General features: G+C 73.2%; 102 protein-coding genes, 1 pseudogene and 1 riboswitch (2 of these 104 cut by a window edge). Of the genes and pseudogenes, 41 read left to right on the top strand and 62 right to left on the bottom strand.

Annotated elements, in window-relative coordinates:
- The 3 genes from moaA to ACIRBY_RS11690 form a co-directional block, all read right to left on the bottom strand.
- A protein-coding gene (gene moaA / locus ACIRBY_RS11700; RefSeq protein WP_403899465.1) for a GTP 3',8-cyclase MoaA crosses the window boundary here: on the bottom strand, positions 1-507 show its 5' portion. 483 nt of this gene lie to the left of the window's left edge; only the first 507 of its 990 coding nucleotides appear in the window; its start codon is at positions 505-507; the stop codon falls past the left edge of the window.
- 151 nt (positions 508-658) lie between these two features.
- The gene (locus ACIRBY_RS11695; RefSeq protein ID WP_390685918.1) at positions 659-2,284 is read right to left on the bottom strand and encodes a cation acetate symporter; all 1,626 of its coding nucleotides are present in this window, start codon (positions 2,282-2,284) and stop codon (positions 659-661) included.
- Positions 2,281-2,646, bottom strand: a complete 366-nt coding sequence (locus ACIRBY_RS11690) for a DUF485 domain-containing protein (RefSeq protein ID WP_403899460.1) — start codon at positions 2,644-2,646, stop codon at positions 2,281-2,283. Before ACIRBY_RS11690 ends, ACIRBY_RS11695 begins: the two co-directional genes overlap by 4 nt.
- 270 nt (positions 2,647-2,916) lie before the next feature.
- Here ACIRBY_RS11690 and ACIRBY_RS11685 point away from each other — a divergent pair, with 270 nt between their 5' ends.
- The gene (locus ACIRBY_RS11685; RefSeq protein ID WP_403899457.1) at positions 2,917-4,464 is read left to right on the top strand and encodes a S8 family serine peptidase; all 1,548 of its coding nucleotides are present in this window, start codon (positions 2,917-2,919) and stop codon (positions 4,462-4,464) included.
- A gap of 72 nt (positions 4,465-4,536) precedes the next feature.
- Here the strand turns inward: ACIRBY_RS11685 and ACIRBY_RS11680 are convergent, their stop codons facing one another.
- The 7 genes from ACIRBY_RS11680 to ACIRBY_RS11650 all read right to left on the bottom strand — a co-directional run bounded on the left by ACIRBY_RS11680 (position 4,537) and on the right by ACIRBY_RS11650 (position 11,585).
- Positions 4,537-5,580, bottom strand: a complete 1,044-nt coding sequence (locus ACIRBY_RS11680) for a zinc-dependent alcohol dehydrogenase family protein (protein ID WP_403899454.1) — start codon at positions 5,578-5,580, stop codon at positions 4,537-4,539.
- A gap of 24 nt (positions 5,581-5,604) precedes the next feature.
- Positions 5,605-6,282 carry a lysoplasmalogenase gene (locus ACIRBY_RS11675; protein WP_403899451.1) on the bottom strand — a complete coding sequence of 226 codons (678 nt, stop codon included), beginning with the start codon at positions 6,280-6,282 and terminating at the stop codon, positions 5,605-5,607.
- Positions 6,279-7,157 (bottom strand): sterol desaturase family protein, encoded by an 879-nt coding sequence (locus tag ACIRBY_RS11670; RefSeq protein WP_403899448.1) that lies wholly within the window; start codon positions 7,155-7,157, stop codon positions 6,279-6,281. Before ACIRBY_RS11670 ends, ACIRBY_RS11675 begins: the two co-directional genes overlap by 4 nt.
- Before the next feature lie 229 nt (positions 7,158-7,386).
- A complete protein-coding gene (locus ACIRBY_RS11665) occupies positions 7,387-8,607 on the bottom strand; it encodes an amidohydrolase family protein (RefSeq protein WP_403899446.1) in 1,221 nt (406 codons plus the stop codon).
- A complete protein-coding gene (locus tag ACIRBY_RS11660; protein WP_403899443.1) occupies positions 8,604-9,890 on the bottom strand; it encodes an amidohydrolase family protein in 1,287 nt (428 codons plus the stop codon). Before ACIRBY_RS11660 ends, ACIRBY_RS11665 begins: the two co-directional genes overlap by 4 nt.
- A gap of 11 nt (positions 9,891-9,901) precedes the next feature.
- Entirely contained in the window at positions 9,902-10,786 is an 885-nt protein-coding gene (locus tag ACIRBY_RS11655) for an SDR family NAD(P)-dependent oxidoreductase (protein ID WP_403899440.1), read from the bottom strand.
- Between the two features lies 1 nt (position 10,787).
- On the bottom strand, positions 10,788-11,585 hold the full coding sequence (locus ACIRBY_RS11650; protein WP_403899438.1) for an acetoacetate decarboxylase family protein: 798 nt from the start codon (positions 11,583-11,585) through the stop codon (positions 10,788-10,790).
- 148 nt (positions 11,586-11,733) lie between these two features.
- Between ACIRBY_RS11650 and ACIRBY_RS11645 the strand changes: the two genes are divergently transcribed.
- The 5 genes from ACIRBY_RS11645 to ACIRBY_RS11625 all read left to right on the top strand — a co-directional run bounded on the left by ACIRBY_RS11645 (position 11,734) and on the right by ACIRBY_RS11625 (position 15,409).
- Entirely contained in the window at positions 11,734-12,366 is a 633-nt protein-coding gene (locus ACIRBY_RS11645; RefSeq protein WP_403899435.1) for a TetR/AcrR family transcriptional regulator, read from the top strand.
- Between the two features lie 94 nt (positions 12,367-12,460).
- Entirely contained in the window at positions 12,461-13,438 is a 978-nt protein-coding gene (locus tag ACIRBY_RS11640; protein ID WP_403899432.1) for a DEDDh family exonuclease, read from the top strand.
- A gap of 87 nt (positions 13,439-13,525) precedes the next feature.
- Complete coding sequence (locus ACIRBY_RS11635) at positions 13,526-13,759, top strand: hypothetical protein (protein WP_079431638.1); 234 nt, start codon at positions 13,526-13,528, stop codon at positions 13,757-13,759.
- A 90-nt stretch (positions 13,760-13,849) separates the two neighbouring features.
- A complete protein-coding gene (locus tag ACIRBY_RS11630; protein WP_403899429.1) occupies positions 13,850-14,644 on the top strand; it encodes an SURF1 family protein in 795 nt (264 codons plus the stop codon).
- 9 nt (positions 14,645-14,653) lie between these two features.
- Positions 14,654-15,409, top strand: a complete 756-nt coding sequence (locus ACIRBY_RS11625) for an SDR family oxidoreductase (protein ID WP_403899426.1) — start codon at positions 14,654-14,656, stop codon at positions 15,407-15,409.
- Positions 15,410-15,547: 138 nt separating this feature from the next.
- Here the strand turns inward: ACIRBY_RS11625 and ACIRBY_RS11620 are convergent, their stop codons facing one another.
- From ACIRBY_RS11620 to ACIRBY_RS11610, 3 genes are all read right to left on the bottom strand, one after another.
- A complete protein-coding gene (locus tag ACIRBY_RS11620) occupies positions 15,548-16,327 on the bottom strand; it encodes an enoyl-CoA hydratase/isomerase family protein (RefSeq protein ID WP_042818142.1) in 780 nt (259 codons plus the stop codon).
- A gap of 197 nt (positions 16,328-16,524) precedes the next feature.
- On the bottom strand, positions 16,525-16,746 hold the full coding sequence (locus tag ACIRBY_RS11615) for a helix-turn-helix domain-containing protein (RefSeq protein WP_007263382.1): 222 nt from the start codon (positions 16,744-16,746) through the stop codon (positions 16,525-16,527).
- A gap of 353 nt (positions 16,747-17,099) precedes the next feature.
- Positions 17,100-18,698, bottom strand: coding sequence for an ABC-F family ATP-binding cassette domain-containing protein (locus ACIRBY_RS11610; RefSeq protein WP_403899422.1), 1,599 nt, complete (start codon positions 18,696-18,698; stop codon positions 17,100-17,102).
- A 220-nt stretch (positions 18,699-18,918) separates the two neighbouring features.
- Between ACIRBY_RS11610 and ACIRBY_RS11605 the strand changes: the two genes are divergently transcribed.
- A complete protein-coding gene (locus ACIRBY_RS11605) occupies positions 18,919-19,809 on the top strand; it encodes a neutral zinc metallopeptidase (RefSeq protein ID WP_403899419.1) in 891 nt (296 codons plus the stop codon).
- A 69-nt stretch (positions 19,810-19,878) separates the two neighbouring features.
- Positions 19,879-20,274 carry a VOC family protein gene (locus ACIRBY_RS11600; protein WP_403899417.1) on the top strand — a complete coding sequence of 132 codons (396 nt, stop codon included), beginning with the start codon at positions 19,879-19,881 and terminating at the stop codon, positions 20,272-20,274.
- A 70-nt stretch (positions 20,275-20,344) separates the two neighbouring features.
- On the opposite strand, the gene ACIRBY_RS11595 is transcribed toward ACIRBY_RS11600, so the two are convergent.
- The gene (locus ACIRBY_RS11595) at positions 20,345-21,757 is read right to left on the bottom strand and encodes a hypothetical protein (protein WP_403899414.1); all 1,413 of its coding nucleotides are present in this window, start codon (positions 21,755-21,757) and stop codon (positions 20,345-20,347) included.
- Between the two features lie 197 nt (positions 21,758-21,954).
- A complete protein-coding gene (locus tag ACIRBY_RS11590) occupies positions 21,955-23,085 on the bottom strand; it encodes an alpha/beta hydrolase family protein (protein ID WP_403899412.1) in 1,131 nt (376 codons plus the stop codon).
- 367 nt (positions 23,086-23,452) lie between these two features.
- Here ACIRBY_RS11590 and ACIRBY_RS11585 point away from each other — a divergent pair, with 367 nt between their 5' ends.
- From ACIRBY_RS11585 to ACIRBY_RS11555, 7 genes are all read left to right on the top strand, one after another.
- Positions 23,453-24,721 carry an inorganic phosphate transporter gene (locus ACIRBY_RS11585; RefSeq protein ID WP_403899409.1) on the top strand — a complete coding sequence of 423 codons (1,269 nt, stop codon included), beginning with the start codon at positions 23,453-23,455 and terminating at the stop codon, positions 24,719-24,721.
- Between the two features lie 28 nt (positions 24,722-24,749).
- Positions 24,750-24,971 carry a hypothetical protein gene (locus ACIRBY_RS11580; protein WP_079425611.1) on the top strand — a complete coding sequence of 74 codons (222 nt, stop codon included), beginning with the start codon at positions 24,750-24,752 and terminating at the stop codon, positions 24,969-24,971.
- 178 nt (positions 24,972-25,149) lie between these two features.
- Positions 25,150-25,237: riboswitch (cobalamin riboswitch) on the top strand.
- 58 nt (positions 25,238-25,295) lie between these two features.
- Positions 25,296-26,267, top strand: a complete 972-nt coding sequence (locus tag ACIRBY_RS11575) for a cobalamin biosynthesis protein (RefSeq protein WP_403899405.1) — start codon at positions 25,296-25,298, stop codon at positions 26,265-26,267.
- Entirely contained in the window at positions 26,264-27,784 is a 1,521-nt protein-coding gene (locus tag ACIRBY_RS11570) for a cobyric acid synthase (RefSeq protein ID WP_403899402.1), read from the top strand. Before ACIRBY_RS11575 ends, ACIRBY_RS11570 begins: the two co-directional genes overlap by 4 nt.
- An 82-nt stretch (positions 27,785-27,866) precedes the next feature.
- Entirely contained in the window at positions 27,867-29,963 is a 2,097-nt protein-coding gene (locus tag ACIRBY_RS11565; protein WP_403899400.1) for a putative cobaltochelatase, read from the top strand.
- A complete protein-coding gene (gene cobO / locus ACIRBY_RS11560; protein WP_352212342.1) occupies positions 29,963-30,562 on the top strand; it encodes a cob(I)yrinic acid a,c-diamide adenosyltransferase in 600 nt (199 codons plus the stop codon). The genes ACIRBY_RS11565 and cobO overlap by 1 nt, the downstream gene beginning before the upstream one ends.
- Positions 30,556-31,962, top strand: coding sequence for a cobyrinate a,c-diamide synthase (locus ACIRBY_RS11555; RefSeq protein ID WP_403899397.1), 1,407 nt, complete (start codon positions 30,556-30,558; stop codon positions 31,960-31,962). The genes cobO and ACIRBY_RS11555 overlap by 7 nt, the downstream gene beginning before the upstream one ends.
- Before the next feature lie 56 nt (positions 31,963-32,018).
- Here ACIRBY_RS11555 and ACIRBY_RS11550 read toward each other — a convergent pair whose 3' ends face one another.
- Positions 32,019-32,774: a ZIP family metal transporter gene (locus ACIRBY_RS11550; RefSeq protein WP_403899394.1), complete on the bottom strand. Its 756-nt coding sequence runs from the start codon at positions 32,772-32,774 to the stop codon at positions 32,019-32,021.
- A gap of 116 nt (positions 32,775-32,890) precedes the next feature.
- On the opposite strand from ACIRBY_RS11550, the gene cobC reads away from it, so the two are divergent.
- Entirely contained in the window at positions 32,891-34,312 is a 1,422-nt protein-coding gene (cobC, locus tag ACIRBY_RS11545) for an Rv2231c family pyridoxal phosphate-dependent protein CobC (protein WP_403899391.1), read from the top strand.
- Between the two features lie 136 nt (positions 34,313-34,448).
- On the top strand, positions 34,449-35,672 hold the full coding sequence (locus tag ACIRBY_RS11540) for a CapA family protein (protein ID WP_403899388.1): 1,224 nt from the start codon (positions 34,449-34,451) through the stop codon (positions 35,670-35,672).
- Positions 35,673-35,697: 25 nt separating this feature from the next.
- On the opposite strand, the gene ACIRBY_RS11535 is transcribed toward ACIRBY_RS11540, so the two are convergent.
- Both ACIRBY_RS11535 and ACIRBY_RS11530 read right to left on the bottom strand, forming a co-directional pair.
- Positions 35,698-36,600, bottom strand: a complete 903-nt coding sequence (locus ACIRBY_RS11535; RefSeq protein ID WP_403899385.1) for an SCO1860 family LAETG-anchored protein — start codon at positions 36,598-36,600, stop codon at positions 35,698-35,700.
- Positions 36,601-36,914: 314 nt separating this feature from the next.
- Positions 36,915-38,009 (bottom strand): amidohydrolase family protein, encoded by a 1,095-nt coding sequence (locus tag ACIRBY_RS11530; RefSeq protein WP_403899382.1) that lies wholly within the window; start codon positions 38,007-38,009, stop codon positions 36,915-36,917.
- A gap of 64 nt (positions 38,010-38,073) precedes the next feature.
- Between ACIRBY_RS11530 and ACIRBY_RS11525 the strand changes: the two genes are divergently transcribed.
- Positions 38,074-39,144, top strand: coding sequence for a pyridoxal-phosphate-dependent aminotransferase family protein (locus ACIRBY_RS11525; RefSeq protein ID WP_403899623.1), 1,071 nt, complete (start codon positions 38,074-38,076; stop codon positions 39,142-39,144).
- Positions 39,145-39,150: 6 nt separating this feature from the next.
- On the opposite strand, the gene ACIRBY_RS11520 is transcribed toward ACIRBY_RS11525, so the two are convergent.
- The 8 genes and pseudogenes from ACIRBY_RS11520 to ACIRBY_RS11485 form a co-directional block, all read right to left on the bottom strand.
- Positions 39,151-40,218 carry an aminotransferase class V-fold PLP-dependent enzyme gene (locus tag ACIRBY_RS11520; RefSeq protein ID WP_403899380.1) on the bottom strand — a complete coding sequence of 356 codons (1,068 nt, stop codon included), beginning with the start codon at positions 40,216-40,218 and terminating at the stop codon, positions 39,151-39,153.
- A gap of 150 nt (positions 40,219-40,368) precedes the next feature.
- The gene (locus tag ACIRBY_RS11515) at positions 40,369-41,076 is read right to left on the bottom strand and encodes a DsbA family oxidoreductase (protein WP_403899377.1); all 708 of its coding nucleotides are present in this window, start codon (positions 41,074-41,076) and stop codon (positions 40,369-40,371) included.
- Between the two features lie 91 nt (positions 41,077-41,167).
- Positions 41,168-41,704: pseudogene (locus tag ACIRBY_RS11510) on the bottom strand (GNAT family N-acetyltransferase); the annotation flags it as partial.
- A gap of 18 nt (positions 41,705-41,722) precedes the next feature.
- A complete protein-coding gene (locus ACIRBY_RS11505) occupies positions 41,723-43,171 on the bottom strand; it encodes a peptidoglycan D,D-transpeptidase FtsI family protein (RefSeq protein ID WP_403899373.1) in 1,449 nt (482 codons plus the stop codon).
- A gap of 62 nt (positions 43,172-43,233) precedes the next feature.
- Positions 43,234-43,899: a response regulator gene (locus ACIRBY_RS11500; protein WP_403899371.1), complete on the bottom strand. Its 666-nt coding sequence runs from the start codon at positions 43,897-43,899 to the stop codon at positions 43,234-43,236.
- Entirely contained in the window at positions 43,896-45,278 is a 1,383-nt protein-coding gene (locus ACIRBY_RS11495) for a sensor histidine kinase (protein WP_403899368.1), read from the bottom strand. Before ACIRBY_RS11495 ends, ACIRBY_RS11500 begins: the two co-directional genes overlap by 4 nt.
- A gap of 88 nt (positions 45,279-45,366) precedes the next feature.
- The gene (locus tag ACIRBY_RS11490) at positions 45,367-46,359 is read right to left on the bottom strand and encodes a hypothetical protein (protein ID WP_403899366.1); all 993 of its coding nucleotides are present in this window, start codon (positions 46,357-46,359) and stop codon (positions 45,367-45,369) included.
- A gap of 93 nt (positions 46,360-46,452) precedes the next feature.
- Entirely contained in the window at positions 46,453-47,271 is an 819-nt protein-coding gene (locus tag ACIRBY_RS11485) for an IclR family transcriptional regulator (RefSeq protein ID WP_403899364.1), read from the bottom strand.
- Between the two features lie 137 nt (positions 47,272-47,408).
- On the opposite strand from ACIRBY_RS11485, the gene ACIRBY_RS11480 reads away from it, so the two are divergent.
- The 4 genes from ACIRBY_RS11480 (at position 47,409) to ACIRBY_RS11465 (ending at position 50,762) form a co-directional block, all read left to right on the top strand.
- Positions 47,409-48,932, top strand: a complete 1,524-nt coding sequence (locus ACIRBY_RS11480) for an aldehyde dehydrogenase (NADP(+)) (protein ID WP_403899361.1) — start codon at positions 47,409-47,411, stop codon at positions 48,930-48,932.
- A 67-nt stretch (positions 48,933-48,999) separates the two neighbouring features.
- Positions 49,000-49,221 carry a hypothetical protein gene (locus tag ACIRBY_RS11475; RefSeq protein WP_403899358.1) on the top strand — a complete coding sequence of 74 codons (222 nt, stop codon included), beginning with the start codon at positions 49,000-49,002 and terminating at the stop codon, positions 49,219-49,221.
- Between the two features lie 60 nt (positions 49,222-49,281).
- Positions 49,282-50,472, top strand: a complete 1,191-nt coding sequence (locus ACIRBY_RS11470) for a TerD family protein (protein WP_403899354.1) — start codon at positions 49,282-49,284, stop codon at positions 50,470-50,472.
- A 113-nt stretch (positions 50,473-50,585) separates the two neighbouring features.
- Positions 50,586-50,762: a hypothetical protein gene (locus tag ACIRBY_RS11465; protein WP_403899351.1), complete on the top strand. Its 177-nt coding sequence runs from the start codon at positions 50,586-50,588 to the stop codon at positions 50,760-50,762.
- Positions 50,763-50,789: 27 nt separating this feature from the next.
- On the opposite strand, the gene ACIRBY_RS11460 is transcribed toward ACIRBY_RS11465, so the two are convergent.
- Together ACIRBY_RS11460 and ACIRBY_RS11455 are read right to left on the bottom strand one after the other, a co-directional pair.
- Positions 50,790-52,247 carry an alkaline phosphatase PhoX gene (locus ACIRBY_RS11460; RefSeq protein WP_403899348.1) on the bottom strand — a complete coding sequence of 486 codons (1,458 nt, stop codon included), beginning with the start codon at positions 52,245-52,247 and terminating at the stop codon, positions 50,790-50,792.
- Between the two features lie 191 nt (positions 52,248-52,438).
- Complete coding sequence (locus tag ACIRBY_RS11455) at positions 52,439-53,941, bottom strand: hypothetical protein (RefSeq protein WP_403899345.1); 1,503 nt, start codon at positions 53,939-53,941, stop codon at positions 52,439-52,441.
- Positions 53,942-54,249: 308 nt separating this feature from the next.
- Between ACIRBY_RS11455 and ACIRBY_RS11450 the strand changes: the two genes are divergently transcribed.
- Entirely contained in the window at positions 54,250-56,091 is a 1,842-nt protein-coding gene (locus ACIRBY_RS11450; RefSeq protein ID WP_403899343.1) for an endonuclease/exonuclease/phosphatase family protein, read from the top strand.
- 183 nt (positions 56,092-56,274) lie between these two features.
- Positions 56,275-56,529: a hypothetical protein gene (locus ACIRBY_RS11445; protein WP_403899341.1), complete on the top strand. Its 255-nt coding sequence runs from the start codon at positions 56,275-56,277 to the stop codon at positions 56,527-56,529.
- 85 nt (positions 56,530-56,614) lie between these two features.
- Here the strand turns inward: ACIRBY_RS11445 and dapD are convergent, their stop codons facing one another.
- Positions 56,615-57,595 (bottom strand): 2,3,4,5-tetrahydropyridine-2,6-dicarboxylate N-succinyltransferase, encoded by a 981-nt coding sequence (gene dapD / locus ACIRBY_RS11440; RefSeq protein ID WP_403899339.1) that lies wholly within the window; start codon positions 57,593-57,595, stop codon positions 56,615-56,617.
- Between the two features lie 9 nt (positions 57,596-57,604).
- The gene (locus ACIRBY_RS11435; RefSeq protein WP_403899620.1) at positions 57,605-58,942 is read right to left on the bottom strand and encodes an MFS transporter; all 1,338 of its coding nucleotides are present in this window, start codon (positions 58,940-58,942) and stop codon (positions 57,605-57,607) included.
- 96 nt (positions 58,943-59,038) lie between these two features.
- Here ACIRBY_RS11435 and ACIRBY_RS11430 point away from each other — a divergent pair, with 96 nt between their 5' ends.
- The gene (locus tag ACIRBY_RS11430) at positions 59,039-59,914 is read left to right on the top strand and encodes a winged helix-turn-helix transcriptional regulator (RefSeq protein WP_403899336.1); all 876 of its coding nucleotides are present in this window, start codon (positions 59,039-59,041) and stop codon (positions 59,912-59,914) included.
- On the opposite strand, the gene ACIRBY_RS11425 is transcribed toward ACIRBY_RS11430, so the two are convergent.
- Positions 59,911-60,447 carry a TetR/AcrR family transcriptional regulator gene (locus tag ACIRBY_RS11425; RefSeq protein WP_403899333.1) on the bottom strand — a complete coding sequence of 179 codons (537 nt, stop codon included), beginning with the start codon at positions 60,445-60,447 and terminating at the stop codon, positions 59,911-59,913. The genes ACIRBY_RS11430 and ACIRBY_RS11425 overlap by 4 nt on opposite strands.
- On the bottom strand, positions 60,447-60,770 hold the full coding sequence (locus ACIRBY_RS11420; RefSeq protein ID WP_403899331.1) for a DMT family transporter: 324 nt from the start codon (positions 60,768-60,770) through the stop codon (positions 60,447-60,449). Before ACIRBY_RS11420 ends, ACIRBY_RS11425 begins: the two co-directional genes overlap by 1 nt.
- A 107-nt stretch (positions 60,771-60,877) precedes the next feature.
- Here ACIRBY_RS11420 and ACIRBY_RS11415 point away from each other — a divergent pair, with 107 nt between their 5' ends.
- The gene (locus ACIRBY_RS11415; protein WP_403899328.1) at positions 60,878-61,720 is read left to right on the top strand and encodes a hypothetical protein; all 843 of its coding nucleotides are present in this window, start codon (positions 60,878-60,880) and stop codon (positions 61,718-61,720) included.
- 7 nt (positions 61,721-61,727) lie between these two features.
- Here the strand turns inward: ACIRBY_RS11415 and ACIRBY_RS11410 are convergent, their stop codons facing one another.
- The 9 genes from ACIRBY_RS11410 to ACIRBY_RS11370 all read right to left on the bottom strand — a co-directional run bounded on the left by ACIRBY_RS11410 (position 61,728) and on the right by ACIRBY_RS11370 (position 69,820).
- The gene (locus ACIRBY_RS11410; protein ID WP_403899325.1) at positions 61,728-63,101 is read right to left on the bottom strand and encodes a DUF3616 domain-containing protein; all 1,374 of its coding nucleotides are present in this window, start codon (positions 63,099-63,101) and stop codon (positions 61,728-61,730) included.
- A gap of 155 nt (positions 63,102-63,256) precedes the next feature.
- The gene (locus tag ACIRBY_RS11405; RefSeq protein WP_007263433.1) at positions 63,257-63,601 is read right to left on the bottom strand and encodes a metal-sulfur cluster assembly factor; all 345 of its coding nucleotides are present in this window, start codon (positions 63,599-63,601) and stop codon (positions 63,257-63,259) included.
- Positions 63,598-64,059: a Fe-S cluster assembly sulfur transfer protein SufU gene (sufU, locus tag ACIRBY_RS11400; protein ID WP_042820170.1), complete on the bottom strand. Its 462-nt coding sequence runs from the start codon at positions 64,057-64,059 to the stop codon at positions 63,598-63,600. Before sufU ends, ACIRBY_RS11405 begins: the two co-directional genes overlap by 4 nt.
- Before the next feature lie 26 nt (positions 64,060-64,085).
- On the bottom strand, positions 64,086-65,342 hold the full coding sequence (locus ACIRBY_RS11395) for a cysteine desulfurase (RefSeq protein ID WP_366451257.1): 1,257 nt from the start codon (positions 65,340-65,342) through the stop codon (positions 64,086-64,088).
- Complete coding sequence (gene sufC, locus ACIRBY_RS11390) at positions 65,339-66,103, bottom strand: Fe-S cluster assembly ATPase SufC (protein ID WP_030846240.1); 765 nt, start codon at positions 66,101-66,103, stop codon at positions 65,339-65,341. The genes ACIRBY_RS11395 and sufC overlap by 4 nt, the downstream gene beginning before the upstream one ends.
- A gap of 7 nt (positions 66,104-66,110) precedes the next feature.
- Positions 66,111-66,428 (bottom strand): bifunctional 3-phenylpropionate/cinnamic acid dioxygenase ferredoxin subunit, encoded by a 318-nt coding sequence (locus ACIRBY_RS11385; protein WP_042820167.1) that lies wholly within the window; start codon positions 66,426-66,428, stop codon positions 66,111-66,113.
- Complete coding sequence (gene sufD, locus ACIRBY_RS11380; protein ID WP_403899320.1) at positions 66,428-67,606, bottom strand: Fe-S cluster assembly protein SufD; 1,179 nt, start codon at positions 67,604-67,606, stop codon at positions 66,428-66,430. The genes ACIRBY_RS11385 and sufD overlap by 1 nt, the downstream gene beginning before the upstream one ends.
- A 64-nt stretch (positions 67,607-67,670) precedes the next feature.
- Positions 67,671-69,086, bottom strand: a complete 1,416-nt coding sequence (sufB, locus tag ACIRBY_RS11375; RefSeq protein WP_042820164.1) for a Fe-S cluster assembly protein SufB — start codon at positions 69,084-69,086, stop codon at positions 67,671-67,673.
- Positions 69,083-69,820: a helix-turn-helix transcriptional regulator gene (locus tag ACIRBY_RS11370; RefSeq protein ID WP_403899316.1), complete on the bottom strand. Its 738-nt coding sequence runs from the start codon at positions 69,818-69,820 to the stop codon at positions 69,083-69,085. Before ACIRBY_RS11370 ends, sufB begins: the two co-directional genes overlap by 4 nt.
- Positions 69,821-70,047: 227 nt before the next feature.
- Between ACIRBY_RS11370 and ACIRBY_RS11365 the strand changes: the two genes are divergently transcribed.
- The 4 genes from ACIRBY_RS11365 (at position 70,048) to ACIRBY_RS11350 (ending at position 74,082) form a co-directional block, all read left to right on the top strand.
- Positions 70,048-70,974: an ABC transporter ATP-binding protein gene (locus ACIRBY_RS11365; RefSeq protein ID WP_403899314.1), complete on the top strand. Its 927-nt coding sequence runs from the start codon at positions 70,048-70,050 to the stop codon at positions 70,972-70,974.
- Complete coding sequence (locus ACIRBY_RS11360) at positions 70,971-71,738, top strand: ABC transporter permease (protein WP_403899311.1); 768 nt, start codon at positions 70,971-70,973, stop codon at positions 71,736-71,738. The genes ACIRBY_RS11365 and ACIRBY_RS11360 overlap by 4 nt, the downstream gene beginning before the upstream one ends.
- Before the next feature lie 213 nt (positions 71,739-71,951).
- Positions 71,952-73,088 carry a hypothetical protein gene (locus ACIRBY_RS11355; protein ID WP_403899308.1) on the top strand — a complete coding sequence of 379 codons (1,137 nt, stop codon included), beginning with the start codon at positions 71,952-71,954 and terminating at the stop codon, positions 73,086-73,088.
- A gap of 4 nt (positions 73,089-73,092) precedes the next feature.
- A complete protein-coding gene (locus ACIRBY_RS11350; RefSeq protein ID WP_403899306.1) occupies positions 73,093-74,082 on the top strand; it encodes a heme A synthase in 990 nt (329 codons plus the stop codon).
- Positions 74,083-74,149: 67 nt separating this feature from the next.
- On the opposite strand, the gene ACIRBY_RS11345 is transcribed toward ACIRBY_RS11350, so the two are convergent.
- The 3 genes from ACIRBY_RS11345 to ACIRBY_RS11335 form a co-directional block, all read right to left on the bottom strand.
- A complete protein-coding gene (locus tag ACIRBY_RS11345) occupies positions 74,150-75,244 on the bottom strand; it encodes an amidohydrolase (protein WP_403899304.1) in 1,095 nt (364 codons plus the stop codon).
- A gap of 200 nt (positions 75,245-75,444) precedes the next feature.
- A complete protein-coding gene (locus ACIRBY_RS11340) occupies positions 75,445-75,807 on the bottom strand; it encodes a hypothetical protein (RefSeq protein ID WP_366451265.1) in 363 nt (120 codons plus the stop codon).
- Positions 75,808-75,822: 15 nt separating this feature from the next.
- The gene (locus ACIRBY_RS11335; protein ID WP_403899301.1) at positions 75,823-76,764 is read right to left on the bottom strand and encodes a heme o synthase; all 942 of its coding nucleotides are present in this window, start codon (positions 76,762-76,764) and stop codon (positions 75,823-75,825) included.
- A gap of 320 nt (positions 76,765-77,084) precedes the next feature.
- Between ACIRBY_RS11335 and tkt the strand changes: the two genes are divergently transcribed.
- From tkt to pgl, 5 genes are all read left to right on the top strand, one after another.
- Positions 77,085-79,172, top strand: coding sequence for a transketolase (gene tkt, locus ACIRBY_RS11330; RefSeq protein ID WP_403899298.1), 2,088 nt, complete (start codon positions 77,085-77,087; stop codon positions 79,170-79,172).
- 34 nt (positions 79,173-79,206) lie between these two features.
- Positions 79,207-80,325 (top strand): transaldolase, encoded by a 1,119-nt coding sequence (gene tal / locus ACIRBY_RS11325; RefSeq protein WP_403899295.1) that lies wholly within the window; start codon positions 79,207-79,209, stop codon positions 80,323-80,325.
- A 2-nt stretch (positions 80,326-80,327) separates the two neighbouring features.
- On the top strand, positions 80,328-81,857 hold the full coding sequence (gene zwf / locus ACIRBY_RS11320) for a glucose-6-phosphate dehydrogenase (protein ID WP_390685965.1): 1,530 nt from the start codon (positions 80,328-80,330) through the stop codon (positions 81,855-81,857).
- Positions 81,854-82,909: a glucose-6-phosphate dehydrogenase assembly protein OpcA gene (gene opcA / locus ACIRBY_RS11315; protein WP_403899292.1), complete on the top strand. Its 1,056-nt coding sequence runs from the start codon at positions 81,854-81,856 to the stop codon at positions 82,907-82,909. The genes zwf and opcA overlap by 4 nt, the downstream gene beginning before the upstream one ends.
- Before the next feature lie 299 nt (positions 82,910-83,208).
- Positions 83,209-83,991 (top strand): 6-phosphogluconolactonase, encoded by a 783-nt coding sequence (gene pgl, locus ACIRBY_RS11310; RefSeq protein ID WP_403899616.1) that lies wholly within the window; start codon positions 83,209-83,211, stop codon positions 83,989-83,991.
- 60 nt (positions 83,992-84,051) lie between these two features.
- Here pgl and pgi read toward each other — a convergent pair whose 3' ends face one another.
- From pgi to ACIRBY_RS11245, 13 genes are all read right to left on the bottom strand, one after another.
- Positions 84,052-85,707, bottom strand: coding sequence for a glucose-6-phosphate isomerase (pgi, locus tag ACIRBY_RS11305; protein ID WP_403899614.1), 1,656 nt, complete (start codon positions 85,705-85,707; stop codon positions 84,052-84,054).
- Between the two features lie 162 nt (positions 85,708-85,869).
- Positions 85,870-86,205 carry an RNA polymerase-binding protein RbpA gene (locus tag ACIRBY_RS11300; RefSeq protein ID WP_007263454.1) on the bottom strand — a complete coding sequence of 112 codons (336 nt, stop codon included), beginning with the start codon at positions 86,203-86,205 and terminating at the stop codon, positions 85,870-85,872.
- 107 nt (positions 86,206-86,312) lie between these two features.
- Positions 86,313-86,546, bottom strand: coding sequence for a preprotein translocase subunit SecG (secG, locus tag ACIRBY_RS11295; protein WP_362468578.1), 234 nt, complete (start codon positions 86,544-86,546; stop codon positions 86,313-86,315).
- Between the two features lie 121 nt (positions 86,547-86,667).
- Positions 86,668-87,456 (bottom strand): triose-phosphate isomerase, encoded by a 789-nt coding sequence (tpiA, locus tag ACIRBY_RS11290; RefSeq protein WP_403899288.1) that lies wholly within the window; start codon positions 87,454-87,456, stop codon positions 86,668-86,670.
- Between the two features lie 6 nt (positions 87,457-87,462).
- A complete protein-coding gene (locus tag ACIRBY_RS11285; RefSeq protein WP_403899285.1) occupies positions 87,463-88,677 on the bottom strand; it encodes a phosphoglycerate kinase in 1,215 nt (404 codons plus the stop codon).
- A 138-nt stretch (positions 88,678-88,815) separates the two neighbouring features.
- Entirely contained in the window at positions 88,816-89,823 is a 1,008-nt protein-coding gene (gene gap, locus ACIRBY_RS11280) for a type I glyceraldehyde-3-phosphate dehydrogenase (RefSeq protein WP_403899282.1), read from the bottom strand.
- Positions 89,824-90,054: 231 nt separating this feature from the next.
- Positions 90,055-93,021, bottom strand: coding sequence for a M14 family zinc carboxypeptidase (locus ACIRBY_RS11275; RefSeq protein WP_403899279.1), 2,967 nt, complete (start codon positions 93,019-93,021; stop codon positions 90,055-90,057).
- Positions 93,022-93,296: 275 nt separating this feature from the next.
- On the bottom strand, positions 93,297-94,292 hold the full coding sequence (whiA, locus tag ACIRBY_RS11270) for a DNA-binding protein WhiA (protein ID WP_030237199.1): 996 nt from the start codon (positions 94,290-94,292) through the stop codon (positions 93,297-93,299).
- The gene (yvcK, locus tag ACIRBY_RS11265; protein ID WP_390685850.1) at positions 94,283-95,347 is read right to left on the bottom strand and encodes a uridine diphosphate-N-acetylglucosamine-binding protein YvcK; all 1,065 of its coding nucleotides are present in this window, start codon (positions 95,345-95,347) and stop codon (positions 94,283-94,285) included. The genes whiA and yvcK overlap by 10 nt, the downstream gene beginning before the upstream one ends.
- The gene (rapZ, locus tag ACIRBY_RS11260) at positions 95,344-96,291 is read right to left on the bottom strand and encodes an RNase adapter RapZ (protein WP_403899276.1); all 948 of its coding nucleotides are present in this window, start codon (positions 96,289-96,291) and stop codon (positions 95,344-95,346) included. Before rapZ ends, yvcK begins: the two co-directional genes overlap by 4 nt.
- Positions 96,288-98,315, bottom strand: coding sequence for an excinuclease ABC subunit UvrC (uvrC, locus tag ACIRBY_RS11255; RefSeq protein WP_403899273.1), 2,028 nt, complete (start codon positions 98,313-98,315; stop codon positions 96,288-96,290). The genes rapZ and uvrC overlap by 4 nt, the downstream gene beginning before the upstream one ends.
- A 146-nt stretch (positions 98,316-98,461) precedes the next feature.
- The gene (locus ACIRBY_RS11250) at positions 98,462-99,265 is read right to left on the bottom strand and encodes a hypothetical protein (RefSeq protein ID WP_403899270.1); all 804 of its coding nucleotides are present in this window, start codon (positions 99,263-99,265) and stop codon (positions 98,462-98,464) included.
- A 4-nt stretch (positions 99,266-99,269) separates the two neighbouring features.
- Complete coding sequence (locus ACIRBY_RS11245; RefSeq protein WP_403899267.1) at positions 99,270-99,890, bottom strand: papain-like cysteine protease family protein; 621 nt, start codon at positions 99,888-99,890, stop codon at positions 99,270-99,272.
- A 232-nt stretch (positions 99,891-100,122) separates the two neighbouring features.
- On the opposite strand from ACIRBY_RS11245, the gene ACIRBY_RS11240 reads away from it, so the two are divergent.
- Positions 100,123-101,073 carry a hypothetical protein gene (locus tag ACIRBY_RS11240; protein ID WP_403899264.1) on the top strand — a complete coding sequence of 317 codons (951 nt, stop codon included), beginning with the start codon at positions 100,123-100,125 and terminating at the stop codon, positions 101,071-101,073.
- A gap of 33 nt (positions 101,074-101,106) precedes the next feature.
- Here ACIRBY_RS11240 and ACIRBY_RS11235 read toward each other — a convergent pair whose 3' ends face one another.
- Entirely contained in the window at positions 101,107-101,538 is a 432-nt protein-coding gene (locus tag ACIRBY_RS11235; protein ID WP_403899261.1) for a Rieske 2Fe-2S domain-containing protein, read from the bottom strand.
- Positions 101,539-101,620: 82 nt separating this feature from the next.
- Here ACIRBY_RS11235 and ACIRBY_RS11230 point away from each other — a divergent pair, with 82 nt between their 5' ends.
- Positions 101,621-102,508, top strand: coding sequence for a carbohydrate kinase (locus ACIRBY_RS11230; RefSeq protein WP_403899259.1), 888 nt, complete (start codon positions 101,621-101,623; stop codon positions 102,506-102,508).
- On the opposite strand, the gene ACIRBY_RS11225 is transcribed toward ACIRBY_RS11230, so the two are convergent.
- Positions 102,498-103,109, bottom strand: a complete 612-nt coding sequence (locus ACIRBY_RS11225; protein WP_403899256.1) for a TetR/AcrR family transcriptional regulator — start codon at positions 103,107-103,109, stop codon at positions 102,498-102,500. The two genes, ACIRBY_RS11230 and ACIRBY_RS11225, sit on opposite strands and share 11 nt — an antisense overlap.
- Positions 103,110-103,174: 65 nt before the next feature.
- Here ACIRBY_RS11225 and ACIRBY_RS11220 point away from each other — a divergent pair, with 65 nt between their 5' ends.
- Positions 103,175-103,828, top strand: coding sequence for an NAD(P)-dependent oxidoreductase (locus tag ACIRBY_RS11220; RefSeq protein WP_403899253.1), 654 nt, complete (start codon positions 103,175-103,177; stop codon positions 103,826-103,828).
- A gap of 174 nt (positions 103,829-104,002) precedes the next feature.
- Here the strand turns inward: ACIRBY_RS11220 and uvrA are convergent, their stop codons facing one another.
- Entirely contained in the window at positions 104,003-106,939 is a 2,937-nt protein-coding gene (gene uvrA / locus ACIRBY_RS11215; RefSeq protein WP_403899251.1) for an excinuclease ABC subunit UvrA, read from the bottom strand.
- 187 nt (positions 106,940-107,126) lie between these two features.
- Here uvrA and ACIRBY_RS11210 point away from each other — a divergent pair, with 187 nt between their 5' ends.
- The 3 genes from ACIRBY_RS11210 (at position 107,127) to ACIRBY_RS11200 (ending at position 110,024) form a co-directional block, all read left to right on the top strand.
- Positions 107,127-107,822, top strand: a complete 696-nt coding sequence (locus ACIRBY_RS11210) for a maleylpyruvate isomerase family mycothiol-dependent enzyme (protein WP_403899249.1) — start codon at positions 107,127-107,129, stop codon at positions 107,820-107,822.
- A 9-nt stretch (positions 107,823-107,831) separates the two neighbouring features.
- Entirely contained in the window at positions 107,832-108,488 is a 657-nt protein-coding gene (locus ACIRBY_RS11205) for an MBL fold metallo-hydrolase (RefSeq protein ID WP_403899246.1), read from the top strand.
- Positions 108,489-108,671: 183 nt separating this feature from the next.
- Complete coding sequence (locus ACIRBY_RS11200) at positions 108,672-110,024, top strand: MFS transporter (protein WP_403899611.1); 1,353 nt, start codon at positions 108,672-108,674, stop codon at positions 110,022-110,024.
- Between the two features lie 25 nt (positions 110,025-110,049).
- Here ACIRBY_RS11200 and ACIRBY_RS11195 read toward each other — a convergent pair whose 3' ends face one another.
- Positions 110,050-111,036 carry a TerC family protein gene (locus ACIRBY_RS11195; RefSeq protein WP_403899243.1) on the bottom strand — a complete coding sequence of 329 codons (987 nt, stop codon included), beginning with the start codon at positions 111,034-111,036 and terminating at the stop codon, positions 110,050-110,052.
- A 282-nt stretch (positions 111,037-111,318) separates the two neighbouring features.
- On the bottom strand, positions 111,319-111,629 hold the end of the coding sequence (locus ACIRBY_RS11190) for a TerD family protein (protein ID WP_403899240.1). The gene runs 1,732 nt beyond the window's last position; only the last 311 of its 2,043 coding nucleotides appear in the window; the start codon falls outside the window, past its right edge; its stop codon occupies positions 111,319-111,321.

Genomic DNA, 111,629 nt, shown 5'->3' with positions numbered 1-111,629 from the left:
GTCGTCGTTGAGGCCGGGCATCAGGACGGCGTTGACCTTGACGGGGGTCAGGCCGGCCTCGCGGGCGGCGGCCATGCCCTCGATGACGTCGTGGTGGCGGTCGCGCCGGGTGAGCGTCTTGAACACCTCGGGGCGCAGGGTGTCGAGGGAGACGTTCACTCGGTCCAGGCCGGCGGCCTTGAGCGCCTGCGCGGTGCGCTTGAGGCCGATGCCGTTGGTGGTCAGCGACATCTTGGGGCGGGGCTCCAGGGCGGCGCACCGCTCGACGATCCCGACCAGGCCGGGCCGCAGCAGCGGCTCGCCGCCGGTGAAGCGGACCTCGGTGATGCCCAGGTGCGTGACGGCGATGCGGATCAGCCGGACGATCTCGTCGTCGCTGAGCAGATCGGACTTCCCCAGCCACTGCAGGCCCTCTTCGGGCATGCAGTAGGTACAGCGCAGGTTGCACCGGTCGGTGAGTGAGACGCGCAGGTCAGTGGCCACGCGGCCGTACGTGTCGAGAAGCACTGTGGGCCCCCTCCCCTGTCCGGATCTAGAGGTTCTGTGGAATCGAGCCTACGCGACCCGTGTGTCGCCGAGGGATGCCCGAATGAACGAGACGTGACACGGCCGCGTCGTACGGAAGTACGACGCGGCCACGTACGGTGCTCGGGCGATCTCAGTGCGCCCCTGTTCCGGTGAGGGAGCGCACCTCCAACTCGGCGAACTTCCCGGGGTCCGCCTCCTCCTTGGACAGGACGGTTCCCAGCCACCCGAGGAGGAAGCCGAGCGGGATGGAGATGATGCCCGGGTTCTCCAGCGGGAACCAGTAGAAGTCGGCGTCCTTGAACATCGAGGTGGGCTTGCCGGAGACGACCGGGGAGAAGAGCACCAGGCCGACCGCCGAGACCAGGCCCCCGTAGATGGACCACAGCGCGCCCTGGGTGGTGAAGCGCTTCCAGAAGAGGCTGTAGAGGATCGTCGGGAGGTTGGCGGAGGCGGCGACCGCGAAGGCGAGGGCGACCAGGCCGGCCACGTTCATGTCGCGGGCCAGGGCCCCCAGGAAGATCGCGACGGCGCCGATGACCACGGTGGACAGGCGGGCGGCGCGCACCTCCTCCTTCTCGGTGGCCTGCCCCCGGCGGATCACGTTGACGTAGATGTCGTGCGCGAAGGACGAGGAGGAGGCCAGGGTGAGGCCCGCGACCACGGCGAGGATGGTGGCGAAGGCCACCGCGGAGATCACCGCGAGGAGGACCGCGCCGCCGGTGGAGTCGGGTCCGCCGCCGACGGCCTGGGCGAGCAGCGGGGCGGCGGTGTTGCCGGCCTTGTTGGACTTGATGATGGCGTCGCGGTCGAGCAGGGCGGCGGCGCCGAATCCGAGCGCGATCGTCATCAGGTAGAAGGCGCCGATGATGCCGATGGCCCAGTTCACGGACTTACGGGCGGCCTTGGCGGTGGGCACCGTGTAGAAGCGGATCAGGATGTGCGGCAGGCCGGCGGTGCCCAGGACCAGGGCGAGGCCGAGGGAGAGGAAGTCCAGCTTGGTGAGCGGGTCCTTGCCGTACTTGAGTCCGGGCTCCAGGAACTTCGTCCCCTGGCCGCTGTGTTCGGCGGCCTGGCCCAGCAGGGCGGAGACGTTGAAGTCGAACTTCAGCAGCACCAGGAAGGTGATCAGCATGGCGCCCGCGATCAGCAGGACGGCCTTGACCATCTGGACCCAGGTGGTGCCCTTCATGCCGCCGATGGTCACGTAGACGATCATCAGGACGCCGACCAGGGCGACCACGGCGATCTTGCCGCCGTCGGCGGTGATGCCCAGGAGCAGGGAGACGAGCACGCCGGCGCCGGCCATCTGGGCGAGCAGGTAGAAGATCGAGACCACGATGGTGGAGGTGCCCGCGGCGGTGCGGACGGGCCGCTGGCGCATCCGGTACGCGAGCACGTCGCCCATGGTGTAGCGGCCGGAGTTGCGCAGCGGCTCCGCGACGAGCAGCAGGGCCACGAGCCAGGCGACGAGGAAGCCGATGGAGTAGAGGAAGCCGTCGTAGCCGAAGAGGGCGATGGCTCCGGCGATGCCGAGGAAGGACGCGGCGGACATGTAGTCGCCGGAGATGGCGAGGCCGTTCTGGAAGCCGGTGAACTGGCGGCCGCCCGCGTAGAAGTCGGCGGCGTCCTTGGTCTGGCGGCCGGCCCAGACGGTGATGACGAGGGTGGCGACGACGAACAGCCCGAACAGGGTGATGATCAGCGGGCGGTGCTCGGTGGCGCCGGCGGCGGTCGTCAGGTGCGGGACGGCGTTCATGCTCCGCCCTCCAACCGGTCCTTGATGGCCCGTGCCTTGGGGTCGAGCCGGGCGGCGGCGTGCCGCGAGTACAGCCAGGCGATCAGGAAGGTCGTCGCGAACTGGGCGAGGCCGAGCACGAGGGCGACGTTGACGTTGCCGAAGAGCTTGGTCCCCATGAAGCCGCCCGCGTAGTTGGACAGCAGGACGTAGAGCAGGTACCAGGCGATGAAGGCCACGGTGAGCGGGAAGGCGAAGGAGCGGTAGGAGCTGCGCAGTTCGGCGAACTCGGGGCTCTGCTGGACGCGCGCGAACTCCTCGGCCGACACCTGTGCCGGGGCGGGTCCCGCGCCGCCCGGCGGCGGCGCTGCTTGCGTGGTCACGGGGGGTTCTCCTTGTGACGCGGGTGCGGTGGGGACGGTCAAAACAACCTCCGTGTGGGGGGGCGGTGGTGCTGGGCCCCCGGTCAACGGCACGGCCGCCGTGCCGGGACGGTTCAACACCCTCCGCATCTTCGGCGGTTCTGCTTTCCAAACGGCTGATTCGTCGAACTGATGGCGCAAAGGGGAACGCCGGCGCTAGGTTCGCGTGTCATGAACGCGTCCGACGCGACCGCGTACGGGCTGCTCATTCACGGATGATGTGGAGAACCCATGGCTCATCTGGGATCCGGCCGTCGGCGGGCCCTCGCCGTTCCGGTCGGCCTGGCGCTCACGGCCTCACTCGCCTTCCTGCCCTCGGTGGCTGCCTCGGCCGCACCGCTGGGCGACACGGCGGGCCCGGCGACGGCCGCGAAGGCCGCCGCCACCGGCCCCGCGCTCTCGTACGTGGCGAACCTGACCGCGTACGGGACGGCCCGGCAGGCCAGGAAGGCCATCGAGCAGGCCGGCGGGACGGTGGTGACGTCCTATGAACAGATCGGCGTCGTCGTCGCACATTCCCAGAACCCGGACTTCGCCAAGCAGCTGCGGGCCCAGCGGAACCTGTTCGTGTCCGTGGGAGCCACCCGTACGGCCCCCCTGCAGACGGTGCAGACCACCGAGGAGGGCACGACCCAGCGGCTGGGCGACGCCGACGCCGCGCGGGCCGCGGCCCGGGCCGAGCCGGGCCAGGAGCCCCTGGAAGCGAACCAGTGGGACCTGCGGGCGATCAGGGCCGACCAGGCCCAGAAGGTCAACGCGGGCAGCCGGGACGTCACCGTCGGCGTCATCGACACGGGCGTGGACGACACCCACCCCGACCTCGCCCCGAACTTCTCGAAGGGCCAGTCCGCCAACTGCGTCGGCGGGGTCGCGGACACCACCGACGGCGCCTGGCGCCCCTACCCCGACGGCAGCGACCACGGCACGCACGTGGCGGGCACCATCGCCGCCGCCCGCAACGGGGTCGGCGTCAGCGGGGTCGCGCCCGGCGTCAAGGTCGCCGCGATCAAGGTGAGCGAGCCCGGGACCAGCCTCTTCTACACCGAGGCGGTGGTCTGCGGGTTCATGTTCGCCGCAGAGAAGGGCATCGCGGTCACCAACAACAGCTACTACGTCGACCCCTGGTACTTCAACTGCAAGACGGACGACGACCAGAAGGCACTGGTCGAGGCCCTCACCCGGGCCGGCAAGTACGCCGAGCGCAAGGGCGTGCTGAACGTGGCCGCCGCCGGCAACGAGAACTGGGACCTCGCCGCCGACTCGATCACCGACGACACCAGCCCGGACGACGCCACGCCGTCGCCGCGCACCATAGACCCGAAGGTCTGCCTGGACCTGCCCGCGCAGCTGCCGGGCGTGGTCACCGTCAGCGCGACCGGCGACAAGGGCTTCCGCTCGTACTACTCCAGCTACGGCCTCGGGGTCGTCGACGTGGCCGCCCCCGGCGGCGACAAGTGGCAGGTCCCGGCCACCCCCGACGCCAACGGCCGCGTGCTGTCCACCCTCCCGGGCGGCGGCTACGGCTACAAGCAGGGCACCTCGATGGCCACCCCGCACGTCGCGGGCGTCGCGGCCCTGCTCAAGAGCGCGCACCCGGGGGCCACGCCCTCCCAGCTCCAGGCGATGCTCAAGGCCCAGGCGACGAGGACCGCCTGCCCCGACAAGATCTACGACGGCACCGGCAACCTGGTCGACGCCACCACCTGCAAGGCCAAGTGGGGCCAGACCGGCTTCTACGGCGCGGGCGTGGTCGACGCCCTCAAGGCCGTCAAGCCGTAACGCCACGCGCCACGGCGGGGGGGGCCGGGCGGGGATCGCCCGCCCGGCCCCTCATGCGTCCGCCCCGTGCCGTCAGGGCTTGATCAGGACCTTGAGGGCGCTGCGGTCGTCCATGGCGCGGTAGCCGTCGGGGACCTCGTCCAGGGACACGGCCCGGTCGAAGACGGGCGCCGGGTCGATGGCGCCGCTCAGCACGTCCTCCAGCAGCTCCGGGATGTACGCGCGCACCGGTGCCACACCGCCGCGCAGGGTGATGTTGCGGTCGAACATCACCCCGAGGTCCAGGCCGGTGCCGCTGCCGTGCGGGACGCCGACGTAGCCGATGGCGCCGCCGTCGCGGGTGATGTTCACGGCCGTGCGCATGGACTGCTCGGTGCCCACCGCCTCGATGACCGCGTGCGCGCCCTGGCCGCCGGTCAGCTCGCGGACCGCCGCCTCGGCGGCCTCGCCGCGCTCGGCGACCACGTCGGTGGCCCCGAAGAGCTTCGCGATGTCCGTGCGGGCGCTGTGGCGGCCCAGGGCGATGATCCGCTCGGCGCCGAGGCGCTTGGCCGCGAGCACCCCGCACAGGCCGACCGCGCCGTCGCCGACGACGGCGACGGTGGAGCCCGCGCGGACGCCCGCGCCCAGGGCGGCGTGGTGGCCGGTGCCCATGACGTCGGAGAGCGCGAGCAGGCCGGTCAGCAGGTGGTCGTCGGAGGCGGCCGCGGCGGGCAGCTTCACCAGGGTGCCGTCGGCGTGCGGGACCCGCACGGCCTCGCCCTGGCCGCCGTCGAAGCCGACCGAGCCCCAGAAGCCGCCGTGCACGCAGGAGGTGTACAGGCCTTCGGAGCAGTAGTCGCAGGTGCCGTCGGACCACATGAACGGGGCCACGACCAGGTCGCCGGCCTTCAGGCCGGAGACGGCGGAGCCGGTCTCCTCGACGACGCCGAGGAACTCGTGCCCGATCCGCTGGCCCGGCTGGCGCTGGGCCTCGCCGCGGTAGGCCCACAGGTCGCTGCCGCAGATGCAGGCGCGCAGGACGCGGACGACGGCGTCCTCGGGGCGCTGGATCGCAGCGTCGGGCACCTCCTCCACGCGGATGTCGTGCGGGGCGTGGATGACGGTGGCGCGCATGGTGGTGCAGCCCTCCGGGGTAGTTCAGTCTTGTATGACTTCCCTACCGTACGCCTGCTTCCGGGCGAGTGCGCCCGAGGCCAGCAGGTACTGGGCCGCCAGGTACGTCGCCATGATCCAGAAGTCGGGACGCGGGAGCTGCGGCCACTCGGCCACCCCGGTCGCGATGAGCGTGTCGGAGAGCAGGAACAGCGCCCCGCCCACCCCGGCGACCCGGCCGAGCGCGCTGGAGCGGTAGGCCATGGAGGCCAGCAGCAGGCTGTAGCCGGCGACGGGGATCCGCAGCCCCGTCGGCAGGTCCCCCCACAGCAGCGCGACGGTCCCGACGAGCGCCGCGGCGTACGCGCCCCCGAGCGCGGGACTCGTCCGGCCCCGGCCGAACAGGAACAGGTAGCAGACGTGGCCGGCGGCGAAGGAGCCCATGCCGACGAGGAAGGCCGGCTCGGCGTCGAAGAGCAGGGCGAGGTCCCCGCCCCAGCCGAACAGCAGCGCGGCGACGAGCAGCCGGGGTGCGCGGAGGGTGAGCACGTACGCGACGAGCAGCGGCATCAGCAGGGGCTTGGCGACCACGTGCCCGGGGTGCCAGCCGGCGAGCAGCGCCGCGAGGTCGACGGCGGAGGCCACGGCGAAGGCGCCGAGCAGCACCCGCCCGGCGGTGCCGGCATCGGCGGGGGCGGACGTGCGGGACTGGGTGGCGCTCACGCGGCGGGCTCCGGGGCCTTCTCGGGCCGCGCGGCGGCGGCGGCCGGGGCGGGCTGCCAGCCGGGGCCGCGGAACACCCGCCCGGCGCGCTCGCGCCAGCTGCGGGCGGCGCGGACGTCGCGGGCGATGGCGGCGTACTCGTGGGTGGCGACGCGCAGGGGGTTGAAGGTGTTGATGTTCTTGGTGAGCCCGTAGACGGGCTGGTCCGTCTCCCCGACCCAGGAGCCGAACATCCGGTCCCAGACGATCAGGATGCCGCCGAAGTTGCGGTCCAGGTAGCCGCCCTGGGAGGCGTGGTGGACGCGGTGGTGGGAGGGGGTGTTGAAGACGTACTCGTAGGGGCGCGGCAGCTTCCCGATGCGCTCGGTGTGCACCCAGAACTGGTAGAGCAGGTTGATGCCGTAGCAGAACGGCACCGCGGCCGGGTGCACCCCGAGGGCGACCATCGGCAGGTAGAACCACCAGGTGGTCGCGCTGGTCCAGGGCTGGCGCAGGGCGGTGGTGAGGTTGAAGTTCCGGCTGCTGTGGTGGACGACGTGGCAGGCCCACAGGATGCGGATGACGTGGTGGAGCCGGTGCTGCCAGTAGTAGAGGAAGTCCTGGACGAGGAGCATCAGCAGGGCGGTCCACCACAGGAACGGCACCCGCAGCGGGGTCAGTTCGTAGACGGCGGTGAAGACCGCGACGACCGGGACCTTCCAGAGCAGGTCGAAGCCGATGCTGCCGAGGCCCATGGTGACGCTGGTGACCGCGTCCTTGGCGTCGTAGCCGGCGGCGTCCTCGTCGGGATGGAGCCGGTAGCTGACCACCTCGATGACGGTGAGCAGCACGAAGGCGGGTATGGACCACAGCACGACATCGGGCAGATTGGGCATGGGCGCACCTTAGGGCGGGTTCCGGGGTGCCGCTAGGGGTTGTTACCGATCAGTATCCGACGGGGTTACCCCGGGTACAAGGGGCAGTGCGCAGGCAGGGGTGGAAACCGCCGCACTTCGGGCGGCGGGCGGCCGGGGGCATCCCGCCGCGGATGGCCCGGCCCGGATCCCGCCCGGGCGGACCGGGCGGCCGGACCCCCGCCGGTCCCGCCCCGGCGGGACCCTCGCGTCACCAGACCCGGACCGAGCCCCCGCGGGCGAAGGCCGGGCTGGTGGCGTCGGGTGGGACGGACGCCAGGGGTTCGGCCACCTCCGTGACCAGCGGGCCGCACTTCGCCGCCAGCGCGTCCAGCCGGGGCAGGTCGAAGCCGTACACCCGGGCGGCGTTGCCGCCGACCATCGCCGCGACCTCCTCCCTCGGCAGGCCCGCGTACGCGATGCGCAGGCCCTCGCGGGAGTACGGGGTGGTGCCCTCGTCGTGGGGGTAGTCGCTGCCCCACATGATCTTGTCGAGGCCGATCCGCTCCCGCAGCGGGACCTCGTGGGGGCGCATGAAGCTGGCCCCCACGAAGCAGTTGTCCCGCCAGACCTCGCTCGGGCCCTTGCCCATCGAGTCGGCCAGCCCCGCCCCGAACTTGGACTCCGCCGTGGACGAGGCCGCGACCAGGCGGCCGTGGTAGTAGTCCAGCATCTGCAGGACGCCCGGGATCCAGCCCGAGCCCTGTTCCGTGAGGACCAGCTTCAGGCCCGGGTGGCGGCGGAAGGCGCCGCCGAAGACCAGGTGCCACAGGGCGCGGTGCGAGAACCAGGTGGTTTCGACCATGAAGACCGCGCGGGCCGCCGGCTCGTCCCCCAGCGGCGGGGACGCCGAGCCGCCGTGGTGGTTGACCGGGACGTCCAGTTCGTCGCAGACCGCCCAGATCGGGTCGTACGCCTGCGAGTACAGCTCGGGAACGGTCGAGCCGGGCGGGACGCCGGGCAGCAGGACGCCGCCCGTCAGCCCGGCCTCCCGGGTGCGGCGGATCTCCTTCACCGCCGCGTCCACGTCGTTGAGGAGGATCTGCGCCACCCCCGCCCGTCGGCCCGGGGCGTCCGCGCAGAAGTCGGCCAGCCAGCGGTTGTGGGCCTGGAGCCCGGCCCAGCGCAGCTCGTACTCGGCGGCCGTGGGCGGCTGCGCCATCAAGGAGGCCTTGGGGAAGAACGGCGGGATGGTGTTGGGGAAGACCACCTCCGCGACGATGCCGTCCGCCTCCAGCTCGGCGAGCCTGCGCGCGGAGTTCCAGTTGCGGTCGGCGGTGTCCGCGAGGAGGTCCTCGTACGGGTTGACGTACGCGGCGGCCCAGGCGTCGAACGCGTCGTGGTGGCGCCCGGCCAGGTACGGCTTGTAGTCCAGCAGGTCGGCGCCCGCGTGGCAGTCGGCCGAGATGACCGTGTAGCGGTCCTCCGTCATGCCGAGACCCCCAGTACCGGGAAGTCCTCGCCGGTGAGCCAGTGCCGGCCGGTCTCGCGGGAGCGGGCCCAGGAGGCCTCCACCGCCGCCTGGTCCGCGCCCTGGCCCAGCTCGGCCGGGGTGGGGCCGATCCGGCGGGCGAGCGGGGCGAGTTTCGCCGTGTCGAAGCCGAAGACCTCGGCCGCCGCCAGGCCCAGCATGCGCCGGGTCTCGTCGACGGGGATGTCGTGGAAGGTCCTCGCCAGCCAGGTGCGGGTGTCGGGCCAGGTGCCCTCGGGGTGCGGGAAGTCCGAGCCCCACAGGATGTTGTCCACGCCGATCTCGTAGCGCTGGGCCAGTTCGCGCCGCTTGGTGTTGGTGGCGCAGACGAACACCTGCCGGTCGAGGTACTCGCTGGGCGGGCGCTTCAGCTCGGCGAAGGGCGAGAGCTTCTTGCCGCCGTGCGCGCCGAGGTAGAGGCGGTCCATGAACCACAGCTGGTTCGGCAGCCACCAGCAGCCCGACTCGGCGACGCCGAACTTCAGGCCCGGGTGGCGTTCGAAGGCCCCGGACCACAGCAGGAACCACAGCGGGCGGGCGGGCCACCAGGTGACCTCGGAGACGTAGATGCCGAGGTGGTCGCCGTACTCGTGGCGCGGGGCGGCTCCCGAATGGGTGACGACGGGCATGCCGGTCTCGGCCGCGGCCGCCCAGACCGGGTCGTAGCGGCGGTCGTGGTAGGGGGCCTTGTCCACCCACATGGAGGGGATCATCAGGGCGCCGAGGCCGGACTCCTTGGCCCGGTGGATCTCGGCGACGACCTTGTCGGGTTCGGCGGTGACGGGCAGCAGCGCGACGCCGCAGTGCCGCTCGGGGTTGCGGGAGACGAACTCGGCGAGCCAGCGGTTGTGGGCCTGCGCGCCCGCCATGCCGAGTTCGGGGTCCTGGTCGCCGGAGAGGCCGAGGCCCACGCCGAACGGCGCGGCGGTCTGGCTGTCCACGGCGTCGGCGTCGGGGAAGACGACCTCGGCGGCGACCCCGTCGCCGTCGAGCTCCTTCAGGCGCTGGGCGGAGTCCCAGCCGCCCTTCAGCCCTTCCTCGTGGTCGTGGAACCACTTCTCGGCGAAGGCCTCGTTGCGGATGCCGAGGCGGGTGGCCTCCTCGCGGCGGGCGTCGCGCTGGCCGAGGAACTCGTCGAAGGCGCGGTGGAAGCGGGGGTCGAGGTAGGGGCGGTACTGCTCGGTGGGCAGTCCGGCGTGGCAGTCGGAGGAGATGATCAGGTACGGGTCTTCGTACGCGTTCACGCTGTTTCTCCTCAGTCGAGGATGAAGCTCTCCAGGTAGGCGGGGTTGGCGCGGTCGAGCATGGACTGCGAACGGGCCCGGATCTGCCGGTCGCTGTGCTCACTGGCCGGGAGCATCCAGAAGCGGTCGGCGCGGATGCCGTCGACGACGTGCCCGGCGACCTCCTCGACCGGGGTGAAGCGCACCTCGTGCCCGGCCGCGCGCATGGCGGACTCGTACTGGTCCAGGGTCCGGTACGGGGACCTGCGCGGGCGCTCCTTCGCGTAGCGCTCGGGGCGGTTGCGGTGCGACTCCCACAGCCCGGTGCGCAGCATGTGCGGTCCGGGGAAGAGGACGGAGGCGCCGACGGCGGCGCCCTCCGCCTTGAGGTGGGCGTAGAGGGACTCGGTCATGGTGACCACGGCGGCCTTGGTGACGGCGTACACGGAGGCGGTGGGCAGCGGGGCGATGCCGCCGTCGCCGGAGGAGGTGTTGACGACGTGCCCGGGGGCGCCGCCGGCGATCATGCGGGGGACGAAGGCCTGGATGCCGTGGAAGACGCCCCAGACGTTGACGGAGAAGGCCCACTTCCAGTCGTTGGGCTCGTGCTCCCACATCCGGCCCTCGGCGCCCGAGCCGACGCCCGCGTTGTTGCACAGCACGTGGACCGCGCCGAAGGCCTCGTAGGCGGCGTCGGCGAGGGCGACGACGGAGTCGCGGTCGCTGACGTCGACGGTCCGGGCCAGCACCTCGGCGCCCTGCGCCCGCAGGTCCTCGGCGGCCTTGCGCAGGGCGCCCTCCTCGACGTCGGCGAGGACCACCCTGAGCCCCTCGGCGGCGAAGCGGCGGGCGAGGGCCAGGCCGATCCCGCTCGCGGCTCCGGTGACGACGGCCACCTGTCCGGGTTCGAGCCGCATCTCACGCACTCCCCTCGGGCGGGCCGTCGAAGGCCTGCTGCGGATCGTCGTAGCGCTGGTGGAGGTACGGGATCAGCGCCTGCGCGCTGACCCTCTCGACGGCCCGGCCCTTCTGGTCGGTGGTCTTCTCCCCGATGGTGAGCTCCACGAGGCGGCGTACGGGGAGGTCGGCGACCGGGTCGAACATCGACTCGCGCAGGACCACGTCACCGGTGAGGTGCTCCAGCCGGCGGACCTTCTCGTTGCGCGTGCAGTGCACGAGGACCGGGTCGTCCTCGAAGCCGGAGCCGTCGACGGCCGGGAGGAACTTGAAGTAGAAGTCGGTCTTCTGCGCCGGCTCGGGCAGCGGCAGCTCGCGGTCCACCGCCCCGCGGACCTCCACGAAGGCGATGCCGTGCCGGGCCAGGGAAGCGCGCACGACCAGCCCCTCGCGCTCCACCGTGACCTCGCCCAGCTTCTTCGGCTCGCCGAAGACCTCGCGGCCGCCGGTCAGGGCGCGCTCGTGGGTCATCGGCATGACCAGCGGGTACCAGCCCTCGACCCCGGCGTGCCGGGCGGCGACGGCCACCGAGCCGGCGCCGAGCGGGTAGCCGGGCAGGTCGACCTTGCTGATGTTGGCCCGCACCAGCGGCCGTTCGCCGGGCTTCAGCGGTGGCGGCAGGACGGCCGCCACCACGTCCGGGTCGGTCTCCCAGACGGCCACGACTCCGGTGGACCAGATGTCGGGGAGGTTCGAGCTCTTCTCGCGCGACGCGGCGGTCTCCGCCTCGGTGCGCGCTCCGTACCGTACGCGTGCCATGTTCCGCACCACCCTTCTGGGGGTCCCCCCTGACGGAGTCCAGGAGGGGTTCTGTAACACAGTTACACCGCCGCCGATGAAGGGTAAAGAGGGCCGCACACAAGAAAACTGACGATACGTCGGATCACCGGACCCGGGGAGGACGCCGATGGCGAGGAGCCCGCTCACCCGCGAGGCGGTACTGGAGGCGGCCGCCGCGCTGGTCAGACGGCGCGGCCCGGACGCCCTCACCATGCGCGGGCTGGCCGCCGAGCTCGGGACGGCCGTCACCTCGATCTACTGGCACGTGGGCAACCGCGAGCAGCTCCTCGACGCGCTCGTCGAGCGGACCGTCCGGGACATGGGAGCCATCCGGCCGGCCGGCGGCACCCCCGCCGAGCGCATCGTGTCCGTGGCCCGCAGCATGCGCCGCGAGCTGCGCGAGCGGCCGCACCTGATCGGCATGGTCCACGAACGCGGCCTGACCGACCGGATGTTCCTGCCGGCCCAGCGCGCGCTGGTCGCCGAGGTGCGGGCGGCGGGGCTGCGCGGGGCCCGCGCCGCCGACGCCGTGCGCGCCGTCCAGTTCCAGGTGGTGGGCTTCGTCCTGGTGGAACGCAACCGCGAGCGCTCCCCCGTCCAGTCCCCCGGCGAGGGCGAGCTGTGGGACCCGCCCCCCGGCTCCGCCGCCGACGACCCGGACCTGGCCCGCGCCCTGGCCCGCCCGGCGGACCCGGAGCGGCTGTTCCTGCTGTCGGTACGGGCCCTGACGGAATCCCTGCTCCGGGCGCCCGGAGCCTGACCGGGCCCACGGCCGGCCGGAGGTGGCGGACCTCACGTCCCGCCGGGCACCGCAGGCGGCGGGCGGCGACTGTCAGTGTCTGCCCGTATCCTCTATGACCATGCTCGACGACCGTACGACCGCAGACACGACGTGGCCGACCGCGTACCCCCAGGGGTACGCGGTCGTCGACGTGGAGACGACCGGGCTCGCTCGCGACGACCGGATAGTCTCCGCGGCCGTCTACCGGCTCGACGCGCAGGGCAACGTCGAGGACCACTGGTACAGCCTCGTCAACCCCCGCCGGGACCCCGGCCCGGTCTGGATCCACGGCCTGACCAGCGAGATGCTGGCGGACGCGCCCCTCTTCGAAGACATCGCCGGGGAGTTCGCCGAGCGGCTCGCGGACCGCGTCCTCGTCGCGCACAACGCCATCTTCGACTGGCAGATGATCGCCCGGGAGTACGCGCGGGCCTCGTCGGCCGCGCCCGTGCGGCAACGGCTCTGCACCATCGCCCTGTCGAAGGAACTGGACCTCCCGCTGCCCAACCACAAGCTGGAGTCCCTCGCCGCGCACTACGGCGTGGTCCAGCAGCGCGCCCACCACGCGCTCGACGACGCCCGGGTGCTGGCGGAGGCCTTCCGCCCGTCGCTGCACGCGGCCGCGCGGGACGGCGTGCGCCTCCCGCTGCTGGAGTGCCGCCCGCTGACGGAGTGGTCGGACACCCCCGCCACACCCCGGGTCGGCTACCAGGCCTCGTACGGGGGCAGCTGGCGCGCCTCGCGGAAGCTGCCGCCCTCCCCGTACCCCAACCCGGGGCGCTTCGAGGACGGCGAGCCGCTGAAGCAGGGCATGCGGGTCGCCTTCTCCGGGGACACCTCGGTGGACCGGGAGCTGCTGGAGGACCGGGCCGTGGAGGCCGGGCTGCACATCGCGACCAGCGTGTCGCGGCTCACCAGCCTGCTGGTGACCAACGACCCCGACTCGGCGACCTCCAAGACGGTCAAGGCCAGGTCCTTCGGCACCCCGGTGGTGGACGAGGCGGCCTTCACGCAGCTGCTGCGGGACGTGGCACCCGCCGGGGAGCAGTAGGCGGACGTTGCTCCGGGCGGGTGCAGGCGCGGCGACTCACCCCCGTGGATCTTGTTCGGGCCCGCCGGCCCGCGAAGCATGCGGCGCATGGCACGTTGTGAGGTCTGCGGAAACGACTACGGCATGTCCTTCGAGGTGCACGCGCAGGGCGCGGTGCACGTCTTCGACTGCTTCTCCTGCGCCATCCACCGTATGGCGCCCATCTGCGAGCACTGCCGGGTCCAGATCATCGGGCAGGGCGTGGAGGTCGAGGGGCAGTGGTTCTGCGGCGGGCACTGCGCCCGCGCGGAGGGGAAGGTGGGCATCGTCGACCGCGTCTGACCGTCCCCCCTCACCCCTCCCCTCCTCCCCCGGACCCCGGAAGGCCACCCGGCTGCCGGGGTCCCCTGCCGTGCGGGTACCGTCGTGGGCGTGTACCGCTTTGTGCTGACCCGGCAGTGGGTGTGCCTCACCCTCATCGCCCTCGTCCTCATCCCCGTGATGATCAAGCTGGGCTTCTGGCAGTTCCACCGCCATGAGCACCGGGTCGCCCAGAACGAGCTGATCGCGCAGAACCTCTCCGCGAAGCCCGTGCCGGTGACCGAGGTCACCTCGCCCGGCCACACCGTCCCGCGGTCCGACTACTGGCGTGCCGTCACGGCCACCGGTACGTACGACTCCGCGCACGAGGTCGTGGTCCGGATGCGCACCTCGAACGACGACAAGGTCGGCTTCCAGGTCGTGACCCCGCTGGTGCTGGGCGACGGACGGGTGGTGCTGGTCAACCGGGGCTGGGTGCCCGGCGGGGACGACCCGACCGCCTACCCGCCGGTGCCGGCCGCGCCTTCGGGCGAGGTGACGGTCGCCGGCCGACTCAAGGCCGACGAGACCAGCGGGGACAGCGGGATCAAGGACCGCAAGGGCCTGCCCGACCGCCAGGTGATGCTGGTCAACAGCGAGCAGCAGGCCGCCGCCCTGGGCAGGCGGGTCCTCGGCGGCTACCTGGAGCTCACCTCCCCGCTGCCGCAGAGCGGCGGCCCCGAGGCGGTGGCGGAGCCCGACCACGACTCGATCGGCCCGCACATGGCGTACGCCGTGCAGTGGTGGCTGTTCGCGGCGGCCGTGCCGGTGGGATGGGTGGTGCTGGTCCGCCGGGAGCGGCGCGACCGCGAGGCGGCCGCGGCGGCCCCGGCCGGGGCCGTGTCGCCGGAGCCCGCTTCGGCGTAGGTTGGCCGTATGGATCTTGGACTGAAGGACCGTGTCTACATCGTCACCGGCGCCACCCGCGGCCTGGGCTTCGCCTCCGCGCGGGAGCTGGCCGCCGAGGGCGCGAAGGTGCTGCTGACCGGCCGGGACGGGGAACGGGCGGCGGCCGCGGCCGCCGGACTGGGGCCCGACGCGGTGGGCCTGGCGGCGGACAACTCCGACCCGGGGTCCGCCGGGCGGCTGGTGGCCGAGGCCAAGGAGCGCTTCGGGCGGCTCGACGGCATCCTCATCAGCGTCGGCGGACCGGCGCCGGGCGTCGCGGCGGACAACACCGACGAGCAGTGGGCGGCGGCGTTCGAGTCGGTCTTCCTGGGCGCGGTGCGGCTGGCCCGGGCGGCGGCCGCGGAGTTGGGCGAGGGCGGGGTCATCGGCTTCGTCCTGTCGGGCTCGGTGCACGAGCCGATCCCCGGCCTGACCATCTCGAACGGCCTGCGGCCGGGGCTGGCGGGCTTCGCGAAGTCCCTCTCGGTGGACCTGGGGCCGCGCGGGATCCGCGTGATCGGGCTGCTGCCGGCCAGGATCGACACCGACCGGGTGCGGGAGCTGGACACGCTGTCCGGCGACGCGGCGGCCGCGCGCTCGCTGCACGAGTCCCGGATCCCGCTGCGGCGTTACGGCACGCCGGAGGAGTTCGGCCGCACGGCGGCGTTCCTCCTCTCGCCGGCGGCCTCCTACCTCACGGGCGTGATGGTCCCGGTGGACGGCGGCTCCCGCCACGGCTTCTAGCCGCAGGGGCGGCTCCGGCCCCACGGAGCGCCTCCCCACCCGGCGCCTCCAACGCCGGTGGGGCCGGAATTTCGCCGCGCGAAATTCCGGCCCGCGCGGCGATGGGGCGCAACGGGTGGGGGGCGGAGCCCCGGGGCGTCAGTCCGACAGGCCCGCCAGGTCGCGCAGGCGGCGGGCCTGGGCGGCGCGTTCGGCGGCGCGCTGGTCGTCGTACGGGCGGGAGCCGGCCGTGCGCAGCAGCGCCTTGGTCTCGATGACGGCGTCGCGCGGCGGGGCCAGCAGGGCGGTGGTGAGGTCCTGGACGGCGGCGTCGAGCTCGTCGGCCGGGACGACGAGGTTCGCCAGGCCCACCCGCTCGGCCTCCTCGGCGTGCACGAAGCGGCCCGTCGCGCAGATCTCGAGCGCGCGGGCGTAGCCGACCAGGGCGGTCAGCGGCTGGGTGCCGGCCAGGTCCGGGACCAGGCCCAGGCTGGTCTCGCGCATGGCGAACTGCACGTCGTCCGCGACGACCCGCAGGTCGCACGCGAGCGCGAGCTGGAAGCCGGCGCCGATGGCGTGCCCCTGTACGGCGGCGATGGAGACGATGTCATTGCGGCGCCACCAGGTGAAGGCCTCCTGGTACTCGGCGATCGTGGAGTCGAGCAGTTCGTCGGAACCGCGCGCCAGATCGAGGAAGGACGGCTCGCCCTCGAAACCCTCGGGGGTGAACGCCTGCCGGTCGAGCCCCGCGGAGAAGGACTTGCCCTCGCCGCGCAGCACGACGACCCGGACCGTGCCGGGCAGCGACCGTCCGGCCTCCGCCAACGCCCGCCAGAGCGCGGGGGACTGAGCGTTTCGCTTGGCCGGATTGGTCAGCGTCACCGTGGCGACCGTGTCGTCGATGGTGAGCCGTACGCCATCCTTGTCGAGCAGAGCCATCTGGTGCCTCCGGTGTGCAGTCGTGGCCGGACGCCCGGCCTAAGTGACTGCACAGTAACCACCCAGCCGACCTGGGGGCCGACCGGGGGTCACCGAAGGAACCATGTACGGAACAGCAGCGGTACAGCGTGGGACAACATGGAACGGAACGGAGCTGTCGGACGGTCCTCGGCACCGCCCCGGCCCGGGGGCCAGGGTCAGGCCGCGGCCGCCTTCTTGCCGCGCGTCGCGCCACCGCGACCACGCAGCGTCACTCCGGACTCGCTGAGCATCCGGTGGACGAATCCGTAGGACCGGCCGGTCTCTTCGGCCAGCGCCCGGATACTCGCACCGGAGTCGTACTTCTTCTTCAGGTCTGCCGCGAGCTTGTCGCGCGCGGCGCCGGTCACCCGGCTGCCCTTCTTCAGAGTCTCGGCCACCCGTGCCTCCTCGTGGGAAGTGCGCTCTGTGCTTCTCATGATCACCCCTCCCCGGCTTCCTGGCCACCCATTCAGCAAGGTCGGTCGGACGGCATTTCTCAGCCCGTGGACACCCGAGCAGAACGGAATCTCCTCTTCCGCTGCATGACCTCCGTCACATTCCTCCGTCACCAAGAGGAATCACCAGGTCAGGGGCGGGGCACCGGAAGCAGCCGACCCCGGACGCGTATCCGTGAGGATGCGGCCGGGGTCGCTGTACAGAGGGCGACGGTACGAGACCGTCTCACTCAGATGATGGATCACGTCTGCGCCGAATGATCCATACGGCACTGGATCAACCCGGCGGCGGGGGCTCAGGCGAGGGCGACCAGGTCCCGGTAGTCCGGGCCCCACAGGTCCTCGACCCCGTCGGGGAGCAGGATGATCCGCTCCGGCTCCAGGGCCTCCACGGCGCCCTCGTCGTGGGTGACGAGGATGACCGCGCCCTTGTACGTGCGCAGCGCGCCGAGGATCTCCTCGCGGCTGGCCGGGTCGAGGTTGTTGGTGGGCTCGTCGAGGAGCAGCACGTTCGCCGAGGAGACGACCAGGGTGGCCAGGGCCAGACGGGTCTTCTCGCCACCGGAGAGCACGCCCGCCGGCTTGTCCACGTCGTCGCCGGAGAACAGGAAGGAGCCGAGCGTCTTGCGCACGTCGACCAGGTCCAGGTCGGGGGCGGAGGAGCGCATGTTCTCCAGGACCGTGCGGTCCGGGTCGAGCGTCTCGTGCTCCTGGGCGTAGTAGCCGAGCTTGAGGCCGTGGCCGGGGGTGACCTGGCCGGTGTCGGGCTGCTCGGCGCCCGCGAGCAGGCGCAGCAGGGTGGTCTTGCCGGCGCCGTTGAGGCCGAGGATGACCACGCGGGAGCCCTTGTCGATGGCCAGGTCGACGTCGGTGAAGATCTCCAGGGAGCCGTACGACTTCGACAGGCCCTCGGCGGTCAGCGGGGTCTTGCCGCAGGGCGCCGGGTCCGGGAAGCGGAGCTTGGCGACCTTGTCGGAGACGCGGACCGCCTCCAGGCCGGAGAGCAGGCGCTCGGCGCGCTTGGCCATGTTCTGGGCGGCGACGGTCTTGGTCGCCTTGGCGCGCATCTTGTCGGCCTGCGAGTTGAGGGCCGCGGCCTTCTTCTCGGCGTTCTGGCGCTCGCGCTTGCGGCGCTTCTCGTCGGCCTCGCGCTGCTGCTGGTAGAGCTTCCAGCCCATGTTGTAGATGTCGATGACCGAGCGGTTGGCGTCGAGGTAGAAGACCTTGTTGACCACGGTCTCGACCAGGTCGACGTCGTGGGAGATCACGACGAAGCCGCCGCGGTAGTTCTTCAGGTAGTCGCGCAGCCAGACGATCGAGTCGGCGTCGAGGTGGTTCGTGGGCTCGTCGAGGAGCAGGGTGTCGGCGTCCGAGAAGAGGATGCGGGCGAGCTCGACGCGGCGGCGCTGGCCGCCGGAGAGGGTGTGCAGCGGCTGGCCGAGGACCCGGTCGGGGAGGCTGAGGGCGGCCGAGATGGTCGCGGCCTCGGACTCGGCGGCGTACCCGCCCTTGGTGAGGAACTCGGTCTCCTGGCGCTCGTACTGGCGCAGGGCCTTCTCGCGGGTGGCGCCGGAGCCGGTGGCGATGCGCTCCTCGTTCATCCGCATCTTCTTGATCAGGACGTCGAGGCCGCGGGCGGAGAGGATCCGGTCGCGGGCCAGGACGTCGAGGTCGCCGGTGCGGGGGTCCTGCGGGAGGTAGCCGACCTCGCCGGAGCGGGCGATGCTGCCGGCGGCGGGCTGGCCCTCGCCGGCCAGGCACTTGGTGAGGGTGGTCTTGCCCGCTCCGTTGCGGCCGACGAGGCCGATGCGGTCGCCCTTGGCGATGCGGAAGGAAGCGGACTCGATGAGGACGCGGGCGCCGGCGCGCAGCTCGATGCCGGTGGCGGTGATCACGGAAATACTCCAGAGCGGTATGGACGGCGGAAGGCGGGGCGGGACGCGCGTTCTTCGACGCCGCTAATCCGCGAGGAGATTTGCCATGAAGCCATTCTAACGGGGGTGCGCAACCACTTTTCGGGGCCCGCCCCTCACCCGTCCGGCCCAAGGGCCGCCCCGGGCGGGCCGGGCACGTATCAGGATGAAGGGGTTGGCCACGCGTGGAGGGCGGTGGGGCATGCAGTTCGACGACGACGCCGATCTGGACACGTCCGAGGTGAAGGACGTCCGCAGCAGCCGCGTCCCGGGCGGCCGGGCCACGATCGGCGGCGGGGTCGTCGGGCTGATCGCCCTGGTCCTGGGCCTGCTCTTCGGGGTGGGACCGGACCAGCTGGGGCTGTCCGACGGGAGCCCGGAGCCGGTCTCGACGGCCTCCTCGGCCGCCCAGGTCCAGCAGGCCTGCAAGAAGGGAAGCGACGCCAACGCCCGGGAGGACTGCCGGCTCGTCGCCGTGGTGAACAGCACACAGGACTTCTGGAGGCAGGAGTTCAGGCGGCGCGGCGGGACGTACGCCCCCGCGTCGACCGTCTTCTTCACCGGCCGGGTGAACACCGCCTGCGGGGCGGCCACCAAGGCGGTCGGGCCCTTCTACTGCCCGGCGGACCGGCAGGTCTACCTGGACCTGGGCTTCTTCGAGGAGTTGCGGACCACCTTCGGGGCGCACGGCGGCCCCTTCGCCCAGGCGTACGTCATCGCCCACGAGTACGGGCACCACGTCCAGAACCTGACGGGCACGCTGGCGCGCGCCCAGAACGGGCAGACGGGCGCGAACAGCAACGCGGTGAAGGTCGAGCTCCAGGCCGACTGCTACGCCGGGGTGTGGGCGCACAACGCGACGCGGACCCCGGACGAGTCCACGGGGCGGCCGCTGATCACGAACCTCACCGACCAGGACATCCGCGACGGGCTGGACGCGGCGGCGGCGGTGGGGGACGACCGGATCCAGGAGAAGTTCCAGGGCCGGGTCACCCCGGAGTCCTGGACCCACGGCTCGGCGCAGCAGCGCCAGCAGTGGTTCTACCAGGGCTACCGCACGGGCGACATGGCCCGGTGCGACACCTTCCGCTGAGTGTCAGTGGCGCCTGCCATGCTGTGACGTGGATCACTTGGGCCATCGTTACGAGAGGGAGTGACCGTCATGGCAGGCGTTCCGTCCATCTACCCCGCGCTGCTCTACCGCGACGCGAAGGCAGCGATCCAGCAGCTCACCGAGGCGTTCGGGTTCACCCAGGTCGCGGTCTACGAGGGTGACGACGGCGCGGTGATGCACGCGGAACTGGCGTACGGCAACGGCGCGGTGATGCTGGGCAGCAAGGGGCGCGGCGGGGTGTACGACAAGGTCATGGAGACGGCCGGCCCGTCCGGGGTCTACGTCGTGGTCGACGACGTGGACGCCCACCACCGGCGGGCGGCCGAGCACGGCGTGGAGATCCTCATGGAGCCCACCGACCAGGACTACGGCTCGCGGGACTACATGGCCCGCGACTCCGAGGGCAACGTCTGGAGCTTCGGTACGTACGCCCCCCAGCTCTGACCCCTCGACCCGCAGGCCCCCGCGGGCCGGCCGGCCCGCGGCGGGGGCCGGGCAACCGCCCGGCCAGGGCCTACGCTCCGCCGGTGTGGACCTGGAAGGCGGCCCGCCGGACCGCCTTGGCCAGGGCCGGGTCGGGGTGGGCGGCGGCCAGCGCGACCAGGACCTGCACGGTGCGCGGGTGGCCGACGGCCCGTACCTCGTCGAGCAGCCGGGGCACGGTGGTGCGGACGGCGGAGTCGAGGTGGCGGGCGAGCAGGTCGGCCTCGCCGTGGTCGGCGATGGCGGCGGCCGTGTCCACCCAGAGCCAGGTGGACTCCTCCGGCGTGAGGACGTCCTGGGCCTCGTCCGGGTCCACCCCGTCGTGCTCGGCGAGCCAGAGCAGGGCGTAGGGCCGCAGGGCGGGCTCGCGGACGGCGGCGCGCACCTCGGGCTCGGCGGGGGCGCCGACCACGCGCAGGGCCTCGAAGGCGAGGCCCCGCAGCAGGGCGTCCTCGCCCCGGGCGGCGTGCAGCAGCTCGCTGACGGCGTGGCCGACGGGCCGGGCGGCGAGCCAGGCCCGGTACTCGGCGCGGGCCGGTCCGGGGGTGAGCCGGGCGCAGCCGTGCAGCATGGCCGCGGCGGACTGTTCGATGTTCCCGGCCGGGCTCTGGGCGGCGACGCAGATCTGCTCCAGCTTGACCCAGACGGCCCAGCTGCCGAGCGGGGTCAGGGCGGCCTGCGCGGGGCCGAGGGTGACGGCGTCCACGGCGGCGAGCCCGCCGAGCGCCCAGCGCAGCAGCCGGGCGAGCGGGAGGGGGCGGGGTTCCGCGGAGGCCGGGCCCTGGGCGGGCTCCGCCCCGTAGGGGACCTCGCAGCGCTCGTCGCGCAGTTCGGTGACCCGCTGCCCCAGCAGGTCCAGCAGGTCCGGGACGGTCACGGGACCGGCGGACAGCTGGAGCAGGGAGAGCAGCTGGGGCATCGCCTCGACCACCTCGGCGACGGCCGAGGGCGCGATGTCGGCGGGGGCCGGGTGAACGAGGGACCAGGCATCGAAGAGGGCGACCCAGCCGCGCAGCACGGCGGTGTCGTCCCGGTCCCAGGCCCGCAGCCGCCAGCCGGGCCTGGCCTGGCCGCCGTGCACCTCGACGAGGCCGGAGAGCCGGGCGCGGTCCCAGCCGACGCGGATCTGGCCGTGCGTCAGGCCCAGTTCCGCGGCGGCCCGTTCGACGTCGACGGCGGGCAGGGCGCCGGAGGGGGCGGGGCGGCCGCCGTCGCCGGCGCCGAGGTTCAGTTCGGCCCAGCGGGCCAGCCGTACCGCGTCGGCCAGCGAGGCGCGGGCGCGGTTCGCCAGGTCTGCCGTGGCGGGGGTGCCCGCCGGGGGCCGGGTGGCCGGCCGGGTTCGCCGGTCGGTCACCGCCTTGCGCGCCGTGGCGACGGAGCGCGGGGAGACGAGTCGGAGTCTGGAGTCGCGAGCCAACTGCTCATCAGGCTTTCGGGACGTCACGGAAGCAGTCTCGCCCGTCACTGGCCGAAAGCCCAAACGGAACGGGTCATTTCCACAGGTCATGGGGTGGAGGAACCGGGACAGACCACCCACCCCGTCCCGTCCGCCACACCGCCTTCACTCCAGCGCCACAAGACGCCTCCCGTAACCCCTTGTTTGTGGAGCCACACCGGTCCCTCGCGGGGGCGTGCACGGGGTCACATGAGCGGAACCAGGAAGCGCCGCAGCGCCTCCTCGTAGCCGGCCGGGTCGGCGTTCCACATCGCCCCGTGCGCGGCTCCCCCGACGGTGTGCAGGGTGACGAGGTCGGGCCGGGCGGCGGCGAGCCGGCGCGAGGGCTCCCAGGGGGCGAGGGTGTCGTCGGGCCCGTGGAAGAGCAGTACCGGGACGCGGACGGCGCCGGGGTCCGCGAACGGCGTCCGGTGGTCCGCGCGCAGCCCGGCGCGGCTCTCGGCGGCCCGGACGGCGAACGGGACCAGCGGGGCCGGGGTGCGGCGGGCCGCGACGAGGTTGCGCAGGGTGGTGTGCCAGTCGAGGACGGGCGAGTCGAGCACCAGGCCCGCGATGCGGCCGGACAGGGCCGAGCGCTCGGCGGCGCGCACGGCCATGGCGGCCCCGGTGGACCAGCCGTGCAGGACGATGCGCCGGGCGCCGTAGCGCAGGGCGTAGCGGATGGCGGCGTCCAGGTCCCGCCACTCGGACTCGCCGAGGTGGCCCAGGCCGTCCGGGGAGGCGGGGGCGCCGAGGTCGCCCCGGTAGGCGAGGGAGAGCACGGGGAGCCGGAGGCGGTGCAGGAAGGGCATGACCACCATCGGGTGCTCCCGGCCGGCGCCGAGCCCGTGGACGGTGATCACCCAGGTCTGCCGGGCCTCGGGCACGAACCAGGCGGGGAGCGGGCCGAGCTCACCGGGGACGTCCACGTCGGCGTGGTCCAGGCCGAGGGCCGTGCGGGGGTTCCCCGAGTACACCTGCGGGGTGAGGGTGACGCGGGTGCCGGGCTCCAGGGAGCCGTGGCTGACGCGCAGCAGACGGCGCACGACGGTGGCAGGGTCGTGCGGGACGCCGTCGAGGACCGGGCCGACGGCGGCGTGCACCCCGGGCGCGGCCAGGCCGTGGACGCCGGGGCGCAGGGAGGCCAGCGAGCGGGTGAGCACGATCCGGTCGCCTTCGGCGGAGTGGACGACCATCCGGGGGCTGCCGGCCGGCGGGCGGCCGGGTTCGGACCGCAGGGCGGCGTCGGCGGCGTACCGGCCGGCCAGGACCGCGGCCGCTCCGGCGCCGATCAGGGTCGAGGTGACGGCCGCGGCCGTCGCAGTGGCGGTACGCACCGCTCCAGTGTCGGGGCGCGGGGGCGCGGGGGCCACCGGAGGGCTCCGGCCCCGCCCGGGCGGGGCCCAAGCGGAACCCGAGCGGGGCTCGGGTGGCGGACGGCTGCGGGAGGGGCCGGACAAGCGGAGTGATCTACCTCTCTTTCCCTGCCGCCGAGGGGGTCCGAACGGGCCCGTGCACCCGCTCGGAACGCCCCGTTCACCCGGCTCTGACGTGCATGAATGGCGATAACTACGAAAGAATCGGGACGAAGGGTCCGATGGGGTGCCGCCCCCGGACACCACCCCGCCGAAGCCAGTTCATCTTCCGTTCACCCAGGTTGCCTAAGTTCGCCGAGCCACTGACGCCAAACAGAAGCCTGGGTAAATGGAGCACATAACGCTTCTCCTCGGGATCGTGATCATCACCGCTCTCGTGTTCGACTTCACGAACGGTTTCCACGACACAGCCAACGCGATGGCCACCACCATCTCGACCGGCGCCCTCAAGCCCAAGACGGCGGTGGCCATGTCCGCCGTGCTCAACCTCGTCGGCGCGTTCATGTCCGTGGAGGTCGCCAAGACGATCTCCAAGGGTCTCGTCAACGAAGAGGGCATCCAGCCCGAAGTGATCTTCGCCGCGCTCGTCGGCGCGATCCTCTGGAACCTGGTCACCTGGCTGGTCGGACTGCCCTCCAGCTCCTCGCACGCCCTGATGGGCGGCCTGATCGGTGCCGCGGTCGCCTCCGCCGGCCTCGGCGCGGTCAACGGCGACGTCGTCGTCACCAAGGTGCTCATCCCGGCCGTGGCCGCCCCGATCGTGGCCGGTGTGGCCGCGATGCTCGCCGCCAAGGTCACGTACAAGCTGAACGGCAAGGTCGGTCCCAAGACCTCCGCCAAGGGTTACAAGGCGGGGCAGATCGCCTCGGCCGGCCTCGTCTCCCTCGCGCACGGCACCAACGACGCGCAGAAGACGATGGGCATCATCACCCTGGCCCTGGTCGCCGGCGGCGCCCTCGCCCCCGGCTCGAACCCCCCGGTCTGGGTCATCGTCTCCGCCGGCACGGCGATCGCGATGGGCACCTACCTGGGCGGCTGGCGCATCATCCGCACCATGGGCAGCGGCCTGACCGACCTGCACCCGCAGCAGGGCTTCGCGGCCCAGACCTCGGCCGCGAGCGTCATCCTGGCCTCCTCCAACCTCGGCTTCTCCCTCTCCACCACCCACGCCTGCTCCGGCGCGGTGATGGGCGCGGGCCTGGGCCGCAAGGGCGGTGTGGTCCGCTGGTCCACCGCCACCCGGATGTTCGTCGCGTGGGGCCTGACCCTGCCGGCCGCCGCCCTCGTCTCCGCGGGCGCCGAGCTGATCATGCGCACCGGTGACATCGGCGTCGTCGCCGTCGCCGTCTTCCTGGTCGCCTCCTGCGTCGCCATCTGGCTGATCTCGCGCCGCCAGGTCGTCGACCACACCAACGTCAACGGGGCCTCCGCCGACGAGGCCGAGCAGCCCGGCGTGGTCACCACCGCCATCGCCGCCGTCGCCGTCCCCCCGGTCGCCGGCACCACCGCCGCCGTGACCGACGAGGACCTCAAGGCCACCATCCCGGCCGCCACGGCGAACCCGCAGACCCCGACGGCTCCGGCCGCCGCGGTCTGATCCCGAGAACGACAGAGGAAACGGCAGTATGAAGATCGACTGGGCAGCACTCGGCTCCGTCTTCGGGGTCAGCCTCTCCGCGACCGTCGCCCTCGTGGCCCTCTTCAGCCTGGGCCTGGTGGGGCTCTCCAAGCACGAGGCCGCCACCGAGCAGGGCGGCACCGCCGCCCTGGCCCGCAGCGGCGCCTACGCCTGCTTCGCGCTCTGCGCGGCGGCCGTGGCCTACGGGATCTACCTGATCGTCAGCTGAGACCCGGTCTCGGCGACACCGCGTACCCAGCTCCCCCCGGGAATCCCCGGGGGGAGTTTTCGCGTACCCGCGGCCCCTGGCCGCCCACCGGCCGCCCCCCGTCCCACCGCAGGTCAACGGTAAGTTGACGGGCGTTCGCGGGGCGTGGTGGACTGCCCGAGCCAATACGGCGGCATGGAGAGGAAGTCCGGTGCGAATCCGGCGCGGTCCCGCCACTGTCACCGGGGAGCGCACGCGCCGCGTGCCCACCCGGGAGCCAGGAACTCTCGCCGCCGGACACGTCGAACCAGGGCGCGGACCCTGAGTGAGGACATACCTGCCACCATGCGTGCCGACCGCGTCTTCGCGTACGGCGTCACGGCGGGCCTGATCGGCGACCGGATCCTCGGGGATCCCCGCCGAGGGCACCCCGTGGCCGCCTTCGGACGAGCCGCCGCCGCCGTGGAGCGCGCCCTGTGGCGCGACGACCGCGCCCGGGGCGTCCTGCACACCCTCGTATGCGCCGGCGCGGCCACCGCCGTGGGGGCGCTGGGCGCGCGCGCCGTGCGCTCCCGGCCCGCGGCCGCCCGCATCGCCCTGACGGCCGCGGCCACCTGGGCCGTCGTCGGCGGCACCACCCTCGGCCGGGAGGCCCGCGCCATCGGCGGGGCGCTCGCCGCCGGGGACACCGAGGTGGCCCGGGAACGCCTCCCCCACCTGTGCGGGCGCGACCCGCAGGCCCTGGACGACCAGGGGATGGCCCGGGCCGTCGTGGAGTCGGTCGCCGAGAACACCTCCGACGCCGTCGTCGGGGCGCTGGTGTGGGGGGCCGTCGCCGGGGTGCCCGGACTCCTCGCCTTCCGCGCCGTGAACACCCTGGACGCGATGGTGGGGCACAAGTCGCCCCGCCACCTGCGCTACGGCTGGGCCTCCGCCCGCCTGGACGACCTCGCCGGCTGGCCGGGGGCCCGGCTGACGGCGCTCGCCGCCGCGGCCGCGGGCCCCGACCGGCGCGGAGCGCTGCGGGCCTGGCGCGCGGACGCCGCCGCCCACCCCAGCCCCAACGCCGGGCCGGTCGAGGCCTCCTTCGCCGGGGCGCTCGGCGTCCGGCTGGGCGGGACCCTGTCCTACGCGGGACGGGTCGAGCACCGGGCCGTCCTCAACGGGGAGAGGGGGCGGCCGGTGGAGGTCGCCGACATCGAGCGGGCCGTACGGCTGTCGCGGCGGGTGACCTGGCTGGCGCTGGGCGCGTGCGTGGCCGTCCGGTGCGCCGCGGCGAAAGCCGCCGCGGCGGGGACGGGGAGGGGTCGGGCATGAGCGGCACGAGGCGCGGCGGCGGACTGCTGGTCGCGGGGACGACGTCCGACGCGGGCAAGAGCGTCGTCACGGCGGGCATCTGCCGCTGGCTGGCCCGCCAGGGCGTGAAGGTGGCCCCCTTCAAGGCGCAGAACATGTCGCTGAACTCGTTCGTGACCCGCGAGGGCGCGGAGATCGGCCGGGCCCAGGCCATGCAGGCCCAGGCCGCCCGGGTGGAGCCGACCGCGCTGATGAACCCGGTCCTGCTCAAGCCCGGCAGCGACCGCAGCAGCCAGGTGGTGCTGCTGGGGCGGCCGGTGGGCGAGATGAGCGCCCGCGGCTACCACGGCGGCCGCCAGGAGCAGCTCCTCGGGATCGTCACGGACTGCCTGGAGCAGCTGCGGGGCACGTATGACGCCGTGATCTGCGAGGGGGCGGGCAGTCCGGCCGAGATCAACCTGCGCCGGACCGACATCGTGAACATGGGCATCGCACGGGCCGCGCGGTTCCCGGTGGTGGTCGTGGGCGACATCGACCGCGGCGGGGTCTTCGCCTCGTTCTTCGGGACGACGGCGCTGCTGTCGCCCGAGGACCAGTCGCTGATCGCCGGCTACATGGTCAACAAGTTCCGCGGCGACGTGTCCCTGCTGGAGCCCGGCATGGAGATGCTCCGGGGCCTGACGGGGCGGGCGACGTACGGGGTGCTGCCGTTCCGGCACGGGCTGGGCATCGACGAGGAGGACGGGCTGCGGGTCTCCCTGCGGGGCGCGGTGCGCGAGTCCGTCGTGGCCCCGCCGGTCGGCGAGGACGTGCTGCGGGTCGCGGTGTGCGCGGTGCCGCTGATGTCGAACTTCACCGACGTCGACGCGCTCGCGGCGGAGCCGGGCGTGGTCGTGCGGTTCGTGGACCGGGCCGAGGAGCTGGCCGACGCCGACCTGGTCGTCGTACCGGGCACGCGCGGCACGGTGAAGGCGCTGCAGTGGCTGCGCGAGCGGGGGCTCGCCGAAGCGCTGGCCCGGCGCGCCGCGGAGGGACGCCCGGTGCTGGGCATCTGCGGCGGCTTCCAGGCCCTCGGCGAGCACATCGAGGACGAGGTCGAGTCGAAGGCGGGCTCGGTGGCGGGGCTGGGGCTGCTGCCGGTGCGCGTGCGCTTCGCCGTCGAGAAGACGCTGGCGCGGCCGGTCGGCGAGGCGCTGGGCGAGGAGGTCTCGGGCTACGAGATCCACCACGGGGTGGCCGAGGTGCGCGGCGGCGAGCCGTTCCTGGACGGGTGCCGGGTCGGGTCGGTGTGGGGCACGCACTGGCACGGCTCGCTGGAGTCCGACGGCTTCCGCCGGGCGTTCCTGCGTGAGGTCGCCGCGGCCGCCGGGCGGCGCTTCGTCCCGGCGCCGGACACGTCCTTCGCCACCCTGCGGGAGGAGCAGCTGGACCTGCTGGGCGACCTGATCGAGGAACACGCGGACACCGCCGCGCTGCTGCGCCTGATCGAGTCCGGTGCCCCGGCCGGACTGCCGTTCCTCCCCCCGGGCGCGCCGTGACGGCCCGGGCCCCGCGGGGCTGTTCCCCAGGCACCCCCGGCACCGCCCCCGAACGCACGCACACCCGAGGAGTGAACAACCCATGAGCACCCCCTACCCGTTCACCGCGGTCGTCGGCCAGGCCGACCTGCGGCTGGCGCTGCTGCTCAACGCCGTGAGCCCGGCGGTCGGCGGTGTGCTCGTGCGCGGTGAGAAGGGGACCGCCAAGTCCACCGCCGTGCGCGCGCTCTCCGCCCTGCTCCCCCACGTCGACGTCGTCCCCGGCTGCCGGTTCTCCTGCGCGCCCGCCGCGCCGGACCCGGCCTGCCCGGACGGCCCGCACGAGCCCGGCTCCGGCGCCGAGCGCCCCGCCCGGATGGTCGAACTGCCCGTCGGCGCCTCCGAGGACCGCCTCGTCGGCGCCCTCGACATCGAGCGGGCCCTCGCCGAGGGCGTGAAGGCCTTCGAGCCCGGCCTGCTGGCCGACGCGCACCGCGGGATCCTGTACGTCGACGAGGTCAACCTGCTCCACGACCACCTGATCGACCTCCTGCTCGACGCGGCCGCGATGGGCGCCTCGTACGTGGAGCGCGAGGGCGTGTCCGTGCGCCACGCGGCCCGCTTCCTGCTCGTCGGCACCATGAACCCCGAGGAGGGCGAGCTGCGGCCGCAGCTCCTCGACCGGTTCGGGCTGACCGTGGAGGTCGCGGCCTCCCGGGAGCCCGAGCAGCGCGTCGAGGTGGTGCGCCGCCGGCTCGCGTACGAGGACGATCCGGCGGGCTTCGCGGCCCGCTGGGCCGGGGACGAGAGCGAGGTCCGGGCCCGGGTCGTGGCCGCGCGGGCGCTGCTCCCGCAGGTGGCGCTCGGAGACACCGCGCTGCTCCAGATCGCCGCCACCTGCGCCGGCTTCGAGGTCGACGGCATGCGCGCCGACATCGTGATGGCCCGTACGGCGACCGCCCTGGCGGCCTGGGCCGGGCGGACCTCCGTCCGCAAGGAGGACGTCCGCCAGGCGGCGCTGCTGGCACTGCCGCACCGGCGCCGGCGCAACCCCTTCGACGCGCCCGGGCTGGACGAGGACAAGCTCGACGAGATCCTCGACGGCTTCCCCGACGAGGAGCCGGAGCCCGAGCCGGAGGGCCCGGACGACAACGGCGGCGGCCCCGACGGGGACGGCGGCGGGGTGCCCCCGCAGGGCGGCGGCCCCGAGACCGGCCACGCCCCCGAGACCGGCCACGCCCCCGAGGAGGCCCCGGAGCTGGGGGACGGCTCCCCCGCCCCGCAGCCCTCCGCGCCGCGGGGCGGCTCCGAGGGGGCCGAGCAGGCCGCCGTGGGGGCCTCCGAGCCGTTCCGCACCAAGATGCTGAGCGTGCCCGGCCTCGGCGAGGGCGCGGCCGGCCGGCGCTCGCGGGCCCGTACCGCGCACGGCCGGACCACCGGTGCCCAGCGTCCCCGGGGGCAGCTGACGAAGCTGCACCTGGCGGCCACCGTGCACGCCGCCGCCCCGCACCAGAAGGCGCGCGGGCGCTCCGGGCCGGGGCTCGTCGTGCGCAAGGACGACCTGCGGCAGGCGACCCGTGAGGGCCGCGAGGGCAACCTCGTGCTGTTCTGCGTGGACGCCTCCGGCTCGATGGCCGCCCGGCAGCGCATGGGCGCCGTCAAGGGCGCGGTGCTCTCCCTGCTCCTCGACGCCTACCAGCGCCGGGACAAGGTCGGCCTGATCACCTTCCGCGGCGCGGGCGCCGAGCTGGCGCTGCCGCCCACCTCCTCGGTGGACGCCGCCGCGGCCCGGCTGGAGAGGCTGCCGACCGGCGGCCGCACCCCCCTGGGCCCGGGTCTGCTCAAGGCCCGCGAGGTGCTGCGCGTGGAGCGGCTGCGTGACCCGTCCCGGCGCCCGCTGCTCGTGGTCGTCACCGACGGGCGGGCCACCTCGGCCGGGGACGTCGGCGGCGACCCGCGCGAACTGTCCGGGCGCAGCGCCCGGCTGCTGGCCGCCGAGGGCGTCACGTCGGTGGTCGTGGACTGCGAGTCCGGGCCGGTGCGGCTGGGGCTCGCGGGGGCGCTGGCCGCCGATCTGGGCGCGCCCGCCGTGACCCTCGACGGGCTGCGGGCCGACTCGCTGGCCGGGCTCGTCAAGAACGTACGTACCGCAGTGACCCACACTGCGTCACCCGACAGCGTCTCCAGGAGGGCCGCGTAATGCCGCAGGGACAGCCGACCGTCGTTCCCGACGACGGTCTCACGACGCGTCAGCGCCGCAACCGCCCGCTCGTCTTCGTCCACACCGGCCCGGGCAAGGGCAAGTCGACGGCCGCCTTCGGGCTGGCGCTGCGCGCCTGGAACCAGGGCTGGCCGATCGGGGTGTTCCAGTTCGTCAAGTCGGCGAAGTGGAAGGTCGGCGAGGAGAACGCGCTGAAGGTCCTGGGCGCCTCCGGCGAGGGCGGCTCCGTCGTCTGGCACAAGATGGGCGAGGGCTGGTCCTGGGTCCAGCGCGACGCGCAGCTCGACAACGAGCAGGCGGCGAAGGAGGGCTGGGAGCAGGTCAAGCGCGACCTGGCCGCCGAGACGCACCGGCTGTACGTGCTGGACGAGTTCGCGTACCCGATGCACTGGGGCTGGATCGACGTGGACGAGGTGATCGAGGTGCTCCGGAACCGGCCCGGTACCCAGCACGTGGTCATCACCGGCCGCAACGCCCCCGAGAAGCTGGTGGAGTTCGCGGACCTGGTCACCGAGATGACCAAGGTCAAGCACCCCATGGACGCCGGCCAGAAGGGCCAGAAGGGCATCGAGTGGTGACGTCGTCCAGTGTGCCGCGGCTGGTCATCGCCGCGCCGTCCTCCGGCAGCGGCAAGACCACCGTGGCGACCGGCCTGATGGCGGCCTTCACGGAGCGCGGCCTGGCCGTGTCCCCGCACAAGGCCGGGCCCGACTACATCGACCCCGGCTACCACGCGCTGGCCACGGGCCGGCCGGGGCGCAACCTCGACGCGTTCCTGTGCGGGCCGGAGCTGGTGGCCCCGCTGTTCGCGCACGGGGCCGCCGGGTGCGACCTCGCGGTGGTCGAGGGCGTGATGGGGCTCTACGACGGGGCCGCGGGACGGGGCGAGCTGGCGTCGACGGCGCAGGTGGCGAAGCTGCTGCGGGCGCCGGTGGTGCTGGTGGTGGACGCCTCCTCGCAGTCCCGGTCGGTGGCCGCGCTGGTGCACGGCTTCGCCTCGTTCGACCCGCAGGTGCGCCTGGGCGGGGTGATCCTGAACAAGGTGGGCTCCGACCGGCACGAGGCCATGCTGCGGGAGGCCCTGGAGGAGGCCGGGATGCCGGTCCTCGGCGTCCTGCGGCGGGCCCCGCAGGTCGCGACCCCGTCCCGGCACCTGGGCCTGGTCCCGGTGGCGGAACGCCGTGCCGACGCGGTCGCGGCGGTGGCCGCCCTGGCGGACCAGGTCCGCGCGGGCTGCGACCTGGACGCCTTGATGGCCCTGGCGCGCACGGCTCCGCCGCTGGAGTGCGAGGCGTGGTCGCCGCAGGCGGCGCTCGCGGTGGTGCCGGGGGCGGCCGGTGCCGGGGGCGGGCGGCCCGTCGTCGCCGTCGCCGGCGGGCCCGCCTTCACCTTCTCGTACGCCGAGCACGCCGAGCTGCTGCGCGCCGCCGGCGCGGAGGCGGTCACCTTCGACCCCCTGCGCGACGAGGCGCTGCCCGCCGGCACGAGCGGGCTCGTGATCGGCGGCGGATTCCCCGAGGTGTACGCCCCGGAGCTCTCGGCGAACGAACCGCTCCGTGCGGCCGTGGCGGCCTTCGCCGCGGCCGGCGGGCCGGTGGCGGCGGAGTGCGCCGGGCTCCTCTACCTGGCGCGCTCCCTGGACGGGAAGCCCATGTGCGGGGTGCTCGACGCCGACGCCCGGATGTCGGAGCGGCTCACGCTCGGCTACCGGGAGGCGGTGGCGGTGTCGGACGGCCCGCTCGCGGCGGCCGGCACCCGGATGCGGGGGCACGAGTTCCACCGGACGGTGGTCGAGCCGGGCGCCGGGGCCGTGCCGGCGTGGGGTTTCACGCATCCCGAACGCCGCGTCGAGGGCTTCGTCCGGGGGAACGTGCACGCCAGTTACCTGCACACGCACTGGGCGGCGCAGCCGTCCGTGGCGTCCCGGTTCGCGGCGGCCGCAGCGGAGTTCGCGGCGGCTTCAGCGGCCCGCCCGTGACCCCGTACGGACCGGTCCGCGCAGTCGGCCCGGTCCGCCCGGTCCGCTCAGCCCGCTCAGTCCGCTCCCGCGAGGCCGACCAGCAGCCAGATCCCGGCCACCCCGCCCACCGTGCACATCAGCGTGGAGAGGGCGGGGTGCTCGTGGTGCGCCTCGGGCAGGATCTCGGCGGCCGCCAGGTACAGCAGGGCTCCGCCGAAGAACCCGAGGTACGCCCCGAGGAGTTCCTCCGGAAGGGTGAACAGCAGGGTGGAGGCGGCGCCCACGACGGGTGCGGCGGCGTCCGCCACGAGCATCATCTGCGCCTTGCGGCGGGCGTTCCCGTACAGGTGGGCGAGGGTGTACGTGTTGAACCCGTCGGCGAAGTCGTGGGTGATGACGGCCAGGGCGACGGTCGCACCCATCCCGCCGCCGACCTGGAAGGCGACGCCCAGGGCCACTCCGTCGGCGAGGCTGTGGCCGACCATCGCCGAGGCGGCGGTGAGCCCGACCTGCGGGACGCGGCCGCCGTGGTCGTGACCGCCGCCTCCCCCGTCCCCGCCCCCGTGCGCGGCCTGCCGTACGGCGAGCAGGCGTTCCACGACGTGGGCGACGAGGAAGCCGGCCACGAAGAGCAGCAGGGCGAGCGGGACGCCGAAGACCTTCCGGCCGGCGGCGTGCAGGGCCTCCGGGAGCAGGTCCAGGCCCACGACGCCGAGCATCAGCCCGCCGGCCAGGCCCAGCACGAGGTGGCGGCGGTCGGTGACGCGTTGCGCCGTCCAGCCGCCCGCCAGCGTCATCAGGAACGCGCCCAGAGCCACGATCACCGCCATGTGCCCCTGGATACCGACTGGCGGCGCGGTGCGCACTTCCGCCGCGCGGGTGGCGGACGTCACCGTGATGACGACAGACGACAGATGACGGACACCAGTACGGAGGGAGGACCCCGGTGGGCGAGTACGTGACGCGGCTGGTGGTCGGGGTCGGCGGACGCGCGGGGGTTTCCGTGGCGGAGGTCTGCGCGCTGGTCGAGGAGACCCTGCGCGGGGCCGGGCTGAGCGCCGGGGCGGTGACGGCGTTGGCGACGGTGGACTCGAAGACCCTGGAGCCCGGGATCGCGGGCGCGGCGGAACGTTTCGGCGTGCCCCTGGTGGGCTACCCCGCCGAAAAGCTCGCGCGGATCCCCGTACCGCACCCGTCGCCGGCCGTGCACGAGGCCGCCGGGACCGCCTCGGTGGCGGAGGCGGCGGCGCTGGCGGGCGGCGGGGAGCTCCTCGTGCCCAAGCGCCGCTCGGTGGCGGCGACCTGCGCGGTGGCCACCGCCGAGGAGCACGACCTGCGCCACCACGGGGACGCGGAGGTCGCTGATGCGGGCGGTGCGCTCGTGGACCTGGCGGTGAACGTGCGGTCGGACACGCCTCCGGAGTGGCTGAAGCGGCGGATCGCGGCCTCCCTCGGGGACCTCGCGGCCTATCCGGACGGGCGGTCGGCCCGGGCGGCCGTGGCGCGGCGGCACGGGCTGCCGGTCGAGCGGGTGCTGCTGACGTCGGGGGCGGCGGAGGCGTTCGTGCTGATCGCGCGGGCGCTGGAGGCGGAGCGGCCGGTGGTGGTGCACCCGCAGTTCACCGAGCCGGAGGCGGCCCTGCGGGACGCCGGGCACCGGGTGGAGCGGGTGGTGCTGCGTGCCGAGGACGGGTTCCGGCTGGACCCGGCGGCGGTGCCGCAGGACGCGGACCTGGTGGTCGTGGGCAACCCCACCAACCCGACGTCGGTGCTGCACCCGGCGGCGACGCTGGCCGCACTGGCCCGGCCGGGGCGGATCCTGGTGGTGGACGAGGCGTTCATGGACGCGGTCCCGGGCGAGCGGGAGGCGCTGGCCGGGCGGATGGACGTGCCGGGGCTGGTGGTGCTGCGGAGCCTGACGAAGACGTGGGGCCTGGCGGGGCTGCGGATCGGCTACGTGCTGGCCGATCCGGAGGTCGTCGCGAAGCTGGCGGCGGCGCAGCCGCTGTGGCCGGTGTCGACCCCGGCGCTGGTGGCGGCGGAGGCCTGCGTGGCGCCGGAGGCGCTGGAGGAGGCGGAGGCGGCGGCCCGGCGGATCGCGGTGGACCGGGCGCACCTGCTGGCGGGGCTGGCGGAGTTCGAGGAGGTCACGCTCTCGGGGGTGGCCGAGGGGCCGTTCGTGCTGGTCCGGATCCCCGGCGCGGCGGAGGTGCGCACCCGGCTGCGGGCGCTGGGCTTCGCGGTCCGGCGGGGGGACACCTTCCCGGGGCTGGACGCGTCCTGGCTGCGCCTCGCGGTACGGGACCGGGCCACGACGGGACGGCTGCTGCAGGCACTGGACCACGCCCTCGCGCTGACCGCGCCCTGATCCGGGGCGGGGTTTCCCAGCGGGCCCTGGGAAACCCCCGCTGCCGCTGGGGGTACCCGCAGGCCCCGGAGGGCGGGCCCCGCCGAGCACGCCTAGCATGGCGGCGGCATGACAACCGGCAAACGGGGGACGGGACATGAGGGCGGCGACGCGTATCACCATGGGGCTGGTGGCCGTGGGGGTGGTCGGCGGCGGGGTGTTCGCGGTGCCCCGGCTGCTCGGGGCCGGGGCGGCCGTCCCGGCCGAGCAGCGGCTCCAGGGCAAGCCGAACGGCTCGGGGAAGGCGGTCCCGGGCGCGGCCCCGTTCACGCTGGTGGCGACCGGGGACACGATCCCGTACCCCTCGATCATCCAGCGGGCCGCGGACGACGCGGGCGGCAGGCCCGGCGAGTACGACTTCCGGAAGATACTCGCGGGCGTCAAGCCCCTCGTCTCCGCCGCCGACCTGGCGATATGCCACCACGAGATACCGTACGGAAAGCCCGGCGGCCCCTACACCGGCTACCCCGCCTTCAAGGCCCCGCACCAGTTGGCCGACGCCCTCAAGGACGCCGGGTACGACAGTTGCTCCACGGGCTCGAACCACACCCTCGACGACGGGTTCGACGGGCTCTCCCGCACCCTCGACCACCTCGACCGGGTCGGACTCAAGCACGTGGGCTCGGCCCGGCGCCCCGAGGAGGCCAAGGCCCCGGCGCTGCTCTCCGCCGGCGGGGCGAAGGTCGCCCAGCTGGACTACACGTACGGCACGAACGGGATACCGCTCCCGGCCGGCAAGCCCTGGGCGGTCAACCTGATCGACCAGAACCGGATCATCGCCGACGCCCGCGCGGCCCGGGCGGCCGGCGCGCACGTCGTCGTCCTGAGCGTCCACTGGGGCACCGAGTGGCAGACGGCCCCCGACCAGCAGCAGAAGGACCTGGCGCAGGCGCTGACCGCCTCGCGCGGGGCGGACGGCCTCCCCGACATCGATCTGATCCTCGGCACGCACAACCACGTCCCGCAGCCCTACGAGAAGATCAACGGCACCTGGGTGGTCTACGGCATGGGCGACCAGATCGCCAGCTTCTACGAGGCCGAGAAGGCGCGGGGCAACATGTCGTCCATCCCCCGCTTCACCTTCGCCCCGGCGGCCTCGCACCCGGGCCGCTGGGAGGTGGTCAAGGCCGAGTACCTCACCCAGTACTCGGACATGGGGCCGCCGTTCCGCGTCGTCTGCACCTCGTGCGCCGGCGCGGACGGGGACGGCGGACCGTCCGCCGCCAAGCGGGCCGAGTACGCGCGGGTGGACAAGGAGGTCACGTCCGCCGTGACCTCGCGGGGCGCGACCGGCCAGGGACTGACGCGCGCGACCCGCTGAACCGGACCGGGGACGGCCGCCCGGGTCACGAGGTCCGGCCGCGCCGGGTCACGACGAGGGCGCACGCACCGACGCCGAGCAGGAGCAGCGCGCCGCCGGCGACCCACGGCGTGGCCGAGCCGGCCCCGGTCTCGGCGAGGTCGGCGCGGCCGGTCGTGGAGACGGCGGCCTGCGGCTTGACGTCCGGCTTGACGTCCGCCTTGGCCGCGGGCTTCGCGGCCGCCGTCGGGGACGTGCAGTGCGCCTCCGCCAGGACGACCTCGCCGTCGACCTGCGCCACGTTGAGCTTCAGCGGGTTCACCGACACCTTCAGACGGAGCGCGGCGGCCGCCGCGGTGGTGGAGGTGGTCTGCGTGTCGGAGAGCCGCAGGGAGACCGTGCCGACGCCCGGGACCTCGACCTCGGTGGGGCCGCCGGCCGTCAGGGTGACCTTCTTGCCGAGGGCGGTGACGGTGCCGAGGACGTTCGAGGTGGCGACGGGCTTCGCGCCGGCCTCGCAGACGGCCTTGGAGGTGACCTTCTCGACCTCGACGAGGGAGAGGGCGGGCAGGCCCGGGAGGTGCACCCTGGCGTGGGCGAGGTTGGCCTCGGCCCGGGCGCCGTTGTCGTCGGCGGTGGCCCCGGCGGTGGCGGCGTCCGCCGTGAGCACGTTCACCGGCTGCCCCTGTTCGACCCCGTCGAGGGTCACGGTGAGGGCCGTCTTCTCGGCCGTGGCGGGGGCGCTGACCTCGTTGAGGGTGGTCTTCAGCGGTACGTGCACCGTCTTGTTGAGCAGGCCCACGTCCAGTCCGGTCCGCAGGACGGCGGCTCCGGAGGTGCCCTGGCCGCCGCTGCCGTCGGTGGCGAGGGCGGGGGGTGCGGCGAGCAGGGCCACCGCCCCCGTGGCGAGCAGGACGGCCGCGGGCAGGCGGAAGGTGTTGCGGTTCACGGTGGAGGAACCCCCGGGGAGATGGGTGCCGTCGCGGCGCCGATGGGGGACACCGCGCACGCCGACGGCTTGACGCCCGAAATCTTTACGCACGGTGAGTGAACGGGCAGCCACCTGACGTGAGTTCACTCCAACGGGTGGTTTCCACGCGTGTATTCGATTTGTTGCGCCCCACACGGCACAGGAGTTCCCGCGCGCCTCGGCCCGGCTGCCGCCGCCGACCCTTTTCGGACAGCCACAACGACGGGCGTGGGTCCCGGGTCACGCCCCCGTCAACCGCGCGCCCGCGCCGCCCCGTCGGCGTCCGGCCCGGCTCAGGCGCGGACCGCCCCGTTCACGACCACCCGGTCCGGCTGCGCCAGCACGCGCACGTCCTCCCGCGGATCGGAGCCGTAGACCACCAGGTCGGCGGGTGCGCCCTCGGCCAGGCCGGGCCTGCCGAGCCACTCGCGGGCCGCCCAGGCCGTCGCCGAGAGGGCGTCGAGCGGCGGGATCCCGGCCTTCACGAGCTCCTGCACCTCGGCGGCGACCAGGCCGTGCGGCAGCGAACCGCCCGCGTCCGTGCCGACGTACACCCCGATGCCCGCGTCCCAGGCCGCGCGGACGGTGTCGTAGCGCCGCTCGTGGAGCCTGCGCATGTGGGCCGACCAGCGGGGGAACTTGGCCTCGCCGCCCGCCGCCAGCTTCGGGAAGGTCGCGATGTTGACGAGCGTGGGGACGATCGCGACACCGCGCTCGGCGAAGAGGGGGATGGTGTCCTCGGTCAGCCCGGTGGCGTGCTCGATGCAGTCGATGCCCGCCTCGACGAGGTCGCGCAGCGAGTCCTCCGCGAAGCAGTGCGCGGTGACCCGGGCACCCAGCCGGTGCGCCTCGGCGATGGCCGCCTCCACCTCGGCGCGCGGCCAGCAGGCCGTCAGGTCGCCTGCCCCGCGGTCGATCCAGTCGCCGACGAGCTTGACCCAGCCGTCGCCGCGCCGGGCCTCGCGGGCCACGTACTCGACGAGCTGCGGCGGCTCGATCTCGTGCGCGTAGTTGCGGATGTAGCGGCGCGTGCGCGCGATGTGCCGGCCCGCCCTGATGATCTTCGGGAGGTCCTCGCGGTCGTCGATCCAGCGGGTGTCGGAGGGGGAGCCCGCGTCGCGGATCAGGAGGGTGCCCGCGTCCCGGTCGGTGAGGGCCTGGGCCTCGGCGGTCGCGGCGTCGACCGGCCCGTGGGCGTCGAGGCCGACGTGGCAGTGCGCGTCGACCAGCCCCGGCAGGACCCAGCCGGTGACGGTGGTGGCCGCGCGGGCGGCGGCCGGCCGCTCGTAGGTGATCCGCCCGCCGACGACCCAGAGCTCGTCGCGGACCTCGTGGGGCCCGACGAGCACGCGTCCCTTCACATGGAGCACACCGCTGTGATCACTCATGTCCGCACTGTACGTGCGCGCTGGGTAGGCTCGGCCGGTGACCCCGGACGAAGAGAGCACCGCCGTGACCCACCCCCTTCTGGACCTTCCGCCGCTGACCGCCGAGCGCTTCGCCGCCGTCGAGCGGGGCGTCGCGCGGCTGCTGGACACCCGGCACGACGTGGTGATCACCCAGGGCGAGGCGCTGCTGCCGCTGGAGGGCTGCATCCGCTCCGGGGCCCGGCCGGGCTCGACGGCGCTGAACGTGGTCACCGGCCCGTACGGGACCACGTTCGGCAACTGGCTGCGGGACGCCGGGGCGAACGTGGTGGACCTGGCCGTGCCGTTCGACACGGCGGTGAGCGGCGAGCAGGTGGCCCGCGCGCTGGCGGAGCACCCGGAGATCGACTTCGTCTCGCTGGTGCACGCCGAGGCGGCCACCGGCAACACCAACCCGGTCGCGGAGATCGGCGAGGCCGTGCGGGACCACGGGGCGCTCTTCATGCTGGACGCGGTCGCCTCGGTGGGCGCGGAGCCGCTGCTGCCGGACGCGTGGGGCGTGGACCTGTGCGTGATCGGCGCGCAGAAGGCGATGGGCGGCCCGGCGGGTGTCTCGGCGGTGTCGGTGAGCGAGCGGGCGTGGGAGCGGTTCGCCGCCAACCCGGCCGCGCCCCGGCGCTCGTACCTCTCCCTCCTGGACTGGAAGGAGCGCTGGATCGACGGCGGCCGCACGACGCTGCTGCACGCCCCGGCGCAGCTGGAGATGCTGGCGCTGGAGGCCTGCCTGGACCGGATCACCGAGGAGGGGACGGCCGGTGTGCTCGGCCGGCACGCCGCCGCGGCCCGGGCCACCCGGGCGGGCGCGGCGGCGCTCGGCCTGGCCCCGTGGGTCGGGGACCGCGCGCAGGCGGCGCCGGTGGCGACCACGCTGCGGGTGCCGGACGCCTCGGCGGTGGTGGCCAAGGCCCTGGCCGCCGACGGGTCGGCCCCGCTGGCGGCGGGCGGCGGTGCGCTGGCGCAGGAGATGGTCCGGGTCAACCACTACGGCCCGGCGGCCTCGCCGGAGGCGGTCGCGGCGTCGCTGCGCGCCCTGGCGTCGGCCCTGTCGGCGGACCCGCGGGCGGCGCTGGAGGCGGCCTCGGCGGCCTGGCGGTAGGACCGCTCAGCCGGCCAGCACGTCCAGCAGCCGGTCCACGTCCGCCTCGGTGTTGTAGAGGTGGAACGAGGCCCGCAGGGCTCCCCCGCGGGCGGAGGTGCGGATCCCGGCGGCTTCGAGGGCGGGCTGCCGAGGGGCCAGGCCGGGGACGGAGACGATCGCGGCGTCCCCGGGCACGGGCTGGTGGCCGAGGCGGGCGAGCCCGGCCCGGTAGCGGGCGGCCAGGGCGGTGTCGTGGGCGTGGACTGCCTCGACGCCGACGCGCTCCAGCAGCGCCAGGGAGGGCTGGGCGGCGTAGTAGGGGAGGAAGGCCGCGGATTCGTCGAAGCGGCGCGCGTCGCGGGCCAGGTGCCGCATCGGGCCGTAGACCGCCTCCCACTTGGACTCGGCCGCCACCCAGCCCGCGTGCAGCGGGACCAGGCCGGGCTGGGCCTCCTGCGAGACCGTCAGGTACGAGGCGCCGCGGCCGCCGAGCAGCCACTTGTAGCCGCCGGTCACCGTGTACGCGTACGGCGAGGCGTCGAAGGGCAGCCAGCCGGCGGCCTGGGTGGCGTCCACGAGCATCCGCGCCCCGTGCGCGGCGGCCGCCGCGCGGACGGCGGCGAGGTCCGCCGTCCTGCCGTCGGCGGACTGCACGGCGCTGAGCGCGACCAGGGCGGTGTCGGGGCGGACGGCCTCGGCGAGGGATTCCAGCGGGGCGAAGCGGACCTTGAGGCCGCCGCGCAGCACGAAGGGGTTCATGACGGAGGCGAAGTCCCGCTCGGGCACGAGGACCTCGGCCCCGTCGGGCAGGGAGGCCGCGATCAGGCCCACGTGGGTGGCGACGGTCGAGCCGACGGCGACGCGCTCCGGGTCGACCGCGACCAGCCGGGCGAAGGAGGCCCGCACCCGCTCGACGACGTCGAAGTCGCCGGCCCCGGCGGGCAGCCCGGCCCCGGCCGCCTCGGCCAGCTCCCGTACCGCGGCGACGGCGGAGCGGGGGAGCACCCCGGCGCCGGCGGTGTCGAGGTAGGTGGTGGTGTGCGCGAACTCGGCGGCGCAGACCCGGGAGACGTCGGAGAGCGGAAGATCCATGGCGTCCACTCTGCGCGAGGACCTCCTCAAAGTCCATTGGCGAGTTTTGCGTGCCAGCCCAAAGCATTGCTTATGCCGATGGCCCCGGGGAAGCCGGTCGGCGCCCGCGTACGGAGGTACGCGGGCGCCCCGGGCGAGGGGGCCGGAGGGTCAGGCCTGGGGGACGGCGCAGGCCCCGTCCGGTGTGCAGGCCTCGGCGTCGGCGGCCGGCTCGGGGAGCTCGCGCCCGGCCCAGGCCTGCTCCAGGGCCCGGGTGAACACCTCGGCGGGCTGGCCGCCGGAGATGCCGTAGCGGCGGTCGAGGACGAAGAACGGGACGGCGTTGGCGCCCAGTTCGGCCGCCTCGCGCTCGTCGGCCCGGACCTCGGCCGCGTAGGCGGAGTCGTCGGCGAGGACCGCGCGGGCCTCCGCCTCGTCCAGGCCGGCCTCCACCGCGAGGGCGAGCAGCACCTCCGCGTCGAAGACCGAGCGCTCCTCGGCGAAGTTGGCGCGGAAGGCGAGGTCCAGGAGCTGCTCCTGACGGCCGCGGGCGGCGGCCAGGTGCAGGAGGCGGTGGATGTCGAAGGTGTTGCCGTGGTCGCGGCCGTCGGTCCGGTACTCCAACCCCTCCGCGCGGGCGCTCGCGGCGACGTGCTCCTCCATGCCGCGCGCCTCGTCGAGGGTGCGGCCGTACTTGCGGGCGAGCATCTCCACGACGGGCGCGGTGACGCCCTTGGCTCCGTGGGGGTCGAGCTCGAAGGAGCGGAAGACGACCTCCACCTCGTCGCGGTGCGCGAACTCGGCCAGCCCCTTGGTGAAACGGGCCTTTCCGATGTAGCACCAGGGGCAGGCGATGTCGCTCCAGATCTCGACGCGCATGATCCTTCTTCTCTCCGGGATTCCGGGTGGGGGTCGGGGCGGGGTTTCGCGGGGCGAAACGGTTTGTGGTTCAACCATTCGCCGGAGCGTCTCATTCCCCGGACGCCCCCTCCACCTCCAGCCACAGGGTGCGGTGGGATCCGGCGGGGGTGGCGGAGGGGTCGGGGCGCCAGCCGTGCGAGGCGTAGAAGGCCTGGGCGCGGACGTTGTGCTCGAAGACCTCCAGGCGCACCCGCTCGACGCCGGCCCGGCGCCAGGCGGCGAGGCACGCGGCGTGCAGGGCGGCGCCGGTGCCCCTGCGCCAGTGGGCGGGGTCCACGTGGAGCTGGGTCAGGGTGGTCACGCCGTCGGCGGTGAGGAAGGCGGCCACCCCGGTGATCTGCCCGTCCCGCTCGGCGCAGAGGACCCGGCCCTCGGCCTCGGACCGGCCCACCGCGCGCGACCAGGCCTCGCGGCTGCGGGCCTGCTCGGCCTCGCCCGCGTAGGCCTGTTCGGGGACGCGGCCCCGGTAGTAGGTGGCGCGCGCCCGGGCGTGCAGGGCGGCGATGGCGTCCAGGTCTTGGGGGAGTGCGGTCCTGATCATGGGAAGGGGAACGCGCCGGGAACCCCGTCGGTTCCCGGCGCGCTGCGGCCCTTCAGGCGGTGGCTACTTCTTCAGCCACGCCGCCATCATCTTCTGCGCGATGGGCGCGGCCAGCCTGCCGCCGCCGATCTCGGAGCGGTCGGTGTCCGAGTTCTCGATCATCACCGCCACCGCGATCTGCTTGCCGCCCGCCTTGCCGTACGAGGTGAACCAGGCGAGGGGCGGGATGTTGTTGTTCACGCCGCGCTGGGCGGTGCCCGTCTTGCCGCCGACCTCGGCGCCCGCCACCTGCGCGGGCTTGCCGCCGCCCTCGGTGGCGACGGTGCGCATGGCGTCCTGGAGCATCGATGCGGTCCTCGCGCTCATGACCTGCTGGGTCTTCGGCTCCTTGAAGCTCTCCAGCACGGTGCCGCCCGAGTCGGTCACCTCGGAGACCATGTGCGGGGCGACGAGCTTGCCGCCGTTCTGGATGGCGGAGGTCACCATGGCCATCTGGAGCGGGGTGGCCTGGACGTCGAACTGGCCGATACCCGTCTGCGCGACCTGGTCGACGGACAGCTTCTTGGTCGGGTACTTGCTCGGCGGGTTGGTGCGGACCGGGGTGTCGATCTGCGTGTTGAAGCCGAGCTTCTCGGCCATGGCCCGCATCTTGTCCTGGCCGAGCTTGGAGGCCAGGTCCGCGAAGACGTTGTTGCAGGACAGCTTGAGGGCGGTACGGGCGGAGGCGTTGTTGCAGGCCTCGTCGCCCGCCTCGCTGGGCAGCTTCGTCCGGGTGCCGGGGATCGTGTAGTTGCCGGGGACCCCGGTCGGCTGGTCGATGCTGGCGACCAGCCCGTTCTCGATGGCCGCGGCCAGGGTGACCAGCTTGAAGGTGGAGCCGGGCGCCTGGGGCTTGCGCAGGGCCACGTTCTCCATGGCCTTGCCCTTGTCGGCGGAGAGCTCGTCCCAGGCGGCCTGGTCGCCGGCGCCCGAGATCCGGCCCGGGTCGTAGGAGGGGTTGTTGACGACGGCGAGGATCTCACCGGTCGCCGGGTCGATGGCCACGGCGGCGCCCTGCTTGCCGTTGAGGGCGTCGTAGGCGGCCTTCTGCACGTCCTTGTCGATGGTGGTCAGGACGTTGCCCGGGTCGGCCCGCTTGTTGGTGAGGATGTCCATCACCGTCTTGAGCCGGCTGTCCGAGCCGTTGAGCACGTTCTTGTAGACGCCCTCCAGCATGCTCGTGCCGAAGGCCTGGGAGCTGTAGCCGGTGATCGGCGCGTAGAGGGGGCCGTCGGTGTAGGTGCGCTTGTAACCGAAGTCCTTGCCGGCCGTCTTGGTGGACCCGGTGATCGCCGTTCCGCCCACGATGATGTTGCCCAGCGGGTTCTCGTACTGCCCGATGAGGTTGCGGCGGTTGTTCTTGTCGTCTGCGAGGGCCTGGCCTTGGTACGCCTGCACCCAGGTGACCCGCACCAAGAGGGCCAGCACCAGAAGCAGACAGAAGACCGACGCACGCCTGATCGTCTTGTTCATCCCCCAGAAGGACGTCCCGGCGGGCCGGTGCGTTCCGCTCTGCCCCGATTGTGGCGGGGTTCTCAGGCTTTCTTCATGAGGAAGCCCCCCTCGTAGGCGGCGATGACCGCCTGGGTGCGGTCGCGGGAGCCGGTCTTGGCGAGGATGCCGGCCACGTGCGTCTTGACGGTCTGCGGGCCGACGCCCAGGTGTTCGCTGATCTCGTGGTTGGACAGGCCGGTGGCCATCAGGCGCAGGACGTCGGCCTCCCGGTCCGTGAGCCGGGCCGCCCAGGTCGGGGAGGCGGGCGGGGCGGCCGCGGTGTGGGCGGCGGCCAGGGTGCGCACGGCGGCCGGGAAGAGCAGGGAGTCCCCGCGGGCGACGAGCCGGACCGCGCCGATCAGCTCGTCCGGGTCGGCGCGCTTGAGGAGGAAGCCGGACGCGCCCGCGCGCAGCGCGTCGTAGACGTAGGCGTCGTTCTCGAAGGTGGTGACGACCACGATCCTGGGCGGGTCGGTCATGGTGGCGAGGATCTGCTCGGTGGCCCGGATGCCGTCGATCTCGGGCATCCGCACGTCCATCAGGACCACGTCGGGGGCCAGGGAGCGCACCAGGGGGACGGCCTCGGCGCCCGAGGCGGCCTCGCCGACGACCTCCAGGTCGGCTTCGGCGTCGAGGATGACCCGCAGGGCGGTGCGGACCATCCGCTCGTCGTCGGCGATGACCACGCGCAGCGGCGGCCGGCTCATCGCGCGCCTCCCCGGGCCGGGCCGGCGCCGCCGCCGAGCGGCAGGACGGCCCGCAGCCGCCAGCTCCCCGCGTGCGGCCCGGCCTCGACGCGGCCGCCGAGGAGGGCGGCCCGCTCGGCGGCGCCGCGCAGTCCTCGGCCGCCGGTGGTGCGCGGTGCGGCCGCGTCGGGGGCGGGCGGGGACGGGGCGGCCGGATTGGTCATGGTGATCTCCAGTTCGCGGTGGTCGTCGGACGTGTGGACGCGCAGCAGCAGGGTGATGGGGCCGGTGCCGTGGCGCAGGGCGTTGCTCAGGCCCTCCTGGACGATCCGGTACGCCTCGCGGGAGGCGATGGCCGGGAGCTGCGACCAGTCCCCGGCCGGGCCCGGGTCCTGTTCGGCGGTGAGGACGGTGCCGCCGGCCCGGGTGCGGGCCAGCAGCCCGTCGAGGTCGCCGGCCAGGGTGGGTGCGGGCATGGCGTCGGCCCGCGCCGGGTCACCGTCCCGCAGCAGGCCGAGGACCGCGTCGAGCTCGCCCACCGTGCGCCGGGTGGTGTCCTCGATCGCGGCGAGCGCCTCGCGGACGAACTCCGGGTCCCGGTCGAGGACCCGCCGGGCCGCCCCCGCCTGGAGGGTGACGGCGCTCAGCGCGTGCCCCACGGCGTCGTGCAGCTCCCGGGCCAGCCGGTTGCGGACGGCGAGGTCGGCGGCCCGTTCCTCGGCGGCGGCCAGCCGGTCCGCCGCGGTCGGCCCGAGGAGTACGGGTGCGAGCCGGGCCAGCAGCGCCCCCGCACCGGCGCAGACGGCGGCGAGCGCGAGCAGCACCCCGGCACCGATCAGGGGGGAGACGTAGGGCTCCGCCTCGGCGCTGAACCGGCCGGCGCCCCACGCCGAGGCGCGCAGGGCCCCCGAGAACGGCATGACGACCAGCACCACCCCCAGGGGCGGTACGGCCAGGCTCATCCCGCTGATCAGCGCCCCGACGCCCAGGTGCAGGGTCCACCAGGCCGAGGCCCGCCAGCGGGCCCCCCAGGACCGGGCCGGGCCGTCCGCCAGCCGGTCCCCCGGCACCCCGGTCATGACCCGCGCGGCCGTCCCCGACAGCGGCCGGACCAGCCCGACCAGGCCGGTCACCGCGATCAGGGGCAGGGAGGCCGCGTAGGAGAGCAGGGTCAGCGGGAGGGAGGCGAACACGTTGACCCCGCCTGCCGCCGCGCCGACCACGACCTGGGTGAGCATGAGGTAGGGCATGAGCAGGGCCCCGCCGAGTATCAGGTGCACCCACCGCAGCCGGGCCCGCGCCCCCAGCAGCAGCCCGGGCCACCGCTTCACGGCCGCCGCCCCGGCCGCCCGGCCCCCGCCGAAGCCGCTCGCGCCCACGGTCGTCCCCTCCTGGTCCATGCCCCTCCCCCGCCGGCTCCCGCCCGACCGGATCCGGCCGCCCCCTCCGGACTCCGGCCGCGCCGGATCGCTTGCGGCCTCCCCCGGCTCAGCCCTCCCTCCGGGCGTGGAGGTAGCGCAGGAGCACCGCCCCGGCCAGCAGTCCGGTGATCATCTGGCCAGCGTAGGCCAGCAGGACCGCGGTGGTGGAGAGTTCCTCCTCGCCGAGGTTCATGCCGAGGGCCGCGGTCAGCATCCACGTCCCCCAGCCCAGCGCCGCCGACGAGCCGATCCAGGTCAGGGCCAGCGGCCACCGGGCCGGGCGCGGCCCGCCCCGGGCCAGCGCCAGCGCCCCGGCCGCGGCGGCGAGGGCGCATATCGCGTGCGCCCCGGACACCACACCGGTCTCCGCCGAGTGCGCCGCCGCCATCTCGGCGGAGAGCCCCGCGGACCCGCCGAAGGCCCAGTACCCGTGCGCCGCGGCGACCGCGGCGCCGACCGGTGCGGCGGCTCCCGCCACCACCCCCGTGGGGGACGGGAGCCGCCGCCCGAGCGCCCCCTGCCAGCGCCGGCCCCAGCGCCGGCGCGCGTAGGGGACGAACAGTCCGGCCAGGGCGATCGCCTGGATGATGAAGCCGCCGTACACGACGGCGAACACCCAGGGGTCGAGGAAGGGCACGCGGGCCGCCCGGGCCGCCTCGCCGGCCCCCAGGCCCAGCGCCTTGACGAGGAGCTGGGCCGGGTACCCGAGGACGATCGGGGTGAGCAGCCCGGTGGCGACGTACACCGGCAGGGTCAGCAGCCATCCGGGCACGCGCGCGCCCCAGGGGCGGGTGAGCACCAGCACGAGGAGGATCACGCAGGTGTCCATGGCGAGCGTGACCGCGTTGCCCACGGCCAGGGTCGTCCCGCCCTTCAGCAGGATGCTGTCCTCCGGTATCCCGATCCGGCTCCCGGCCAGCCAGGCCGCCTTGAGGGTCAGGTACGGCAGGGTGGCGGCCAGGGCGGCCGCCCGCAGGATCCGCAGCCGGGTCCCCGGGGCGGGGTCCGGCGGCCGGGTGGTGTCCGTCGTGTGCGTCGCGTGGACGGCTCGTGTGCTCATGCCCCCACAGTCCCGTCCGCGGGCTCCCGCCACCTCCCCCGCGGGGGTGAACCGCCTCCCCCGCCCGGGGGAGGAACCCCCGCGTCCGGCGCCTCACATGCGGCGCGTCACCACGGACAGCCGGTCCCTCGCCTCGAACAGCGCGGCCTTGATCGTGCGCTCGTGGTCCTCCGTCAGCCGGGCCACCGGCACCGAGCAGCTCACCGCGTCCCGGGCCGGCGTCCGGTACGGGACGGCCACCCCGAAGCAGCGCAGCCCGAGCGTGTTCTCCTCCCGGTCCACCGCGTAGCCCTGCTCCCGCACCAGCGCCAGCTCCTCCACCAGCGCCTCCCGGTCGGTGAGGGTGTGCTCCGTGACGGCCTCCAGCCGCCGCGGCAGCATCCGGCGCACCTCCTCGTCGGTGTGGGTGGCCAGCAGCGCCTTGCCGAGGGCGGTCGAGTGGACGGGCAGCCGCCGCCCGACCCGGGTGAAGGGGCGCAGGTAGTGCCGGGACGGCCGGGTGGCCAGGTAGACGACGCTCGTCCCGTCGAGCCGGGCGAGGTGGATGGTCTCGGTGGTGTCGTCGGAGAGCCGGTCCAGGCTGGGGCGGGCCGCCGCGACCACCTCGTCCCCGTCGATGTACGAGCTGCCGACGAGCAGGGCCCGTACGCCGATGCCGTAGCGGGTGCCGGTGGCGTCCGTCTCGACCCAGCCCAGGCTCACCAGGGTGCGCAGCAGCATGTAGAGGCTGGACTTGGGCAGGGCGAGGTCGTTCTGGATGTCGGCGAGGCTGTGCAGCCCCGGGTGCGCCGCGAAGTGCTCCAGGAGCAGCACCGTGCGCACCGCCGACTTCACCGGCGGCGCCGCCGCGGGGAGTCCCGGCCCGACCGGTGCGGGAGGGCCGTCCGTCCCGGCTGTCTCGGCTGTCGTCATGCGCCTGCTTCCCCCCTGCTCGGCCCTGTCGCCTCTTGTCACCCGGTGGACGCGGAACCTAGAGTCCGCAGCAGAAGTGATCATTCATCCACCGGAACGGCGTTCAGAATACTGAACGATCCGAGGAGGAGCGGGCCATGACGGCGAATCCAGTCTGGAGTGTGGACCCCCGCACCGGGAAGCAGCGCGAACGGGTTGCGGTGGAAGCCACAGCCCCGGACGTGGACCGGGCCGTACGGGCGGCCCACGCCGCGCGCGCCGCCCTGGCGGACCCGGCCGCCCGCGCCGCCTTCCTGCGGGCCGCCGCCGGGCTGCTCGACGGCGCCGCCGCGCAGATCGTGGAGGCCGCCGACGCCGAGACGGCGCTGGGCGGCGCCCGGCTCACCGGCGAGCTCGCCCGCACCACCGGCCAGCTGCGGGCCTTCGCCGACGTGGTCGAGGAGGGCGCCTACCTCGACGTCCGGATCGACCCGGCCGACCCCTCCCTCGCCCCGCCGCGCCCCGAGCTGCGCCGCTACAAGGTGCCGCTGGGCGTGGTCGCCGTCTACGCCGCCTCCAACTTCCCGCTGGCCTTCTCGGTGCCCGGCGGGGACACCGCCAGCGCCCTCGCCGCCGGCTGCCCGGTGGTGGTCAAGGCGCACCCGGACCACCCGGCCGTCTCCGAGCTGTGCGGCGGGCTGCTGCGGCGGGCGGCCGTGGCGAGCGGGCTGCCGGCGGACGTGGTGACGGTGGTCCACGGGTTCGACGCCGGCCTGGAGCTGATCCGCCACCCGCTGGTCCGCGCCGCCGGATTCACCGGTTCCGTCCGCGGCGGCCGGGCCCTGTTCGACGCGGCCGCCGCCCGTCCGGTGCCCATCCCCTTCCACGGCGAGCTGGGCTCCCTCAACCCCGTCGTGGTCACCCCCGCGGCGGCCGCCGAGCGCGCCGAGGAGATCGGCTCCGGACTCGCCGCCTCCGTGACCCTCGGCGTGGGCCAGTTCTGCGTGAAGCCCGGCCTGGTCCTGGTGCCCGAGGGGGCCGACGGCGACCGGCTCACCGCCGCGCTCGCCGAGCAGCTCGGGCAGACCGGGCCGGGGGTACTGCTCGACCACCGGATGCGGGGGAACTTCGTCGCCGGGGTGCGCGAGCGGGCCGCCCTCCCGGGGGTCGCCGCCCCGGTCGCCGCCGGCCCCGCCGGGGAGCACACCGTCGGCGCGGGCTACCTGGGCGTCGCCGCGGCCCGCCTGCTGGAGGGCGGCCCGTACGGGCTGCTCCTGGAGGAGTGCTTCGGACCGGTGACCGTCGTCGTCCGCTACGCGGGCCCGGAGGAGGCCGCCGCGGTGCTGGACCTGCTCGACGGGAACCTGAGCGCCACCCTCCAGCTGTCGCGGGCCGAGACCGAGGGCGCCCCGGGCCCGGCCGCCGCACTGATCGCACAGGTCACCGGGCTGGCGGGGCGGATCGTGGTGAACGGCTGGCCCACCGGGGTCGCCGTCGCCCCGGCCCAGCACCACGGCGGCCCCTACCCGGCGGCCACCTCGCACTCCACCTCCGTCGGCGGCACGGCGATCGAACGCTGGCTGCGCCCGGTGGCCTACCAGTCGGTTCCGGACGCGCTGCTCCCGCCGGAGCTGCGCGAGGACAACCCGTTGGGCCTCCCGCGCCGGGTGACCGGCGGCTGAGCCGCGCCCGGGGGGGCGCCGGTAATCGCGTTGCCGCCCCGCGCCCCGGCGGGGCAGGCTGCGCCCCATGGGACAGGCACACGGATTCTCGTACGGGGTACAGGGCGACGGCACGGTCGTCATCACGCACCGGGGCCGCACCGCGGGCGCCCTGCGCGGCGGGCGGGCCGAGAAGTTCCTCGTCGAGGTGGAGTCCGGCGACGCGCAGCTGGTGATGGCCCGCTGGACCGGCTCCTACAAGTTCGGCAACGAGCGCACGGCCCGCAGCCACCCCCGCAACCGGGGCTGAAATCCCGCCAGGGTAAGGGAACGGCAAAGCGGTGCCGGTCGTTCTCCCGGCATGACCGCTATGACCCCTGGTTCCAACCTGCCGCTCGACACCACCCGCGTGACGGTGGACGTGGCCGCCCCGGTACGGCTCGACGTGTCGGGCCTGCTGCTCGCGGCGGACGGCAAGGTGCGCTCCGACGCCGACTTCATCTTCTACAACCAGCCCTCCGGGCCCGGTGTCAGCTACCGGTCCGGCGGCGGGACGGCGCCGGACTCGATCACCGTGGACACCGGGGCGCTGCCGCCCGGCATCGAGCGGATCGTGGTCACGGCCAGCCCCGACGCCGCGGGGCAGAGCTTCCAGGGCATCGAGCCCACCGCCACCGTGCGGGACGCCGTCGGCGGCGCCGTGATCGCCACCTTCACCCCGCCCCGCCTCGGGCCGGAGACGGCGCTCGTGGTCGTCGAGGTCTACCTGCGGGGCGGGGTGTGGAAGGTGCGCGCGGTCGGCCAGGGGTACGCCAACGGGCTCGCGGGCATCGCCACCGACTTCGGGGTCTCCGTGGACGAGGAGCCGGCCGCCCCCGCGGCGGCCGCACCGCCGGCTCCGGCCGTCGTCGCCCCGCCCATGCCCGCGGCTCCCCCGGCCCCGGCCGCACCCGCCGCTCCCCCGGCCGCTCCCCCGGCCCCGGGGAAGATCAACCTCGACAAGGGCCGGGTCAGCCTCCGGAAGAACCAGACCGTCTCCCTCGTCAAGGGCGGCCGCCCGCTGCTCTCGCAGGTCAAGATGGGTCTCGGCTGGGAGCCCGCGTTCGGCGGCCGCGACATCGACCTCGACGCGTCCGTCATCGCCTACGGCCCGCAGCGCAACTTCGTCGACAGCTGCTACTTCGGCAAGCTGTCCATCCTCGACGGCTCCATCAAGCACTCGGGCGACAACCTGACCGGTGAGGGCGCCGGGGACGACGAGGTGATCGTCGTGGACCTCGGACGGCTGCCCGCCGAGGTCACGGGCCTGGTCTTCACCGTCAACTCCTTCTCCGGCCAGAAGTTCACCGAGGTCGCCAAGGCCTACTGCCGGCTCATCGACGCGGCGAGCGACGAGGAGCTGGTGCGCTTCGACCTCACCGGCGCCGAGCCCCAGACCGGCGTGATGATGGCCAAGCTGATCAAGCAGTTCTCCGGCGAATGGGAGATGACGGCCATGGGCGACTTTGTGAAGTCCCGCACAGTGCGCGGCATGGTCCAGCCGGCCTCCCAGGCACTCTGAGCAGGTGGGCGGGCCTATGCGGCCGCGGATCACCCGGGCCGGGGCGGCCCGGGTGATCGATGCCACGCGTAATCCGGAGGTGGCTGTCCGTGCTCGCCCGTAGCCTGGGAACCATGCAGACTTCACTCCAGCCCGCGGGTCCCGCGCGCCCGTCCGCCGCCGAGGCGAACGAGGCGATACGGCTCCTCGTCGAGACCTGGGCGGACGGGGAGTGGCCCTCGGAGGCGTACGAGTTCCTCCTGGAGGAGTGGGCCGCGGCCTCCCGCGCGGAGATGGCCACGGCCTGGTAGGCCCCGTCGTGGGCCCCGTGCTCCCCGTCAGCGCGGGGAGCGCCGCCACGGGCCGGTGACCGCCAGCATGATCCCCGGCTCCTGGATGTTGGCGTACAGGGTGCGCCCGTCCGGGGAGAAGCACACCCCGGTGAACTCCGAGTACTCCGGGTTCTCCGGGGTTCCGATGTTCAGCTCGTTGCGCGCCAGCGGGTAGACGCGCCCGGACTCGGTGGCCCCGAGCAGGTGCTGGAGCCCGTTGCCGTCCTCGGCGATGACCAGGCCCCCGTACGGGGACACGGTGATGTTGTCGGGGCCGTCGTAGCCGCCCTCGGCGTCGGGGTCGGCGTTCACCCCGATGAGGACGACGAGCCGGATCGTGCGCCGCTTGGGGTCGTAGAACCACACCTGCCCGTCGTGCGCGGCGCCCGGGCTCTCCTCGCGGGCGTACGAGGAGACGAAGTAGGCGCCCCCGTCGGCCCACCACATGCCCTCCAGCTTGCGCGCCCGGGTCACGGCGCCGGCCGCGAACTGCTTGCGCACGGACAGGCTCCGCGCGTCGCGGTCGGTCACCTCCACCCAGTCGACCCCGAAGACCGTCCCGGTCTTCGTGGCGCGCGACAGGTCGTCCACGAACTGCCCGGCCTTGTCGAAGCACTTGGCGGCCGCCAGCACACCGGCGTCGGCGGCGAGGGTGCGCAGCGCGCCGCGCCCGTGCCGGAAGCCCTGCGGCGGGGTCCAGCGGTAGAGCAGCCCGTTGGGGCCCGAGGCGTCCTCGGTCAGGTAGGCGTGGCCCTGGCGCGGGTCGATGACCACGGCCTCGTGGGCGTACCGCCCGAAGGCCTTGACGGGCCGCGGGTCGCGGTTGGCCCGGCGGTCGTGGGGGTCCACCTCGAAGACGTAGCCGTGGTCCTTGGTCATGCCGTTCTTGCCGGCCAGGTCCTCGGTCTCCTCGCAGGTCAGCCAGGTGCCCCAGGGGGTGGCCCCGCCCGCGCAGTTCGTCGAGGTGCCGGCGACGCCCACCCATTCGGCGACCTCGCCGCCGCGCCGGACCTCGACGACGGTGCAGCCGCCGGACGCGGCGGGGTCGTAGACGAGCCCCTCGGTCAGCGGGACGGGGTGCGCCCAGTTGGCCCGGGGGCCCTTCAGCTCGTGGTTGTTGACGAGGAGGGTGACGCCGCGGGGGCCCTCGAAGGCGGCCGTGCCGTCGTGGTTGGAGGGGGTGCTCTCGCCCGAGTCGAGGGTGGTGACACCGCTGCGGGTGATCACCCGGTAGGAGAACCCGGCGGGCAGGGCGAGCAGCCCGGCCGGGTCCGCAAGGAGGGGGCCGTAGCCGGGGGCGTGCGGGCGGCCGTGCCCCTCCGCCGTGCCGGCCGCGCCGGACCCCGGATCGTCGGCCGCCAGGGCCCCGGGGGCGGTGGCGAGGGCGCCGACCGTTCCGGTGAGGGCGACGCCCGCACCGGCGAGGGCGGTGCGGGCGGTGAAGTCTCTGCGGCTGAGGGGCATCGGGTCTCCTGGGGTGGGGAGGTGGTGCGCCTGACGTACGGTCGTCGGCGCACACGCTCCCGGCCGTACGTGAACGGCGGCTGAACTACCCGCGAACGCGGACCGGCCCCTTGCCGCCGGACGGAATGGCGAACTCCGGCCACGGAAAAGGCCTGTTGCGGCTCCTTCCGCGACACGGGGCGGCCCCGGGGTCAGGGCTGCCGGGAGCGGGCCTTGAACGCCGCCTTCCGGGCCTCCTTCGCCGCCTTCTTGTCCGGGTGCAGCCGGCCCATGGCCTCCAGCACGTGGGCCGTCGCAGGGTGCTCGACCCGCCACACCTGGTCGAAGAAGCCCGTGTGGTGCTCCGTCAGGCTCCGCATCAGCAGCGGCAGCTCCTCGGTCTCCCCGTCCGCCGCGAGCTGCGCCGCGATGGTGTCCACCGTCAGCCAGAACACCATCGCGCCGTCCGGGGCCGGCACGTCCGCCGCCCCGTGCTCCGCCAGCCACACCCGGGCCAGGCCGCCCAGCTGGGGGTCGTCCAGGACGGCCCGCACCGCCGGCTCGGCCTCCGGGCCGGCGGGGGTCAGGGCCTGCTGGCAGCGCAGCCGGCGCAGCGGCGCGGCCTCGTCGTCGCCGCGGGCGGCGGCCAGCAGCTCGGCGACGGCGGCGGGCAGGTCCCGGCCGGCCAGCCACTGCTCGATCTCGGCCTGTGCGGCACCCTCCGGGTAGAAGGAGACGGCGTCGAGCAGCGCGTCCGCGCCCTTGCCGGCCAGCTCGCCGACGGCGGGGGCCTCCACCCCGGCCTCCAGCATGCGGGCGCGCACGCCGTACAGGCCGAGCGGGGTGAGGCGGACCATCCCGTACCGGGTGATGTCCTCGTCGTCCTCCGCCTGCCCCGGGCCGCCGGCGACGGCGTCCGCGTCGGCGGGCTCCTCGGCCTCCGCCATCAGCGCCTCGTCGACGGGGTGGTAGTCGACGAGGCCGATCGGCTCCAGCTGACGGAACTGGTCGTCGAGGCGCATCATCGCGTCCGAGACCTGTTCCAGTACGGCGTCGGACGGGTCGCCCATGTCGTCCGACATGATCATCGAGGCGGCGAGCACGGGCAGCGGCACCCGGCCGTCGCCGGGCGCGCCCTCGGAGACGCTGAGCAGGTAGAGGTTGGCGAGCACCCCGTCGAGGAAGTCCGCCTCGCGCTGCGGGTTCCAGTCGAGCCGGTCGAAGTCGATCTCGCCGCCCGCGTCGAGGGCGTCGACGAGGTCGTCCAGGTCGGGCACGGCGGCGTCGGCGAGGACGGCGTCCAGGGCCGCCAGCCACAGGTCGAGGACGTCGGAGGGCGCCCCTCCGGCCAGCAGGGGCAGGTCCTCGCCGGGCGCGGCGGTGCCGTACTCGGGCTCGGCGCCGTCCGCGCCGTCGCCGCTGTCCTCCTCCGGTTCCGTCACGTCGACCAGGCCGGTGTCCACGGCCACCCGCCAGGCCTGGCTCGCGTGGACCGGCGCGTCCTCGTCGGCGGGGTCGAGGCCGAGCACCTCGGCGGCCGCCGGCAGCTGGTCGGCGACGAGTTCGCCGCCGACGTCGACGCGGGTGTCGGGTCCGGCCCAGCGGGCGAGGCGTACGGCGCGGGCGAACAGCGGGGCGACGAGGGCGTCGCGGGCCAGCTCCGCATCGGAGTGCAGCCGTACCGGCGGCAGCGTGGAGTGCGGCTCTGCGGACATGGGGTGGGTCTCCTCGGACGGGCGCGCGCGGGACGGCGGGGAATCAGGACGGATCTGGACGCATCTGGACGGGCGGAGTCGGTCACGGCGGTCGCGGAGGGACCGTCAGACCTGGTGCGGCGACCCAGAGTAGACGCTTTCAGGGCACCTCCGGCGGAGCGGAACCGTCAGTTCATCCCACAGTCAGCTGTCGTATTTCCTGGAGACCTTGACAACTTCGCTGGTCACACAGGACATTGACGCGCGTAGACGTTAAGGGACCGTCAAATCCCACCCCCCTCTTCCTCCACACACCGGAGTTCCCTCACATGCGCTCATCGCATCCCCGTTCCGCCGCCGTCGCCGCCCTCGTCGCCGCCGCGCTGGCCTCCGGCCTGCTCGCGGGCACGGCCGACGCGGCCGAAGGCGCCGTGTCCGCCGATCCGGTACGCATCCACGACATCCAGGGCACCACCCGGATATCCCCGCTGAACGGCAAGGCCGTCGCCGACGTCCAGGGCATCGTCACGGGCGTGCGCACCTACGGCTCGCGCGGCTTCTGGATCCAGGACCCCGACGCCGACGACAACCCCGCCACCAGCGAGGGCATCTTCGTCTTCACCAGCTCCGCCCCGACCGTGGCCGTCGGCGACGCCGTCAAGGTCTCGGGCACGGTCGGCGAGTACGTCCCCGGCGGCGCCGCCTCCGGCAACCAGTCGGTCACCCAGATCGCCAAGCCGACCGTGACCGTGCTCTCCTCCGGCAACGCTCTGCCCGAGGCCACCGTCATCAACGAGTACTCCGTCCCGGCGGAGTACGCCCCGGCGGGCGACCCGGCCGCCGGCGGCAGCATCAACGGCCTGGCCCTGGAGCCCTCGCGCTACGCCCTGGACTACTACGAGTCCCTCGAGGGCATGAACGTCCGCATCGGCAACTCGCGCGTGGTCGGCGCCACCGACCCGTACGCGGAGCTGTGGGTGACGGTCAAGGGCTGGGAGAACACCGCCAAGCGCGGCGGCACCCTCTACGGCTCGTACGAGTCCCAGAACACCGGCCGTCTCCAGATCCAGCAGCTGGCGCCGCTCGCGCAGCAGCCCTTCCCGGTGGCCAACGTCGGCGACAAGCTGACCGGCACCACCGAGGGCCCCCTCGACTTCAACCAGTTCGGCGGCTACACCCTGGCGGCCCGCACGCTCGGCACGGTCAAGGCGGGCACCCTCGCCCCCGAGAAGACCAAGGCCCAGTCGCCGGGCGAGCTCGCGGTGGCCACGTACAACGTGGAGAACCTCGACCCGAGCGACCCGCAGGAGAAGTTCGACAACCTGGCCAAGGCCGTCGTCCAGAACCTGGCCTCGCCCGACATCGTGGCCCTGGAGGAGATCCAGGACGACAACGGCGCCAAGAACGACGGCACCGTCTCGGCCGAGGAGACCATCAAGAAGTTCACCGCGGCGATCGCGGCGGCGGGCGGCCCGGCCTACCAGTGGCGCTCGATCAGCCCCGAGAACAACAAGGACGGCGGCGAGCCCGGCGGCAACATCCGCCAGGTCTTCCTCTTCAACCCCGCCCGGGTCTCCTTCACCGACCGCGCCGCGGGCGACGCGCTGACGGCGACCGGCGTGGCCAAGGAGAACGGCAAGGCCGCCCTGACCCACTCCCCCGGCCGGATCGACCCGGCGAACCCGGCGTGGGCCGACAGCCGCAAGCCGCTGGCCGGCGAGTTCGTCTTCCGCGGCCGCACGGTCTTCGTGATCGCCAACCACTTCAGCTCCAAGGGCGGCGACGAGGGCCTGACCTCGCAGCACCAGCCCCCGGTGCGCAAGTCGGAGGACAAGCGGCTGCTCCAGGCGCAGGCGGTGAACTCCTTCGTCAAGGAGATCCTCGCGGCCGACAAGAACGCGGACGTGCTCGCCCTCGGCGACATCAACGACTTCGAGTTCTCGAACACGGCGAAGGCGCTGGAGGACGGCGGGGCCCTGTACTCGGCGATCAAGTCGCTGCCGAAGGCGGAACGTTACTCCTACGTCTACCAGGGCAACGCGCAGGTGCTGGACCAGATCCTGATCAGCCCCGCGATCAAGAACTACGCCTACGACAGCGTGCACATCAACGCCGAGTTCTCGGTCCAGAACAGCGACCACGACCCGCAGGTGCTGCGCTTCCGCCCGTAACACCCGCCAGGAGGGGCCCGGCCGCCGCCACGGCGGGCCCCTCCGCCCCGGCGGGGCGACTCGGGGACCTTCGGCCCTGGCGTGACGCTGGACACACCGTTGCCCACATGGGCCCGATGTGGTGTTGAGTGTCCCCCACGCCCGATCTTGTCCTTCTTGTACCGCGCGCATCCCGGAGGCCGTGTGTTCCCCTCCATCTCCCTCGCCCAGGAAATCGGCCTGGCCGTCCTGTTCGTGGCCGCCCTCGTCTGGGTGCTGGGCCTGGGCCGCATGCTGCGGGACGGCCGCTTCCGCCACCAGGAGCCGCAGGCGCACCAGGGCCTGCCGGTCATCCCGTCCCAGCGCACGGCGGGCGGGCACCCGATGGAGTCGGTGGAGCTGACGCCGGCCGAGCAGGAGGCCTTCGCGGGCCTGGTCCGCACGATCCCCCTGCACTGACCCGCCCCGCACCCGCACCACACGCCGCAGCGCCCCCCACCCCCGCGAGGGGTGGGGGGCGCTGCGGCGAACAGGCCCGCGAGGGTCAGTTGTGGCTGTGCAGGACCTCGTTGAGGCCGCCCCAGTTCGCCTTGTACGGGCGGGCCTCGACGGCGCCGGTGACCGAGTTGCGGCGGAAGAGGATGTTGTCGGCGCCGGAGAGCTCCAGGGCCTTGACGACCTGGCCGTCCGGCAGGGTCACCCGGGTGCCGGCGGTGACGTAGAGGCCCGCCTCGACGACGCACTCGTCGCCGAGCGCGATGCCGATGCCCGCCTCGGCGCCGATCAGGGTGCGCTCGCCGATCGAGATGATCTGCTTGCCGCCGCCCGAGAGCGTGCCCATGGTGGACGCGCCGCCGCCGATGTCGGAGCCGTCGCCGACGACGACGCCCGCCGAGATGCGGCCCTCGACCATGGAGGTGCCCAGGGTGCCGGCGTTGAAGTTGACGAAACCCTCGTGCATCACGGTGGTGCCCTCGGCGAGGTGCGCGCCGAGGCGGACGCGGTCCGCGTCGGCGATGCGCACGCCCTTGGGGGCGACGTAGTCGGTCATGCGGGGGAACTTGTCGATCGAGGTGACCTGGAGGTGCAGGCCCTCGGCGCGGGCGTTCAGCCGGACGGTCTCGACCTGGTCGACGGCGACGGGGCCGAGCGAGGTCCAGGCGACGTTGGCGAGGAGGCCGAAGACGCCGTCCAGGTTCTGGCCGTGCGGCTTGACCAGGCGGTGGCTGAGCAGGTGCAGGCGCAGGTACGCGTCGTGCGCGTCCAGCGGCTTGTCCTCCAGGGAGGCGATCACGGTGCGGACGGCTACGACCTCGACCCCGCGGACCGCGTCCGAGCGGATGGCCTTGGCCGCGGCGGCGCCGAGGAGCTCCACGGCCTGCTCGGCGGTGAGGCGCTCGGTCCCGGCCGGGCCGGGCTCGGCGGTGAGCTCGGGGGCGGGGAACCAGGTGTCGAGGACGGTGCCGTCGGCGGCGAGGGTGGCAAGTCCGGCGGCGACGGCGCCGGTGGTACGCGTAGCAGTCATGCCCGAAACCTAACCGGCGACGGGCCGCGGCCGCGAACCGGTCTCATGTGCCGGGCGCGCGCCGCGGCCGCCCTCCGCGTCCCCGGCCGCCCCGGGCTCCGCCCCGGCCACCTCCCCGGCCGCTTGCCGCCCGCCTTCGCCGGCGGCTTCCCGGAGGGCCTCCGCCGCCGCCCGCCCCTGCCGCCGGGACAGCCGGATCAGCACCGCCCCGGCCCCGGCGGCCAGCGCCGCGCACAGCGGCCACAGCAGCCAGGGGGCCGCCGCGTAGAGGGCCCCGCCGGCCGGCGGGGCGAGGACGGTCCCGCTGACCGAGACCCCGGCGTACAGGCTCTGGAACCGTCCGACGGCGTGCGCGGGGGCCTGGTCGGCGACGTACGCGGTGGCGGTGGTCTTGTAGAGGATCTCGCCGAGGCTGACGAGCACCATCATGGCGACGGCGGTGGCCGCCCCCGCGCCGATCAGCAGCGCCGCGTACCCGGCGCCGACGAGCACCAGCCCGGTGCCGGTGACGGCCAGCGGCGGCCTGGCCCGCAGGGCGACGGCGGCGGGCAGCTCCAGCAGCAGGATGACGGCCCCGTTGACGGCGATGACCAGCCCGAAGGCGCGGACGTCGAGGCCGTGGTCGGCGAGGAAGACCGGGAAGGTGAAGTACTGCTGGCGGTAGACCGTGTCCGCGACGAGGATCGCGCCCAGCAGCACCAGGACGGCGGGCCTCGCCCGCAGTTCGGCCCACACCCCGCCGCGGCCCAGACCCCCGTCCGGGGCCGCGGCGGGGGTGCGGGAGGCGCCGCGCGCCGGGACGACGCGGGCGGTCCACAGGGCGAAGAAGAGGGTGCCGAGGCCGTCCGCGAGGAAGAGCCAGTCGTACGAGAGACCGGCCGCGACCAGGGCGCCGAGCGGCGGGCCGAGGGTGAAGCCGCCGTTGGACACGCACCGCACGACGGCGAAGGCCTGCCGGCGGGCGCCCTCGGGGACGGTGACGGCGACCAGCGCGGAGTTGGCCGCCCGCACCACGCCGTTGGCGTACTGGGCCAGCGGCAGCGCGGCGTACAGCAGCGGCGTCGCCAGCAGCGGGAGGGTCGTCAGGGTCAGCCCGCCGAGGGCGGAGGCGGCGAGCAGCACCCGGCGGTGGCCGAAGCGGTCGCCGTACCAGCCGCCGGTGAAGTTCCCGGCCACCAGGCCGATGCCGCCGATGCCGGTGACCACGCCCGCCTGCGCGGCGCCGAGTCCGCGCGGGCCGGTCAGGTAGAGGAAGACGAAGACGAAGGTGAAGCTGGCGACGGCGTTGACGAACACCCCCGCAGCCAGCAGCCACACGACCCTCGGTACGTCCTTGAACCCCTGCAGCACACCCGTGTCCCCCTCGTCCCACCCGAGTAAGTTCCTTTTGGGAACGGACTATGTCAGCATGACAGCCTTGGGTCAACGGACTAAGGAGTTCCCATGGCCCAGCGCACGCACCTCGGCGACGCGGACTGCTCCATCGCCCAGGCCCTCGACGTGGTGGGCGACTGGTGGACGCTGCTGATCGTGCGCGACACCGCGCGCGGGCTGTACCGCTTCGACGAGCTCCAGCGGGAGCTCGGGGTGTCCCGCAAGGTGCTCGCCGAGCGGCTGAAGCTGCTGGTCGAGGCCGGGGTGCTGACGCGCGAGCCGTACCAGGAGCGCCCGGTGCGGCACGAGTACCGGCTGACCCCGCGCGGGCGGGGGCTGCTGCCGGTCCTGGTGGCCCTCCAGGACTGGGGTGACACCTGGGTCCTGGGAGAGGGAGAGATGACCGCCACGACGGAGGAGTCCTCGAAGGAGGCCGCACGCGTCCACGCGCTGCGCGGCACCCGGCTGCCGGAGCTGCTGCTCCCGGACCGTTTCGGCGAGGTCCGCGACCCGGTGGCGGACACCCCGTTCACCGTCCTGTACTGCTTCCCCGGCGCGTACGCCCGGGCCGGGGCCTACCCGCCCGGCTGGGGCGGGATCCCGGGCGCCAGGGGCTGCACGCTGGAGTCCTGCACCTTCCGCGACCAGCTCGCGGAGTTCACCGCGGCCGGCGCCACCGTCCACGGCGTCTCGACCCAGCGGCCGGACGAGCAGCGGGAGTTCGCGGAGGCCGAGCGGCTGCGGTTCCCCCTGCTGTCGGACGCGGACCTGGATCTGGTGACGGCCCTGCGGCTGCCGACGTTCCGCGCGGCGGGGGTGAGCCGGATCAAACGGCTGACGCTGGTGCTGGACCGGGAGCGGGTGGTGCGCGAGGTCTTCTACCCGGTCCGGGACATCGAGGCGAGTGTCGCCGCCGCCCTGGCCGCGGTGCGGGCGGCGGGCTAGGCCGGCCGCAGGACCCGGGTCAGGATCTCCCGGGCGGACCGCTCCTCGTAGGGCGCGCCCGTCAGCAGGACCTGGAGGGTGATGCCGTCCATCAGCGCCACCAGGGCCCGCGCCGTCACCGGGTCGGTGCGGTCCGCCAGGGCCTGCGCCACCGCCTCGCACCACTCGGCGGCGACCGGCCGCAGCGCAGGGCGGCGCAGGGCCTCCAGGTAGAGCTCGTACTCCAGCTCCGCCCGGCCCCGGTCCGCGCCCAGCAGCTCCCCCAGCAGCCGGGCCAGCGCCCCCGCCAGGTCCTCCCCAGGGCGCAGCACCAGCTCCGGCGCGTACGCCTCGTTGGCCTGCCGCAGGGCCGCCACCAGCAGGTCGTCCAGGGTCTTGAAGTGGTACGTCGTCGAGCCCAGCGGTACGTCCGCCTCCGCGGCGACGCTGCGGTGGCTCAGCCCGGCGATGCCCTTGGCCCCCACCACCCGGATCGCGGCGTCGATGATCCGCTGCCGGCGCTCGGGGTCGTACCGGCGCACCGGGGCCGCCATCAGTGGCTCGCCCCGCCCAGGTTGAGCAGGACCACCCCGGCGATGACCAGCGCGATCCCGCCGATCTTCGCGGCGGTGGCGGCCTCGCCCATGAACACCATGCCGATGGCGGCGATGGCGGCGGTGCCGACCCCGGCCCAGATCGCGTACGCCGTGCCGACCGACATCGACTTGAGGGTCTGGGCGAGCAGGGTGAAGGCGATGACGTAGCCCATCAGGGTGCCCAGGGAGGGCCACAGCCGGGTGAAGCCCTCGCTGTACTTCATCGCGGTGGTGCCGGCGACCTCGGCGGCTATGGCCATGGCAAGCAGTACGTAGGGCATGCGTACGACTGTACACATCGATGCGTACACATGTACACGCGCAGACCCCGGGACACCGGCGCGCATCGGGGCTACGGTGGCCCCACTCAGGGGACAGGGGGCCGCTCATGGCGATGCAGCAGGGGACCCACGGCGGCGGCTGGCTGCCCCCGCACCGGCCCCGGCCCGGGGTGGTGCCGCTGCGCCCCCTGGGGACCTCCGACATCCTCGGCGGCGCCCTCGCCGCCCTGCGCCGCTACGGCGGCCCGCTGTGCGGCGCCCTGCTGCTGGGCCAGCTGGCGGCCGGGCTCGTGGTCACCGCGGCGGCCGGCGCGGCCACCCTGGCCTCGCTCAGCCCGAGGTCGGGCAGCCGGGTCTTCGTCTGGACCCTCTTCCCGGCGGCGGGCCTGTTCCTGCTGTTCACCTGCGCACTGGCCACCGCCCTGATCGCGGCACTGCTGCGCCCGGCGGTCCTGGGCCGCGCCGTGACCGCGCCGGGGCTGCTGCGGGCCGCCCTGCCCCGCACTCCGGCGGTGCTCGGGGCCCAGCTGCTGGCCCTGCTGGCCGCGGCCGGGCCCCTCGCGGCCCTGGTCGCGCTGGGGGTGCCGCCCCTGGCGGTGCTCCCCCTCGTCCCGGTGGCCCTCTGGCTGGGGGTGCTGTCCGCCCTGGCGCCGACCGCCGCCGGGTACGAGGGGCTCGGCCCGGTGGCGGCGCTGCGGCGCTCGGCCCGCCTGGTGCGCGGGGCGTGGTGGCGGACCCTGGCCGCGACCGCCCCGGCCGTGGTGTTCACCGCGGCGGCGGCGTACGCGCTGCTGCTGTGGTTCGGGCTGCCGGGGGCCCTGGCGGCACTGGTCCTGCTCCCGGCGTTCCCCCAGCTGCCGGCCGGCCTGCTCTACGTGGACCGCCGCATCCGCCGCGAGCACCTCGCCGAGGCCCTCGCGACGGATCCGCAGCCGGCCGGACCGGCCTGAGCCGGGCTCAGTTCAGCGTGAACCAGGCGGCACGGGACTTCTTGAACTCCGGGTGCGTGAGGTCCTTGGCCTCGATGCCGTCGCCGTAGAGGTCGGCGGAGCCGCTGTCGGTGACCAGCTGCACCCGCGCGCCCGGTACCGACAGGTCCGGGACCTCCACGATGGCCTCCCAGCCGCCGGGGTCGGTGGTCGGCAGGTCGGCCCGCTTGACGGGGGCGTGGCCGGCGACGCCGTCCCACTGGTAGAGGGCGTAGGGGTCGGAGTTGTCGTCCGCCGCCCAGGAGCCGGCCAGGATCAGGTACTGGTCCTGCGCGTTCTTGCGGATGTCGCGGACCGACAGCCCGCCGAGGTCCAGCTCCACCGGCGCACCGATGGCCGCCGCGGACCCGTTGGAGAGCACCTTGTCGAAGTTGGTGACCGGCACCAGCAGCGCCTTGCCGCCCGGGACGGCCGGGGCGAGCGGGGCGCGGAAGCCCACGTAGGCGGTGGTGGTGGAACCGGGGGCGAACTCCAGGCCCTCCACGTTGAACCCGTCGATCTGCTTGGGCGCCTGGCCCGCCGCCGTGCCCGCCGCGAAGCCGTAGTGGTTGCCGTGCGCCTGGTCCCAGGCGACGAGGTCCTCGCGCAGGTGCTTGTACGAGCGCCCGTACGCGAGCTGCGTGGCGGAGCCGGAGCCGCTGACGGTGGTGGTGAACACCGTGTTGCGCGGGGCCTTGTACTCGCCGTCCTTGTTGTTGCCGAGCGAGCCGGTCCAGTAGACGGTGTTGCCGATCCGGGTGGCGCCCTCGATGTCCACCTCCTTGGTGACGCCGAGCTGGGAGCTGAAGTCCCAGGTGCGCACGGGGGCGTCGGAGCGGGAGCGGTCGTACAGGCGCAGCACGTTGTTCTCGTCGTCCGCGACCACGGTGTAGCCGCCGCCGACGTCCACGGCCGCGGAGGAGTCCGAGGCGCCGCTGAAGTAGCGGGCCTCGGCCGGGTCCTGGACCGCGGCGGAGGCTGCGTAGGAGAGGGTCTTGGTGGCGGTCTTGCCGCCGAGCCCGGCGACCTTGATCGTCAGGTTGGTGTAGCCGCGGCCGTGCGCGGTCACGGCCAGCCGGCGCACGGACCCGGTGCCGGTGACCGTGACGTCGCCGGTGCCGGCCACGGAGGCCTTGCTGGAGGCGGAGGCACTGACGGTCAGCGCGGAGACGTCGGCGCCGCTCTGAGCGACGGTCACGTCGACGGTCTGGTCGCCGACGCCGTTCACGGACCCGGACAGGTAGCCGGCGGACAGCGAGATGGTCGGCGTCCCGTAGGTGACCGCGTGCGCGGGCACGACCGTCGCGGCGACGACCAGTGCGGCGATCCCCGCCGCACTCGCGGTTCCGAGCTGCTTCTTCAAGGTGGCGTCCTCTCCCTCACGGCGTCACTCCGTGACGACCGTCGAGAAGATTCGGCCACCCTGGCCAACTTCCGGTGCACACCGGTCGTCCGCCGCAAGAACAGGGAGGGCCCCCGGCACGACCGTGCCGGGGGCCCTCCTCGTGACCGCGTGGGTCAGACGTTGAAGCCGAGCGCGCGCAGCTGCTCACGGCCGTCGTCCGTGATCTTGTCCGGGCCCCACGGCGGCATCCAGACCCAGTTGATGCGGAGCTCGTTGACGATGCCCTCCGTCGCCGACTTCGCCTGGTCCTCGATGACGTCCGTCAGCGGGCAGGCCGCCGAGGTCAGGGTCATGTCGAGGGTGGCGATGTTCGCGTCGTCGATGTGGATGCCGTAGATCAGGCCCAGGTTGACGACGTCGATGCCCAGCTCGGGGTCGACCACGTCGTAGAGGGCCTCGCGGACCTCCTCCTCGGTGGCCGGCTTGATCGACGCCTCGGGCGTCGCGTTCTCGGTCATGCCGTCTTCCTCTCCGCGTCGCCCAGTACCTGGGCGGTCGCGTCCTTCCACGCCATCCAGCTCAGCAGAGCACACTTCACACGCGCCGGATACTTGGAGACACCGGCGAACGCCACCGCGTCCTCCAGCACCTCCTCCATCTCCTCGTCCGGCTCGATCTTGCCCTTGGACTGCATCAGCTCCAGGAACACGCCCTGGATCTTCTGCGCCTCGGACAGCTCCTTGCCGACCAGCAGCTCGTTCAGCACGGACGCGCTGGCCTGGCTGATGGAGCAGCCCTGGCCCTCGTAGGAGACGTCGGTGAGCGTCTCGCCGTCGTACTTCACGCGGAGCGTGATCTCGTCGCCGCACGTCGGGTTGACGTGGTGCACCTCGGCGTCACCGTCGCGCAGGCCGCGCCCGTGCGGGTGCTTGTAGTGGTCCAGGATCAGTTCCTGGTACATCGAATCCAGCTTCACAGCGTCCTCGTCCTCGTGGCCCTCGGTCAGCCGAAGAAGTTCCGTACGTGCTCCAGCCCGTCGACCAGCGCATCGACGTCGGCCGGAGAGGAGTACAGGTAGAAAGACGCCCGCGTGGTCGCGGGAATTCCGTAGCGCAGGCAGACGGGTCGCGCGCAGTGGTGCCCCACGCGTACCGCGATGCCCTGCTCGTCCAGGACCTGGCCCACGTCGTGCGGGTGGATGTCGCCGAGCACGAAGGAGATCGCCGCGCCGCGGTCCTCGGCCGTGGTGGGGCCGATGATCCGCAGGTCGGGCACCTCCTGGAGGCGCTTGACCGCGTACTCGGTGATCGCGTGCTCGTGGGCCGCGATCTTGTCCATGCCGATCGAGGTCAGGTAGTCCACGGCCGCGCCGAGGCCGACGGCCTGGGCGATCGGGGGCGTGCCCGCCTCGAACTTGTGGGGAGCCGGGGCGTACGTCGACGAGTGCATCGAGACGGTCTCGATCATCTCGCCGCCGCCGAGGAACGGGGGCAGGTCCTCCAGGAGCTCCTGGCGGCCCCACAGGACGCCGATGCCGGTCGGGCCGCACATCTTGTGGCCGGTGAAGGCCACGAAGTCGGCGCCGAGCGCCTGCACGTCCAGCGGCATGTGCGGAGCGGCCTGCGAGGCGTCGATCAGCACCAGCGCGCCGACCTCCTGCGCCCGCCGGACGATCGCCTCGACCGGGTTGACCGTGCCCAGGATGTTGGAGACCAGCGTGAAGGAGACGATCTTCGTCTTCTCCGTGATGACCTCTTCGATGTTGGACAGGTCCAGCCGGCCGTCGTCGGTGAGGCCGAACCACTTCAGCTTCGCGCCCGTGCGCTGCGCGAGCAGCTGCCACGGGACGATGTTGGAGTGGTGCTCCATCTCCGTGATGGCGATCTCGGTCTCACGGTCGACCCGGTAGGGCTCGTCGGCCCAGCCGAGCATGTTCGCGACCAGGTTGAGCGACTCCGAGGCGTTCTTCGTGAAGATCACCTCGTCGCGGCTCGGCGCGTTGATGAAGGCGGCGACCTTGTCGCGGGCGCCCTCGTACAGTGCCGTGGCCTCCTCGGCGAGCACGTGCACGCCGCGGTGGACGTTGGCGTTGTGCCGCTCGTAGTAGGCGTTCAGCGCGTCGAGCACCTGGCGCGGCTTCTGCGAGGTCGCCGCGTTGTCCAGGTAAACGATCTTCTTCCCGTCGTGGACCACGCGATCCAGCAGGGGGAAGTCCTTGCGGATCGCCTCGATGTCGAGGAGGCCGGGCAGCTGTGTCACGCGGTCGCGCCACCCTTCACGTACTTGTCGTAGCCCTCGTTCTCCAGCTGGTCGGCGAGCTCGGCGCCGCCGGACTCGGCGATGCGGCCGTTCGCGAAGACGTGCACGAAGTCGGGCTTGATGTAGCGCAGGATGCGCGTGTAGTGGGTGATCAGCAGGGTGCCGACCTCACCGGTCTCGCGGACGCGGTTGACGCCCTCGGAGACGATGCGCAGGGCGTCGACGTCGAGGCCGGAGTCGGTCTCGTCGAGGATCGCGATCTTCGGCTTGAGGAGCTCCAGCTGGAGGATCTCGTGGCGCTTCTTCTCACCGCCGGAGAAACCCTCGTTGACGTTGCGCTCGGCGAAGGCCGGGTCCATCTGGAGCTGCTCCATGGCGGACTTGACCTCCTTCACCCAGGTGCGCAGCTTGGGGGCCTCGCCGCGGATGGCGGTGGCGGAGGTGCGCAGGAAGTTGGAGACCGAGACGCCGGGGACCTCGACCGGGTACTGCATGGCGAGGAAGACGCCGGCGCGGGCGCGCTCGTCGACGGACATCTCCAGGACGTCCTCGCCGTCGAGGGTCACGGTGCCACCGGTGATGGTGTACTTCGGGTGACCGGCGAGGGAGTACGCCAGGGTGGACTTGCCGGAGCCGTTGGGGCCCATGATGGCGTGCGTCTCACCCTGCTTGACCGTGAGGTCGACACCCTTGAGGATCTCGCGGGCGCCGTTCTCGGCCTCGACGGAGACGTGCAGGTCGTGGATTTCAAGCGTTGCCATGGGTACCTCAGGACTCCTGGGTGAGGGAGACGAGCACGTCGTCCCCTTCGATCTTTACGGGGTAAACGGGGACGGGGCGCGTCGCGGGCAGACCGGAGGGCTTGCCGGTGCGCAGGTCGAAGGCCGACCCGTGCAGCCAGCACTCGATCATGCAGTCCTCGACCTCACCCTCCGAGAGCGAGACGTTCGCGTGCGAGCAGATGTCGTTGATCGCGAACACCTCCCCCTCGGTGGAGACGATGGACACCGGCGTGCCGTCGAGTTCCACCCGCTTGGGGGTGTTCTCCTCCAGCTCGCTCAGCGCGCATGCCTTGACGTACGTCATCAGACGGCCGCCGCCAGCTCGGCCTCGATCTTCGCGATGAGGCGCTCCTCGATGTCCTCGACACCGATCTGCTGGACGAGCTCGGCGAAGAAGCCGCGCACGACCAGGCGGCGGGCCTCGTCGGCCGGGATGCCGCGGGCCTGGAGGTAGAAGAGCTGCTCGTCGTCGAAGCGGCCGGTCGCCGAGGCGTGGCCGGCGCCGACGATCTCGCCCGTCTCGATCTCCAGGTTCGGCACCGAGTCGACGCGCGCGCCGTCCGTCAGGACGAGGTTGCGGTTCATCTCGTAGGTGTCGGTGCCCTCGGCGGACTTCTCGATGAGGACGTCGCCGATCCAGACCGCGTGGGCGTCCTGGCCCTGGAGCGCGCCCTTGTAGACCACGTTGGACTTGCAGTGCGGGGCGTCGTGGGTGACCAGGAGGCGGTGCTCCTGGTGCTGGCCGGCGTCCGTGAAGTACAGGCCGAGCATCTCGGCCTCGCCGCCGGGGCCCGCGTAGGTGACGCGCGGGTGCAGGCGGACGAGGTCGCCGCCGAAGGTCACGACGACGGACTTGAAGCTCGCGTCGCGGCCGATGAGGGCGTTGTGCTGCGAGGTGTGGACCGCGGTGTCGTCCCAGTCCTGGACGGACACGAAGGTCACCTTGGCGCCGTCGCCGACGAGGATGTCGACGTTGGCGGCGCGCACGCCGTCACCGGTGTGGTCGATCACGATGATCGCCTCGGCGAACGGCTTGACGTCGAAGACGGTGTGCCCGAAGGTCGTGCCGCCCTCACCGTGCAGGGCGACCCGGATGGGCTCGGCGAGCACGGTCTCCTTGGGCACGGTGACGACCGTGGCCTTGGCGAACGAGGAGAAGGCCTGGGCGGAGACCCGGTCGACGGGGGCGCCGGCCTTGCCGATCCGCTCGTCGTCGCGTTCGACGGACTCGACCGTGACGCCCTCGGGGGCGTCGATCTGGGCCTTCATGGTTCCGTTGGCGACCGCGGTGCCGTCGTGCAGGCCCTTGAGGCGGGCCAGCGGGGTGAACCGCCACTCCTCCTCGCGGCCGTGCGGGACCGGGAAGTCGGCCACGTCGAAGGACGGGGGCGCGCTCATCCGGGTGGCGACGGTGGACTCGGCGGCCACCGCGATCGCGCCGGCGGTGGTGGAGCCCGCCGGAATGTTCTGAGCCTCAGCCATGGCTGTCGTTCTGCTCTCTTCCTACGTCAAAGAATGTGCTGCGGGTGGGACGGGACGGTCGGGACTAGCCGACCGAGCCCTCCATCTGCAGCTCGATCAGCCGGTTCAGCTCCAGCGCGTACTCCATCGGCAGCTCCTTCGCGATCGGCTCGACGAAGCCGCGCACGATCATGGCCATGGCCTCGAACTCGGTGAGGCCGCGCTGCATGAGGTAGAAGAGCTGGTCGTCGGAGACCTTGGAGACGGTGGCCTCGTGGCCCATCGTCACGTCGTCCTCGCGGACGTCGACGTAGGGGTAGGTGTCCGAGCGGGAGATGGTGTCGACCAGGAGCGCGTCGCACAGCACGTTGGACTTGGAGCCCGAGGCGCCCTCGCCGATCTCGACCAGGCCGCGGTAGGAGGTGCGGCCGCCGCCGCGCGCCACCGACTTGGAGACGATGTTCGAGGAGGTGTTCGGCGCCATGTGGACCATCTTGGAGCCGGCGTCCTGGTGCTGGCCCTCGCCCGCGAAGGCGATGGACAGGGTCTCGCCCTTGGCGTGCTCGCCCATCAGGTAGACGGCCGGGTACTTCATGGTGACCTTGGAGCCGATGTTGCCGTCGATCCACTCCATGGTCGCGCCCTCGTACGCCACGGCGCGCTTGGTGACCAGGTTGTAGACGTTGTTCGACCAGTTCTGGATGGTCGTGTAGCGGCAGCGGCCGCCCTTCTTCACGATGATCTCGACCACGGCGCTGTGCAGCGAGTCCGAGGAGTAGATCGGGGCGGTGCAGCCCTCGACGTAGTGGACGTAGGCGTCCTCGTCGACGATGATCAGCGTCCGCTCGAACTGGCCCATGTTCTCCGTGTTGATGCGGAAGTAGGCCTGGAGCGGGATGTCCACGTGGACACCCTTGGGGACGTAGATGAAGGAGCCGCCCGACCACACGGCCGTGTTCAGCGAGGCGAACTTGTTGTCGCCGACCGGGATGACCGTGCCGAAGTACTCCTGGAAGAGCTCCGGGTGCTCCTTGAGCGCGGTGTCGGTGTCCAGGAAGATGACGCCCTGCTGCTCCAGGTCCTCGCGGATCTGGTGGTAGACGACCTCGGACTCGTACTGGGCCGCGACACCGGCGACGAGGCGCTGCTTCTCCGCCTCCGGGATGCCGAGCTTGTCGTACGTGTTCTTGATGTCCTCCGGCAGGTCCTCCCAGGACTCGGCCTGCTTCTCGGTGGAGCGCACGAAGTACTTGATGTTGTCGAAGTCGATGCCCGAGAGGTCCGAGCCCCACTTCGGCATGGGCTTCTTGTCGAACAGCTTGAGGCCCTTGAGGCGGAGCTTCAGCATCCACTCCGGCTCGGACTTCTTCGCCGAGATGTCGCGGACGACGTCCTCGGACAGACCCCGCTTGGCGGCGGCGCCGGCCGCGTCGGAGTCGGCCCAGCCGTACTCGTAGTTGCCCAGACCCTCGAGCTCAGGGTGAGCAGTCTCCGTGGTCATGCGGGGTTCCTCCCGGCCGTACTTGCAGATGCTGATGTGTCGTGCTGTGCCGCGCTTCGCGGGATGAACGTGGTGCACACCCCGTCGCCGTGGGCGATCGTGGCGAGGCGCTGCACGTGCGTCCCGAGCAGGCGGGAGAAGACCTCGGTCTCCGCCTCGCAGAGCTGCGGGAACTGCTCGGCGACGTGTGCGACCGGGCAGTGGTGCTGACAGAGCTGTTCACCGCTGTGCGGACCGGGAGCGCTCTTCGCCGTAGCAGCGTACCCGTCCGCGGTCAACGCCTTCGCGAGGGCCTCGGTGCGGTCCGAGGGTGCGGCCGCGTCCAGGGCTTCCCGGTAGGCCTCCGCCTGTGAGGCCATCCTCGCGCGGGCGAAGGCGGCGACGGCCGCCTCGCCCTTCTCCCCGCCGCCGACGGACTGCGCGATCCAGCGCAGGGCGTCCGCGGCGAGCGTGTCGTAGGACTGGTCGAAGGCGTCGCGCCCGCAGTCGGTGAGTGCGAAGACCTTGGCCGGCCGGCCCCGGGTGCGTGCGCCGTACACACGCTGCTCACGGGGTGCGACCACGTCGTCGGCGACGAGCGTGTCGAGGTGGCGGCGGACGGCGGCCTGGGTGAGGCCGAGACGCTGCGCGAGGTCGGCGACGGTGGAGGGACCGTGGTCCAGGATGGACCTCGCGACCCGGTTGCGGGTTGACCGCTCGCCGGTCGCGAGCTCCCCCTGGGGGGCCTCGCTCATCCGTTCGCCGTATTTCACAACGCCATTGTTGCGTAATTACCGGAGCCCCGACAAGCCGTGACCGACGCCACTCCTGGTGTCCTCTATCACTAAGGGTTACCTAATCTATCGACGGAGAGTGAGCAAAGCACCCGGGTTCCACCGCCCCTGGCCAGCGGCGATGTACAGGAGGGGGAACCTTCCCCCGGCGCCCGTGGGCGCCCCTGCCGCTCCGTAGACTCACCCGCATGAGCAACGACCCCGCCGTGGAGATCCGCGGACTGGTGAAACGGTACGGATCGAAAACGGCGGTCGACGGCCTGGACCTCACCGTCCCCGGCGCCGCCGTCACCGCGGTCCTGGGGCCCAACGGCGCCGGGAAGACCACGACCGTCGAGACCTGCGAGGGCTACCTCCGCCCGGACGCCGGCACCGTCCGCGTCCTGGGCCTCGACCCGGTGGCCGGGGCCGGGGCCCTGCGCCCGCGCATCGGCGTGATGCTCCAGTCCGGCGGGATCTACTCCGGCGCCCGCGCCGTCGAGATGCTGCGCCACATGGCGAAGCTGTACGCGGACCCGCTGGACGTCGACACCCTCGTCGAGCGCCTCGGCCTCGGCGGCTGCGGCCGCACCCCCTACCGCCGGCTCTCCGGCGGCCAGCAGCAGCGCCTCTCCCTGGCCATGGCCGTCGTCGGCCGCCCCGAGCTGGTCTTCCTGGACGAGCCCACCGCCGGCCTCGACCCGCAGGCCCGCCGCGCGACCTGGGACCTCGTACGGGAGCTGCGCGCCGACGGGGTCGCCGTCGTCCTCACCACCCACCACATGGACGAGGCCGAGCAGCTCGCCGACGAGGTCGCCATCGTGGACGCCGGCCGGGTCATCGCCCACGGCAGCCCCGAGCAGCTGTGCCGCGGCGGCGCCGAGAACACCCTGCGCTTCTCCGGCCGCCCCTCCCTCGACCTCGCCTCCCTGCTGAAGGCCCTGCCCGACGGCACGCAGGCCGCCGAGCTGCTGCCGGGCTCCTACCGGGTGACCGGCGACGTGGACCCGCAGATGCTGGCCACCGTCACCTCCTGGTGCGCCCAGCACGGGGTGATGCCCAGCAGCCTCACCGTGGAGCGGCACACCCTGGAAGACGTCTTCCTCGAACTCACCGGCAAGGAGCTGCGCGCATGAGCGCGGGTACGTTCACCCCCCGGCCGGGGGCCGCGCCGGTCGCCCGGATGATCTGGGCGCAGACCGCGCTGGAGACCCGGATGCTGCTGCGCAACGGGGAGCAGCTGCTGCTGACCGTGATCATCCCGGCGCTGCTGCTGACGCTGTTCTCCGTCGTCGACATCGTGGACACCGGCGCGGGGAAGCCGGTGGACTTCCTGGCGCCGGGCGTCCTGGCGCTCGCCGTGATGTCCACCGCCTTCACCGGGCAGGCCATCGCCACCGGCTTCGACCGCCGCTACGGGGTGCTCAAGCGGCTCGGGGCCTCCCCGCTGCCGCGGTGGGCGCTGATGGCCGCCAAGACCCTGTCGGTGCTCTTCACCGAGGTGCTCCAGATCGCCCTGCTGACGGTGATCGCCCTCGCGCTGGGCTGGTCCCCCCACGGGAACCCGCTGTCCGTGGCCGCGCTGGTCCTGCTGGGCACCGCCGCCTTCTCCGGGCTCGGGCTGCTGATGGCGGGCACCCTCAAGGCCGAGGTGACGCTGGCCGCCGCGAACCTGGTGTTCCTGCTGCTGCTGGTCGGCGGCGGGGTGATCGTGCCGCTGGAGAAGTTCCCCGGCGCGGTGCAGGACGTGCTCGGGCTGCTGCCCGTCTCGGCGCTCTCCGACGGGCTGCGCGCGGTGCTCCGCGACGGGGCCGCGCTGCCCTGGGGCGACGCGGCGGTGCTGGCGGGCTGGGCGGTCCTGGGACTGGGCGCGGCCGCGAAGTGGTTCCGCTGGGAGTAGGGCCGCGGCCCCGGAACCGGGGGGCCCCGCGCGAGCGGCACGGCTCCCGGAGTGACGCGGCTCTCGGGGCGGCCGTCCGGCCGCCGGAGTGACGCGGCTCTCGAGGCGGCCGTCCGGCCGGCGGGAGTGAAACACCGCCCCCGGTCGTTGGGCAGGCGGGAGGCCGACCACCTCCCAGGGACAGCGGATCGGCGACGCCGGGGGACGAAGGACATGGGGCAGCGAGAGGCCGTACTGCGGCTGGACGGACAGTGGGCGCGGATCCGGTCGGGGGCCGCCCAGGCGGATCCGGGCGAGGCCGACCGGCTGCTCGGCGAGCTGATCGGGGCGTTGCGCGAGCCCGCCCGGACCGACCCCGAGTGCGCGGCCCGGCTGGGCCTGCGGCTCGGCGACCTCGCCGCGCGCAGGTTCGCCGCCGGGGACCGGGCGGGGGCGCTGGCCGCGATCGAGGAGGGCCTGCGCCATGCGCAGCAGGCCGCGGGACACGCGCCGGAGTACGCCCGCTGGTACGCACGGGGCCTGATCAACCAGGGGGTCTGGCTGGCCTGGCCGCTGAGCGACGGGGCCCGGCTGCCCCGGCACCCGCTGGGCGAGGGGGCCGAGGAGGGCGCCGGCGCCATGGAGCGGGCCGCCGGCGAGCGCGCCCGCGACCTGACCCGGGCCGCCGTCGAGGTGTGGGCCGGGCTCGACCAGGACGACCCGGTCAACCGGCGCGGGCTCGCGCAGGCCAAGGTCTTCCTCGGGGACCGCCTCGCGGAGCTGGGCTTCGCCGCCGACGCCGTCGCCTGGGCGGTGGACGCCGAGGACGGGTTCCGCCGGCTGCTGCTCGCCTCCCCCGGACCCGAGGAGGCCCAGGAGGCGGAGGAGGCCCTGGACCACATCGGCCGCCAGCTGGAGCTGCGGCTGCGCTACCTGTCGTTCGACTCGCTGGCGGGCCTGCGCGCCGACGGGCTGCTGCCCGAGCGGCTGCTGCCGCAGGCGGTGGTGGCCGCCCGGATCCAGGGCGTGCCCGAGGAGGCGGTCGCCGCCCGGCTGGGGCTGGACGCCGAGCAGGTCGCGACCATGCTGGAGGTCACCCCCTGGCGCGCGGTGTGGCGCGTGGAGGTGCGCGGTGCCGACGGGCTGTGGACCCTGCAGCCCGCCCCCTGGCAGGGCTCCGCGGAGGTGCGGCAGCGGACGGCCGAGGACGTGGGGGCCGAGGTGGTGCGGGGGTTCATGGAGTCCCCGCAGTACCCCGGGGACTCCGCCCTGTGGCGGGTGCGGCTGTGGTGGCACGAGGAGGGCGACCCGGCCGGGGCCCGGTTCCGCCTGGTCGTCGGGCCGGACGCACCCGCGCCCACCCCCTCGTGAAAGTTTGCACAAAGCGGCGCATACGATAGGGGCCGTGTTGAACCCATTCGCATACCTCGCCGCCCGCTGGACCCCGTCACCCCGGGTCGTCCGGCGTGCCGCCGCCATCGCGGTCCTGATGAGCGTCGTCATCGTCGTCACCGGCGGCGCGGTACGGCTGACCGGTTCCGGCCTCGGCTGCGACACCTGGCCCAAGTGCACGGACGACAGCCTGATCGTCACCCAGGCGCAGGGCTTCCACGGCGCCGTCGAGTTCGGCAACCGGATGCTCACGTACGTGCTCTGCGCGGCCGTCGGCGGCGTGATCCTCACGGCCCGCTCCGCCAAGCCGTGGCGGCGTTCGCTGACGAGGCTCGGCTGGGTCCAGTTCGGCCTCGTCATGGGCAACGCCGTCCTCGGCGGCATCACGGTGCTGACCGGCCTGAACCCGTACAGCGTGGCCGGGCACTTCCTGCTGGCCACCAGCCTGCTCGCCGTCACCACGGTGACCTGGCAGCGCACCCGCGAGGGTGACGGCGCCCCCCGGCCGCGCGTGCCCGGTCCGGTGCGCAAGCTGTCCTGGGCGCTGATCGCCACCACCCTGGTGCTGATCGCGGCGGGCACCGTCGTGACCGGCTCCGGACCGCACGCCGGCGACAAGAGCGAGATCAAGCGGATGCCGTTCGACTGGGCCACCACCGCCCACGTCCACGCGATCGCCGCCTGGCTGGTCTGCGCGCTCGGCGTGGCGATGTGGCTGGTGCTGCGGGTGGTCGACGCCCCGGCCGACACCCGGGCCCGCGCCCGCGACCTGCTGGTCGTGCTGCTCGCCCAGGGCGCCATCGGCTACGTGCAGTTCTTCACCTCGCTGCCCGAGGTGCTGGTCGCCGTCCACATGCTCGGCTCCTGCCTGGTGTGGATCTCCGTGTTGCGCCTGGCCCTGAGCCTGCGGGAGCGCTCCGCCGAAACGGTGGGGACCCCCGAGCGCGACGCCGCCCGGCTGTCGGCGGTCTGACCGGAGCCGCCGGCGACCGAGCCGAAGGGGCATCGAGGGCCCCGGAGGCGAAGTCGGCCCGGAGACGTCAGCCGCGCTCGTCCAGCCGGTAGACGCGGCGGGCGTTGCCCGCCGCGAGCATCCCCGCGACCCGGTCCGCGTCCCGCCGGGACCAGGCCCCGTCCGCGACCCAGCCGCCCAGTACCCGGCCCAGCGCCTCGCGGAACGCGAGGGCGCCGACCGCGTGCAGCTCGGGCAGGCCCCTGCCGCCGCTGGAGAACAGCAGCTTCCCGAAGGGCGCGAGCTCCAGCAGCTCGGCCAGTACGGCGGCGGCCCGGGCGCCCGTCCGCGCCAGGGCCGGCCCGATGTCGGCGTGGACGTGCGGGTGGGCCGCCGCGAGCCGCGCCGTGTGCCGGTGGTGCGGGTACCCGCCGAGCAGGACGAGCTTCGCCCCCAGACCCGCCGTGGCCCGGACGAACCCGGTCAGCGGCTCCGGCTCCGCCGCGGCCGCGTGCAGCTGGAGCGGCAGCCCGGACGCCAGCGCGCTCCACACCAGGTGCCGCAGGAGCACGGGGTCCCGTACCGCCCCGCCTCCGGCCCGTGCGGCCAGCCACCGCCCGGCCGCCCCGCGCACCTCGCCGGGGCCGGGCGGCTGCGGAGCGCCCGCGAGGGCGGCGGCGTAGCCGGCGTGGGGCCCGCAGCCGAAGGCCACGGCCCCGGCGGCGGCGCGGTGGACGGATCCGGCGAGGTCGGCGAGGAAGCCGGCGACGGTCCCGGAGGCGTCGGCGGCCCGCTCGGCGAGCGGTTCCAGGCGGACCACCTCGAAGGCCTCGGCGTCCCCGGCGACGGCCAGTTCCTTGGGCCCGGCGAGGTCGCCGGGTGCTCCCGTGTCGACGAGGTAGGCGCCCACGCCGGAGCCCCGCAGCAGCCGCCGACCGCTCTCGGCGGCCCCGAGCTCGCGCCGCCGGGCCAGGTAGCGGGCGGGCTCGCAGTGCGGCTCCAGGCCCAGCAGGGGCGGGCACCAGCGGCGTACGGCGAAGCCGGTCTGGGTGTCGAAGAAGGTCGTGCCGGCGGCGGGCGGGCCGGACGCGTGGACCAGCTGGGCCTCGAAGGTGGCGAGCCCCAGCTCGGTGCGGAGCACTCCGTGGCAGTGCTGGTCCACCAGGGGCGGCGTTTCGATCATCCGGTCATCCCGTTGCGGACGTGAGGAAGCGGCTTCCACACGTCCTAACGGGTGAGCGGGGTGTGAGGTGGCGCTAGCGCTGTTGACCGAGCGGCCGCGCCGGGGGACGGCACGGGCGGTTTTCGGGCACGCCCGGAGCCGTGAGCCCGGCCGGAGCGGCACGGAGGCGCGGCCGGAGCGGCACGGAGGCGCGGCCGGCCTTACGGGTTGGCCGGGCCGCCGAGCTGGATTCCGGCCATGCGGGTCCACTCGTACGGGCCCGTCTTCACCCGTGCGGCGAACTCCCCGTCGAAGTCCTCGTGGAGGGTCAGGCCGGCCTTCTCGGCCGCCTGGCGGGCCACGGCGTGCGTGGGGGCGACCAGGTCGCCCCAGCCGCCGTCGGTGCCCACGAGGACGATCCGGGTGCCGGCCTGGCCGATGTAGGCGAGCTGGCCCTCGGCGCCGCCGTGCTGCTTGGCGAACGCGCCGATCTGCCGGGCCAGCTTCGCCGCCGTGCGGCTGTGCTTCTTGTCCGCGGCCTCTGCGGTCTGTGCGGTGTCTGCGGTCTCTGCCATGGAGGGCATGCTACCGGCGAGTAATCAACGGAGGAAGGGATCCACGGCCACGGCCACGAAGAGCAGCGACACATAGGTGATCGACCAGTGGAACAGCCGCATCTCCTTGAGCTTCGCGCCCGTGATCCCGGCCTTGGCCCGCGCGCTCAGCGCGTGCGCCTCCCACAGCCACCAGCCGCCCGCCAGCAGCGCGACGGAGGTGTAGAACCAGCCGGTGTACCCCAGCGGGGTCAGCAGCAGCGAGACGGCGACCATCACCCAGCTGTAGATCACGATCTGTCGGGCCACGGCCTTGTTGCCCGCCACGACCGGCAGCATCGGCACGCCGACCCGCGCGTAGTCGTCCTTCACCTTCATCGACAGCGGCCAGTAGTGCGGCGGCGTCCAGAAGAAGATGACGAGGAAGAGGATGACGGCGGCCCAGGAGACCTCGTTGCGCACGGCCGACCAGCCGATGAGCACCGGCATGCATCCGGCGATCCCGCCCCAGACGATGTTCTGCGCGGTCCGCCGCTTCAGCAGCATCGTGTAGACGACCACGTAGAAGAGGAGCGCGCCGAGCGCGAGGGCGGCCGACAGCCAGTTGACGAGCAGGCCGAAGAACAGGGTCGAGACGACCCCGAGCGTGATGCCGAAGACCAGGCACTCACGCGGGCTCACCATGCCGGTCACCAGCGGCCGCTGCGACGTCCGGTCCATCAGGGCGTCGATGTCGCGGTCGATGTACATGTTGAGCGCGTTGGCGCCGCCCGCCGACAGGTAGCCGCCGAAGCAGGTGGCGAGCACCAGCCACAGCGACGGCACGCCCTGCTCGGCGAGGAACATCACCGGCACTGTGGTGATCAGCAGAAGTTCGATGATCCGCGGCTTGGTCAAAGCCACGAAAGCCATGGCCCGGGCCCCGAACGGCCGGTGACCGGGGCTCGTCCCGAGCACCCCCGCTGGACGGGATTCGACGGCCGTCACGCACACCCCTGAGAGAGAATCCAGCAAGCTTCCGAAGCGATGCCTCCAGTAAATGAAGGCTCGGTAAAGGCTTGCGCGTACCACGCCACTGTAGACGTAGCTCTTGCCCCGCCCTGCGCGGGGGTCGCCTCGTGTTGGGCCGATCGGACCGACGGCAAGATCATCGGCGGCGGATCGCAGGTGAACGGCGGACACCGGGACGGCGACGCACTGCCTGCACTCGAATAGCCGCACGCGCTGGCGGGGGTAGGCTCGGAATCGCCCCGGTGTCACCGTTCGTCACCGGGAAAACAACATGTGGAGAGGAGCCCTGACCAACGGTGAGCACCAAGCCGACCACCCCAGAGCTCGAGTGGACCGAACTGGACCAGCGGGCCGTCGACACCGCCCGCATCCTGGCCGCCGACGCGGTCCAGAAGGTCGGGAACGGACACCCCGGTACGGCGATGAGCCTGGCCCCCGCCGCGTACACGCTTTTCCAGAAGGTCATGCGGCACGACCCGGCCGACCCCCAGTGGGTCGGCCGTGACCGTTTCGTGCTCTCCGCGGGGCACTCGTCCCTGACCCTTTACACCCAGCTCTACCTCGGCGGCTTCGGTCTGGAGCTGGACGACCTCAAGGCGTTCCGCACCTGGGGCTCCAAGACCCCCGGCCACCCGGAGTACGGCCACACCGCCGGCGTCGAGACCACCACCGGCCCGCTGGGCCAGGGCGTCGCGAACGCGGTGGGCATGGCCATGGCCGCCCGCTACGAGCGCGGCCTGTTCGACCCCGAGGCCGCCACCGGCGCCTCCCCCTTCGACCACATGGTCTACGCGATCGCGGGCGACGGCTGCCTCCAGGAGGGCATCTCCCACGAGGCGTCGGCGCTGGCCGGCCACCAGAAGCTCGGCAACCTGGTGCTGCTGTGGGACGACAACCACATCTCCATCGAGGGTGACACGGAGACGGCCGTCTCCGAGGACACCATGAAGCGCTACGAGGCGTACGGCTGGCACGTCCAGCGCGTCGAGCAGCAGGCCAACGGCGACCTCGACCCGAAGGCCCTGTACGCCGCCCTCCAGGCGGCCAAGGCCGAGACCGGCCGCCCGTCCTTCATCGCGGCCCGCTCGATCATCGCCTGGCCCGCCCCGCACGCCCAGAACACCGAGGCCGCCCACGGCTCGGCCCTCGGCAACGACGAGGTCGCCGCCACCAAGCGCGTGCTCGGCTTCGACCCGGAGCAGACCTTCGAGGTCTCCGACGAGGTCATCGCCCACACCCGCGGCCTGCTGGACCGCGGCCGCGACGCCCGCGCCGCCTGGGAGAAGGACTTCTCCGCCTGGCGCACCGCCAACCCGGAGCGCGCCGCCGCCTTCGACCGCATCGAGGCCAACGAGCTGCCCGAGGGCTGGGAAGACGAGATCCCCGTCTTCGAGCCCGGCAAGGGCGTCGCCACCCGCGCCGCCTCCGGCAAGGTCCTCGAGGCTCTCGGCGCGGTCATCCCGGAGCTGTGGGGCGGCTCGGCCGACCTGGCCGGCTCCAACAACACCACCATCGACAAGAACTCCTCGTTCCTGCCGGTGGGCAACCCGCTGCCGGAGGCCGACCCGTACGGCCGCACCCTCCACTTCGGCATCCGCGAGCACGCCATGGCCGCGGCCATGAACGGCATCGCCCTGCACGGCCACACCCGCATCTACGGCGGCACCTTCCTGGTGTTCTCCGACTACATGCGCAACGCCGTCCGCCTGTCCTCCCTGATGCACCTGCCGGTGACGTACGTGTGGACGCACGACTCCATCGGCCTCGGCGAGGACGGCCCGACCCACCAGCCGGTCGAGCACGTCGCCTCGCTGCGCGCCATCCCGGGCCTGAACGTGGTCCGCCCGGCCGACGCCAACGAGACCGCCGTCGCCTGGCGCGAGATCCTGCGCCGCCACACCAAGGTGTTCGGCAAGGGCGCCCCGCACGGCCTGGCCCTCACCCGCCAGGGCGTGCCCACGTACGAGCGCAACGAGGACGCGGCCAAGGGCGGCTACGTGCTGTTCGAGGCCGAGGGCGGTCCCGCGCAGGTCGTCCTGATCGGCACCGGCTCCGAGGTCCAGCTCGCCGTCGCCGCGCGCGAGGCGCTCCAGGCCGAGGGCGTGCCCGCCCGCGTCGTCTCGATGCCCTCCGTGGAGTGGTTCGAGGAGCAGTCCCAGGAGTACAAGGACAGCGTCCTGCCGCCTTCCGTCAAGGCCCGAGTCGCGGTCGAGGCCGGCATCGGCCTGACCTGGCACCGTTACGTCGGGGACGCGGGCCGGATCGTCTCGCTGGAGCACTTCGGTGCCTCGGCGGACGGCGCCGTGCTGTTCCGCGAGTTCGGCCTCACCGCCGAAGCCGTGACCGCAGCCGCCAAGGACTCCCTCACCGCCGCTGCGCGCTGACCCGGTACAAGAACCAGTAGGAGATGCAATTCCGATGACAGACGCACTCAAGCGCCTCTCCGACGAGGGCGTGGCGATCTGGCTGGACGACCTGTCCCGCAAGCGCATCACGTCCGGCAACCTCGCCGAACTGATCGACCAGCAGCACGTGGTCGGTGTCACCACCAACCCGTCGATCTTCCAGAAGGCCATCAGCAGCGGTGACGGCTACGGGCAGCAGCTCGCCGACCTCGCCGCCCGCAAGGTCACGGTCGACGAGGCCATCCGCATGATCACCACGGCGGACGTCCGCGACGCCGCCGACATCCTGCGCCCCCTCTACGACTCCACCGAGGGCCAGGACGGCCGCGTGTCGATCGAGGTCGACCCGCGCCTGGCGCACAACACCACGGCGACCGTCGCCGAGGCCAAGCAGCTCGCCTGGCTGGTGGACCGGCCGAACACGCTGATCAAGATCCCGGCGACCAAGGCCGGCCTGCCGGCGATCACCGAGGTCATCGGCCGGGGCATCAGCGTCAACGTCACGCTGATCTTCTCGCTGGAGCGCTACCGCGAGGTCATGGACGCGTACCTGGCGGGCCTGGAGAAGGCGAAGGCCGCCGGCCTGGACCTCTCCCTGATCCACTCGGTCGCCTCGTTCTTCGTGTCCCGCGTGGACACCGAGATCGACAAGCGCCTGGACTCCGTCGGCACCGACGAGGCCAAGGCCCTGAAGGGCAAGGCGGCCCTCGCCAACGCCCGTCTGGCCTACGAGGCGTACGAGGAGGTCTTCTCCTCCGACCGCTGGGCGGCCCTGGACCGGGCGCACGCCAACAAGCAGCGCCCGCTGTGGGCCTCCACCGGCGTCAAGGACCCCGCGTACAAGGACACCCTGTACGTGGTGGACCTGGTCGCCCCCGGCACCGTCAACACCATGCCCGAGGCGACCCTGGAGGCCACCGCCGACCACGGCGAGGTCACCGGCGACACCATCCGCGGCACGTACGAGCAGGCGCGCGCCGAGCTCGACGCGGTCGCGAAGCTGGGCATCTCGTACGACGATGTGGTGCAGCTGCTCGAAGACGAAGGCGTCGAGAAGTTCGAGGCGTCGTGGAACGACCTGCTGAAGTCGACCGAGGCGGAACTGCAGCGCCTCGCCCCCGCGGAGGACTGAGTATTTTGTCGGTAAACGGAGCGAACCCGCTTCGTGACGCACAGGACCGGCGGCTCCCGCGCATCGCGGGGCCGTCCGGCCTGGTGATTTTCGGCGTTACGGGTGACCTGTCGCGCAAGAAGCTCATGCCCGCCGTCTACGACCTCGCGAACCGGGGCCTGCTGCCCCCGGGTTTCTCGCTGATCGGTTTCGCGCGCCGCGAGTGGCAGGACGAGGACTTCGCCCAGGAGGTGTACGAGGCCGTCAAGCAGCACTCGCGCACCCCCTTCCGTGAGGAGGTCTGGCAGCAGCTCGTGCAGGGCTGCCGGTTCGTCCAGGGCGAGTTCGACGACGACGCGGCCTTCGAGACGCTCAAGCAGACCATCGACGAACTCGACAAGGCCCAGGGCACGGGCGGCAACTTCGCCTTCTACCTCTCGGTGCCGCCGAAGTTCTTCCCCAAGGTGGTCCAGCAGCTCAAGAACCACGGTCTGGCGCAGAAGGAGGGGTCCTGGCGGCGTGCCGTCATCGAGAAGCCCTTCGGCCACGACCTGAAGAGCGCGGAAGAGCTCAACCAGGTCGTCCACGAGGTCTTCCCCCGGGACGAGGTCTTCCGGATCGACCACTACCTCGGCAAGGAGACCGTCCAGAACATCCTGGCGCTCCGCTTCGCCAACACCATGTTCGAGCCGATCTGGAACCGGTCGTACGTCGACCACGTGCAGATCACCATGGCGGAGGACATCGGCATCGGCGGCCGGGCCGGCTACTACGACGGCATCGGCGCCGCCCGTGACGTCATCCAGAACCACCTGCTCCAGCTGCTGGCGCTCACGGCGATGGAGGAGCCCGGCTCCTTCCACCCCAAGGCCCTGGTGGCGGAGAAGCTGAAGGTGCTCAGCGCCGTCGAGATCCCCGAGGACCTGGGCAAGCACACCGTGCGCGGCCAGTACTCGGCGGCCTGGCAGGGCGGCGAGAAGGTCAAGGGGTACCTGGAGGAGGACGGGATCGACCCGAACTCCAAGACCGACACCTACGCGGCCATCCGCCTGGAGATCAACAACCGCCGCTGGGCGGGCGTCCCGTTCTACCTGCGCACGGGCAAGCGCCTGGGCCGCCGGGTGACCGAGATCGCGGTGGTCTTCAAGCGGGCGCCGTACCTGCCGTTCGAGTCGGGCGCGACCGAGGAGCTGGGGCAGAACGCCCTGGTCATCCGGGTCCAGCCGGACGAGGGCGTGACGGTCCGCTTCGGCTCCAAGGTGCCGGGCACCTCCATGGAGGTCCGGGACGTCACGATGGACTTCGCCTACGGCGAGTCCTTCACCGAGTCCAGCCCCGAGGCCTACGAGCGGCTCATCCTCGACGTCCTCCTCGGCGACGCGAACCTCTTCCCGCGTCACCAGGAAGTCGAGCTGTCCTGGAACATCCTCGACCCGATCGAGGAGTACTGGGACAAGCACGGCAAGCCCGCGCAGTACGCGGCGGGCACGTGGGGGCCGGTCGAGGCGGACGAGATGCTCGCACGAGACGGACGGAGCTGGCGCCGGCCATGAAGATCGACCTCACGGAGACCACCTCCAGCAAGATCAACGCCGCGTTGGTGCAGGCGCGCCGGGACATCGGCACGCCGGCCATCGGCATGGTCCTCACGCTGGTGATCGTGACCGACGAAGAGAACGCGTACGACGCGCTCAAGTCGGCGAACGACGCCTCCCACGAACACCCTTCGCGGATCGTCGTCGTGGTCAAGCGGGTCAGCCGCTCCCCGCGCAGCCGCCGCGAAGCCCGGCTCGACGCGGAGATCCGTGTCGGGGCGGACTCGGGCACCGGCGAAACCGTCGTACTGCGCCTGCACGGCGAACTGGTCGACCACGCCCAGTCGGTCGTGCTGCCCCTGCTGCTGCCGGACGCCCCCGTGGTGGTCTGGTGGCCGGAGGGCGCTCCGGCGGACCTGGCGGGCGACCCGCTGGGCGCGCTGGGGCAGCGCCGGATCACGGACACGTACTCCTCCGAGCACCCGATCGACGCGCTCGGCGCCCGGGCGGAGGCATACGCCCCGGGCGACACGGACCTGTCCTGGACCCGGATCACCCCGTGGCGCTCGATGCTGGCCGCCGCGCTGGACCAGGTGACGCTGTCGCCGGTCGTCTCGGCGACCGTCGAGGGCGAGGACGAGAACCCCAGCTGCGAGCTGCTGGCCATGTGGCTGGCGGACCGCCTCGGGGTCCCGGTCAACCGGACCCTGTCAGGGGGGCCGGGGCTGACCGCCGTCCGCATGGAGACCAAGGACGGCGCGATCGTCCTGGACCGCGCGGACGGCTCCCTGGCCACGCTGTGCATGCCGGGCCAGCCCGACCGTGCGGTGGCGCTGAAGCGCCGCGACACGGCCGAGCTGCTGGCGGAGGAGCTCCGCCGGCTGGACCCGGACAACACGTACGAGGCGTCCCTGAAGTTCGGCGTCTCCCGCCTGTCGGTGACCGCCCCGGCGGCGCCGGTGGCCGGGGCCGCCGGGACCGAGCCGGAGGCGGTGGCGGAAGCCGAGGCTCCGGCGGAGAAGCCGGCCGCCAAGCCGGCGCGCGCGTCGAAGCGGGCGTCGGCGAAGTAGCCGGCCCGCCGGGGGGCGGGGCGGGGGACTCCTCCCCGCCCCGCCCTTCGCCCGTTCCCCGGGGCTCCGCCCCGGACCCCGCGCCTCGAACGTCGGCGGGGCTGGAACTTCGCTGCGCGAAATCCAGCCCGCGCGGCGTTTGAGCGCTCGGGCGCGAAGCGCCCGGAACGGGGTCCGGGGTTTGCCCCGGAAACGGTGAAAGGGCGGGCCGGGGAGGCGCTCCGCGCAGCGGCGGCCACCCGCACCCGCCCCCCCCCTCACACCACCCAGAACTACCAAGAAGGCGGCAGCACATGGGTATGACGACGCCCCAGGTGGTCGTCCACCGGGACAAGGAGCTGATGGCCCAGGCCGCAGCCGCCCGGCTGATCACCAAGATCGTGGACGCGCAGGCCGCCCGCGGCAGCGCCTCCGTCGTCCTGACCGGCGGCCGCAACGGCAACGGCCTGCTCGCGGCCCTCGCCGCGGCCCCCGCCCGGGACGCGGTCGACTGGTCCCGTATCGACCTCTGGTGGGGCGACGAGCGCTACGTGCCCGCCGACGACCCCGAGCGCAACCACGTACAGGCCCGTGAGGCCCTGCTGGACGCCGTCCCGGTGGACCCCGCGCGCGTGCACGCGATGCCCGCCTCCGACGGCCCGCACGGCGCCGACGTGGACGCCGCAGCGGCCGCGTACGCAGCCGAGCTGGCGCGGGCGGCCACGCCCGAGGACCACGGTCCGGTCCCGCGTTTCGACGTGCTGATGCTGGGCGTGGGCCCGGACACCCACGTGGCGTCCCTGTTCCCCGAGCACCCGGCGTCCCGCGAGACCGAGCGCACCGTCGTCGGCGTGCACGGGGCCCCCAAGCCCCCGCCCACCCGCGTCTCCCTCACCCTCCCGGCGATCCGCGCGGCCCGCGAGGTGTGGCTGCTGGCGGCCGGCGAGGACAAGGCCGGCGCGGTGGCCATCGCCCTGGGCGGGGCCGGCGGGGTCCAGGCCCCGGCGGCCGAGGCCTACGGCCGCAGCCGGACGCTCTGGCTGCTGGACCGCGCCGCCGCGGCCAAGCTGCCCTCGGGGCTGTACCCGCCGGCCTCCTCCTGAGCCGGGACGCGAGAAGCGCCCCGCACCGGTCACCGACCGGTGCGGGGCGCTTCGCCGTTCCTACTGCCGCCCGCGCAGCTCCCGGTACACGGCCACCAGCGCCCGCGTCGACGGGTCCAGGCTCTCCACGTGCGAGCCCTCCGTCAGCGCCGGCTCCACCCGCTTCGCGAGGACCTTGCCGAGCTCGACGCCCCACTGGTCGAAGGAGTCGATGTTCCACACCGCGCCCTGGACGAACACCTTGTGCTCGTAGAGGGCGATGAGCTGGCCCAGGACGGCCGGGGTCAGTTCGGCGGCGAGGATCGTCGTCGTCGGGTGGTTGCCCTGGAAGGTCTTGTGCGGGACGAGCGCCTCGGCGACGCCCTCCGCCCGTACCTCCTCGGCCGTCTTGCCGAAGGCCAGGGCCTGGGTCTGGGCGAAGAAGTTCGCCATCAGCAGGTCGTGCTGGGCCTCCAGCGCCGGCTCCAGCTCCGCCACGGGGCGGGCGAAGCCGATGAAGTCCGCCGGGATCATCCGTGTGCCCTGGTGGATCAACTGGTAGTACGCGTGCTGCCCGTTGGTGCCGGGCGTGCCCCACACCACCGGGCCGGTCTGCCAGTCCACCGGATTGCCGTCGCGGTCCACGGACTTGCCGTTGGACTCCATGTCCAGCTGCTGCAAGTAGGCCGTGAAACGGGAGAGGTAGTGGCTGTACGGGAGCACGGCGTGCGACTGGGCGTCGAAGAAGGCCCCGTACCAGATGCCCAACAGCCCCAGCAGCAGCGGGGCGTTGTCCTCGGGGGCCGCGGTGCGGAAGTGCTCGTCCATGGCGCGGAAGCCGCCGAGCAGCTCGCGGAAGGAGTCCGGGCCGATCGCGATCATCAGCGAGAGGCCGATGGCCGAGTCGAAGGAGTAGCGGCCGCCGACCCAGTCCCAGAAGCCGAACATGTTGGCCGGGTCGATGCCGAACTCGGTGACCTTCTCGGCGTTGGTGGACAGGGCCACGAAGTGCCGTGCCACGGCGGCCTGGTCCCCGCCGAGCCCGGCGAGCAGCCACTGGCGCGCCGAAGTGGCGTTGGTGATGGTCTCGATGGTGGTGAAGGTCTTGGACGCGATGATGAACAGCGTCTCGGCCGGGTCCAGGTCGCGCACGGCCTCGTGCAGGTCCGCGCCGTCGACGTTGGAGACGAAACGCACCGTCAGCGAGCGGTCGGTGAAGGCGCGCAGCGCCTCGTAGGCCATCGCCGGTCCGAGGTCGGAGCCGCCGATGCCGATGTTGACGACGTTCTTGATGCGCTTGCCGGTGGAGCCGGTCCACTCCCCCGACCTGACCTGGTCGGAGAAGGCCGCCATCTTGTCGAGGACCTCGTGGACGGCGGGGACGACGTTCTCGCCGTCCACCTCGACGACCGCGTCCGCGGGGGCGCGCAGCGCGGTGTGCAGGACCGCGCGGTCCTCCGTCACGTTGATCTTCTCGCCGCGGAACATGGCGTCCCGCAGCTCCGCCACGCCCGTCGCCGCCGCCAGCTCGCGCAGCAGCGCGAGGGTCTCGTCGGTGACGAGGTGCTTCGAGTAGTCGACGTGCAGGTCGCCGACCCGCAGGGTGTACCCGGTGCCCCGGTCCGGATCCGTCTCGAACAGCTCCCGCAGATGCGTCTGCCCCAGCTCTTCCCGGTGCTTGCCGAGCGCGTTCCACTCGGGCAGCCGGTTGAGCCTCATACGGCTTTCTGCGTTCATCTCGGACATCAACCCACTTCTTCCGTCCTGTTGTGCCCCGCCACCCCCAACCTAAGGGATCCGAAGGGGGACAACGCACACAAAGGGGCCCGGCCCGCGGGATTCGTACTCCCACGGGCCGGGCCCCAGTCGCTCTTGAGCGCGGCCCGGCCGAAGCCGGTCTCAGATCTCGCCGCGGAGCTTGGCGAGGGCCTCGGCGAGGATGGCCTCGCCGTCGGCGTCGGTGCGGCGTTCCCGTACGTACGCGAGGTGCGTCTTGTACGGTTCGGTGCGCGGCGGCGCGGGCGGGTTGTCCCGGTCCTGGCCGGCGGGGAACCCGCAGCGCGGGCAGTCCCAGGTGTCCGGCACCTGTGCGTCGCTGGCGAAGCTGGGCTGCGTCTCGTGCCCGTTCGAGCACCAGAAGGAGATGCGCAGGCGGGGCGCGGATTCACCGCGCTCGGCCTCGCCCATCGGCCCGGCTCCGACCCGACTTCCACGAATCGCGTTGCCACTTGCCACGGTCGTAACTCCCTGCGTGATGGTGCCGCCCAGCGTGAGGGTATACCCGCTGTGGGCGCCTCAGTTTACGTAAAGACCGGGCGGGCCGGGCGAAATGGCCGGAACCGTCAGCTGCCGTTCGACTTCATGAGCAGGCCGAGCGCAACGATGCAGGCGAACCAGAGCAGGCCGACGACGACCGTGATGCGGTCGAGGTTGCGCTCCGCGACGGAGGAGCCGCCGACGGAGGACTGCATGCCGCCGCCGAACATGTCGGAAAGGCCGCCGCCCTTGCCCTTGTGCATCAGCACGAGCAGCATCAGCAGAGCGCTGAAGACGATCAGGGCGATCGAGAACCCCATAACCACGGCTGATTCCTACTTTCTGGGCTTACGTCTGCTGCTGGGAGGAAGCGGGGGCCGACGGCTGCACCAGCAGCCCCCGGCCCCCGCAAGGGTACGACGGATCGGCCCTACCGCATACTCACTGGTCGCGGAAGCGGACGATCTTGACGAACTCGTCCGCGTCCAGTGCCGCGCCGCCGATCAGGGCGCCGTCGACGTCGGGCTGGGCCATGATCGCGGCGATGTTGCCGGCCTTGACGGAGCCGCCGTACTGGATGCGGACCTTGTCGGCCAGCTCCTGGGAGTACAGCTCGGCGAGGCGGCCGCGGATCGCCCCGCAGACCTCCTGGGCGTCCTCGGGGGTGGCGACCTCGCCGGTACCGATCGCCCAGACGGGCTCGTACGCGATCACGATGGACTCGACCTGCTCGGCCGGGACGTCCTTCAGGCCGCCGTCGACCTGGGCGAGGGTGTGCGGGACCTGCTGACCCGCCTTGCGCACGTCGAGGCCCTCGCCGACGCAGAGGATCGGGGTGATCCCGTTGCGGTAGGCGGCCTTGACCTTGGCGTTGCAGATCTCGTCGGTCTCGCCGTGGTACTGGCGGCGCTCGCTGTGGCCGACGGCCACGAACGTGCACTTCAGCTTCGCGAGCATCGGGCCGGAGATCTCGCCGGTGTAGGCGCCGGAGTCCTGCGCCGAGATGTCCTGGGCGCCGTACTTGATCTTCAGCTTGTCGCCGTCGACCAGGGTCTGGACCGAGCGCAGGTCGGTGAAGGGCGGGAGCACCGCGACGTCGACGGCGTCGTAGTCCTTGTCGGCGAGCGCGAAGGCGAGCTTCTGGACGTGGGCGATGGCCTCGAGGTGGTTGAGGTTCATCTTCCAGTTGCCCGCCATGAGCGGGGTGCGGCCGTGTGCGACAGAGGTCATTGTGGTTCAGCCCTCCAGGGCGGCGAGGCCGGGGAGCGTCTTGCCCTCGAGGTATTCGAGGCTGGCGCCACCACCGGTGGAAATGTGTCCGAAGGCGTTCTCGTCGAAGCCCAGGATGCGGACGGCCGCGGCGCTGTCGCCGCCGCCGACCACGGTGAAGGCCTCGCTGTCGACGAGGGCCTGCGCGATGGCGCGGGTGCCGTTCGCGTAGTCGGGGTGCTCGAAGACGCCGACCGGGCCGTTCCAGAAGACGGTCTCGGCGTCGGCGATCTTCGAGGCGTACAGCTCGCGGGTCTTGGGGCCGATGTCCAGGCCCTCCTTGTCCGCGGGGATCTTGTCGGCGTCGACCGTCTCGAAGACGGCCGGGGTCCCGCCCTTGATGTCGGGGAAGTCCGCGGAGGCGAGGATGTCGACCGGCAGGACCAGCTCGACGCCGTTCTTCTCGGCTCGCTCCATGTACTCGGTGACGGTCGGGATCTGGTCCTCCTGGAGGAGGGAGATGCCGACCTCGTAGCCCTTGGCCTTGAGGAAGGTGTAGGCCATGCCGCCGCCGATGAGGATGCGGTCGGCCTTGCCGAGCAGCTCGTCGATGACGGCGAGCTTGTCGGAGACCTTGGCGCCGCCGAGGACGACCACGTAGGGGCGCTTGACCTCGGCGGTGAGCTTCTTCAGGACGCCGACCTCGGTGGCGATGAGGTAGCCGGCCGCGTGCGGGAGCAGCGCGGGCAGGTCGAAGACCGAGGCGTGCTTGCGGTGGACGGCGCCGAAGCCGTCGCCGACGTAGACGTCGGCCAGCTCGGCGAGCTGCCGGGCGAAGGCCTTGCGCTCGGCTTCGTCCTTGGAGGTCTCGCCGGCGTTGAAGCGGAGGTTCTCGATGACGGCGACCTGTCCGTCGGCGAGGGCCGCGACGGTCTCCTTGGCGGAGGAGCCGACGGTGTCGGTGGCGAAGGCGACCCCGGTGCCGAGCAGCTCGCCGAGCCGCGTGGCGGCCGGGGCGAGGGAGAAGTCGGGCTCGGTGCCGGTGCCCTTGGGGCGGCCCAGGTGCGAGGCGACGACCACGCGGGCGCCGGCCTCGGCGAGCTTGGCGATGGTGGGCTGGACGGCGCGGATGCGGCCGTCGTCGGTGATCACGCCTTCCTTGAGCGGCACGTTGAGATCGGCGCGTACGAAGACCCGCTTGCCGGCGACGCCGTCCGCGAGAAGTTCGTCGATCGTCTTCATGTGTTTCTACTCCTTGTCCCCGTACAGGGCTGTTACAGGTGCAGGGCGGATGGGACGGGGCAAGCGACAGGGCCCGAACGGCGCCTCATCGCGCCGAGCGGACCCTGTGCTCACATGGTGTTGCCTTGCCCTACGTTCTTAGAGCTGACCGCCGACGAAGACGGTGAGGTCGACGAGGCGGTTGGAGTAGCCCCACTCGTTGTCGTACCAGCCGACGACCTTGACCTGCGTACCGTCCTGCACCATGGTCAGCGAGGAGTCGAAGGTGCACGAGGCCGGCCAGTTCACGATGTCGGAGGAGACGATCGCGTCCTCGGTGTAGTCGAGGATTCCCTTGAGCTGGCCCTCGGCGGCCTTCTGGAAGGCGGCGTTGATCTCTTCCCTGGTGGTCTCCCGGGAGAGCTCCAGGACGAGGTCGGTGACCGAGCCGGTGGGGACCGGGACGCGCATGGCGATGCCGTCGAGCTTGCCCTTGAGCTGCGGGAGGACCAGCGCGGTGGCCTTGGCGGCACCGGTGGACGTCGGGATGATGTTCTCGGCGGCGGCGCGGGCGCGGCGCAGGTCCGAGTGCGGGAAGTCCAGGATGCGCTGGTCGTTCGTGTAGGCGTGGACCGTCGTCATCATGCCCTTGACGATGCCGAAGTTCTCGTCGAGGACCTTGGCCATCGGCGCCACGCAGTTGGTGGTGCAGGAGGCGTTGGAGATGACGTGGTGGTTGGCCGCGTCGTACTTGTCCTGGTTGACGCCCATCACGATCGTGATGTCCTCGTCCTTGGCCGGGGCCGAGATGAGGACCTTCTTCGCGCCGGCCGCGAGGTGCTTGGCGGCGTCGGCCTTCTTCGTGAAGATGCCGGTCGACTCGATGACGATGTCGGCGCCCAGCTCGCCCCAGGGGAGGTTCGCGGGGTCGCGCTCGGCGAACGTCTTGAAGGTCATGTCGCCCACGGTGATGGTGTCATCGGTGTGCGAGACCTCGGCCTTCAGCCGGCCCAGGATGCTGTCGTACTTGAGCAGGTGCACCAGGGTGGCGTTGTCCGTCAGGTCGTTGACACCCACCACCTCGATGTCCGCCCCCTGCTCGAGAAGCGCCCGGAAGTAGTTGCGGCCAATGCGGCCAAAACCATTGATGCCTACGCGGATCGTCACGAACCGATCTCCTCGTTGGTGCGCCGGCCTGTCCCGCCGGCGAGCTGTATGGGATGTCCCCGACCGCTTACGACCCTACCTCTCCGTGAGCTTCGGAGTGGAATCGGCCGGAGCCTGACACTCCCCACTTCGTGGGGGTACCCCCGCCGGGGCCCTGGACCACTGCCGCGGCCAGGGACCCCGGGGGCCTTGGTTCCCGTCACTCCGCGTGAGCGACGGGAGGGTCGTCGTTCAGCCGCTCAGCGAACGGAGGGCCTTACCGATCAGTAGGGCGCGGTCGGCCGCGGCCGGCAGGTGCTCCAGCCCGAATCCGAACAGCACCGTGTCACGCGTAGTGACGGCGGCGTAGGACGCGAAGAGCTCTCCGGTCCTGGACCAATCGCCCGGAACGTCGGGACTTCCGGCGGGGGCGCCCTGCGCGGTCCAGGCGCCGAGGGAGGTCTCGAAGCCCTCGACGGCCTGGTCGGAGCCGCCCACCGAGACCCGGGCCTCGTCCGCGAAGACGCCGCGGCCGCCCGAACCGGGGTCGGTGACGTACGAGAGGGAGACCTCGACGGTCTTCCCCGCGTAGGGGCTCAGGTCGAAGGAGACCTGCTTCCAGCCGTCGGAGGACCCGGTGAAGCTGTTCCAGGCCCCGCTGGTACCGCTCGGTGAGCAGCCGCCGCCGTCGAGGGTGAGGTAGTGGCGCAGGAACGGGTGGCCGTTGACGAAGAACCCGGCCCCGCACTCCGCCGGGACGGTGGTGGAGCTCAAGCCGTTCGCTTCCGGAAGTGTGGTCCAGTCCTCTCCTCCGGCGGTGCGGGCCTCCAGGACGGCGTGGTCGTAGCCCTCCTCGGTGTTCCAGTTGAGGGCCGTCTTCAGCTGCGGCCGGTCGGCGGCGGTGACGTGGGTGAGGTCCACGGTGCGCGTGAGGCGCTGCCAGTCGTCGTCCTCGTGGAGGGCCGAGGCCATCCCGGTGCCCGCGTAGGGCGCGTACGGGTTGACGACCCCGGCGTACTGGCCCGCCCGGGCGCTCGTGAACTGCGGGAACTGCGCCGGCGGCAGGGAGTCCGAGGTGATCGTGAAGGCTCCCGGGGAGTTCAGCGGGGTGCCGGGGGTGCCCGGTGCGGCGCCGAGGGCGCCCCCGGCCCCGGCGAGGGTGCCCGCGCCGGTGAAGCCGGTGGGGGACGTGACCGCGGCCCGGCTGTAGGCGCCGAGGTAGTACTGGCTGAAGTCGTCGGTCAGGGCCCGGCCGAGCTGGGCCCGGCCGCCCGCCAGTTCGCCGGCCTCGACCAGCTTGCCGCCCTCGTTGAGGAAGTCGCGGACCGCCAGCTGGGTGGGTCCGCCGGGGGCGGAGGCACCGGTGTAGTGGACGGCCGTGCGGAAGTGGGAGAGCACGCCGAGGTGGTGCGGGACGCCCTGGACGGCCACGTCCCAGACGGCGGCGGACTTCCCGTTGGCCCGCAGCGCGTCGACGTAGCTCTGGGCGTACTGCGCCTTCGCGCCCTCCTCCGCGATCACCAGGACGTCCGCGCGCGGGCGCTCGGCCACGGTGTAGGTGAAGTGCTCGCTGGAGACCTGCCTGCCGCGGTCGCGGCCGGTGAACCAGACCTCGACCTTGTCCCCCGGCCTGGTGCCGTCGACCTCGGCCCGGTACTGGTCGAACCAGTTGTTGTCCTCGCCGCCGTAGACGTCGCCGCCCTTCCAGGGCCTGAGCTCGTCGTCGTGCGTACGGCCGCCGTTGATCCGGAAGTTGAGCAGCTTGTCCTTCAGCGCCTTGCGGGCGGTGACGGAGACCGCCTGGTCCTCGCCGCGGGCCGCGTAGGAGGTGGTGAAGGGGTCGAGGGTGAAGTCGGCGGCGCTCAGCCCCACGGAGGAGGCGGGCCGGTCCGGGTGCGCGGCGCTCTCGCCGACGGACAGCGCGAAGGGGACGTTCTTGGCGAACTCCTGCTGGATCAGCTTCTCGTCGTCCGGGAAGTTGAAGCCGGAGGCGCAGTCCGCGGGCCTCCACCGGTCGTTCGGGTCGATCGCCGAGGCGGTCTGGCAGGTGGTCATCTCCGGCGTGAACATCATGACGCCGTTGGCGTTGGCGGCGTGGCCGTCGGCCTCGCCGTTGGTGGTGTACAGCTCGGAGGAGATCTGCGGGTAGTAGCCGGGGACGGCCGGGTGCTCCGGGGTGCCCGCGAGCGCCTTGTAGGCCACGTCGTCCGGGGTCGGGGTGGCGACCTGCCAGCCCACTCCGTAGAGCAGCAGCTCGGAGGCCGAGTGGTAGTTGATGGCGTACCGGAAGCCGACGCGCTTCTCGAAGGCGTCGAGGGCGACGGTCTCGGGCTCGGACTGCGCCGTGGGGCCGCGGTAGGTCTCGCTGGAGGTGTTCGGCGAGGAACCCTCGTTGTCGTAGCCCCACTTGTAGGCGAAGTTGCGGTTGAGGTCGACGCCGTCCACCGCGGTGATCCTGCCGTCGCCGTTGTTGTCGCGGAGGTTCTTGCGCCACAGCCGGGCGTCGGGGGCGGTGAAGGTGTAGTCGTACCCGTCGGGGTTGGCGGAGAGCAGGAACCACAGTTCGGTGGAGTCCACCAGCCTGGTGATCCGCGCGTCCTTGCCGTAGTTGTCGAGGGTGTGGTGCATCAGCCGCCGGGTCATCTCGGGGGTGATCCACTCGCGGGCGTGCTGGTTGGACATGTAGAGCACGGACGGCTTGTCGCCGTCCTTCGTCCGGCCGGCGTCCTTGGTGACCTTGAGGGCGAGGATGTCCTTGCCCCGGACGGTCTTGCCGATGGAGACGACCTTGGTGAGGCCCGGGTTCTGCTGCGCGGTCCGCAGGATCTCCTCCTGGAGGCCGCCCTTGCCGCTGTAGGGGCGGAAGACACCGTCCCCGGCGGCCTCGGTGCGGGCCAGGCCCTGGGCCGAGACCTTGTGCTCGGCGAGCTTCACCCCCTGGGCGGCGAGCCCCGCGGCCTGCTGCCCGGTGAGGAAGAGCTCGACCTTCGCGGTCCCGCTCTCGGGTGCCCGCTCGGCGAGTTCGTGGGCGTCCTGCCCGGCGGCGAGGACGAGCGGGACCTGTTCGCGGGTGATGTCGGCGTCGTAGACGCGTACCTCGTCGGCGCCGGGGGCGGTGCCGGAGGCGGGCCGTGCCTGGGCCGCGGCGGGCAGTGCGGCCAGAGTGGTTCCGAAGACGAGTGCGCTTGCCGCGAGGATCGTTCTCGCGCGTTGCCTCATGTGCCCCCCTGGGCGTCGTCAACCACGAAAGCGTTCGGGGGCCAGGCTCACGATCGGACGTTGCGCATGTCAATGGGGCGTACCGGCCCGCCGGTCGGAAATCAGCCTCACGGCCGCCGCCCGGCCCCTGCGCCCCTCCGGCCCCGCCGGAGTGCGGGGCACGAGGTGCGGGGCACGGGGTGCGGGGCGGAGCCCCGGGAAACGGAGAAGGGGCGGGACGGGGGGCGGCACCGCGCAGCGGCACCGCCCCCCGTCCCGCCCCGGCAGGCCGAGGCTCAGCCGGCCATGTTGTCGGCCAGCTCCTCGCTGAGGTCGAGGTTGGACTCGGTGCCGGGGATGCCGAGGTCCTGGGCGCGCTTGTCGGCCATCGCCAGCAGGCGGCGGATGCGGCCCGCGACGGCGTCCTTGGTCAGCGGCGGGTCGGCGAGCGCGCCCAGCTCCTCCAGGGAGGCCTGCTTGTGCTCCATGCGCAGCCGGCCGGCCGCGGCGAGGTGCTCGGGGACCTCCTCGCCGAGGATCTCCAGCGCGCGCTGCACCCGGGCTCCGGCGGCCACCGCGGCCCGCGCCGAGCGGCGCAGGTTGGCGTCGTCGAAGTTGGCGAGGCGGTTGGCGGTGGCGCGGACCTCGCGCCGCATCCGCCGCTCCTCCCAGGCCAGCACCGACTCGTGCGCGCCGAGGCGGGTCAGCAGGGCGCCGATCGCGTCGCCGTCGCGGACGACGACCCGGTCCACGCCGCGCACCTCGCGCGCCTTGGCGGCGATGGAGAGCCGCCGGGCGGCGCCCACCAGGGCCAGGGCCGCCTCGGGACCGGGGCAGGTGACCTCCAGGGAGGAGGACCGGCCGGGCTCGGTGAGGGAGCCGTGGGCCAGGAAGGCCCCGCGCCAGGCCGCCTCGGCGTCACAGGTGGCCCCGGAGACCACCTGCGGGGGAAGGCCCCGGATGGGGCGGCCGCGGCCGTCGACCAGGCCGGTCTGGCGGGCCAGCTGGTCGCCTCCGGCGACGACGCGCACGACGAAGCGGCTGCCGCGGCGCAGGCCGCCGGGGGCCATGACCACCAGGTCGGAGGAGTGGCCGAAGATCTCCAGGATGTCCTTGCGCAGCCGGCGGGCCGCGATCCCGGTGTCCAGCTCCGCCTCGATGACGATCCGGCCGCTCACCAGGTGGAGGCCGCCCGCGAACCGAAGGATCGCCGAGACCTCCGCCTTCCTGCAGCAGGTCCGGGTGACGGGGAGGCGGGAGATCTCATCCTTCACCGCGGGCGTCATCGCCATGGGCCGATCCTTCCATGCATCCGAAAAATACGGTCGTACGCGGCGGCCAGCAGCTCCGGGTCGTGCTTCGGAGAGCCGTCCTGCCTGGCCACCGGCGCCAGCTCGACCGCCGCACCGAACCGCTTCGCGGCATCGGCGAGGGACTCGCGGTCGGGCACGGCGGCCTCGTCGGCCAGCACCACGTCCAGGGCGAGTTTAGGGGCGTGTCGGGCCAAAACCTCCAAATGACGCTGCGGAGAGAAGCCCTCTGTTTCGCCCGGCTGCGGGGCGAGGTTCAGCGAGAGGACCTTGCGGGCCTTCGTCGCCACCAGCGCGTCGAGCAGCTCCGGCACCAGCAGGTGCGGGATGACGGAGGAGAACCAGGATCCCGGCCCGAGCACCACCCAGTCGGCGTCGAGCACGGCGGCGACGGCCTCCGGCACGGCCGGCGGGTCCCCGGGCACGACCTGGACGGAGAGCACCTCGCCCGGGGTCAGGGCCACGGTGGCCTGCCCCCGGACGGTGTCCACCTCGTCCGGGCGCGCCGGATCGTGGCCCCTGACCAGCGCCTGGAGCTCCAGGGGCACCGCCGACATCGGCAGGACCCGCCCCTGGGCGCCGAGCAGCTTCCCCACCAGGTCGAGGGCCTGGACGGGGTCGCCGAGCTGCTCCCACAGGGCGACGATCAGCAGGTTGCCGACGGCGTGCCCGTGCAGGTCGCCCTCGGACTGGAAGCGGTGCTGGATGACCCGGGCCCAGGTCTGGCCCCAGTCGTCGTCCCCGCACAGCGCGGCAAGCGCCTTGCGCAGGTCGCCCGGGGGCAGCACGCTCAGCTCCTCGCGGAGCCGTCCGCTGGAGCCCCCGTCGTCGGCGACGGTGACCACCGCGGTGAGCTCCCCGGTGATCCGGCGCAGGGCGGCGAGGGAGGCCGACAGGCCCATGCCGCCGCCGAGGGCGACGACCTTGGGCGCGACGACCTTGGCCGCCCCGCGGCGGCCGGCGCGGCCCGCGCCGTCCTCGCCCCGGGCGGGGGTCAGACGGCGCAGGCGGCGCAGCCGCAGGGTCCGTCCGGTCACTCGCGCCCCATGTCCCGGTGGACGACGACGGTCTCGACTCCCTCGGAGGCGAGGCGGGCGGCGAGCTTCTCGGACATGGCGACGCTGCGGTGCTTGCCGCCGGTGCAGCCGACCGCGATCGTCACGTACCGCTTGCCCTCGCGCCGGTAGCCGGTGGCGATGAGCTGGAGCAGCTCGGTGTAGCGGTCCAGGAACTCCTTGGCGCCGGGCTGGCTGAAGACGTAGCCCGACACCTCCTCGTTGAGCCCGGTGAAGGGGCGCAGTTCGGGGACCCAGTGCGGGTTGGGGATGAAGCGGCAGTCGACGACCAGGTCGGCGTCGACGGGCAGGCCGTACTTGAAGCCGAAGGACATCACGGTGGCCCGCAGCTCGGGCTCCTCGTCGCCCGCGAACTGGGCGTCCATCTTGGCGCGCAGTTCGTGCACGTTCAGGCTGGAGGTGTCGATGACCAGGTCGGCGTCGCCGCGCAGCTCGCGCAGCAGGTCGCGCTCGGCGGCGATGCCGTCGACGATGCGGCCGTCGCCCTGGAGGGGGTGCGGGCGGCGGACGGACTCGAAGCGGCGGACCAGCGCGTCGTCGGAGGACTCCAGGAAGACGATGCGCCGGGTGACCCCGCGGGCCTCCAGGTCGGCGAGGGACTCGCGCAGGGCGTCGAAGAACTGGCGGCCGCGGACGTCGACGACGACGGCGATCCGCGCCACGTTGCCCTGGGAGCGGGCGCCGAGCTCCACCATGGTGGGGATCAGCGCCGGCGGGAGGTTGTCGACGACGAACCAGCCGAGGTCCTCCAGGCACTTGGCCGCCGTGCTGCGGCCGGCTCCGGACATCCCGGAGATGATCACCAGCTCGGGGATGGCCGCCTCGGCGTTGTCGCCGGGCTCCACTGTCGTGCCCGTACTCACCTGTGCTCCGTCTCGGTCGTGCTCGGTCTCGTGCTCGGTCATTGCTCGGTCCCCCGATCGGACGGCGTCCCCGCGGGCGCGGGGGCCTCGTCCTCAATGATCTCTCCTGTCGCCGTGTTGACGGCAGGACCTGCGGGAACCGCCTGGGCGAGGGCCGCGGCCACAGTCTCGGCCGTCTTGCGGCCTATGCCCGGGACCTCGCAGATCTGGTCGATTGTCGCCTGTCTCAGCTTCTTCACCGAACCGAAGTGCTTCACGAGGGCGAGCTTGCGGCTCTCGCCCAGGCCGGGCACCTCGTCCAGCGGGCCCGCTTTCAGGCGCTTCCCGCGCTTGCTGCGCTGGTACTGGATGGCGAAGCGGTGGGCTTCGTCACGCACCCGCTGGAGCAGGTAGAGGCCCTCGCTGGTGCGGGGCAGCACGACGGGGTCGTCCTCGCCGGGCAGCCAGACCTCCTCCAGCCGCTTGGCGAGGCCGCACACGGCGACGTCGTCGATCCCGAGCTCCTCCAGGGCCCGCTGGGCCGCCGCCACCTGGGGCTGTCCGCCGTCGACGACGACGAGCTGCGGCGGGTACGCGAACCGCTTGGGCCGCCCGTCGTCCTCCGGCTCGCCGTCCTCGGGGGCCCACTCCCCCGTCTTCAGCTTCTCCTGGAGGTAGCGCCGGAAGCGCCGCGAGACGACCTCGTGCATGGACCGGACGTCGTCCTGTCCCTCGCCGTGCCAGACCTGCGTGTCTCCGACACGGCCCTTGACCTGGAAGCGCCGGTACTCGCTCTTGCGGGCGAGCCCGTCCTCGAAGACGACCATGGACGCCACGACGTCGTCGCCCTGGAGGTGGGAGATGTCGAAGCACTCGATGCGCAGGGGCGCGCCGTCCAGGTCCAGGGCCTCGGCGATCTCCTCCAGGGCGCGGGAGCGGGTGGTGAGGTCCGCGGCGCGCTTGGTCTTGTGGAGGGCGAGGGACTGCTGGGCGTTGCGGTGGACGGTCTCCATGAGGGACTTCTTGTCCCCGCGCTGCGGGACGCGCAGGCTGACCTGCGACCCGCGCCGCCCGGCGAGCCACTGGCCCAGTGCGGGCGCGTCCTCGGGCAGGACCGGGACGAGCACCTCCTTGGGCACGCTCTCGCCGCTCTCCTCCCCGTACAGCTGCTGGAGGGCGTGCTCGACGAGCCCGGCGGTGTCGACGGCCTCGACCTTGTCGGTGACCCAGCCGCGCTGCCCCCGCACCCGTCCGCCGCGCACGTGGAAGATCTGCACGGCCGCTTCGAGCTCGTCCTCGGCGACCGCCATCAGGTCCGCGTCGGTGGCGTCGGCCAGGACGACGGCGTTCTTCTCCATGGCCCGGCGCAGGGCCCCTATGTCGTCGCGCAGCCGGGCGGCCTTCTCGTACTCCATCTCCTCGGCCGCGGCCTGCATCTCCTTCTCCAGCCGGGAGAGGTACGCACCGGTGCGGCCGGCCATGAAGTCGCAGAAGTCCTCGGCGAGTTCGCGGTGGTCCTCGGGGCTGATCCGGCCCACGCAGGGCGCCGAGCACTTGCCGATGTACCCGAGCAGGCAGGGCCGCCCGATCTGGGCGGACCGCTTGAACACCCCGGCGGAGCAGGTGCGCACCGGGAACACGCGCAGCATGAGGTCGACGGTCTCGCGGATCGCCCAGGCGTGCCCGTACGGCCCGAAGTACCGCACGCCCTTCTTCTTGGGCCCCCGCATGACCTGGACGCGCGGGTACTGCTCGTTCAGGGTGACCGCGAGGGAGGGGTAGCTCTTGTCGTCCCGGTACTTGACGTTGAACCGGGGGTCGAACTCCTTGATCCAGGAGTACTCCAGCTGGAGCGCCTCGACCTCGGTGGAGACGACGGTCCACTCGACGGAGGCGGCCGTGGTGACCATGGTGGCGGTCCGGGGGTGCAGACCGGCCAGGTCCTGGAAGTAGCTGGCCAGCCGCTGGCGCAGGCTCTTGGCCTTCCCGACGTAGATCACCCGGCGGTGCTCGTCGCGGAACTTGTAGACCCCGGGGGAGTCGGGGATCTCCCCGGGCCTGGGTCGGTAGCTGGAAGGGTCGGCCATGCCGCCCACCCTACTGGCGCCGTACGACAACGAACCGTACCGCTGCGCGGGGCGAGGTCCCCCGGTCGCCCTCCACCCGTTCTCCGGGGCAGGGCCCGGCCCGGCCGCCACGGCCGGACCGGACCCTACGGGAAGGCGACCTGGGGTCACACCCCGGCGGTGCGGCGCCGCCTCCGCAGGGCGACGGCCCCCGCCGCGCCCAGCGCCAGCGCCCCGGCGCCGCCGGCGAGCACCGCCCCCGGCCCGCCGCCGGATCCGTCACCGACGCCGCCGGAAGGCCCCGGCTCGGCGTAGCCCCCCGCCAGGCCCCGCCGCGCGTACGCGGACCCCGGCAGCTTGTCCCCGTACGCCTTCACGACCCGGGCCCGGTACGCCCCCAGCGAGACCCCGTCCGGGCCCACGGCCCGCACGGCGTCCTCGTCCAGGGGCAGCACCCGTTCGCCGCCGGCGACGTACCAGGCGTCGGTCTGCGGCTCCCGGAACACGGTCCCGCCGGGCAGCTTCGCGGCACCGAGGCGCGCGTAGCGGAACTCGTCGTCGCCGGTGGCGATGTTCACGACCTCCCACCCGGCCCCGGTCTTCGCGGTCCACAGGGCCGCCTTCTGCCCGTCCGAGGACACCGCCTGGGAGGCCAGGAACTCCAGCCGGGCCACCGGGGCCCCGGCCCTCCCGGCGACGAACTCCGGCGCCAGGTAGCTCACCGGGACCGCCTCCCCCTCGATCCGGGGCAGGGCGGCGGCCACCGACACCTTCCCCTCCCGGGCGAAGAACCGGGACAGGGTCGCCAGGGTGTCCGGTGCGACGGCCGCCTCGTGCGCGGCGGCCCGGTCCCCGGCGGTGGCGGCCGCCGGCTGCGGGACGGGCGCGGCGGAGGCCTGCCCGGCCAGTGCGGTGACCAGGGCGGCGGCCGCGAGGGCCGCGGCGGTGGCGCGTGCGGTCGTGGGGATCACGCGGTCACGCCCCGATCCGGTAGAGGGAGTGGGTCCAGGAGAAGGTGCCGTTGTCCACGTACCAGGCGTGCGAGGCCCAGTTGTAGCGGTCGTTCGAGGGCCAGGGGTCGCCCCAGTAGACCCAGCTGTTGCCGGTGTCGTAGCCGTACAGGACGTGCATGTGGCCGCCGCCGCCCGACCACTGGATCCGCGTCTCGACCGGCCGGTCGGCGTTGATCTCGGTCTGCACGGTGGAGTACTGGAGCCAGCCGGTCACGTAGCTGCCGGAGCCGATGCCGGCCCAGCGCAGCGCCGTCTGGACGTTGCCCAGGGTGGCCTGGTTGTTGGGGCACTCGGTGCCCTGCTGCCGGTTGAAGGCGGCGTTGCAGAACTGGTTCTGGCTGTAGCCGCGGCCGAACCAGGTGGCGATGGTGTTGCCGCCGGCGGCCCAGCACCAGTTGTCCTTCTGCTGGGCCTGCATGGTGATGCCGAGCCGCTTGTACGCCAGTGCCGAGGGGGCGGCGCCCGTGTCGGCGGCCGGGGCGGCGGAGGCGGTGCCGGCGCCGGGGCCGAGGGGCAGCAGGACGAGCAGCAGGGCGGAGATCAGGGAGGCGGCCGGGGAAGGCCGCCCTCTTCGGTTGCGCATCGCGTTCCTCCCGAGGTGGGGACTCAGGTGTGGGGGTGAGGAGCGCGTCCGGACGCTGTGGAGGAGCATCAGGGTGTTGTCGCGAGCAGGTCAACACGCTTCAATACGCGGTGAGCTTGCAGTGTGAACGGTGGGGCTGCGGTGTGAACGGTTGCTGTCGTTCCACCTGGTCCCCCCGCCGCACGGCCCGGCCCCCACCCCGGCGCGTGTGAACGTTCACAGAGGAGTCGCCATGCGGCCGACCGGCGACGCATCGGGCCCGGCCGACACGGCGGACCTCGGGCGACTGCTGCGCGGCGGCCCCTTCCACCTCGCGCTGCGCGCCGCCCTCGCCGCGCGCGGGCTGCCCCTGCACCGGGTGCAGCACCGGCTCGCGGCGCGCGGCATCAAACTCGGGGTCACCAGCCTCAGCTACTGGCAGCAGGGCGCCCGCCGCCCCCGCCACCGGGAGTCACTGCGGGCCGTCTCGGCCCTGGAGGAGATCCTGGACCTCCCCCGGGGCTCACTGCTGCGCCTGCTGGCCGACCCGGGCCCCGCCGCCGGCCCGGCCCGGCCGGCCGCCCGGCCCTACCGGGCGCTGGTGAGCGTCGGCGCGGCGGTGGAACGGCTGCTGGAGGGGATGGAGCTCCCGGCCGACGGCGGCCTGCACACGGTCGGCCACCACGAGCGGGTCCGCATCGGCCCGGACGGGGAGCTGCGCACGCGCGCGTCGCAGCAGATCGTGCGGGCCCACCGTGACGGCGTCGACCGCTACCTCGCGGTCCACCACGGAGATCCGGGCTGCGACGCGGCCCGGGTGGAGGTGACGGCGTACGAGAACTGCCGCACGGGCCGGGTCCGCTGCCACCCGGAGACCGGCGTGGTGGTGGCCGAGCTGCTCTTCGACGCGCGGCTGCGGCGCGGGGACACGTACGTCTTCGGCTACGGGATCGAGGACGGCACGGGCGCCCGCAGCACGGAGTACGTGCGCGGCTTCAGCTACGCGGGCGGCCAGTACATGCTCCAGGTCCGCTTCGACGAGGCGGCCCTGCCGGTGCGCTGCCACCGCTTCGCCCGCACCTCCCCGGGAGCGCCGCGCAGCTCCCTCGCCGACCTCACCCCGAGCGGCCGCCACCGCGCGGTCCACCTGGTGGAGCAGGCGGTCCGCCCGGGCATCCTGGGCATCGCCTGGGACTGGGGGTAGGGCCGCCCCGCAGTCGGCCGCGGTCGGCCGCGGTCAGCCCGCGATCAGCTTGCCGTTCTCCGCCTTCACCGGGACGGACGGGAGGGGCTCGGTGGCCGGGCCGCGCAGGACCTTGCCGGTGGTGACGTCGAAGCGGCTGCCGTGGCAGGGGCAGTTGCCCTCTCCCTTGTCGATCGTGTCGAGGACGCAGCCGGCGTGGGTGCACTGGGCGCTGAACGCCTTGTACTGGCCCTCCGCCGGGCAGCTGACGACGACCTTGCGCTCGCGGAACAGCTTCGCTCCGCCGACCGGGACGTCCGTCACGGCGCCCAGCTCGACCGGCTCCTTCGGCACGGCGGCGCCGCCCGCGCCGCTGCCGCCCCCGGTCGAGCAGGCGGAGAGCGCCGCACCGGCGCCCACGGTCCCGGCGAGCGCGGCGGCGCCCTTGAGGACGGTACGGCGGGCGGCGGGCTGTGACGCGGACATGTGGTTCTCCTGGCGCGAGGGGGCGGGCCCCGGGCGGGGCCCACCCGACCCTACCGGCGCCCGATGGGATAGCTTCCCCCGCGTGATCGTCGTCGGCGGAGAAGCCCTGATCGACCTCGTGCCCCTGGCGGAGCCGCCGGGCGCGCTGCTGCCCCGGCCCGGGGGCGGACCGTACAACACCGCCCTGGCGCTGGGGCGGCTCGGGGCGGAGGTCGCCTTCTGCTCCCGGGTGTCGGCGGACGGCTTCGGCGAGGTGCTGCTCGCCGGGCTGCGGGCCGCCGGGGTGGACCTCTCGCTGGTGCGGCGGGGGCCCGAGCCGACCACGCTGGCCGTGCCCTCGCTGGCGCCGGACGGCTCGGCCGCGTACGGGTTCTACGTCGAGGGCACCGCCGACCGGCTGTTCTCCCTGCCCCCCGCGCTGCCGGCGCGGGCGAGGGCCCTCGCGCTCGGCACCTGCTCGCTGGCGCTGGAGCCGGGCGCGAGCGCGTACGAGGCCCTGCTGCGGCGGGAGTCGGGCCGCGGGCTGCTGACCCTGCTCGACCCCAACGTCCGCCCGGCGCTGATCGCGGACCCGGACGGCTACCGGGAGCGGTTCCTGGGCTGGCTGCCGTACGTGTCCGTGCTGAAGCTGTCGGAGGAGGACGCGCACTGGCTGGGCGGCCGGGTCGGGGACTGGCTGGCGGCGGGGCCCTCCGCCGTGGTGCTGACCCGGGGCGCGGCGGGGCTGACGGTGTGGACCGCGGACGGCGCGGAGCACAGCGCGGCGGCCCGTCCGGTGGCCGTCGCGGACACCATCGGCGCGGGCGACACCGTCAACGCGGCGCTGCTGCACCGGCTCGCGGGCCTCGCGGGCCCCGGCGCGGCGGACTGGCCCGCGGTCCTCGCCTACGCGGCCCACGCGGCGGCGCTGACCTGCACCCGGGCGGGCTGCGAGCCGCCGTACGCGGCCGAGCTCGGGCTCAGCCGATAGCGGCCCACAGGGTCCGGGCGAGCGCCGGGGCGAACTCCTCGACCGGCTGGACCACCTCGGCGCCGGAGAAGTGCAGGAAGAAGGCCCGCTGGAAACAGGCGCCGAGCAGCAGCGCGGCGGCGGCGCGGGGGTCGGCGCCGGCCCGCAGCCGCCCGGCTCCGAGCTCGCGGCGCAGCCGTCCTTCCAGGGCGTCGAGCACCACGTGCGGGCCCGCGCCGATCTCGTGGACCCCTTGGCGGTGGCGGGTGAGCAGGGCGGGCTCGGCGAACAGCGAGGCCGCCATCGGCATGGCCTCGGCGTAGAACAGCGAGGCGTGCCGGGCGATGTCGGAGAGGGCCTCCTGGAGGGCGTGGCCGCCGGGGCCGGCGTCGGCGTCGAGGGCGGCCATGAGCGGCCCGGCGTTGGGGGTGCGCTCCATCAGCACCCGTACGAACAGCTCTTCCTTGTTGGCGTAGTGCTTGTAGAGCGCGGCCTCCGAGCAGCCGGCCTCACGGGCGATGGCCTTGGTGGTGGTGTTGGCGAGGCCGATGGTGCGCATGAGGGTCTCGGCGGCGTCCAGCAGCCGCTCGGAGGCGGGCCGGGTTGACTTCGGGGTGGGCATTCACTCACCCTAGTGGACACGAGGGTGAGTGAATACTCACCCACCATCCTCGACGGGGGTCCACGATGAAGATCACGGTGTTCGGGGCGACGGGCGGCGTGGGCCGCGAGGTGGTCCGGCAGGCCCTCGCCGCGGGCCACGAGGTGACGGCGGTCGTCCGCGACCCCGCGCGGCTGGAGGTGCCGGCCCAGGAGCGGCTGCGGGTGGCGGTGGTGAAGGACCTCACGGACCGGTCGGCGCTGCTGCCGGTCCTGGCGGGGCGGGACGCGGCGGTCTCGGCGCTGGGCTCCGCGAGCAACAAGCAGGCCCGGCTGCACCCGGTCGCCGGGCCGGCCCTCCGGTCGGTCGTCGCGGCGATGGAACGGGCGGGGGTCGGCCGGCTCGCCGCGGTCAGCGCGGCGCCGCTGGGGCCGGACGCGGAGGGGGACGGGGTGCTCCTGCGGAAGGCGGGCTATCCCCTGCTGCGGTGGGCGCTGCGCGACCTGTACGCGGACCTTGCGGTCATGGAGTCCGTCATCGCGTCGGCGAGCGGGGTGCGGTGGACGGTGGTCCGGCCGCCGCGCCTCCTGAACCGGCCGGGCACCGGTCGCTACCGCCGCGCCGTGGACTCCAACGTCCCGGGCGGCCGGGTCATCGCCCGCGCCGACGTGGCGACGGCCCTCCTGGACGTCCTGTCCGACCCCGCGACGGAGGGCCACGCGGTGGGCGTCGCCGCGTAAGCCCTGGCCCCGTCCTTCACCCGTTCCCCGGGACTCCGCCCCAGACCCCGCGCCTCAAGCGCCGCGCGGGCGCGAAGCGCACGTACGGGGTCCGGGGCTTGCCCGGGGAACGGTGGAAGGGCGGGGCGGGGACGGCTCCGCGCAGCGGCACCCGCCCTCGCCCCCGGGTACGGGCTACGCCTTGCGCGCGGCCCGGGCCGTCTTCTTCGCCGGGGCGGCCTTCTTCCGCGCGCCCCGCGCCACCGGCACCGGCGCGGCGTCGGAGATCCGCTCCGCCCCGAGGATGTCCCGCAGGAACTTGCCGGTGTGGCTCGCGCCCACCGACGCGACCTGCTCCGGCGTCCCCTCGGCGACGACGAGACCGCCGCCGTAGCCGCCCTCGGGGCCCATGTCGACGACCCAGTCCGCGGTCTTGATGACGTCCAGGTTGTGCTCGATGACGATCACCGAGTTCCCCTTGTCCACCAGGCCCGACAGCACCTTGATCAGCTTCGAGATGTCCTCGAAGTGCAGACCGGTCGTCGGCTCGTCCAGCACGTACACCGTCCGCCCCGTCGACCGCTTCTGGAGCTCGGACGCCAGCTTGACGCGCTGCGCCTCGCCGCCCGACAGCGTCGGGGCCGACTGCCCGAGGCGGACGTAGCCCAGGCCGACCTCCGTCAGCGTCTTGAGGTGCCGGGCGATCGTCGGGACCGCCTCGAAGAACCCCAGCGCCTCCTCGATCGGCATGTTCAGGACTTCCGCGATGGACTTGCCCTTGTAGTGGACCTCCAGCGTCTCCCGGTTGTACCGGTCGCCGTGGCAGACCTCGCAGGGGACGTAGACGTCCGGCAGGAAGTTCATCTCGATCTTGATCGTGCCGTCGCCGGAGCAGTTCTCGCAGCGGCCGCCCTTGACGTTGAAGGAGAAGCGCCCCGGCAGGTAGCCGCGCACCTTCGCCTCCATCGTCTCCGCGAAGAGCTTGCGCACGTGGTCGAAGACGCCCGTGTACGTGGCCGGGTTGGAGCGCGGCGTCCGGCCGATCGGCGACTGGTCGACATGGACCACCTTGTCGACCAGGTCGTCGCCGTCCACCCGGGTGTGCCGCCCGGGCACGGACCGCGCGCCGTTCAGCTCGCGCGCCAGGTGCGTGTACAGGATGTCGTTGACCAGCGTGGACTTGCCGGAGCCCGACACGCCCGTGACCGCCGTGAGGACGCCCAGCGGGAAGGACACGTCGATGTCCCGCAGGTTGTTCTCCTTGGCGCCGTGGACGGTGAGCCTGCGCTCGGCGTCCACGGGCCGGCGGACGTCCGGCACGGGGATGGACTTCTTGCCGGACAGGTACTGGCCCGTCATCGACTCGCCGTTCTTCAGCAGCTCCTTCAGCGAGCCGCTGTGCACCACCTTGCCGCCGTGCTCGCCGGCGCCCGGGCCGATGTCCACGACCCAGTCGGCCACCTTGATGGTGTCCTCGTCGTGCTCGACGACGATCAGCGTGTTGCCCATGTCCCGCAGCCGCACCAGCGTCTCGATCAGCCGGTGGTTGTCGCGCTGGTGCAGGCCGATGGACGGCTCGTCCAGCACGTACAGCACGCCGACCAGGCCGGAGCCGATCTGCGTCGCCAGGCGGATGCGCTGGGCCTCGCCGCCCGACAGGGTGCCGGCTGCGCGGTTGAGGGAGAGGTAGTCCAGGCCCACGTCCACCAGGAAGCGGAGCCGCTCGTTGACCTCCTTGAGGACCCGCTCGGCGATCTTCTTGTCGCGGGCGTCGAGCTTCAGCCGTCCCAGGAAGTCGGCGCACTCGCTGATCGACATCGCGGCGACCTCGGCGATGGACCGCTCCATCACCGTCACCGCGAGCACGATCGGCTTGAGCCGGGTGCCCTCGCAGGTCGGGCAGGGCACCTCGCGCATGTAGCCCTCGAAGCGCTCACGGCTCGCGTCGCTCTCGGACTCGGCGTGCCGGCGCTTGACGAACGGCACGGCGCCCTCGAAGGCCGTGGTGTACGCGCGCTCGCGCCCGTACCGGTTGCGGTAGCGGACCTCGATCTGGGTCTTGTGCCCGTACAGCAGGGCCTTCCTGGCGCGCTGCGGCAGCCCGGCCCACGGGATGTCGGTCCGGAAGCCCAGCTCCCCGGCGAGCGCGCCGACGAGGCGCTGGAAGTAGTCCTTGGTGTGGCCGAGCGACCAGGGCGAGACCGCGCCCTCGTCCAGCGACTTGTCCTCGTCCGGGACGATCAGCTCCGGGTCCACCTCCATGCGCGTACCGATGCCGGTGCACTCGGGGCAGGCGCCGAAGGGCGAGTTGAAGGAGAAGGAGCGCGGCTCCAGCTCCTCGAAGGACAGGTCGTCGTAGGGGCAGTAGAGGTGCTCGGAGTACATCCGCTCGCGCTCGGGGTCGTCCTCGGCGAGGTCGACGAAGTCCAGGATCACCATGCCGCCGGAGAGGCCGAGGGCGGTCTCGACGGAGTCGGTGAGCCGGCGCTTGGCGCTGTCCTTGACGGTGAGGCGGTCGACGACCACCTCGATGGTGTGCTTCTCCTGCTTCTTCAGCGCGGGCGGCTCGGAGAGCTGGATCGTCTGGCCGTCCACCCGGGCGCGGCTGTAGCCCTTGGTCTGGAGGTCGGCGAAGAGGTCGACGAACTCGCCCTTGCGCTCGCGCACCAGCGGCGACAGCACCTGGAAGCGGCTGCCCTCGGGCAGGGCCAGGACCTTGTCGACGATCGCCTGCGGCGACTGCCGGGAGATCGGGCGGCGGCACTCGGGACAGTGCGGCTTGCCGATGCGGGCGAAGAGCAGGCGGAGGTAGTCGTAGACCTCGGTGATCGTGCCGACGGTGGAGCGGGGGTTGCGCGAGGTCGACTTCTGGTCGATCGAGACGGCCGGGGAGAGGCCCTCGATGAAGTCGACGTCGGGCTTGTCCATCTGCCCCAGGAACTGGCGGGCGTACGACGAGAGCGACTCGACGTAGCGGCGCTGGCCCTCGGCGAAGATCGTGTCGAAGGCCAGGGAGGACTTGCCCGAGCCGGAGAGTCCGGTGAAGACGATGAGGGAATCGCGGGGCAGGTCGAGCGAGACGTTCTTCAGGTTGTGCTCGCGAGCGCCACGAACGATGAGACGGTCGGTCACGCCGGTCCGCACCTTTCTTGAGAGAGCGGGGGCACGGGCCCCGGCTGTCCAGGGTATGGGGGGCGCCTCTGCGGTGGACTGTGTCTGGACTATCGAGCGTATAGCACGCACATTCGATTTACGGCACGCGCAAGAGGGCTTCACCCGATCGTGTGGCGGGGGCCTCCCGGCCACTAGGCTCGGACCCATGACTGATCATGTGCACGACCTGGCCTCTGTACGTGAAGCCACCGAACGGCTGCTGAACGCGGTCGCGAAACTGGACAACGCCTCCCTCTCCGAGGAGTCACACCTCCCGGGCTGGACCCGCGGCCACATCCTGGCCCACCTGGCGCGCAACGCCGACGCCCTCGTCAACGTCTTCGAGGGCCGCCCCATGTACGAGAGCGCCGCCGCCCGCGACGCGGACATCGAGCGCGACGCCGGCCGGCCCCTGGAAGAACACCTGGCGGACCTCCGTGATTCCGGGGCCCGCTTCCTCGCCACCACCGAGCCCGCCCAGGACTGGCGGCGCACGGTCGAGCTGCGCAACGGCGTCACCGACCTCGCGGCGAACGTGCCCTTCCGCCGCCTCGTCGAGGTGGAGCTCCACCACGTCGACCTGAACGTCGGCTACGAGCTCTCCGACCTCCCGGAGGAGTTCGCCGACCGGGAGATCGCCTTCCTCGCCGACCGCTGGTCCGGCCGCCCCGACGTCCCGCCGGTCACCCTCCGGTTCCCGGACGGCGGGTTCGTCGCGCGCACGGGCGGCACCGAGGGCGCCCCGGTGGCCCTCAGCGGCGCGCGGGACGACCTGCTCGGCTGGCTGGCCGGCCGCGGCTCCAAGGGCGCCCACCTCGCCATCGAGGCCGGCGACGCCGTGCCCGAACTCCCCGCGCTCTAGGATTCCGACATGACGTACAGCGGAGCGGTGAAGGTCGGCGGTCCCGCCGACGTGCACGAACTCGCGGACCTGATGATCTCCAAGGTCGCCGTGGGTTCCATGAACAACAACGCGTACCTGCTGCGCTGCCGGGCCACCGGCGAGCAGCTCCTGATCGACGCGGCGGCCGAGCCGGACACGCTGCTGAGCCTGATCGGCGACGACGGCATCGCGTCCGTCGTCACCACGCACCGGCACGGCGACCACTGGGGCGCGCTCCAGGCCGTCGTCGACGCCACCGGGGCCCGGACGTACGCGGGCGCCTTCGACGCCGAGGGCATCCCCGTCCCCACGGACGTACCGGTCCAGGACGGGGACGTGATCACGGTCGGACGGGTCTCCCTGACCGCCCGCCACCTGGTCGGCCACACCCCCGGCTCCATCGCCCTCGTCTACGACGACCCGCACGGGCACCCGCACGTGTTCACCGGCGACTGCCTCTTCCCCGGCGGCGTCGGCAACACCTGGGGCGACGCGAAGAACTTCGCCAGCCTCATCGACGACGTCGAGACCAAGCTGTTCGGGCAGCTGCCGGACGAGACCTGGGTCTACCCGGGCCACGGGAACGACACCATGCTCGGCACCGAGCGCCCCCACCTCGCGGAATGGCGCGAGCGCGGCTGGTGACCCGCGGGCGCATGTGCCGCCGTCAACACCGTGCGGCCATGCGCTCCTTCCGGTCGACCTCGACCGAACGCATGTCCCGAGGGGGCGGGCTGGGGTAGTTGCTGCACCATGCGACACCACCCCTCCCCGTCCCCCGTCCCCTCCCCGCGCGTGCGCCCGCCCGGCGCCGCCGCCTCCCCCTCGATGCTGCGGCTCGCCCTGGCCTCCCTGATCGGGACCGCCATCGAGTTCTACGACTTCTTCGTCTACGGCACGGCCGCCGCCCTGGTGCTGGGCCCGCTCTTCTTCCCCTCGTTCTCCCCGCTCGCCGGGACCCTCGCCGCCTTCGGCACGTTCGGCATCGGCTTCCTCGCCCGGCCGCTGGGCTCCGTGCTCTTCGGGCACATCGGCGACCGCTACGGGCGCCGCCCCGTGCTGCTCGCCTCCCTGCTGCTGACGGGGCTGGCCACGGTGGCGGTCGGGTGCGTGCCCTCGTACGCCTCCATCGGCATCGCCGCGCCCGTCCTGCTGCTCCTGCTGCGCTTCCTCCAGGGGCTCGGGCTCGGCGGGGAGTGGGGCGGCGCGGTGCTGCTGACCGCCGAGCACGCCCCCGAGGGGCGGCGCGGGCTGTGGTCGAGCTTCCCGCAGATGGGCCCGTCGGCCGGGTTCCTGCTGGCCAACGGGCTGACGCTGGCGCTGTCCGGCGCGCTGAGCGACGAACGGTTCACCGCCTGGGGCTGGCGGGTGCCGTTCTGGTGCGCGGGGCTCCTGGCGCTGGCCGGACTGTGGCTGCGGCGGTCGGTGGAGGAGACCCCGGAGTTCCGCGCCCTCACCGAGACCGGCCGACGGGCCGAGTCCCCGCTGCCGGAGGTCCTACGGGGCCACTGGCGGCTGCTCCTGCTCACCGGCGGGGCGATGTCGGCCGGGTACGCCGTCTTCTACGCGGTCACCACCTGGTCCCTGGCCTACACGACCGGGCGCCTGGGCATGGACCGCACCCTGATGCTGGCCGTGGTGATGGCCGCCGTCCTGCTGATGGGACTGGTGACGGCCCCGCTGGCGGCGCTCGGCGACCGCTGGGGGCGGCGGCCGCTGTGCCTGGCCGGGAGCGCGGCCTGCGCGGTGTGGATGTTCCCCTTCGTGGCCCTGCTGAGCAGCGGGGACCCGCTGCTGGTGACGGTGGCCTGCGCCGGCGGGCTGCTGGCGATGGTCCTGATGTACGCCGTGGCGGGCGCGTACCTGCCCGAGCTGTACGCCCCGCGGATCCGCTGCACCGGTGCCGCCGTCGGCTACAACCTCGGCGGGCTGGTGGGCGGCGCCCTGACCCCGGTCGTGGCGACGGCCCTGGCGGCCGGCTCGGGGCCGCCGTGGGGTGCGGCGGTCTACCTGACGGCGGTCGCCCTGCTCAGCCTCGCCTGCTTCGCCCTGCTCCCGGAGACCCGGCCGGCCCCGGCCGGGGACGAAGCCGGGGCCGGGAACGGAGCCGGGACCGGGGACGGACCCGGGGCGGGCGCGGACACGGGAGCGGGGGCGGCCGAAGCGGCCGCCCCCGCGTAGCCGGGCCCCGCGGGGCCCGGCCGGATCAGGCGTCGACGCTCTGCGTCTCCTCGGCGGCGGCTTCGGCCGCCGCCTGCTTCTTCGAGGCGATCAGGCTGGTGATCGTGGTGATCACCAGGACGCCGCAGATGACGCCCAGGGAGACCGGGATGGAGATCTGCGGGACGTGCACCCCGGACTCGTGCAGGGCGTGCAGCACCAGCTTGACGCCGATGAAGCCCAGGATCACGGACAGGCCGTAGCTGAGGTGGACCAGCTTCTTGAGCAGGCCGCCGATCAGGAAGTACAGCTGGCGCAGACCCATGAGGGCGAAGGCGTTGGCGGTGAAGACGATGTACGGGTCCTGGGTGAGGCCGAAGATCGCGGGGATCGAGTCCAGGGCGAAGAGGACGTCGGTGGTGCCGATGGCGAGCATGACGACCATCAGCGGGGTCAGGACGCGCTTGCCGTTGGTGCGGATGAAGAGCTTGGTGCCGTGGTAGCGGTCGGCGACGCCGAACTTCTTCTCGATCGACTTGAGGAGGCGGTTCTCCTCGAACTCCTCTTCCTCCTCGTCCTTGCGGGCCTCCTGGATCAGCTTCCAGGCGGTGTAGATCAGGAAGGCGCCGAAGAGGTAGAAGACCCACGAGAAGCTGGTGATGATCGCGGCACCGGCGGCGATGAAGACCGCGCGCAGGACCAGGGCGATCAGTACGCCGATCAGCAGGACGCGCTGCTGGAGGTGGGAGGGCACCGAGAACTTCGCCATGATCAGGACGAAGACGAAGAGGTTGTCCACGCTCAGGGACTTCTCGGTGATGAAGCCGGCGAAGAACTCCTGCGAGGCCTGGCCGTTGCCGGTGAACAGCAGGCCGAGGCCGAAGAGGACGGCGAGGACGATCCAGACGACCGTCCAGGTTCCCGCTTCCTTGATGGAAACGTCATGGGGCTTGCGGCCGATGAGGAAGTCGGCGCCGATGAGGATGCCCAGACCGACGATGGTCAGCACCCATAGGGTCAACGAAACGTCCACGGTATTCACGCCTCCGGCGGATGGCTCAGCACATGGTCAGCGTCATCGCTGCCGGAGGTCTCTTCCACCCGGTCGGCTCGCGGGGCCGTGGGCCGGCGCCCCGGGACCACTGCGTCGAATGAACCGAGCAGTCCGTACTGACGGGAACGCCGCGCAGGAAATAGCAGGAATACTCCCCTCCGCAGGTCCCAGGGTACCCGGAGAAGGGGTCAAAGGTAAAGGGATCACCAAAGAGGGGTCACCCGATGGTCATCGGCCGGTCATGGGCGGCCCCCTGCCCGCCTAGGGGCGGGCGCCCCGGCGGGCCCGGGCGACGCGGTCCAGCGCCTGGTCGAGGACCCCGCTGCCCTGCGGGGGCAGGTCCGGCTCGAAGGTCCAGGCGTGCTGGACCCACGGGTCCGCGAGGTGGTGGTCCGGGACGGGCGACAGCCGCATCAGCGAGCGCCACAGCGGGTCCAGCAGCGGCCCGTACGCGGAGGCCTCGTCGCGGTCGGCGACCATCAGCAGGTGCACGCCAACCACCGGCCCCTCGTCGGCCAGGTAGCGCAGCCGGGTGACGGCTCGGTCGTCGAAGCCGTGCGGGAAGTCGTGCA

Origin of the sequence: Streptomyces sp. NPDC096136 (assembly GCF_044763325.1) — a bacterium.
GTDB lineage: Bacteria > Actinomycetota > Actinomycetes > Streptomycetales > Streptomycetaceae > Streptomyces.
This window is presented reverse-complemented; position numbering and strand designations above follow the sequence as displayed.

What these genes read in the sequence shown, in the direction of transcription:
- tal (WP_403899295.1), top strand. Translation starts at nt 79,207, where the DNA reads ATGACAGACGCACTCAAGCGCCTCTCCGACGAGGGCGTGGCGATCTGG.
- ACIRBY_RS11540 (WP_403899388.1), top strand. Translation starts at nt 34,449, where the DNA reads ATGAGGGCGGCGACGCGTATCACCATGGGGCTGGTGGCCGTGGGGGTG.
- pgl (WP_403899616.1), top strand. Translation starts at nt 83,209, where the DNA reads ATGACGACGCCCCAGGTGGTCGTCCACCGGGACAAGGAGCTGATGGCC.
- dapD (WP_403899339.1), bottom strand. Translation starts at nt 57,595, where the DNA reads ATGACTGCTACGCGTACCACCGGCGCCGTCGCCGCCGGACTTGCCACC.
- ACIRBY_RS11655 (WP_403899440.1), bottom strand. Translation starts at nt 10,786, where the DNA reads ATGCGGCTCGAACCCGGACAGGTGGCCGTCGTCACCGGAGCCGCGAGC.
- uvrC (WP_403899273.1), bottom strand. Translation starts at nt 98,315, where the DNA reads ATGGCCGACCCTTCCAGCTACCGACCCAGGCCCGGGGAGATCCCCGAC.
- ACIRBY_RS11420 (WP_403899331.1), bottom strand. Translation starts at nt 60,770, where the DNA reads ATGCCCTACGTACTGCTTGCCATGGCCATAGCCGCCGAGGTCGCCGGC.
- whiA (WP_030237199.1), bottom strand. Translation starts at nt 94,292, where the DNA reads ATGGCGATGACGCCCGCGGTGAAGGATGAGATCTCCCGCCTCCCCGTC.
- ACIRBY_RS11360 (WP_403899311.1), top strand. Translation starts at nt 70,971, where the DNA reads ATGAGCGCGGGTACGTTCACCCCCCGGCCGGGGGCCGCGCCGGTCGCC.
- ACIRBY_RS11620 (WP_042818142.1), bottom strand. Translation starts at nt 16,327, where the DNA reads ATGGCTCTGCTCGACAAGGATGGCGTACGGCTCACCATCGACGACACG.
- ACIRBY_RS11235 (WP_403899261.1), bottom strand. Translation starts at nt 101,538, where the DNA reads ATGTCCGCGTCACAGCCCGCCGCCCGCCGTACCGTCCTCAAGGGCGCC.
- ACIRBY_RS11515 (WP_403899377.1), bottom strand. Translation starts at nt 41,076, where the DNA reads ATGCGCGTCGAGATCTGGAGCGACATCGCCTGCCCCTGGTGCTACATC.
- ACIRBY_RS11200 (WP_403899611.1), top strand. Translation starts at nt 108,672, where the DNA reads ATGCTGCGGCTCGCCCTGGCCTCCCTGATCGGGACCGCCATCGAGTTC.
- ACIRBY_RS11495 (WP_403899368.1), bottom strand. Translation starts at nt 45,278, where the DNA reads ATGGACCAGGAGGGGACGACCGTGGGCGCGAGCGGCTTCGGCGGGGGC.
- ACIRBY_RS11600 (WP_403899417.1), top strand. Translation starts at nt 19,879, where the DNA reads ATGGCAGGCGTTCCGTCCATCTACCCCGCGCTGCTCTACCGCGACGCG.
- ACIRBY_RS11680 (WP_403899454.1), bottom strand. Translation starts at nt 5,580, where the DNA reads ATGCGCGCCACCGTCATCCACGCCCCGCACGACATCCGCGTGGAGGAG.
- ACIRBY_RS11425 (WP_403899333.1), bottom strand. Translation starts at nt 60,447, where the DNA reads ATGGCGGCCCCGGTGCGCCGGTACGACCCCGAGCGCCGGCAGCGGATC.
- secG (WP_362468578.1), bottom strand. Translation starts at nt 86,546, where the DNA reads ATGGGGTTCTCGATCGCCCTGATCGTCTTCAGCGCTCTGCTGATGCTG.
- tpiA (WP_403899288.1), bottom strand. Translation starts at nt 87,456, where the DNA reads ATGACCTCTGTCGCACACGGCCGCACCCCGCTCATGGCGGGCAACTGG.
- ACIRBY_RS11505 (WP_403899373.1), bottom strand. Translation starts at nt 43,171, where the DNA reads ATGAACAAGACGATCAGGCGTGCGTCGGTCTTCTGTCTGCTTCTGGTG.
- ACIRBY_RS11695 (WP_390685918.1), bottom strand. Translation starts at nt 2,284, where the DNA reads ATGAACGCCGTCCCGCACCTGACGACCGCCGCCGGCGCCACCGAGCAC.
- ACIRBY_RS11625 (WP_403899426.1), top strand. Translation starts at nt 14,654, where the DNA reads ATGGATCTTGGACTGAAGGACCGTGTCTACATCGTCACCGGCGCCACC.
- ACIRBY_RS11565 (WP_403899400.1), top strand. Translation starts at nt 27,867, where the DNA reads ATGAGCACCCCCTACCCGTTCACCGCGGTCGTCGGCCAGGCCGACCTG.
- ACIRBY_RS11385 (WP_042820167.1), bottom strand. Translation starts at nt 66,428, where the DNA reads ATGACGTACGTCAAGGCATGCGCGCTGAGCGAGCTGGAGGAGAACACC.
- ACIRBY_RS11580 (WP_079425611.1), top strand. Translation starts at nt 24,750, where the DNA reads ATGAAGATCGACTGGGCAGCACTCGGCTCCGTCTTCGGGGTCAGCCTC.
- ACIRBY_RS11205 (WP_403899246.1), top strand. Translation starts at nt 107,832, where the DNA reads ATGACGTACAGCGGAGCGGTGAAGGTCGGCGGTCCCGCCGACGTGCAC.
- ACIRBY_RS11665 (WP_403899446.1), bottom strand. Translation starts at nt 8,607, where the DNA reads ATGACGGAGGACCGCTACACGGTCATCTCGGCCGACTGCCACGCGGGC.
- ACIRBY_RS11365 (WP_403899314.1), top strand. Translation starts at nt 70,048, where the DNA reads ATGAGCAACGACCCCGCCGTGGAGATCCGCGGACTGGTGAAACGGTAC.
- ACIRBY_RS11370 (WP_403899316.1), bottom strand. Translation starts at nt 69,820, where the DNA reads ATGAGCGAGGCCCCCCAGGGGGAGCTCGCGACCGGCGAGCGGTCAACC.
- ACIRBY_RS11670 (WP_403899448.1), bottom strand. Translation starts at nt 7,157, where the DNA reads ATGCCCAATCTGCCCGATGTCGTGCTGTGGTCCATACCCGCCTTCGTG.
- ACIRBY_RS11500 (WP_403899371.1), bottom strand. Translation starts at nt 43,899, where the DNA reads ATGAGCCGGCCGCCGCTGCGCGTGGTCATCGCCGACGACGAGCGGATG.
- ACIRBY_RS11520 (WP_403899380.1), bottom strand. Translation starts at nt 40,218, where the DNA reads ATGGATCTTCCGCTCTCCGACGTCTCCCGGGTCTGCGCCGCCGAGTTC.
- ACIRBY_RS11460 (WP_403899348.1), bottom strand. Translation starts at nt 52,247, where the DNA reads ATGCCCCTCAGCCGCAGAGACTTCACCGCCCGCACCGCCCTCGCCGGT.
- ACIRBY_RS11240 (WP_403899264.1), top strand. Translation starts at nt 100,123, where the DNA reads ATGCGGCCGACCGGCGACGCATCGGGCCCGGCCGACACGGCGGACCTC.
- ACIRBY_RS11605 (WP_403899419.1), top strand. Translation starts at nt 18,919, where the DNA reads ATGCAGTTCGACGACGACGCCGATCTGGACACGTCCGAGGTGAAGGAC.
- ACIRBY_RS11345 (WP_403899304.1), bottom strand. Translation starts at nt 75,244, where the DNA reads ATGATCGAAACGCCGCCCCTGGTGGACCAGCACTGCCACGGAGTGCTC.
- ACIRBY_RS11530 (WP_403899382.1), bottom strand. Translation starts at nt 38,009, where the DNA reads ATGAGTGATCACAGCGGTGTGCTCCATGTGAAGGGACGCGTGCTCGTC.
- ACIRBY_RS11275 (WP_403899279.1), bottom strand. Translation starts at nt 93,021, where the DNA reads ATGAGGCAACGCGCGAGAACGATCCTCGCGGCAAGCGCACTCGTCTTC.
- ACIRBY_RS11645 (WP_403899435.1), top strand. Translation starts at nt 11,734, where the DNA reads ATGGCGAGGAGCCCGCTCACCCGCGAGGCGGTACTGGAGGCGGCCGCC.
- ACIRBY_RS11210 (WP_403899249.1), top strand. Translation starts at nt 107,127, where the DNA reads ATGACTGATCATGTGCACGACCTGGCCTCTGTACGTGAAGCCACCGAA.
- ACIRBY_RS11405 (WP_007263433.1), bottom strand. Translation starts at nt 63,601, where the DNA reads ATGACCGAGAACGCGACGCCCGAGGCGTCGATCAAGCCGGCCACCGAG.
- ACIRBY_RS11220 (WP_403899253.1), top strand. Translation starts at nt 103,175, where the DNA reads ATGAAGATCACGGTGTTCGGGGCGACGGGCGGCGTGGGCCGCGAGGTG.
- ACIRBY_RS11415 (WP_403899328.1), top strand. Translation starts at nt 60,878, where the DNA reads ATGGCGATGCAGCAGGGGACCCACGGCGGCGGCTGGCTGCCCCCGCAC.
- ACIRBY_RS11550 (WP_403899394.1), bottom strand. Translation starts at nt 32,774, where the DNA reads ATGGCGGTGATCGTGGCTCTGGGCGCGTTCCTGATGACGCTGGCGGGC.
- ACIRBY_RS11225 (WP_403899256.1), bottom strand. Translation starts at nt 103,109, where the DNA reads ATGCCCACCCCGAAGTCAACCCGGCCCGCCTCCGAGCGGCTGCTGGAC.
- ACIRBY_RS11685 (WP_403899457.1), top strand. Translation starts at nt 2,917, where the DNA reads ATGGCTCATCTGGGATCCGGCCGTCGGCGGGCCCTCGCCGTTCCGGTC.
- opcA (WP_403899292.1), top strand. Translation starts at nt 81,854, where the DNA reads ATGAAGATCGACCTCACGGAGACCACCTCCAGCAAGATCAACGCCGCG.
- rapZ (WP_403899276.1), bottom strand. Translation starts at nt 96,291, where the DNA reads ATGACCGAGCACGAGACCGAGCACGACCGAGACGGAGCACAGGTGAGT.
- ACIRBY_RS11635 (WP_079431638.1), top strand. Translation starts at nt 13,526, where the DNA reads ATGGCACGTTGTGAGGTCTGCGGAAACGACTACGGCATGTCCTTCGAG.
- ACIRBY_RS11340 (WP_366451265.1), bottom strand. Translation starts at nt 75,807, where the DNA reads ATGCCCTCCATGGCAGAGACCGCAGACACCGCACAGACCGCAGAGGCC.
- ACIRBY_RS11430 (WP_403899336.1), top strand. Translation starts at nt 59,039, where the DNA reads ATGGCCCAGCGCACGCACCTCGGCGACGCGGACTGCTCCATCGCCCAG.
- ACIRBY_RS11480 (WP_403899361.1), top strand. Translation starts at nt 47,409, where the DNA reads ATGACGGCGAATCCAGTCTGGAGTGTGGACCCCCGCACCGGGAAGCAG.
- sufC (WP_030846240.1), bottom strand. Translation starts at nt 66,103, where the DNA reads ATGGCAACGCTTGAAATCCACGACCTGCACGTCTCCGTCGAGGCCGAG.
- ACIRBY_RS11465 (WP_403899351.1), top strand. Translation starts at nt 50,586, where the DNA reads ATGCAGACTTCACTCCAGCCCGCGGGTCCCGCGCGCCCGTCCGCCGCC.
- ACIRBY_RS11485 (WP_403899364.1), bottom strand. Translation starts at nt 47,271, where the DNA reads ATGACGACAGCCGAGACAGCCGGGACGGACGGCCCTCCCGCACCGGTC.
- ACIRBY_RS11570 (WP_403899402.1), top strand. Translation starts at nt 26,264, where the DNA reads ATGAGCGGCACGAGGCGCGGCGGCGGACTGCTGGTCGCGGGGACGACG.
- ACIRBY_RS11355 (WP_403899308.1), top strand. Translation starts at nt 71,952, where the DNA reads ATGGGGCAGCGAGAGGCCGTACTGCGGCTGGACGGACAGTGGGCGCGG.
- ACIRBY_RS11285 (WP_403899285.1), bottom strand. Translation starts at nt 88,677, where the DNA reads ATGAAGACGATCGACGAACTTCTCGCGGACGGCGTCGCCGGCAAGCGG.
- ACIRBY_RS11475 (WP_403899358.1), top strand. Translation starts at nt 49,000, where the DNA reads ATGGGACAGGCACACGGATTCTCGTACGGGGTACAGGGCGACGGCACG.
- ACIRBY_RS11470 (WP_403899354.1), top strand. Translation starts at nt 49,282, where the DNA reads ATGACCCCTGGTTCCAACCTGCCGCTCGACACCACCCGCGTGACGGTG.
- ACIRBY_RS11640 (WP_403899432.1), top strand. Translation starts at nt 12,461, where the DNA reads ATGACCATGCTCGACGACCGTACGACCGCAGACACGACGTGGCCGACC.
- sufB (WP_042820164.1), bottom strand. Translation starts at nt 69,086, where the DNA reads ATGACCACGGAGACTGCTCACCCTGAGCTCGAGGGTCTGGGCAACTAC.
- ACIRBY_RS11575 (WP_403899405.1), top strand. Translation starts at nt 25,296, where the DNA reads ATGCGTGCCGACCGCGTCTTCGCGTACGGCGTCACGGCGGGCCTGATC.
- ACIRBY_RS11245 (WP_403899267.1), bottom strand. Translation starts at nt 99,890, where the DNA reads ATGCGCAACCGAAGAGGGCGGCCTTCCCCGGCCGCCTCCCTGATCTCC.
- cobO (WP_352212342.1), top strand. Translation starts at nt 29,963, where the DNA reads ATGCCGCAGGGACAGCCGACCGTCGTTCCCGACGACGGTCTCACGACG.
- pgi (WP_403899614.1), bottom strand. Translation starts at nt 85,707, where the DNA reads ATGAACGCAGAAAGCCGTATGAGGCTCAACCGGCTGCCCGAGTGGAAC.
- ACIRBY_RS11585 (WP_403899409.1), top strand. Translation starts at nt 23,453, where the DNA reads ATGGAGCACATAACGCTTCTCCTCGGGATCGTGATCATCACCGCTCTC.
- ACIRBY_RS11455 (WP_403899345.1), bottom strand. Translation starts at nt 53,941, where the DNA reads ATGTCCGCAGAGCCGCACTCCACGCTGCCGCCGGTACGGCTGCACTCC.
- sufD (WP_403899320.1), bottom strand. Translation starts at nt 67,606, where the DNA reads ATGGCTGAGGCTCAGAACATTCCGGCGGGCTCCACCACCGCCGGCGCG.
- ACIRBY_RS11490 (WP_403899366.1), bottom strand. Translation starts at nt 46,359, where the DNA reads ATGAGCACACGAGCCGTCCACGCGACGCACACGACGGACACCACCCGG.
- ACIRBY_RS11450 (WP_403899343.1), top strand. Translation starts at nt 54,250, where the DNA reads ATGCGCTCATCGCATCCCCGTTCCGCCGCCGTCGCCGCCCTCGTCGCC.
- ACIRBY_RS11650 (WP_403899438.1), bottom strand. Translation starts at nt 11,585, where the DNA reads ATGGCACGCGTACGGTACGGAGCGCGCACCGAGGCGGAGACCGCCGCG.